Source organism: Amycolatopsis jejuensis, assembly GCF_000717335.1.
Taxonomy (GTDB): domain Bacteria; phylum Actinomycetota; class Actinomycetes; order Mycobacteriales; family Pseudonocardiaceae; genus Amycolatopsis; species Amycolatopsis jejuensis.
On sequence record NZ_JNYZ01000003.1, the window covers coordinates 114,251 to 228,473 of the forward strand.

Sequence of the window (114,223 nt, forward strand, 5' to 3'; positions counted from 1 at the left end):
GACCAGCGCCTCGAGGTCACCGACGAAATCGTCATTCACGACGACGACGGCATTTTCGGGCTGGACGGCGCGTACCCGAGCTCGGTCACCATCGGACACGCGCTCGCGATGCTGCTGACCGTGTCCGACAACACCTCGGTGCGCCTGTGCGGCCTCGTCTGCCCGTCCGCCGAGATCAACGAAATCCTTGCCGCGAAAGGCTTTCCGAAGACCCAGGTGAAGCCGGTGGCCAACCCGAACCGGTTCTACCTCGGCAAGACCACCCCGCGCGAAATGCACGACCTGCTCAAGGCACTCGTGGGCGGAACCCTGCTTTCCGCAGCATCCACCGCATACCTGCTGAAGATTCTGCGTTCGCCGGTCGCTTTCACTGACGGAATCCGGCGCACGATGTCGTCAGCCGAGCGCGCCCGCGTGGCCACGAAAGCAGGCTGGTTCGCCGACGGACGCAACGAAGCCGGGATCATGTTCGACGCCGCGGGCAAGCCGGTGCTGATCTACTCGATCTTCGCGCACGGCCAGGCCGACGCCGACAACTTCGGCGCCACCCATCCCGCCCTCGAAGCCCGCGCGGTGATGGGCCGCGCGTTCTTCGACGCGGTGCAGCGGCTGAGCCCACCGAGCACCGCGCGGGCCTTCACCACTCCGGAATACCGCCCCTCCAACGGCGGGTGATCACACCGCCGCCGGGGTTTTGGTGAGCTGCGTGAGCAGTTTCGTGCACCAGTCGAGCAGCTCCTGATCCCGCAGCACCGGTGCACCCATCCGGCCGCCCGCCGGGCCTTCGGTGGGCTTCGGCACCGACACCGTGTTGGTGACCGCCTTGTACATCGCCTTGGGGTACAAGCGTTTCAGCCGCACCATCTGCGAATCCGCCAGCGGCAGCGGAGCAAAGCGAATGGTGTTGCCCTGCACCGCGACCTCGGTGACCCCGGCCGCCCGGCAGGCGTGCCGGAAGGTCGCGACCGAAAGCAGCCGCGTGACCGGCGCCGGCGGCTGGCCGTAGCGGTCGACGAGCTCCTCGCGGACCGCGTCGAGCGACTCGGTGTCCGGCGCCGACGCGATCTTGCGGTACGCCTCCAGGCGCAGCCGCTCGCCGGGTACGTAGTCGTGCGGGATGTGCGCGTCGACCGGCAGGTCGACGCGGACCTCGGCCAGCTCTTCCTCCTCCGCCGGACCCGCTCCCGCATGCCGCCGGAACGCCTCGACCGCTTCGCCGACCAGCCGCACGTACAGGTCGAACCCGACGCCTGCGATGTGCCCGGACTGTTCCGCGCCGAGGATGTTGCCCGCCCCGCGGATTTCCAGGTCCTTCATCGCAACCGCCATCCCCGCGCCCAGTTCGGTGTTCTGCGCGATGGTGGCCAGCCGGTCGTGTGCCGTCTCGGTGAGCGGCGCTTCCGGCGGGTACAGGAAATACGCGTACCCACGTTCGCGACCCCGCCCGACGCGCCCGCGCAACTGGTGCAACTGAGCGAGGCCGAGCATGTCGCCGCGTTCGACGATCAGCGTGTTGGCGTTGGAAATGTCCAGCCCGGTTTCGACGATCGTGGTGCACACCAGTACGTCGTACTCGTTCTCCCAGAAGCCCTGGATGATCTTCTCGAGCTTGTCCTCGTTCATCTGCCCGTGCGCGGTGACGACGCGCGCCTCCGGCACCAGCTCACGGATCCGCCGCGCTGCCTTCTCGATCGACGACACGCGGTTGTGCACGTAGAACACCTGGCCGTCACGCAGCAGTTCGCGGCGGACCGCAGCGCCGACCTGCTTGTCGTCATACCCGCCGACGTAGGTGAGGATCGGATGCCGGTCTTCCGGCGGCGTCAGGATGGTGGACATCTCGCGGATACCGGCCAGCGACATCTCGAGCGTTCGCGGGATCGGCGTTGCCGACATCGTGAGCACGTCGACGTGCGTGCGCAACGCTTTGATGTGTTCCTTGTGCTCCACGCCGAACCGCTGTTCCTCGTCGACGATCACAAGGCCGAGGTCTTTGTACCGGATCCCGGTCTGCAGCAGCCGATGCGTGCCGATGACGATGTCGACCTCGCCCTCGGCCAGCTGTTCCATGGTCCGGTCGGCCTCGGCCTTGTGCGTGAACCGCGACAACCCCTTGATGGTGACCGGAAACGACCGCATCCGCTCGGTGAAGGTGTTGATGTGCTGTTGCGCGAGCAGCGTGGTGGGCACGAGCACGGCCACCTGCTTGCCGTCCTGCACCGCCTTGAACGCCGCGCGCACGGCGATTTCGGTTTTGCCGTACCCGACGTCGCCGCAGATCACCCGGTCCATCGGCACGCCGCGTTCCATGTCGGCCTTGACCTCGTCGATGGCCGCCAGCTGGTCGTTGGTCTCGACGAACGGGAACGCGTCCTCCAGCTCGGACTGCCACGGGGTGTCCGCGCCGAACGCGTGCCCTGGCGCGGCCTGCCGGGCGGCGTAGAGCTGCACCAGCTCGGCGGCGATCTCCTTGACCGCCTTTTTCGCGCGGGCCTTGGTGTTCTTCCAGTCCGACCCACCGAGCTTGTTGAGCGTGGGCAGCTCACCGCCGACGTAGCGGGACACCTCGTCGAGCTGGTCGGTGGGCACGAACAGCCGGTCTCCGGGATGGCCGCGTTTGGACGACGCGTACTCCAGCAGCAGGTACTCCCGCGTGGCACCGGCGACCGTGCGCTGCACCATCTCCACGAACCGGCCGATGCCGTGCTGGTCGTGCACCACGTAGTCGCCTGCCTTGAGCGCCAGCGGATCGACCGCGCCCCGGCGGCGCGACGGCATCTTGGTGTTGAGGTCCTTTGTGGACGTTCCGGCCGTCGCCCCGCGGCCGGTGAGATCGGCCTCCGACAACACGACCAGCGCGCGTTCCGGCGACACGAAGCCGTCCGAGAGACCGCCGCAGGTGACCGTGACGACCCCGGAAGGCGGCGCTTCGGGGAGTGAATCCGCCTGCTTCGCCGGGACTTCCGCGGCCAGCAGCTGCTCCACCGCACGGCTCGCGGTGCCCTGCCCGGCGACGACGAGCACGCCGGTGCCGCCCGCGGCAAGGTGCGCGCGCAGGTCGGTCATCGCCCGCTCCAGCTCGCCCCGATACGCCGGGGCGGGCTCGATGCCGACCTGGTAGACATCCGGGTCTTCGCTGGTCAGCTGTGTGAGGGTCCACCACGGACGCTTCGTGTCCTGCGCGTGCGCGGCGATCCCGGCCAGGTCTCGATACGCCGACGCGCCGAGGTCGATCGGCGCCTGCCCGCCTGCCGCGGCGGTGGTCCAGGACGCTTCGAGGAACTCCTGCCCGGTACGCACGAGATCGGCCGCCCGGGCGCGGATTTTCTCCGGATCCGCCAGCAGGACATGGCTACCCACCGGCATCGCGTCGGTGAGCAGTTCCAGGTCGCCCTCGCACAGCACCGGGATGAGGGCTTCCATGCCTTCCACCGGAATGCCGCCGGACAGCTTGGTGAGCATTTCGGCCAGGTGCGCGTCGGCCTCGTACGTGGTGGCCAGGTCGGCCGCACGCGCCTTCACGTCGGGCGTGAGCAGCAGTTCCCGGCACGGCGGCGCGGTGACCCGCTGGATCTCGCCCGGCAGCGACCGCTGGTCCGACACCGCGAACGCGCGGATCTCGCTGACCTCGTCGCCCCAGAACTCGACCCGGACCGGATGCTGTGCCGTCGGCCCGAACAGATCGAGAATCCCGCCGCGGACCGCGAACTCGCCGCGTTTCTCGACCATGTCCACGCGCGTGTACGCGAGTTCGACGAGCCGCTCGAGCAACCCGTCGAAGCTCTGCTCCTCACCCACCACGAGGTCGATCGGCGCGAGCGAACCCAGCCCGGGCGCCATGGGCTGGATCAAGCTGCGCACCGTGGCGACGACCACACGCAGCTCGTCGTCGCCGGTGTGCAGCCGGCGCAGCACCTCCAGCCGCCGCCCGACCGTGTCCGCCCGTGGTGAAAGGCGCTCGTGCGGCAGCGTCTCCCAGGACGGGAAGTCGGCGACCCGGTGGCTGCCGAGCAGCGCGGCGAGGGAAGCGGTGAGCTCGTCGGCTTCGCGCCCGGTGGCGGTGACGGCCAGCACAGAACGGCCCGCGCCGCCGCGCTCGGGGTCTTCGGCCAGCGCGGCGGCGACGAGCTGGCGCACGGTGACGGCGCCCTGCAGTTCGAGCAGCGGGGCGCCGGCGCGTTCGACTACCCCGCGCAGGGCCGGGTCGGGAAGGGTGGCTTGGAGGAGTCCGGACAGTACAGCGTCGGTCACCGTCCCAGCCTACGTCCCGGCACCGACAGTCTTGGCGATCACCTCGGCCAGCAGCGGCAACTGCCGCTCGACGGCGCCGGGTTCGATCGAGCCGACGCGCGGCAGCACGTGCTCGGCACCGGCGTACCGGCGGATTGCTTCGGCGACCTCGTCGACCGAGCCGGTCGCCGTCGCCTGGATGGTGCTGATCACCGACAGCGGACGCCGGTAGGTCGCCTTTGCGTAGGTCTCCAGGACCTGACGTCCGCGCCGCACATCGGGATCGACGTACCCGGTGAAGAACAGCGACGGCGTAATCGCGCGGTCGGTGGCAGCGCGGATGGTCGCGAGGCCGGACGCGTAGTCCGCTGGATCCGGCGGGTACGGGAGCCATCCGTCGTAGTGCGCGGCCGTGCGCCGGAGCGCGGCCGGGGTGGCGCCGCCCAGCCAGATCGGCGGGCCGCCGGGACGCGCGGGCCGGACCGCCGGGGGCAGCCAGTCGTAGTGCAGCACCTTGCCGCGGAACGAACGCGGCTCGCCGGTCCACAGCTCCCGCCAGAGCGCGACCACGTCGTCCAGATGCGAGAACCGGGTCCGGAATTCGACCCCGGCCAGGTCGAACTCCGGTTCGCTGAACCCCGGGAACCCCGCCCCGACGCCGACCACCAGCCGCCCTTCGGACATCAGGTCGAGCGACGCGAGCGTCATCGCCACCTGCACCGGGTTGCGGTTCGCGGGGAGCAGCACGGCGGTCCCCACCGTGACGCGTTCGGTGGCCTGCGCGACCGCGGTGAGCAGCGTGAGCGGTTCGATCCGCGGCCGCGAAAGCGAGTCACCCGCCCAGATCGACGCGAATCCGAGCCGTTCGGCTTCGCGGGCCAAGGCGACGAGCGCACGCGGGGTGCCGCCAGCTTCCAGCTGTGCCTGTCCAGCGGGAAGAAGAAGTCCGAATTCCATGCTCCCGACGATCCAGGGTGCCCCGGCGTCCCGGCAATTCCCCTGGAGGGAATGGCCGACGCACTCAGGCACCGGCGAGAATCACGTGACTGTCCACCCCGAGGGATGGTGGTGCGCGTGGCGGAAGCGCTCGGGCTGCCGCTGCGCGAGCGCAACGCGTTGCTGCTGACCGCCGGATACGCGCCGGTCTACCCCGAAACCCTGCCCTCACGCCGGTGCTGGACTCGCTGCGTGCCCTGCTCGACGGGCATCGGCCATACCTGGCACTGGTCGTCGATCGGTACGGCGACCTGGTCGCGGTGAACGACGCGTTTGGGCTGCTCACCGAGGGTGTTGCGGCGGAGTTGCTGGAACCGGCGGTCAATGTGCTCGGGATGGCGTCGCGGATCGGCAACTTCGCGGACTGGGCGCAGCACGTCCTCGAACGTCCTCGCCGGGCGCTGGCCGCATGGGCCTGACCTCCTCACGGCGCGACCCACCCCGTGACCTGGCCGATCGTCAGCTCCACCCCGGCCCACAGCACCGCCGCGCACAGGCTCCCGGTAAGGAAGCGGCGGTACGACAGCCCCGCCGAGCCCGCCACGCGCGGCACGAGAGTGCGTACACCGGCAAGGCAGCGGCCGAGAACCACAGCAGGCACGCCGTACCGCGCGACGGCGGCTTCGGCCTTGTCCCACCGCTGTGCGCCGATCCGCCGCCCGACGCGGGAACGGCGTAACCGTGGTCCCAGCACCCGTCCTTCCCAGTACGCGAGCTGGTCGCCAGCCACTGCGGCCACGACGCACACCGCGAGCGTCGGCCACAGCTGTAACGTCCCGCGCTGCACGAGGAAACCCATGAGCAGCAAGGTGGACAGCGTCGGCAGCACGATGCCGGGTAACAGCGCCGTCTCCGCCATGATCACCAGTGCGCAGATGCAGTAGACAAGCGGCGCGGGAGCGTCAAGAAGCGGCTGAAGCAGGCTGTCCATACCGGTCCAGTCCCGAGCGCACGGGCAACGCTGCGCGGTACACGTACGCGGGCGGCAGGTTCTGCCACACCACACTCGTGCGCGTAACGACTGCGAAGCGGCTTCGCAGCAGCTGTGCGAAGCGGCGTGCTGGCGGTGTCCATGCGGTGTGCGCGTACGCGAAGGTCGCGAAGCGGCCTTGGGGCGAAAGCACACCACAGGCAGCGTCCAGTACCGCGGCTTGCCGTGCGGCAGGCATGGCTGTCCACGGCAGACCCGAGACAACCACGTCGACCGGCATGGTCACGTACGCAGCGACGTGCTCCGCGGACCCCTCGGCGACGTGCAGCCTCGGGAAGCGGTCACGTAGCTCCTGTACAAGGTGGCGGTTGATCTCGACCGCGGTGAAGTGCGCGTCGCGCCGAAGCAGGCGAAGCACTGCTTCGGTGAAGACGCCCGTACCTGGACCCAGCTCCACGACGCTGTGTGCGCTCTCGACGCCCAACCCGGCGGTCATCATGCCGGCGAGTTGCGCGGAGCTGGCCGCGATCGCGCCGGTGCGCATCGGGTGGCGGAAGAACTCCCTGGTGATCGACATGTTCTCGACGGTATGGAGCACTTCGATCATCGCGGATCGGCTCGATCGGCCGGAAATGTCGTCCGCTCGGAGGACGGCTGCCATCCTCCGGTACGACGCGCGCGACGACGTACACGGGTTAGGTTCACTTCGTGCGTCGACTGGTCACATGGGCACGCGGGCGGCCCTGGGTGCTGGACCTGCCGCTGTACGCCGTCTTCGTGCTCCTCGGGCCCAACATCATGACGAACCGGCCCTGGATCGAGCAGATGGTCCCGATGCTGTTCCTGCTCCCGCTGTTGCTGCGTCGCCGCTACCCGCGCATAGCTGCGGTGTGGATCCTCCTCGGCGTGGCAGCCGTCTACACGAACGGACTGTGGGCGTACGACCGCGGCCGTAGCGAACTCGCGATGGCAGTGGTCCTGTACACGCTCGTCAAGGCGGGCGACCGGTGGTTCATCCCCGTCATGGCCGCCATCATCGGGCTCGACATGCTGTGGGGCTTCACTTGGGGCACGCAAAGCCCCACGCTCACCGTCGTCGGCGCGCTGCCCCTGCACATCGCAGCTTGGGCGCTCGGCGCCTTCTTCCGCACGAAGGTGAAACTCGCCGCAGAAGAACAGCTACGCGACGAGCTGACAGTGTCCGAAGAACAGGCCCGCAGTCGCGCTGCGATCGCCGAAGAACGGACGCGCATCGCGCGCGAGCTTCACGACGTACTCGCACACAGCATGAGCGTGATCGTGCTCAACGCCGAAGGCGCGAAGCTCGCACGCCACCGTGATCCGGAAGCTGTCGACCGTACGCTCGACACCATCGGCGCTACCGGACGCGCCGCGCTCGCAGAGCTGCGCCGGCTGTTGGAGGTGATGCACGCAGGAGAACCCGCGCGTGCTCCCCAGCCGACGCTCGACCAGTTGCGCACGCTCGTCACCCAGTCCGGCCGCGACGTCACGCTCGAGGTGGACGGCGACATCGCCGACCTGCCCGCCGGCGTCGCCCTGCAGGCGTACCGCATTGTCCAGGAGGCGCTGACCAACATGCTCAAACACGCTCCGGCCGACGCGACCGGAACGGTCCGGGTCACCTTCGCCGGTCCGGAAGTCCACGTGGAAGTGACCAATTCCGGTGGCGGGCAACCGGTTGCGGCGGGCTTGCCGGGGTCCGGCCGCGGGCTGACCGGCATGGCCCAGCGCGTCGAGCTGTACCACGGCAAGCTCGAAACCGGCGCGCTCCCCGGCGGCGGGTACCGCGTGTCGGCGACGCTGCGGACGGACGCCGCATGACGTCGGTGCTGATCTGCGACGACCAGGAGCTGGTGCGCGTCGGGCTGCGGATGATCGTGGACAGCCAGCCGGACCTGCAGGTGGTCGCCGAGGCCGGGGACGGTGCGCAGGCCGTCGAGCTCGCCCGGCAGCAGCGGCCGGACCTGGTGCTGATGGACGTGCGGATGCCGGTGCTCGACGGCGTCGCGGCGACCGCGCAGATCTGCGCCGAGCTGCCGGACACGTCGGTGCTGGTCATCACCACGTTCGACCTCGACGAGTACGCGTACTCCGCGCTCCGCGCCGGCGCGAGCGGATTCCTGGTGAAGGACGCGCCGTCGGACGAGATGCTGGTGGCGATCCGCGGCGTGCTGCGCGGCGACTCGATGGTGTCGCCGTCGGTCACGAAACGCCTGCTCGACCGCTACCTCAGCGCCGACCGGACCCCGCTCGACGAGCAGAAGCTGGAGACCCTCACCGAACGCGAGAAGGACGTGCTCGGCCTGATCGCGCGCGGACTGTCGAACACCGAGATCGCGCAGACGCTGTTCATCGGCGAAACCACGGTGAAAACGCACGTCGGACGGCTGCTGGGCAAGCTCGGCCTGCGCGACCGGGTGCACGCGGTGGTGTTCGCGTACGAGTCCGGATTGGTTCGTCCCGGCGGCTGAATCAGGCATGCTGGACGTATGCGCCACGTCGCTCTGCTCGCGTCGGTCCTCGCCCTGGCTGTGAGTGCCTGCTCCACCCCGGCCCCGGCCGCACCGTCGCCACACCGGTTCGTCGTGCAGGAGGTCGCGCACGGCCTCGAACACGGCTGGGATGTCGGCTTCCTGCCCGATGGTTCCCTGCTCGTACCGCAGCGCCCCGGCAAGCTCGCGCTGGTCCACAACGGCCGGGTCACCGACGTCCGCGCCGATTTCTCCGACGTGCTCGTGCAGGGCGAAGGCGGTCTGATGGGCATGGTCCTGGCCGCGGACTTCGCGTCGTCGCGCGAGTTCACCACCTGCCAGACGCATCAGGAGAACCGCCAGGCGGTGGACGTCCGGCTGGTCACCTGGCGGCTCGCGGACGACGGGGCCGCCGCGACCAAGGTCCGTGACCTGCTCACCGGCCTTCCGGTGAACCCGAGCGGACGGCATTCCGGCTGCCGTCCGACGCTGGCTCCGGACGGCGCGCTGCTGGTCGGCACCGGCGACACCGCGCGGGCGTCGGTGGCGCAGGACCGGCACAGCCTTGGCGGCAAGGTGCTGCGGATCAACGCGAAAACCGGGGAACCGTTGCCCGGCAACCCCTTCCTCGCGTCCGCGGACCCGAACGAGCGGCGGATTTACACCTACGGGCACCGGAATGTGCAGGGCGTCGCGATCCGGCCGGGTACCGGTCAGGTGGTCACGTCCGAGCACGGGCCGACGTTCGACGACGAGGTGAACCTGCTGCAGGCAGGCGGAAACTACGGCTGGGACCCGTCGAAGGGCGGCACCGGCACCAGCTACGACGAGAGCGTGCCGATGACCGACACGAAACGGTTCCCGGACGCGGTGAGTCCACTGTGGACTTCCGGCTCGATCACCGAGGCGACCAGCGGTGACGCATTCCTCACCGGGAAGCAGTGGGGTCCGAACGAGGGCGCGCTGGCCGTGGTGGCGTTGAAGGGGCAGAAGCTCCTGCTGCTGCACCTCGACGCCAATGCGAAGGTCACGAATGTCACGCTGCCGACGGAATTCGACGACAAGTTCGGCCGGTTACGCGCAGTCCGAAGTGCCCCGGACGGTTCGCTGTACGTGACGACTTCCAATGGCAGCAATGACAAGCTGCTGCGCGTCACCCCCGGCTGACATACGCACCACCGTTCACGTGGAGCACCTGACCGGTGACGTGCCCGGCCTCCGGAGACGCCAGGAACCGCACCACCTCGGCAATGTCTTCCGGACGGCCGGCGCGTTTCGTCATCGTGTTCCCGATCAACGTTTCCTGCCGTTCCGCGGTGAGCTTTCCGTGGAAGAATTCGGTGTCCACGACCAGCCCGGGCGCGACGATGTTCGCGGTGATCCCGCGCGGTCCGAATTCACGGGCTACCTCGGCATTCCACAGTTCCAGCGCGGCCTTGGACCAGCCGTACGAACCCGCGCCGGTGCGCGCCGCAATCGACCCGATCGTGACGACCCGGCCCTGGTCAGCCAGCCGATCCCGAAGCCCGGCAGTGACCAGCGCGGCGGTGAACAAATTGGCCCGCAGGTTGGCCAGCCAAGCAGTTTCCAGCGCCTTCAGATCCGCGCCGTCTTCCCGCTCGAAATCGGTGTTCCCACCAGCATTGTTGACCAGCACGTCGACTCGATCCGGCAACTGCGCGCAAGCCGCCTCGACCGCCTCGGGATCTCCCGCGTCGAAACTCACGGCCCGCGCGCCAAGCAACGCCGCCGCTTCGGTGAGCACGCTTTCCCGGCGCCCGGTGACGGTGACCCGATCCCCCTCGCGGACAAACGCCGCCGCAATCGCGTACCCGATTCCGGCACTACCCCCGGTCACCACGATTTCCCGGTTCATCACCACATCCTTTACTGCTAAAGTATCCCCGTGGACGACGTTACCGGCGCCGGGGAAAACCCGTCAAGCGACGAGGTCGACGAAATCCAGCGGGCGTGGCAGCGGGAACGGCCGGGCACGCCGGTGTCGTCGATCGGCGTGATCACGCGGATCTGGCACATCGCGAAGCTGCTGGAAGACGACCGGCGCGCGACCATGCTGGCGCTGGGCATGGACGCGTCAACCCGCACGTTGCTGAGCACCCTGCGCCGCGCCGGGCCGCCGTACCGGCTCACCGCGGGCGAGCTCGCGAAGCGCTGCCGGGTCAGCCCCGGCGCGATTTCCCAGCAGACCGCCCGCGCCGAGCGTGACGGTCATGTGCGACGGTCGAAGTCCACTTCGGACCGTCGCACGGTGTACGTGGAGCTCACCGCCGCGGGGCACGCCTTGATCGAGCGAACCGTCGGGGATCTGCTGGAGCACGAGGAAACCCTCGTCTCCGCGCTGACGCCGGACGAGCGGGAACAACTGGCCGGGCTGTTGCGCGTGCTGCTCGCGGACCTGGACCGGCGGGCGCGGCGGTAGGGTGGCGGACGTGATCGACAAAGTCGCCTGGCTGCACGTCGTCGACGGGCGGCTCCTCGCCGCGCGCTCGGCGGGCAAGGACACGTGGTACCTGCCCGGCGGGAAGCGCGAGGAAGGCGAGACGGACGTCGATACGCTGGTCCGCGAGATCGGCGAGGAGCTGAGCGTACGGCTGGATCCGGAAACCGCGCGACCGGCGGGGGTATGGGAGGCGCAGGCGCACGGCCGCGCGGACGGTGTCGTGGTGCGGATGACGTGCTACACCGCCGATTATGCAGGCGAACTGGCACCGAGCAGCGAAATCGCGGCGATCAGCTGGCTCACGCACGCCGACCGGGATCGAGTGTCGGCCACCGTCCGGCTGATCCTCGACGACCTGCACACCCGGGGAGACCTGACCTGATGCTGCGACTCGGATACCCGGTCGTCGGAGTCACGGACGTCGAGCGGGCAGTGCGGTTCTGGACCGAAGCGCTCGGGCTCGTCGAATCAGCGGAATGGGCGGGCGCCGAGTGGCGCACGCTCGAGTATCCCGGTGGCGGGCGCGCGCTGTGCCTGATGCCGAGCGAGTCACCCGCCGAACCACACCCGCGGCTGCAGCTTGACCTGGTGGTGGACACCGCGGACGAGCAGCGGATCGAGGCAGAGCGGCTCGTCCGGCTGGGCGCGAAGCGGGTCGAGTGGGAGCTGTACCCGCCGGACCCGGACTTCGTGGTCCTCGCCGACCCGGACGGCAACCTGTTCTGCATCGTGGATCTGAGCCACGGTTGAGGTTCAGCCGAGCAACCGGGGCTTGTTCTCCAAGTGGGACAAGCCATTCCAGGCAAGATTCACCAGATGCGCGGCCACCTCGTCCCGCTTCGGCTTACGCGCGTCCAGCCACCACTGCCCCGTGAGCGCGACCATCCCGACCAGCGCCTGCGCGTAAAGCGCCGACAGCTTCTCCTCATACCCCCGGGCAGCAAACTGCTGCGCGAGAATGTGCTCGACCTGGCTGGCAATGTCATTCAGCACCGTCGAAAACGTGCCCGTGGAACTGGCCACTGGCGAATCGCGAACCAGAATGCGGAACCCGTCGTGCGAATCCTCGACGTAACTGAGCAACGCGACCGCCGCCTGCTCCAGCATCACTCGCGGGTGCCCGCCGTGCAGAGTCGACACCATTCGGTCGAGCAGGAGCTGGGTCTCGCGGTCCACGACGACGGCGTAAATGCCTTCCTTGCCCCCGAAATGCTCGTAGACCACCGGTTTGGACACGTTCGCCCGCGCCGCGATCTCCTCGACCGACGTGCCGTCGAACCCCTTCTCGGCGAACAGCGCCCGCGCCACGTTCAACAGCTGCTGCCTGCGCTCGCTGCCGGTCATCCGCACTCGGGCGACCGCCGTCGCCGGACGCGTTCCGGCGACCGCTGCCTCTCGCTTGGCCCGTCGTCTCCCCGCCATTGGCAGGAGCGTAGTCGTGGTGGGTGCTTACTCGCCGTCCGCCGCGATGCGGGCCAGCCGCTGCGGGGTCGGCCAGCGCACGTCGTGCACCCAGCCGAACTTCTCGAAGATCCAGATCAGCCGCGCCGACATGTCGATCTGGCCGCGTTTCACGCCGTGCCGGGCCGAGGTCGGGTCGGCGTGGTGGAGGTTGTGCCACGACTCCCCGAAGGAGAAGATCGCCAGTGGCCAGAAGTTCGCCGAGCGGTCGCGGGCGGCGAACGGGCGCTCGCCGATCATGTGGCAGATCGAGTTCACCGACCAGGTCACGTGGTGCAGCACGCAGACCCGCACGAGCCCGGCCCAGAAGAACGCCGTCACCGCGCCCCACACCGACCACGAGATCAAGCCGCCCAGCAGCGCCGGCAGGAACAGGCTCACCAGGGACCAGAGCCAGAACAGGTCGTCGACCTTGCGGATGGCCGGGTCCTTCACCAGGTCCGGGGCGAACCGCCCCTGGTTGCTCTTGTCGCGCTCGAACAGCCAGCCCATGTGCGCATGCCAGAAGCCCTTCGCGATGGCCAGCGGCGACGTGCCGTACGCCCACGGCGAATGCGGGTCGCCGTCGCGGTCGGAGAATGCGTGGTGCCGCCGGTGGTCGGCCACCCAGGTGATCACCGGGCCCTGCAACGCGACGCTGCCGGCGATCGCCATCACGACCCGCAGCCACGGCTTGGCCTTGAACGAACCGTGCGTGAAGTACCGGTGGTACGCGACCGTGATGCCGAGCCCGCTGATGCCGTAGAACACGACGAACAGCACGACGTCCAGCCAGGTCAGCCCCCACCCCCAGGCGAACGGCACGGCGACCAGCAGCGCGACGATCGGCAGCAGCACGCCGAAGTACACCGACAGCTGGACCCCGACCGAACGCTGTCCTTCGATGATCGGCTTGGGACCCTTCGGCGGGTCGCCTGCTGACTGGGAACGGTCGAGGGTGGCCGTCATGCGCTCACTTCTTTCCTCTCACAACCCCTGACAAAGGGTGCCCTTACCTACGGAGTCGTAAGTTACGGTACAGCAGGTTCCGGGCCCTGTGGAGGCCCGAAAAGTCCGATTCCCAGGTACCCGCGGCGGCGCTGTGGCGCACGCCTCCCCCTCCTGCGACCCGTGCCCACGATCATCGCTATCCTGACCAGGTCCGATCCGCCGTAGTGTAATCGGCAGCACTTCAGATTTTGGTTCTGACAGTTCAGGTTCGAATCCTGGCGGCGGAGCTGCACATCCGGTGAGGCGATGGGAGTGGGGGCGGCTGAGCGAGGAAGCGAGTGACCCCGCGGGTGCCCGTCGCCCGACCCTTGTCGAGATGTCCGACGCGTGGCTGGTCGGTCGCGCGCGGGAACTCATCGCGGCCGTCCAGCGCCAGAACCACGAAAGCCAGCTCGAGATCGTCGCGATCATGGACGAGCTGCTCGAGGAAACGCTGCGCCGCGGGGAACCCACGCTCGTCGCCCAGCTGCTGCGCGCGTCCGCGTTCTCCCGGCTGGTCACCCGCGGGCTGGCCGCCGAGGCCGAACCGCGGCTCGACGAGATGCTCGCGCACACCCGCCGGCACGGCCTTTCGCTGCTGCGCGCCGACGCGCACGCGCTGCGCGGCCGCCGTCTCGTGCTCGCCGCGCAGGAGGACGCCGCGCTCACCGAGATCGCCCGCGCGCTCGCGATCCTCGACGACTCCACGATCCCGGACCGCCAGGTCGGCATACGCAACTGGAACCGGATGCAGTCGATGGCGCTCATCGACTGCTGGATCGTGCTCAACCAGCTCGGCGTCTACGAGGCCGCCGAGGAGGTGATCGGCCGCGCGCACCAGGCGATCCGGGAAAGCGCGAGCCCGCACGAGATCACCCTGCAGCTGATAAACCGGGTCAAGATGCTGCTCGGCTGGGGGCTGCGGCTCGAGCGTATCGAGCAGTACGACGAGTCGGCCGAGAAGTTCCGCACCGCCGCGTCGATGGCGGTGGCCGCCGAGGGACCGTTCGCCGAATCGCTGTTCCCGCGCCGGACCGGCGTCTCCGCGGTCGACCAGGTCGGCGTGCTCGCCGCCGCGCTCGCGCTGCACAACCCGGCCGCCGAACACGTCGAACGCTTGCAGAGCATGCACCTCGGCCACCACTTCCCGCACGAGCAGGAGCTGGTCGCCATTGCCCTGGCCCGCTGCCTCGACCAGGCAGGCCGCCGCGACGAGGCACTGCAGGTGCTGGCGGACACCCGCGACATGCTGGCCGCGGACGTCTCGCAGCCGTCGATGCGGCTCACCGTCGCCCGCGAGCTGGCGCGGCTCGATCCGGAAGCCGCGAGCCCGTCGCTGATCGACTACGCCACGGCGCTGGAAACGGAAATGTGGACGCTGCGCGAATCGCAGATCGCCACGCTGAACGCGCGTCGCGAGCATGAACGGCTGTCGGCCGAGCACGGCGCGATGACCCAGCAGGCGTTGCAGGATCCGCTCACCGGTCTCCCGAACCGCCGCGCGCTCGACGAACGGCTGCGCTCGCTGGCGTCGTCGGCGGATGCGCAACCGCTTGCGGTCGCGCTGGTCGACCTCGACGGCTTCAAGGGCGTCAACGACAAGCAGTCGCATGCCGAGGGCGACAACGTGTTGCGTGTCGTCGCGAGCACGCTGCGCGACGCATTGCGCGGCGACGACGTGGTGGCGCGCTACGGCGGTGACGAGTTCATCGTGCTGCTGCCCGGCGCGCCCGCTTCCGCGGCGAAGATGGCGCTCGGCCGCGCGGCCAAGTCCGTCGCGTCGCTGCCGCATCACCTTTCGCACGGCGTCACGCTGTCCATCGGGCTGGTTTCGCTGCGTCCGCAGGAGCGGGCCGAACAGGTGCTCGCCCGCGCAGATGCGGCGATGTACCAGGCGAAACGCGACGGCGGCAACCAGGTCGCATCGGCCAACTCGATGGCCGGTGACGGGGCGGGCGGCTGGCCCGGTGAACCCGCCCCGACCGACCCCGCGTGGAGCTCCGAGGACCCCACGTAGGATCGTTGCCTGACGTCGACCGCATCGGTGAATCGTTGGGAGTCTCGTGAGCGGCCCGCTGAGCACGCTGATCCTCGCCGCGGGTGAGGGCACCCGCATGCGTTCCTCCACACCGAAAGTGCTGCACCCGATTGCCGGAAGGCCGCTGGTGGAACACGCCGTGCGCGCGGCCGCCGGGCTTTCGCCGCAGCACCTGGTAGTCGTGATCGGGCACGGCCGCGACGCCGTGCGCACCGAGCTCGACCGGGTCGCCGGTGTGCTCGGCCGCGAGGTCACCACTGCGGTGCAGGAGGAGCAGAAGGGCACCGGGCACGCCGTGTCGTGCGCGCTGCACGAACTGCCCGAAGGACTCACCGGCACCGTGGTCGTCACGTATGGCGACGTGCCGCTGCTGGACACCGAGACCATGGCCGCTTTGCTTGCCGAACACGGCAAAGCGGGCAATGCAGTCACCGTGCTCACTGCCCAGGTCGCCGACCCGGCGGGCTACGGCCGCATCGTCCGCGACGCCGACGGCTCGGTCGCCGCGATCGTCGAGCACAAGGACGCCACCCCCGAGCAGCTGGCGATCACCGAGATCAACTCGGGCGTGTACGCGTTCGACGCGGCGGTGCTCACCGACGGCCTGTCCCGGCTGTCCACGAACAACGCGCAGGGTGAGCTTTACCTCACCGACGTCCTCGGCATCGCCCGCGAGGACGGCAAGGGCGTCGGCGCGCTGGTGGTCGACGACCCGTGGGTCACCGAGGGCGTGAACGATCGCGTGCAGCTTTCCGTGCTCGGCGCGGAGTACAACCGCCGCATCGTGCGCCGCTGGCAGCGCGAAGGCGTCACGGTCACCGATCCGAACACCACGTGGATCGAGGCGGACGTCACCCTCGCCCCCGACGTTCTGATCGAGCCGAACACCCAGCTCAAGGGCCACACCTCGGTCGGCGAAGGCGCCGTGGTCGGCCCCGACACCACGCTCACCGACGTCCGCATCGGCGCTGGAGCTTCGGTGGTCCGCGTGCACGCTTCGGATTCAGAGCTGGGCGACGGCGTGAACGTCGGCCCGTACACGTACCTTCGCCCGGGCACCAAGCTCGGCGCCAAGGGCAAGCTGGGTGCGTTCGTGGAGACGAAGAATGCGGACATCGGCGTCGGCACCAAGGTGCCGCATCTGACCTACGTCGGCGACGCAACTGTCGGCGATCACAGCAACATCGGCTGCTCCAGCGTGTTCGTGAACTACGACGGGGTGCGCAAGCACCACACGTACGTCGGGTCGCACGTACGCCTCGGCGCGGACAACACGCTGGTCGCGCCGGTGCGGATCGGGGACGGCGCTTACAGTGGAGCCGGTGCGGTGATCCGCGACGACGTCCCGCCGGGCGGACTGGCGCTGTCGGCCGGCCCCCAGCGCACCATCGAAGGCTGGGCGGTCCGGCGCAGGCCGGGAACGCCCGCGGCGGAGGCGGCGGAAGCTGCCCTTGCCGCCCAGCAGCAGGACACCGTTGTGTCCGAGTCAGCAGCAGGAACCGACGGGGAGTCGCCAGCATGAGTCCGAAGCAAGGTACGCCGAAGAAGAACCTGATGCTCTTCTCCGGACGTGCGCACCACGAGCTCGCGGAAGAGGTCGCCAAGCACCTCAACGTGACGATCACCCCGCAGACCGCGCACACCTTCGCGAACGGCGAGCTGTTCGTGCGGTTCGAGGAGTCGGTGCGCGGTACCGACGCGTTCGTGATCCAGGCACACACCACGCCCATCAACGAGTACGTGATGGAGCAGCTGATCATGGTGGACGCGCTCAAGCGCGCGAGCGCCAAGCGGATCACCGTGGTCATGCCGTTCTATCCGTACGCGCGCCAGGACAAGAAGCACAAGGGCCGCGAGCCGATCTCGGCACGGCTCATCGCGGACCTGTTCAAGACCGCGGGCGCCGACCGGATCATGACTGTCGACCTGCACACCGCGCAGATCCAGGGCTTCTTCGACGGCCCGGTGGACCACCTGATGGCGCAGTCGGTGCTCGCCGACCACATCAAGGCCACCTACGGCAACGCCGACATCACGGTGGTCTCCCCCGACTCGGGCCGCGTGCGGCTGGCCGAGAAGTGGGCGCAGCAGCTCGGCGACCGCCCGATCGCGTTCATCCACAAGACGCGTGACCCGGACAAGCCGAACCAGGCCGTGGCCAACCGCGTGGTCGGCAAGGTCGAAGGCAAGCTGTGCGTACTGATCGACGACATGATCGACACCGGCGGCACCATCGTGAAGGCCACCGAAGCCCTGCTCGAGGAGGGCGCCGCCGACGTGGTGATCGCCACCACGCACGGCATCCTCTCCGACCCGGCCACCGAGCGGCTCTCGCAGTGCAAGGCCCGCGAAGTGATCGTAACGAACTCCCTCCCAATCCCGGACGAGAAACGCTTCCCCGGCCTCACGGTGCTGTCCATCGCACCGATGCTCGCGGAAGCAATCCAGCAGGTCTTCGAGGACGGTTCGGTCACCTCCCTTTTCGACGGCGCCGCCTGAAGCTGACTCGTGGGTGTTTATGCCGGTTCCAGCCGGGATAAACACCCACGAGTCACACGGATCCCATATCGGCGGACAACCACCTCTCCGGCCGCAGGTGGATCGCGATCTGCTCCCCGATCTGTGTGCGCTCGTACTCGACGTAACCCGCGACCTTGTCGGCAGGCAGGTACCGCGCCGCCATTTCCCACGACAGCTCGTGGCTGCCCGGCCGCGTGCGGATCACCGGGCCCTCCACCGACACGTACCGCACCGTGGGCGAGACCCGTTGCACCATCAGGCTGAACCGCCCGGCCGCCTCGATCGCCTTAGCTTTGCGCGACCCCGGCTGCGTGAGCACCCACAGCTCACCGCCCGGCGCGTACTGGTACCACATGGGCACTGTGAGCGGCGCCCGGTCGGGCCGCTCGGCCACGGACAGCGCACCGATGTGCGGCTCGGCGAGAAACTGTTCCCGTTCTTCGATCGACAACACCATGCCTGCGACGGTAACGACGGGGTACGACAAAACCGGTACACCACGACCCCAATGCCACATTGGGTGCGTCAGATGCACCCAACGCCACATTCGCTGCACCCTACGCACCCAATGTGGCATTCGGTGCGTCGCATGCACCCAACGCCATATTCGGGTGTCCGCCGGTGGCGAAAGGAGATGCGCCACCCGTTCGTGTCTCGCTAGCGTCACGGCATGGGGAAATTCGAGTTCGGCGTCAGCCTGTGGCATCCGACCAGCGGCACTGACTGGACCGCGAAGTGCCGCCGCGCCGAAGAACTGGGGTACGAGCACCTCACCGTGCCCGACCACCTCGGACCTGGGCGACCGGCGCCGTTTCCCGCGCTCGCCGCTGCGGCCGCGGTGACCGAGCAGGTGAAGGTCGGCACCCTGGTGTCCAACGTTCCCTTTTACAACCTCGCGCTCTTCGCCCGTGACGTCGCCACCACCAACAAACTCACCGACGGCCGGTTCGAACTCGGCCTCGGCGCCGGCCACATGAAGCACGAGTTCGACGACGCCGGTCTGCCGTGGCGCAACGCCGCCGACCGGATCGCTTATCTCACCGAGGGTTTGGCCGAGTTGCGCACCCGCGTCGCCGACGAGGGCGGGATGCCGCGGTTGCTGATCGCGGGGAACAGCGACGGCGTGCTGCGGCTTGCCGCGGAACAGGCGGACATCGTCGGTTTCGCCGGGCTGCGCCAGGAGCGCGGCCGCCCGCCGGGCACGTTCGTGCTGGACAACGCCGAGGCGCTGGACGAGCGGGTCGCGTATTTCCGTACGCTGGCCGGTGCTCGCGAGGTGAACTACAACATGCTGATCCAGCGCGTGGTCGTCACCGATGACCGACGCGAGGCCGCCACCCAATGGCATGCCGAGACCGAGGAACGTACCGCAGCAAGCATCGCCGAAGTGCTTGAAGCGCCGCAGCTTCTCTTCGGCACCGTGGACGAAATGGTGGCACAGCTGGTAAATCGACGGGAGCGGTACGGGTTCTCCTACTTCACCGTCTTCGAACCGATGATGGAGACGTTTGCTCCGGTGGTGGCTGAGCTGCGAGGCCGCTGACCTTCGCGACCGCGTCCCCGGCGATCAACGTGAGCACGCGCGCCAGCAGACCGTCCGGCACCGATTCGTCGTCGATGTCGGCCTCCACGGCCAACCCGTTGCTGAGCGCGAGCAAAACCACGGCGAATTCCTGAGCAGGCAACGGAAGTTCGAGGTCCAGCCCCTCGGCGAGCCGATCGAGTGCCCGCGCAATCGTGTCCCGGACCTCCCGGCGGCGTCGGCGCAACGCGTCCCGCCGCCGGTCGTCGTGGTGCGCCATCGCGAAGAACTCGGCCAGCAGCCGGTGCCACACCGCGTCCGTGCGCATTTCGTGCATCAGCACGGCGGCGACGTTCGCCAGGCCCGCACCACCGTCGTCCGCTTCGGCGAACCCGGCGAGACTCGCCTCCAGCCGATGCGCGGCGTGCTCCTCCATCAACGCGAGCACCAGCTCGTCCTTCGACGCGAAACTGGAGTAGACCGCACCCTTCGTGAGCCCGGCCGCGGCCGCCACCTCGGTCAGCTTCGTGGCGGCAATGCCCTGGTCCCCGAACACCGTGAAGGCAGCGTCGAGAATGCGCCGCCGGGTCTCCGCCCGCGTCGGCCGCGTCCGGCCGTTCATCGACTTCTCCCTCATCCGGGGCTTGACACCGCCCGAGCCAACTCAATACCTTCAGGTATCCAATACCCGCGGGTATCCAGTGTCAAGGAGATCTCCGATGAGGCTGCGTATCGCACTGGCCGCCGCGGCACTGCTGACTGCCGCGTTCGCCACTCCTGCCCAGGCCGCGAGCGGCGGGGTCAACGATCCGTCCTGCCGCCCGAGCGCTGCCCATCCACGGCCGGTGGTCTTCCTGCACGGACTCGGCGCAACGTCCGATGAGGACTTGAACTTCCTGCAGGAACACGTTGCCGCGCAAGGGTATTGCACGTTCAGCCGCACCTACGGCGCGTACCCGCAGTTCCCCGTGGTCGGCGGGCTGCGCCCGATTGCCGACTCGGCCAGGGAAATCAAGCAGTTCACGAGTGAAGTGCTCGCGCAAACCGGGGCGCGGCAAGTGGATCTGGTCGGCCACTCCGAGGGCGGATTCCAGTCCCTGTACGTCACGAAAACCCAGGGCATCGCAGACCGGATCGGCTCCGTGGTGGCCATCGCACCGCCAACGCACGGCACCACTTTCGCCGGTCTGACCAAGCTGGCGTACCTGCTGGGCCAAGCCGAACGCGACGCAGTCGGCCAAGCCCTCCGCACGCTCGGCTGCCCGGCCTGCGACGACCTGATCACCGGCGGCAGCGCCGTGCAGACGCTCACGAACGGCCCCATCGCACAGCCCGGCGTGCGCTACACCGTGATCACTTCCCGCTTCGACGAACTCGTCACGCCCACCGAAACGTCCTTCGTGCGTGAGCCGGGCGTCACGAACGAATACGTCCAGGACACCTGTCCGTTCGATCCCGTCGGACACGTCGGCGAGGCCTACGACCTCAACGTGTGGCACCTGGTCACCAACGCGCTCGACCCGGCCCACGCCACGAAGTTCTTCTGCACCGCCGGTTCGCCCGGCTGAATCCTCAGTACGCCACGGTGAACCGGGCGCGCGAGTGCTTCGGCGTCTCGATCTCGTCGACGAACGCAATGGCGAGGTCAGCACCGCTGATGTGCGAACGGCCGTCGGCGTCGCTGACGAGCACGTCACTGCCCAGCCGGAATTCGCCCCTGCGCTCGCCCGGGATCCAGGCACCGAACTCGGCCGCCGGGCTCACGTAGAACCAGTCGATGTCCGAAGGAAGCTCACGCATCGCCTCCAGGACGAGGACGTGGCTGCCCGCCTCCTCCTTGTACTCCTCCGGGAATTCCGGAGTGTCGATCAGCCGCGGCCCGTCGTCGCTCACGCGCAGTGAACCCGCGCCGCCCACGATCGCCAGCCGCGCATCGGCCGCACGGGCCGCGTCGACCAGCGTAGGCAGCGCGTCCACCAGGCGGCGCCCTTCGTCGTCCGCCCGGCCCGGCGTCGCCACCACGATCACGTCCGCGCCCTTGGTCGCCTCGTCGACGAACGCGGTGTCGTGCATCGACCCCGCCCGCGCCTCGACGTCGTCCGGCAGCCCGTCGGCCTTGCGCGCGACGCCGGTCACGGAATGCCCGCGCCGCACCGCCTCATCGGTGATCCGGCTACCCGCGAACCCAGTCGCGCCGAATACCACCAGCTTGCTCATTTTCCGCTCCTCGAAGGAAGATCCGTCCGGTCGGCGCCGATGGTAGAGACGGATCTTCAGCTACTTCAACGAAAGCAACGCACCTCGAGGTGAGCGTGCAGGTCAGCCGCCCAGCGCGGCGAATGCCTTGGCCAGCTTGGCTTTCACGGCGTTCGCGTCGACCGGCGACCGCACCTCGCCGACCGCGGTCGGCTTCGCCAGCACCTGGTAGCTCGCGGTGCGGTTGGGCAGGCTGAACTTGACCGCGCAGGACATGGTGATCGTCGCGTCGGCGGCCGCGTCGCCTTCGGTCGTGCAGGTCTGCGCGCCGAGCGTGTCGGCGCTGACCTCGACGGTGAGCTTGATGTGCACCGTCGGCTTGGTACCCGGCTGGCTGCCGACGACGCTGTTCGAAACGTCCACAGTGGTCGTGCAGGAGCCGACGAAGTCCTGGCAGTTGAGCTTGTTGTTGCGCACCGTGACGCTGGCTTGGGCGAGCCCGTCGAACGGCTGGCCGACCGCGTCGACCGCGGCGTCGAACTCGGTGTGGAACGTCTTGACCTCCGGCCCGGTCAGCGGCCGGACACGGAAGCTCGCGCCGAGCTTCGGCCCGCCGAGCGGGTCGAGCAGCGCGGGGGCGAACCCGGCGACGCGATGCGGGGTGGCGGTGGTCACCTGCAGTGCCCCGCCCAGCTGGTACACCTCGGTGCCGTCCGGCAGCTTCTGCGTCTGCGGTTCCCCGGTGCCGAGCCCGGCGAGCGCCTTTCGCAGCCCGGCGGCGAGCTTCGACGGGGCGAGCTTGGCGGCCGGGTCGACCGGCAGTTCGGTGCCGACGGTACGCACCCAGCCGGTGCCGTACTGGGTGCTGTTCTCCTCCAGCCCGTGCGACTTCCAGTAGTCCGCGTCGGCCGCGAGGTACACCTGCCCGCCGGGTTCGGTGATCCGGACCTGACGGCCTTCCATCGGCAGCGTGCCGAAGCCGTCGCCGTCGCGCGTGACGCGGAACGTGAGCGTCTGCGGGTTGCCTGCGCCGTCCTTGACCGTGGCGTCGTACTGCAGCGCCGGCGCCGTTTCCAGAGCCTGGAGCGCCGCGTCCACGGCCGCCTGCTGTTGCGCGCGGCGGTCGGCCACCTGCTGGTCGGCAGCAGAAAGCCCCGCGGTGCCGGTCACCGCGACCTGGCAGCCCGCGAGAAGCCCGCCCAAGAGCACCAGTGCCGCCGCAGTCCATCGAGCTCGCATGTCGCCCCTCTTTCCGCGGGAATCATGCCATCCCGGCAAGGGGGACGGCGGCATGGGAATTGTGTCGTGACCCACCTGTGTGCAGAGACCCGGTGCAAGACCGTCCGGACCGGCTGGTTTACACTTGCGGGGTTGTCTCGGCGAGGCGGGTGCACGCACGCGTGCCCGGCGTGATCGACGCGGCGGCTCGAGAAGCCCCGTGGCCCGGCACGCCCGGAACCTCGCCGCCGTGCACAACCGCCCCCGGGCAGACGACGATCCCCGCCGCCCCTGCCGCACGTCGTGTGATTGAAGGAGTGCTACACCGTGTCCGAGGTACGTCTTTCCGTCGAACCGCGCACCGAGTTCGGCAAGGGTGCCGCCCGCCGCACCCGTCGCGCCGGCAAAATCCCCGCGGTGCTCTACGGGCACGGCTCGGACCCGCGGCACTTCGCGCTGCCGGCCATCGAGTTCGCCCGCGTCGTGCGCGAGAACGGCACCAACGCCGTCATCACGCTCGACCTCGAGGGTTCCAGCGAGCTGGCGCTCACCAAGACCATCGTGGTGCACCCGCTGAAGAACTACATCGAGCACGTCGACCTGCTGGTCGTCAAGCGCGGTGAGAAGGTCACCGTGGACGTGCCGGTCGCCGTCACCGGCACCGCCGCCCCGGGCACCCTGGTCGCCCAGGACCTCGACACGATCCAGGTCGAGGTCGAGGCGCTGCACATCCCGGACCAGTTCGAGGTGTCCGTCGAGGGCATCGAGGCAGGCACCCAGATCACCGCGGGCCAGGTCACCCTGCCGGCGGGCGCGGAGCTGGTCACCGACCCCGAGGCGCTCGTGGTGGCCGTCAACGAAATGCCGCGCGGCGACGCTGCGGACGAGGCTGGCGCCGAGACCGCCGAGGAAGCCCCGGCCGAAGCGGCCGAATAAGCTTTACCGCGTGACTGAAGACCTGCCCGGGGCCGGCGAGCTGATCCTGCTCGCCGGCCTCGGCAATCCCGGGCCTGCGTACGCGGGCAACCGGCACAACGTCGGGTTCATGGTGCTGGACGAACTGGCCACCCGCATCGGCGGCAAGTTCAAGGCCCACCGCAGCGGCGCCGAGGTACTCGAGGGCAGGCTGTCCGGCAGCCGCGTGGTGCTGGTGAAGCCGAGGTCGTTCATGAACCTGTCGGGCGGCCCGGTGGTCGGCGCGGCCAGGTTCTTCAAGGTCCCGCCGTCCGGGGTCGTGGTGGTGCACGACGAGCTGGACGTCCCGTTCGGAGCGCTGAAGCTGAAACTCGGCGGCGGGGACAACGGGCACAATGGGCTGCGGTCGATCACGAAGTCACTGGGTACGCGTGAGTACTACCGCGTGCGCTTCGGCATCGGACGGCCACCGGGTCGGCAGGATCCGGCGGATTTCGTGCTGAAGGACTTCTCGACGGTGGAACGCAAGGAACTCCCGTTCGAGGTGGACCGCTGCGCGGATGCCACGGAGGCCCTGGTGGCGCGGGGGTTGGCGGCGGCACAGAACGAGTTCCACGCGGCCTGAGGTTTCGCTTCCCGGCTTGCGTGATCATCCGGCGGCTGCGTTTCGTGGTTTGGTGATTGTCTGGTGGGTTCGTTTCGCGGGCCGGTGATTGTCTTGTGGGTTCGTTTCGCCGTCTGGCGACCATCTGGTGGATTCGTTTCGCCGTCTGGTGATTATCTGGTGGGTTCGTTTCGCGGCCGGTGACCATTGACGTTGCGGTCCTGGCTTGGGTCGGCGCATTTCGGGCTTCTCGGCTACCTTCGCCGCTCGTCACCGCCCCCTCGCCACTCCGCCCACCACCGTCGCCACCCTGCACGGCCACCTTCTTGACTCCGCCCGACCCGGTCGCCACCCTCGCACGCAGCCACCTTCTCCGTCCCGTTTGACCCGTCGCCATCCCGCGAGCAAGTACCTGACCAGGCGTTGCTCTCTGTGGGTGAGCAACCGTGGCGCTCCGTAGTTTTCTCTCACTCGATGGGCGGCTTCTGCCTCCCTGATCGAGTCGTCCGGACGGCTGTGCCCTTCCCGACTTCCCCGTGACCGGTTAGGACGGGAATCAGGAGTTCGCACCCCCCGACCCTGAATCGGAGAATGATCCATGTCGTTCACCGCCGAGGACCTCACCGAGGTCACCTTCGGTAACGCCCCGATCGGCCGCCGCGGTTACGCCAAACACGAGGTAGACGACTTCGTGGGCCGCATCGCGAAGACGATCGCCGACGAGGACGACCTCACCGCCGCGGAGGTCCACCACGTGCTGTTCTCCAAGCCGCTGATCGGCAAGCGCGGCTACGACGAACGCGAGGTAGACGAATTCCTCGACGAAGTGGAAGCCCAGCTGGCCGACCGCTCAGGCCGCCGAGCCCCGACGGTCCCCGGAGCCCGCGACCAAAGCGAGGCGACCACGGAACGCGCCTTCCACACCGCGCCGAGGGAACCAGCCGCGGAGCACTTGCCAGGCCGCTGACACCTAACGCGCGCAAGGTCCCCTCGCACTCCCCGCACGAGTGGCCCTTTCGCACACGGTTCCGCTGCGCGAGAGGCTCTTTCGCGCCGCGGCCTCCGCACGAGGTAACCCATTGCGCCGCCAATCGGGGCGGGTGGTCCCTCGCACTGGTCAATCCGTATGAAAGGTCCGTTCGCATCAATTGAGCGAGCACTCATTTGATTACGTACTTGTGATCCAGGGCAGGCGCCTGCCAGAACCGGTCCGTATGGGACCAGAACCTCTGGGACCCGTCCCATGGTCGAGACACGTCACGGAGGGACGCTACCTGGGGGAACGTCAGTTCCCCCAGGTACGACGGGTTGCTCTGCAGCCCGTCCCCACCTGACAGACGGCCGTTGTGCGTCACCGAAGTCGAGATGGGGAGCCGCCTGCTGCCACGGGTTGTCCTCCTGGGCCAGTATTCATTCCACCTTGTAGGGGACAGCGGGTGCCACAGTCGGCTCGATGTTGGTCTGGGCAGGGAAGCCAGTACCCGAGTTCACGCCAATGACGGCTACCCAATGTGGCCCAGGTATTCGACGATGGCGATCATGGGTGGGAGTCTTGCCACGAAGGACGTTGCGACCTTGGACGAGAACCGGGCGAAATCTCGGTTCGGTGTCGCGTACGTTCGGGCAGTATGCAGTCAGGCCGGTGTCGGTTTCGGGGAAACAAGCCCGGACGAGGACGTACTCGCCGTCGACGGCCAGGTCGAGTTCGCGGTCGCTCCGGCCAAGGTGCAGGTCAAGTGCACCGGCCGGTTCCGAATCAGTGGCGGCGCAACAGCGACGTGGCCGATTGACGATTCCTGGCACCGGAACTGGAAGCGCAGCGGCCTGCCTGTCTATTTTGTCCTCGTGATCGTCGACCCGGACAAGCGGGTGTCCTGGCTGCATCATCACGACGCGGCGACTCTGCATCATGCAGCTGCATTCTGGGTACGGGTCGACACCTTGGCAACCGGCGAGAACATCGTCGTCCCGAAGACACAGCGGTTGACGGCCGACACACTCCGGTTGTGGGCCGAGGAGGTCGAAGCTAGCTTCACCAGCGGGAGAGGGGGCGGTCCGGTTGTCTGATGTCGTCGTACTGCCGCCGGTCGCCGACGTCGTGACTTACCTCCGCATACACGGATGGTTGTCGAGCCCGCCCGGGCCCGGCGGCACTTTGTGGGTCAAAGGCGAGGCCCGGATCGAAGTGCCGGATGAACCAGACGACGCGCTGCTGGAATCGGTCTTACGGCGACTCGCCAACGTTGAGGACCGCAACATCAAGACGACGGCCGAGGCGGTGCGGTACGTCCGATTCGACGTCACACATATGCGCGCGGTGAACGATTACCGCATCATCGACAAGATCCCTCTCGAAGCAGCGACGAAGCTGATCGGTTCGGCGCGGAAAATGCTTCGGGCCACCGCAACGACAGCACGCTGGGAGCGCGCCCAGATTGGCAGCAGCTATTCACGGATCGGCGACGAGGTAGTCCGCGAAGCCTTCATGGGACACACAGAGCGCGGGTCATTCGTCATCCCGGTACTGGTGCCGATTCGCGAACCGGAGCCGCCGGACCCCGCTCGGCCAACCTTGTTCGACAGCCACGACGAACCTGTGGTGTACGACGCAGCGGCGGAGCCATTCGAGCGCCGGGTTGTCCGGACGTTCGCCCAGTCGATGCAGGCGGTGCACGACCTCGTCGTGGATCCCGACCGAACCCCGACGACCGACCACATCCACGAACTTGTGTACCGGGGCGTCAGCCGGGAGTTCTGCGCTGGCCTGGCCAATGTGCTGGAGGCAAGCGCGATCGGCGAATTTGAGACCCGCGTGGAATGGGCTCCTGTGGTGCCCGCTCCGGACACCATGCCGCGGCGGGTTTCGATCAGTGCGGAATCGGCTGACCTGGTTCGGCTCGTCGCCGAGCGATTGCGCCAGCAGCTTCCGCCGTCCCTGCAAGTGTTCTCCGGCACCATTGTGTCGTTCCGTCACGAGAATCCCGAAGATCCGTTCGGCGAAATAGGAGTGTCCACCATCAGGCGTGGCCGGGCGTCGGAGATCAAGGTGCGGCTACCCCTGGCGACCTACCGCGAGGCCTGGGAGTGGCACAACGCCGGCCGTGCTGTTCTTGTCGAGGGCGTGATCCGTCGCTTGCCGGGCAAGCCCAGCATTGTGGACGCACCGGCGCGGGTGCACCCCGTCGACGACCTGGTCATTCCTACTTCTTTCCCCGGGCCTGGCGCGACCAGCTGAGGCGGATGGATCTTGGCGCGCTAGGGAAGGGCCGCCGCTGCGACGTCGCATGAACACCGTGGCCCATCCGAGCTAGTCGGCCGAGATCCGCACGCGGGGTTCGGGCAGCTTCCGAACCGAAACCGTTGGACACCGTCGTGTGGGCGGCAGTCGGCTGGCACGATTGTGCACTTGACCTAGCCGTCGTAAGTCATCCGTTTGGTCGGCATCTGCAAGCCCGCGTTAGAGGTCCCGTCGCACCAGGCAGCCCGGGCGACAGGTCCGTTCGCGCATGCAGTCCTGCGCAAACGGCCGTGTCGTCACTAAGGTGGCACGAAAGGCCCCCCAACACCCACCAACCTCAAGACTCAGCCGACCGAGCAATCCTCTCCGCATATTGCACCGCAGTAGCCGCCCGTTTGACCTTCCCCGACGGTGTCTTCGGCAAGCTCCCCGCCGGGAGGACCACCACTGCGAACGGCCGCATGTCCACCGCGTCCCGGACCCGGGCCGCGATGGCCTTCGACAGCCGGGTCTCTTCATCCCCCGAACCGGCCAGCTTCGACTCCACCACCACCGCAAACCGCTCCCGGCGGCTGCCCGCATCCAGCCGGACTGCGACCGCGTTACCCGCTCGTACCCCGTCCACCGAGCCCGCCGCCCGTTCGATGTCCGTCGGGTACAGGTTGCGGCCGCCCATGATGATCACGTCCTTGCGGCGGCCGCAGATCACGATCTGGCCGTCCACGAGATACCCGAGGTCGCCGGTCTTCATCCAGCCGTCCGCGTCCTGCGTGGACAGCGGGCCGTCCACCGTCAGGTACCCCGGCGTCACTGCCTCGCCGCGCAGCCGGATTTCGCCGACCTCCCGGTTGCCCAAGCGGCGGCCCGCGTCGTCGACGATGTCTGCCTCCAGGCCGTCCAGTGGGCGGCCCAGCAGCGCAAACGCGCGCACCGCATCGGTTCCCCGGCGCGGATCGGCCGCGGGTACCGGCACTGCGCGGTTGTCCGCCTCCAGCGCGTCCGCCTCGACGACGTCCAAGGTCAGCCCCGTGAACAGCGGCGCGAACGACACCGCCAGCGTCGCCTCTGCCATGCCGTACGCGGGAAACACGCACTCCGGCGGCATCTTGAACCGCTTACCCGCGTCGACGAACGTCTGCACCGCCGTCTCGTCGATCGGCTCCGCGCCGTTGAGGGCGATCCGCAGCGTCGACAGGTCGTAGGCGTCGTCGTCCTCGACGCGCGCCATTCGCTTGCCGACGATGGCGTACGCGAAGTTCGGCGCTGCCGTCGTCGTCCCGCCGTACTTGCTGATCAGCTCCGGCCAGATCAGCGGTCCGGTGAGGAACTCGACCGGCGTGATCTTCACCAGCTCGACACCGAACGTCATCGGCACCGTCAGAAACCCGACCATGCCCATGTCGTGGAACGTCGGCAGCCAGGACACCATCACGTCGCGCTCGAAGTCGAACTCCGCGCGGTCCACCATCGCCTTGACGTTCGTGTACAGGTTCCCGTACGTGATCCGCACGGCCTTAGGCTCCGCGGTGGACCCGCTGGTGAGCTGCAGCAACGCGGTGTCGCCCTCGGCGGTCGGCACGATCTCGGCGAGCGGCGACGCGGCGGCCAGCTCGGTGATCACCGAGTACTGGATGCCCTTCTCCGCCAGCACTGGCGCGAGCTGGTCGAACGGCTCGCCCAGCAGGACGAGTTCGGCGCCGATCATGCGCAGCACCTTCACCGTGTCCTCAGCCCATTCGGCGAGGTCGGTGCGCGCGGTCGGCTGGTGCAGCATCGTGACGCTGCCGCCGGTGAGCCACACCGCCTGCACGGTCGGCGCGATGAGCACCGGCGCCGCGGCCAGCACCGCCACCGCGCTCCCCGGCGCCAGCCCGCCGGAAACCAGCCCACCTGCGATCGCGCGCGCCTGCTCGTGCACCTCGGCCCAGGTCCGGCGTACCGGCTCGCGTGGTTCCCCAGTGACCATGCCGCGCTGCTGACCGCGCCCCGCCGCCGTACTGACGAGCGTGTCCACAAAACGACTCATGGCCGCAACATTACTGTCTGGTTGTCAACGCCCGCCTGCTGTGGCGTGAACAGTGCTCATTCCAGCGCTTCGGACGTCTCCAGCCAGCGCGCCTCGACGTCGTCCTTCTCCGCGTGTACGGCCTTCAGCTCGGCACCCAGATCGATCAGCTTCTCCGGATCCGTGGCCGCCTCGGCAAGTGCCGCATGCAGCTTCTCCTCGCGCTTGGCGAGCTGGTCGAGCTTACGCTCCAACCGGCCCAATTCCTTCTGCGCCGCACGGATTTCCGCCGCGCTGCGCTTGGCCTCGGTCTTCTCCGGTGCGGGCGTTTCGCGACGCGGCACAGCATCTTTCATGCTCGCGCGCCGCTGCAGGTACTCCTCGATCCCGCCCGGCAGATGCGTGACCCGGCCGTCGCCGAACAGCGCGTACGTGGCGTCGCAGACCCGCTCGACCAGGTACCGGTCGTGCGAGACCACGACCATCGTGCCCGGCCAGCCGTCGAGCAGGTCCTCGAGCTGCTGGAGGGTGTCGATGTCCAGGTCGTTCGTGGGCTCGTCGAGCAGCAGCACGTTCGGTTCGGCCATCAGCAACCGGCACAGCTGCAACCGGCGCCGCTCGCCGCCGGACAGGTCACCGACCGGCGTCCACTGCCGCGCCGCCGGGAAGCCCAGCTTCTCGCCCAGCTGCGACGCCGACATCTCCTGCTTGCCGAAGACAACGCGACCCGCGACCTGCTCGATCGCCTGCAGCACCCGCAGATCGGCGGGCAGGTCGTCGAGTTCCTGCCGCAGATGCGCGAGCGCGACCGTCTTGCCCTGTACGCGCCGCCCGGTCTCCGTCCCGACGTCGCCGCCCAGCAGCTTGAGCAGCGTCGTCTTCCCGGACCCGTTCACGCCGACCAGCCCGATCCGGTCGCCCGGCCCGATCCGCCAGGTCACGTGGTCGACCAGGGTCCGGTCGCCGACCGTGAGCGAGACGTCTTCCAGCTCCAGCACCGTTTTGCCGAGCCGCCGCTTCGCGAACGCCATCAGCTCGACGGAATCGCGCGGCGGCGGAACGTCGGAGATCAGCGCCTCGGCCGCCTCGACGCGGTAGCGCGGCTTCGACGAACGGGCCTGCGGACCGCGGCGCAGCCACGCGAGTTCCTTGCGCGCCAGGTTCTGCCGCTTCTCCTCCGCCGACGCGGCGAGCCGGGCCCGTTCGGCCCGCGCGAAGATCCAGTCGGCGTAACCGCCTTCGTACTGCTCGACCCGGCCGTTCGCGACCTCCCAGGTGAGCCCCGCGACAGTATCGAGGAACCACCGGTCGTGCGTCACCACCACGACCGCGATCCGCCTGGCCAGCAGGTGATCGGCGAGCCAGCGGACGCCCTCGATGTCGAGATGGTTGGTGGGCTCGTCGAGCACCACCAGGTCCAGCTCCCCGGTGAGCGCGGCGGCGAGCGCGACGCGACGGCGTTCGCCGCCGGACAGGTTCGCGGTTGGCGTCTCGAGCCCGATCGCGGTGATGCCCAGACCGTCCACAATGGAGCGGACCCGCGCGTCGGCGGCCCATTCGTGCTCGGCGCCGTACCGCTGCAGCACCACATCCGCCACGGTACTGCCCGAAGGCAGTTCGGTGCGCTGGGTGACGACGGCCATCCGCAGGTCGCGCATGTGGCTCACCCGGCCGGAATCCGGCTCGCTGAGTCCGGAAAGGACTTCGAGCAGGGTCGTCTTCCCGCCGCCGTTGAGCCCGACCACGCCGATCCGCTGCCCCTCCGAAATGCCGAGGGAGACGTTGTCCAGCAACGGTTTCACACCGTAGGCCTTGCTCACCGACTCCAGGTTGACCAGGTTGGCCATCCGGATCCTTTCCACAATGGAGGTGTTGGTTCAGGCGTGCACGCGCGGGGGCACGTTGCGCGGGGCGTCGTCGCCGCCGACCACGCGAGCGCCGGGTACCGGGCCGTGCGCGACCCGCACCGTGCGGCACACCCCCGCGCCGGACAGCTCGGCAGCGACCTCGACCGCGGAATCCGCGTCGGCGCACAGGAATGCGCACGTCGGCCCCGAGCCGGACACGCATCCGGCGAGCGCACCCGCGTTCACCCCGGCCCGCAGCGTGCGCCGCAAACCAGGGCGGAGGGACACCGCTGCCGCTTGAAGATCGTTGCCGAGCAACAGGGCGAGCTGCCGTGGGTCACCCGACGCGAGCGCCTCCACCACCGGCGTATGCGACCCGATCCGCGGCGGCTTGCCTTCCTCCCGCAACCGGTCGAGCTCCCCGAAGACTTTGGGGGTGGACAGGCCTTTCTCATCGAAGGCCAGCACCCAGTGGAACGTGTGCCGCGCGAGGACCGGCACGAGCTGCTCGCCGCGTCCGGTGCCGAGCGCGGTGCCGCCGTAGAGCGCGAAGGGCACGTCGCTGCCGAGCCGCCCGGCGATGCCGGCGAGCTCGTCGCGGGTGACGTCGAGCTTCCAGAGCGTGGAGAGCCCGACGAGCGTCGCCGCGGCGTCCGCGCTCCCGCCTGCCATGCCGCCGGCGACCGGAATGCCCTTGCGCAGCACGATCCGCACCTTGGGTTCGCCGGAGTCCGGCCGCCCGGCGTAGGTGGCGAGCTCGCAGGCCGCACGCCAGGCGAGGTTGGTGCCGTCGGTGGGCACCGTGCGCTCCCCCTCGCCGAACACCTCGACCCCGGGCTCGTCCGTCGCCGCGACGGTGACCTCGTCGGTGAGCGAAAGCGCCTGGAAGACGGTGACCAGCTCGTGGAACCCGTCCGCCCGCAGGTCGCCGACGGCCAGGTGCAGATTGACCTTGGCCGGGACCCGGACGGTGACTGGTGGTGGTACGACGGCGAGCACGAGTCCAGCCTACGTGCCTGCTTCCCGCCGGTCCCCACCAGGAGAAAACGGCGCAGCGAAAGTCTTCCGGAGCCGGTACCGCGCTGGACGGGAGAGTAGTTTGGAAGTAATTTGGAAGTATGGCCGGGCTGGACGTCAACATCTCCGAGCTGTCCCTGCACCCACGCCGGGTGGTGGAGCAGCTCGAACGTTCCCCGAGCCGTTCCGTGCGCATTCGCCGTCGCGAGAAGGACCAGCAGGACCTGGTGCTGGTCACCGCAGAGCGCGCCGAGCAGGTGGTCGCCGCCGCCTCGGCCACCACCAAGATCTTCGTGGAGCTGATGCGCCGCAGCGATCTTGCGGTCACGCTCGCCACGGAGGTGCTGCCCGCCGCGTTCCCGTGGGTCCGGTACCTCCCGAAGGAAGACGTGCAGAGGTTTGTCGCCGAACTGGTCGAGACCCTGGAACGCGCGGACTCTCTCGGCAATCCGGCACCGGTCGCCACCCTCGTGGCCGCGTGGAAGCAGACCGCCGAAGTCCACGCGGATCCGGAACTTGCGGCGATCCTGGGCCAGGAAGGCAGTGCCTTCGGAGGAACACGGCCACCCGGGAAGCCGTCGCTACGCGAGTCTCGCCCGTCCAAAGTGGACGGAACAACCGGGCCAGGACGCGTGTCCTGAAGCTTTGGACAACGGGTCCACAGAACCGGGTACCCCGTCCGGAAACAGCGAGGGCCGCCCCCGGCAACGGGAGCGGCCCTCGAAAGAACTGGCTCAGGCGGCGACGACGCTCTGCGGTCCCCGGGCCGGTTGGGCCGCGGCCACGTGGGCTCCCCGGTCCGAGATCCACGACAGGGCGGCCTCGGCGCGCTCGCCGCGGACTCCCAGGCGGAAGCGGGCGATCGGGGTGTCGCCGATGCGGGTCAGGCCGCCGCCGATGGTTGCCAGTTCCACGTCGAAGCGGGCGGCCGCTTCGGGGAGCAGGGCGCCCACCGAGGCGAAACCGATCAGGACCACGTCCACCGCACGGTCGTACTTCGCCGACGTCGCGCGCGAAGTCTCGATCGACGGCAGCACCGCCTGCGCCGTCCAGCTGTCCGGCGTGGAGATCAGGTCCAGCACCGTGCCGCGCTCCACGACTGCGCCGTTGTCCAGCACGGCGACGTCGTCGCACACGCGGCGGACCACGTCGGCGTCCGGCGTGGTCACCACCACCGTGACGCCCAGCTCGGCACGCGCCCGGTCCAGCACCGCGAGCACCGCGCCCGCGTCCTCGGGCGAAACTCCGGCGGTCGGGTCGTCGGCCAGCAGCACGGCCGGTCCGGCGGCCAGCGCCCTGGCGACCGCGACCCGGCGGAGCTGACCCTCGGTGAGCTCGTCCGGCTTCTGCGTGGCACGGGCGGTGAGGCCGGCCAGGTCGAGCAGCGAACCGACCCGGCTGCGCCGCTGCGGACCGTCGACGCCCAGTTGCTCGAGCGGGCTCGCGATGTTTCCGGCGACGGTGCGCTCGGCGACCAGCTCCGGCTTGGTCCCGACCACGCCGAGCTGACGGCGGATCTCCCGCAGCCGCTTGCCGTCGAGGGTCGCGGTGTTGAGGCCGTCGAGCCGCACGACCCCGCGGTCGGGGCGCTCCTGCAGGGCAATGCAACGGGCGAGCGTGGACTTGCCGGAACCGGCCGGGCCCACGACGCCGAACAGCGAACCGGCCTGCACCTCGACACTCACGTCACGCAGGGCGGCGACTCGGTTTCCATGGAAGGGAAAGGACTTGGACACGTTTTCGACAGTGATCACGAAAGAGCTCCAGGCAAGCGGGCGCAGCACCGGTTACGGGCGCGCCGGGCGTCATCGAATTACCGTCCATTTCGGACGGCGCAAGAAACTGCGGAAAAGACGATCAGGCGATGACCATGGAGCGTTGACACGCACATACCGTGCGGCGACCTTCGTCGACGACACGCCGGCGGGTCAGCAGGAGCGGGCGGGTGACCCTCTTCATCGGAAACAGCCTCCATCGGTCCTGGCGGTAGCACCTGCCCTGCGGAGGGTGGTTGCTGCGACTTCGGCGAGCCAGGTCTCTCAGTCGCTCGGGATGGACGTACTGAGTAAAGCCGATCCCACTGGCTGAACGCAAGCGCGTTGGTGCAGATCACACGTCTGGTGGTGCCCGGATACCGGAACACCCCGTCCTGGATCGCGGGACCCGAAAGCTCGGCCACCGAAGCGTGCTTCGACCGGCGGATTCCCCGGCGCGACCCGGTCACGGCCGCCCGGTTCCACTGTGGACGATCAAGGTCGCCTCATGGACAGCACTTTCCGGGGCAGCTTGTCAAGCGGGAGCTGGTTCGGCCGACCTCGGGGTGGACGGTCGAGATAGTTCGTAAGGCAAGTCACTTTGGGTGGGACCGCCGAAGTGGACACGCACGGCCCGTCACCGGGAGAACACGGATGCCGCAGCGAGCGGGCCCCGGTCGGCCGCACCCCCCGATCACGCCGGAGCACTGCCGGGCATGAGTGTGGCACAGGCCACAGGAACAGCGTTCCAAGAATGCGAAGGACGTCTCACGTAATGCCCAGCGATACCGGGAACAGTGCCCATTACTCGCCTTTGCAGATCCGAAATCCGCACTACCTTGGACTTATCGCCTGCAAAAGCACGAAAGGATCGGACGTGAATCTGAAACGCAAGATCGGCGGCGCCGCAACTGCGGCCGCACTTGCCTGCACCGGGCTTTTCCTGAGCCCTGGCGTCGGCGAGGCGGCGACCGTGTACAAGTTCCGTCTCTCGCAGTTCGCTTTCGTAGTGGCCAATGTCTGCGTCCGGACCGATGTGGAGCAGGTGTGCTCGGGCTTCTGGGGCAAAGGCAAGTCCGAGGTATTCGACGTCAAAGCGAACCGCACGTCCGGCTGGCGATGCGATGCCGACGTCAAGGCCGCCGTCGACGCCTCCAAGGGCCCATTCGACCGCAATGAATTCAAAGAATGCGCTCTCCACGGAGACCCGTTCGGAACCAGTTTCGAATTGAAGCGCCCGTGAGCTGACGCGTTCACCGCGAGGCAGCGGCGATCCGCGCGAAAGCCTGCACGTCGAGCTGTTCGCCGCGAGTGCGCGGGTCGACCCCGGCTGCGGCGAGCAGTTCGCCGGCCCGGTCGGCTGACCCGGCCCAGCTCGCCAGCGCCGCGCGCAAAGTCTTGCGCCGCTGAGAAAACGCGGCATCCACGACGGCGAACAGCCGTTCCCGATCGACGCCGGACACCGGGTCGGTGCGGGTGAAGGACACCAGCGCGGAGTCGACGTTCGGCACTGGCCAGAACACCGCGCGCGGCACGGCGGCGACCTTGCGGGCCGAGCCGTACCACGCCAGTTTCACGCTCGGGATGCCGTACGTCCGGCTGCCCGGACCGGCCGCCATCCGGTCGGCGACCTCGGTCTGCACCATCACGAGCCCGCTCCGCAGGGACGGCAGCTCGGCCAGCAGGTGCAGCACCACCGGCACCGCGACGTTGTACGGCAGATTCGCCACCAGCGACACCGGCTCGGCAGGCAGGTCGGCCGCCGTCACCCGCAGCGCGTCGGCACCGACCACCGACAGCCGCCCGGCAGCTTCCGGCGCACGTTCGGCCGCGGTCTGCGGCAGCCGCGCCGCCAGGACCGGGTCGATCTCCACCGCGACGACCTGTGCGCCGGTGTCCAGCAGACCAAGGGTCAGCGAGCCGAGGCCCGGCCCGACCTCCAGCACCACGTCATCCGGCCCGACGCCGCCGAGCTCGACGATGCGGCGGACAGTGTTGGGGTCGTGCACGAAGTTCTGCCCGAGCTTCTTCGTGGGCCGCACGTCGAGCTCGTCGGCCAGCCCGCGGATTTCGGCAGGCCCCAGCAGTTCCACCACCGGACGAGCCTACCCAGCGCCACCGGCAGCAACGAAAACGGCCGTGAGCACGAAGCTCACGGCCGTTGCCGGGGAAGAACGCTCAGGCTTTCTTGCCGCACACCGGCCAGGCGCCGTAGCCACCACGGGCGTCGCGGACCTTCTCGGCCACCGCGATCTGCTGCTCCCGCGAGGCCTGGTGCGGGTACGCCGCGTACTGGTCGCCGCCGTAGGCGTCCCAGGTGCTCTTGTTGAACTGCAGGCCGCCGTAGTAGCCGTTGCCGGTGTTGATGGACCAGTTGCCGCCCGCCTCGCACTGCGCGATGCGGTCCCACGCGGACCCGTCCCCGATCGCCGGCTGCGGCGGGGCCTTGGTGCCGACCTTGATGATCTTCGGCTTGGCCTGGACCAGGATCTTCTCCGAGATCTGCTCGCGGCCGACCTCTTCGCCGTTCTTCTTGGTGACCTTGTAGGTGACGAGCTTCTTGCCCGCCGTGCCCTCGTCCTGGACGCTGGTCTGGCCCTTGAGCTGCGTGGGGTCGTCGACCTTCTGCACCTCGGGGTCGATGGTCTCCTCCTGGTTGACCATCGACACGCCCATGCGGCTGACGTGCACCTCGGCGCCGTCCTTCAGGCTGACGTCCAGACCACCGTCGACGGCGTCGTCCGGGCCGAGGTTCAGCTTGAGGTCGGTGACGAAGTCCTTCGTGGTGACGGCGTTGGTGGTCACCTGGCGCGGGGCGTTGGTGCCGTCGAAGAGCGTGATGTGCTTGAGGGTCTTGACCTGCACGGTGGAGCCCTCGAGCGGCAGGTCGCCGCTGGACGGCATCGACGTCCAGGCGCCCTGGGACAGCACGCTGCCCATGCCGAGCTGGTTCATTGCTTCGCCGAGCGTGGTCGCGCGTACCCACGAAGGCCGCGACACACCGTCGACGATCAGGTTGAGCTGACGGCCGCGCTCGAGCTTGATGACGCCACCGTCGCCGACCGCAGCCTGCGGGGAGGGCGACAGCGAGTCGTGCGCGCCGACGGACAGGCCCGCGTCCTCGAGCACCTCGCCGACGGTGTCGCCGTAGCTGTGGATGGTGCGCTGCTGGCCGTCGACGTCGACGGTGATGCTCTTGTTCATCGCCAGCGCCGCGGCACCGCCGCCGCCGACGGTGATCATGACCGCGAGCACGGCGCCCTTGAGGAACCGGCGCTTCCAGGTGCGGGTGGCCTCGATCAGGCCGTCCTCGACCGCGACCTTCTTCGTCTGCGGCGCCGCGGTGCGGTCCTGCTCGACCTCGTCCGGCAGCACCAGCGGAGGGAGCATCGTGGTCTCGGCGTTGATCAGCCGGATCAGCTCGTCGACGTCGACGTCGATCTCCGCCATCAGCATGTCGGCGTCGGGGCCGAGCGCGGCGAGCACGTCCTGCTGAGTCACGTAGAGCTCGTCGGAGAAGTCCAGCTGGCCGTACGCGGTGTCTTCGAGCTCGCGGTCGAGCACGCCGACCGAACCAGCGGAGGAGGTGAAGTACGCGGTATCCGCGCCAAGGCGCGAATCATCCTGCCGACTACCAGTCACCGGGTCGTTCCCTTTCCCAAGACATCGTGCGTCACCGCACGGCGTCCTTCGTTCGCGACGCACCCGCAGGCGCGCCTCTCAAGTCCGACACCCCCAGCCAGCGCCATCGTCACGGTCCCGAGTCGTACCAACCCCGGTTCCGCTTCCCCGACGTGCACTGACGTGACTGGTGGGCGTATCAGCCGGTATCCGCTGCGCGGTACCGACCGGCACGATCACGGGACAGTAACGGAGGTCGCGAGGTTGCGCAAACACCCCCCGGAGTGTCGTGACTTGTGTCACTCCTTCAGGTGGACGAACGGGCAACCCCGAACGTCGCAATGTGTTCAACCCGTTGTGACACTGCGAAATCACGCGCCTGGCAACCGGTAGACCCGTTCGGCCGTCGTCCGGACTGCATCGGCCACCTCGTGCACAGCTTCGCCCCTGAGCGCGGCGAGGTGCCGGACGGTGTACGCGGTGCAATACGGCTCGTTCGCCCGCCCACGGAACGGATGAGGGGTCAGGAACGGCGCGTCGGTCTCGGCGAGGAACTGTCCGCGGGGCGCGATCCGAGCCGCCTCGTGGAGGCCGCGCGCGTTCTTGAAGGTGACCGTGCCGGCGAAGGACAGTACGTACCCCTTGTCAAGACAGCGGCGCGCGATGTGCTCGTCGCCGGAGAAGCAGTGGAAGACGACCGTGTCGGGTGCGCCTTCCTCGTCGAGAATGCGAAGGACGTCTTCGTGCGCGTCGCGGTCGTGGATCATCAGTGTCTTGCGAAGCCGCTTCGCGAGGTCGATGTGCCACCGGAACGCGGTCTGCTGGGCGTCGTGCGGCGAGTAGTCCCAGTAGTAGTCGAGGCCCGTCTCGCCGACCGCCACCACCCGCTCGCCGCGCGCCAGACGCTCCACTTCGGACTGTTCGGCAGCGCCGAATTCCTTGGTACGCGTGGGATGTATGGCGACGGCGGCGAAGACGCGAGGGTCCCAGGTGGACGCTTCGACGGCCCAGCGCGCCGCGGCAAGATCATCGGCGACCGTGACGACGCGGGTCACCCCGGCCATTGCGGCGCGATCGAGCATGGCGGTGACATCGGCGGCGGTCTGCGCCCCGCACGCGTCGAGGTGGGTGTGCGCGTCGACCACCGTCACCGGCAGGCGGTCGGGGATCGGGGGAAGGTCGCGCTTTTCGTCACTCACGCTGTCGAACCTACTGTGCCCGCTCCGAGCGGTCCGTGAAGGGAACCATCACGGAATTAGATTCCCTGATGGTTCCCTTCACGGACTTGGGTCAGTCGGTGACGATCGGCGCCCACTCCGGGCCGGTCTCGCCGAGCTTCGGGTCCAGCTTCGTGAAGAGCGGAGTCGGCTTGGCGAGCGGACGGCCGGCCTCGATCGGCGTCGACTCCCACTTCGCCTGCTCGCTCGCGTAGTCGCCGGTGAGGATCGGGTTGACGCGGTCGGGCAGGTCCAGGTCCTCGACCTCCTTCAGCTCCGGCTGCGCAGCCCACACCCCGCTGCCGCCGAGCGCCTCGTGCACCTTCTGCGCCGAATGCGGCAGGAACGGCGTCAACAGCGTGTTCGCGTCGCTGACCACCTGCAACGCCGTGTGCAGCACCGCGTCCCGCCGGTCCGGGTCGTCCTTCAGCTTCCACGGCTCCTGGTCCGACAGGTACCGGTTGGCCGCGGTGACCACGCGCATCGCCTCGGCGGCGGCCAGCTTGAACCGCGACCGCGCGAGGTGCCCGCCCGCGGTGTCGAACGCCTGCCGCGACAGGGCCTTCAGCTCCTCGTCCGCGGGAGCGGGCGCGGTCGGGGCCGGGATCGCGCCGTTGTTCTTGTGCGCCATGGAAATCGAGCGGTTGACGAGGTTGCCCCACTCGTTGGCGAGCTCGAAGTTGGTGCGGCGGACGAACTCGTCCCACGTGAAGTCGGTGTCCTGGGTTTCCGGACCGGCCACGCTGATGAAGTACCGCAGCGCGTCCGGACCGAACTCCCGCAGGAAATCGTGGACGTAGATGACCGTGCCACGCGAAGTCGAGAACTTCGACCCGCTCATGGTGAGGAATTCGCTGGACACGATCTCGTCCGGCAGGTGCAGCTTGCCGTACTTGCCCGGCTCGCCACCGTGGTCGCCGTCGCCGTTCTGGCCCAGCAGCAACGCGGGCCAGATCTGGGCGTGGAAGGTGATGTTGTCCTTGCCCATGAAGTAGTACGCCCGCGCATCGGCGTTGCTCCACCACTCCTGCCACGCGTCCGGCGTTCCGTTGCGCCGCGCCCATTCGACGCTGGCGGAGAAGTAGCCGATGACCGCGTCGAACCACACGTAGAACCGCTTGAGCGGCTGGTCGTGCCAGCCGTCGAGCGGGATCTTCACGCCCCAGTCGAGGTCACGCGTGATCGGCCGCGGCCGCATGTCGTCGATGAGGTTGCGGGTGAAGTTGAGGACGTTCGGCCGCCAGTCGGTCTTCGTGCCGAGCCAGTCGCCGAGGGTCTTGGTGAACGCGGGCAGGTCGAGGAAGTAGTGCTCGGTCTCGACGAACTTCGGCGTCTCGCCGTTGATCCGCGACTTCGGGTTGATCAGCTCCGCGGCGTCGAGCTGGTTGCCGCAGTTGTCGCACTGGTCGCCGCGCGCGCCGTCGTACCCGCAGATCGGGCAGGTGCCCTCGATGTAACGGTCGGGCAGCGTGCGCCCGGTGGACGGGCTGATCGCGCCGCGCGTGGTCTTCGGGACGACGTACCCGTTGCGGTTCAGCGCGAGGAAGATCTCCTGCGTGACCTGCGCGTGGTTGCCGGTGGTGGTGCGCGTGAAGAGGTCGTAGGACAGGCCGAGGCCGCGCAGGTCCTCGTCGATCTGGCGGGTGTACTTGTCCGCGGTCTGCTGCGGCGTGAGGCCTTCCTTGTCCGCCTGGACGGTGATCGGCGTGCCGTGTTCGTCGGTCCCGGACACCATGAGGACCCGGTTGCCGGCCATTCGCTGGTAGCGGGAGAAGACGTCGGACGGGACGCCGAATCCGGACACGTGGCCGATGTGGCGGGGGCCGTTGGCGTAGGGCCAGGCCACCGCGGTCAACACAGGGGTGCTCATACCTGTTTAGCCTACGGATGCGATCCACGGCGTTTCGTGGCGGTCGGCGAAGGGAGAACGGCTTGTCGGCGACGCGTCTGCTGGTGCTCGGGGTCGTGCGGATGTCCGGCCGCGCGCACGGCTACCAGGTGCGCCGCGAGCTGCTGTCGTGGTCGGCGGACAAATGGGCGAACGTCCAGCCGGGGTCGATCTACCACGCGCTGAAGAAGATGACCGCCGAGGACCTGCTGGAACGCGTCGACGTCGAACCGGGCGACTCCGGTCCGGACCGGGTCGCGTACCGGCTGACCCCCGAGGGCGAGCAGGAGTTCCAGATCCTGCTGGCGAAGGGGCTGTCCGATCCGAACGCCGGGAACCCCGAGCTGTGCGCGGCGGTCAGCCTGATGCCCGCGCTCCCCCGCAAGTACGCGATCGGCCTGCTCCGCCAGCAGCTGATCCACTTCGAGGCGGAGGAACGCCGGTCGCAGCTGAGTCTCGAGGAGACCGACGACTGGGGCAAGCCGCCGCACGTTTCCGAGCTGTTCCGGCTGTGGGGCGGGATCGCCAGCGCGAGCCGGGAGTGGCTCACCGGGCTGATCGGCAGGCTGGAGGCGGGCGAGTACGTGATGGCCGACGACCCGCCCGGTAATCAAGTTTGACCACGTTGCTCCGAGTGGGGCAGAGTGTGCCGATCAACTAGTCAACCTTGACTAGTTGATCTCTGGGAGGAGAGGGGTTTCTTCATGATCACGGCACGCGGACTCGAGCGGCGGTTCCGCCGCAAGGGCCGGGGCGGTGGCGAGGTACATGCGGTGAAGGGGGTCGACCTCGATGTCGAGGCCGGCGAGCTGGTCGGGTTCCTCGGGCCGAACGGCGCGGGCAAGACCACCACGTTGCGCATGCTCACCACGCTGCTGAGACCGACCGCGGGCACGGCGACGATCGGCGGGCACGACCTGCTCACCGATCCGCTCGGCGTCCGCCGCAACATCGGGTACGTCGCGCAGGGCGGCGGTACCGCACCCGAAGCCCGGGTCGGCGAAGAGCTCGAGATGCAGGGCAGGCTGTACCGGATGAGCCGGGCCGACGCGATCGCGCGCGGCCGGGTACTCGCCGAGCAGCTCGACCTGACCGGGCTCGACAAGCGACCGACGAAAACGTTGTCCGGCGGCCAGCGGCGCCGCCTCGACATCGCCATGGGGCTCATCCATTCGCCGTCGCTGGTGTTCCTCGACGAGCCGTCCACCGGGCTCGACCCGCAGAGCCGGGCGAACCTGTGGGACCACATCCGGCGGCTGAGGTCCGAGCAGGGCGTCACGATCTTCCTGACGACGCATTACCTCGACGAGGCGGACGCGCTGGCCGACCGGCTGATCGTGATCGACGACGGCCGGATCGTCGCCGAGGGCACGCCGGATTCGCTGAAGGCGCGGGTGTCCGGCGACGGCGTGGTGATCGGGGTGCCCGCGGAGTCCACGGAAACCGCGGCGGACCTGGCCCGGCAGCTCACCGGGTCGCACGATTTCGACGTCTCCCCGGGTTCGGTGCGATTCCGCGTCCCGCGCGGCGATGCGGCGATGCCGGAGCTACTGCGGGCGCTCGACGCGAAGGACATCACGATGACGTCCATGCAGGTCACGCGTCCGACGCTGGACGACGTGTTTCTCACTCTCACCGGCCGGACGCTGCGCGATGCCGAGGAACCGGTGGTGGCCGATGTTGCATGACACGTGGCTGATCTTCCGCCGGGACATGGTCGCGGCACTGCGGAACCCGGCGTGGCTGCTGATCGGCATCATGCAGCCGCTGCTGTACCTGTTCTTCTTCGGGCCGCTGCTGGTGAAGGCGCTGAGCGCGCAGGGCCTGTCCGAGGTGGACGGCTGGATGGTGCTCACGCCGCGCTGATCGCGCAGCTGGCGTTGTTCGGCAGTTCGTTCGTGGGTTTCGGGCTGCTGGCCGACTACCGCTCCGGCGTGGTCGAGCGGATGCGCGTGACCCCGGCCAGCCGGACGGCGCTGCTGCTCGGGAAGGTGCTGGCGTGCGCGCTGCAGGCGGTGGTGCAGTCGGTGCTGATCATCGTGCTCGCGTACCTGGTGTTCGACCTGAACGCCCCGATCGGCGGGGTGCTGCTGAGCCTGCTGATCGTGTTCCTGCTCGCGCTGACGCTGGCGTCGTGCTCCTACGCGCTGGCGCTCACGCTCAAGAGCGAGGAGTCGTTCCCGGCGCTGCTCAACGCGGTGCTGATGCCACTGCTTCTGCTGTCCGGGATCCTCATCCCGATCACAGCCGGGCTCGCGCCGAAGTGGCTGTACACGATTTCGCAGATCAACCCGTTCCGGCACGTGGTCGACGTGGAACGCAACAGTTTCCGCGGCGATTTCACGATGGACGCGCTGTTTACCGGCAGCGTGGTCGTGCTGGTGATGGCGGTACTCGCGATCTGGTGGGGAACGCGCACGTTCCAGCGGGAAAACGCCTGATCACCGACACGCCGTGAAGGGTCACCCCGCGTCCCCGGCAGGGACGTAGGGTGGCCTTTCACCCGTCGTGGGGCTTGTCAGGGGTGCTAGGTGACCGAAACGGACAGCGGGCGCGGGCTCACGCTCACGCATCGTGAGCAGGTGCACGACTGGGCAGCGGTACGAGGCTCCGACGTCCGGTTCGCATCGGTCACCATCAGCGAAAACGTGAACTGGAGCGACCCGGGCGCCGAGCGGATGCTGTCCGCGGCACAACATGCGGGTATCCACACCGGCGCCCGGCATTACGCCCGCCCCGGCGCGGTACACGACCAGGCTGATCATTTCGTCCGCACGGCAAGCCGCCTCGGTGCGTTCGCGCCGGGCTCGCTGGCGCCCGCGCTGGAGGTGGACGCACAGAGCGTGGACGACCGGTTCGTGAAGGCGTGGATCAAGCACGTCCGGAATGCCGCGCGCATCCGCCGGGTCCTGGTGTACGCGGGGCATGACTGCTGGGCACACCGCCTGCACCCGGATCGATGGGCGGATTCGGAGGTGGTGCTGTGGCTGGTCCGGCACAACGGCATCCCGGGCCGCCCGGGGTGGTTCCATTCCCGGCTGGGGTTGCATCAGCATGCGTTTGCGCCCGGGGTACCGGGGGTGGACGGGGCGGTGGCGCAGGATGCGGTGGTGTATCCGTTCACGCTGTCGGATGTGCTTCTTTGAGGGTTGTTTTTGGTGCGCCTTTGCCGGGGCGCGCCGGTTGGACGGTGGTCGCCGGGCTGTTGGCGCCGCTTTGACGGTGGTTGCGACGCATTGGCCGCGGTTTCGGGAACTGCGTACTGCGCCGGTCGCCGTTTTCGGGTGCTTGCTTGACCGTGTTGTCCGAACTTGCCGCAATGCGCCGCTTCGACGGCGCTTTTCAGGATGCCAGGGGATCTCGGGGGCGCGGTGTGCTGCTCGGATGGTGTTTCTCGGGCTGCGGCCTGCCCGACCTGAGGATGCACCATGGTGCCGTCACCGCGGCTGCAGCCGTTCCTGCGGATTCGGCATGCCCGACCTGACAGGGGCATTCCGATGCCATCACCGCGATTCCAACCGCCCCTCCAGACACGACCTGCCCAACCTGACGACGCACCCCGATGCCATCACCGCGATTCCGACCGCCCCTCCAGACACGACCTGCCCAACCTGACGACGCACCCCGATGCCATCACCGCGATTCCGACCGTGTTTCTCCGGATGCGGCGACGTCCCGCTCGGGCGGGATTCCCGGGCCGCTGCGGTGATCGTTTCCCCGTCGTGCTGCCCTGATCACCTTTTCCGCTGGTCATCGCCGGTTTCCGGCACAATGGCGCGATGCGTTTCCAGCGGCTTCGGACCGAGCTGTCGCCCGCCCGGGCGGTCGTGCTGCTGTCTGCGTATGCGCGGGTGCACGGGCTGCCCGAACCGGCTGCCGTGTGCGGGAACTGGTTCGGGTCGCGGGCCGTGGTGGCTCCGTTTCTGACGGTGACTCCGCGGCCGTTCCCCGAGCTTCCCGCTGGCTCGGGGCCTTCGGAGCAGGTCGGGGGTGGGTGGTTCGGGTTTCTGTCTTATGACCTGACTGATCCGTCCGGCCGTTCCGCCGGGGTGCCCACGTCGGCGTGGGGATGGGCGGATCACGTGTTGCGCTGGGATGCCGCGGGAGTGTGCTGGTTCGAGTCGATCGAGGGGGACGCGGACGCGCAACTGTCCACTGTGGAGCGTGCGCTGGCGGGGTCCGCGAGGTTGTCGTGGTCGGCGAGTGTGCTGGACCGGCCGTGCGGGCACGCGCTGGCGGTGAAGGCGTGCGTGCACGAGATCGAGGCGGGCGAGCTGTTCCAGGCGAACATCTGCTCGCGGTTCACCGGGCAGTTCGACGGTTCCCCGGCGGCGCTGTTCGCCGAGGGAGTGCATCGCCTGGCCCCGCAGCGAGCGGCGTACGTCGCGGGTGAGTGGGGCTCGGTGGTTTCGCTGTCGCCGGAACTGTTCCTCGAACGGCACGGCCGACGGGTCCGGTCGTCGCCGATCAAGGGCACACTGCCGCGGCGCGACCCGTCGCATGACGGGAACGCCGTGCGGTTGCGGCAGTCGGTGAAGGACGTCGCGGAGAATGTGATGATCACCGACCTGGTGCGCAACGACCTTGGCCGCGTGTGCGAGGTGGGCAGCGTGGTGGTGCCGGACCTGCTCGCGGTGCATCCGGCCCCGGGGGTGTGGCATCTGGCGTCCACGGTGGAGGGGATGCTGGCGGCCGGTGTCGACGATGCCGCTCTGCTGGACGCGACGTTCCCCCCGGGCTCGGTGACGGGCGCCCCGAAGATCCGCGCGCTGGACCTGATCGCCGAACTGGAACCGGCGGCCCGCGGGGTGTACACGGGCGCGGTCGGGCTGGTGTCGCCGCTCGCGGGGCTGGAACTGAACGTGGCGATCCGGACGTTCGAGATCACCGGAAGCCACATCGCACTGGGCGTCGGCGGCGGAATCACGGCAGACTCGGACAGCGCCGCGGAATGGCAGGAGTGCCTCGACAAGGCGGCCCCGTTGGAAGAGCTGCTGTCCAGCCCGCCGGATTGACCTGGTGACGCAGCGGTTTGGGTGCAACGTCGCGGTAACAGCGGGCGCGGAGAACGTCGTCGACCTGCAGGCCAAGGTCCGCGAAGGTCGGTGCCGACGCGGGGCTGGCCTTCGACGGTGACGCTGACCGCTGCTCCGTGGTCAACGAGCAGGGCGAACCCGGCGTCGCTGAGCGGGGCGAACCGGTCTCGCTGAGCGGGGCGAACCGGTGTCACCGAGCGCGATCACCGCGCCGGTCGCCGAGCGCGAGCTGGCCAAGGAGCCGGGTGGGATCCGGCTCATCGGGCACTGCGACCTGCCAGCCCGCTTCATGGGAGGACCTGCCGTCGCACACTGGAAGTCGCTCGGGGGTGGTTTCTCGGATTGACCGCCTTTCTGTTGTCACCTCGGGACGAGGGGGTCTGTTGTCACCTCGGGACGACGGGGTTGCCGCCGTGGGTGAGACCGCCGCCCGCGGGCCGCCGCGAAAGCTGGGCTACTGCCGTGGGTTCAGTAGTAGTTTCCCCGTCGTGCCGCGGGAGCGGAGGGCCTCGTGGGCGGCTCGGGCTTCTTCCAGTGCGTACTCGCCTCCTGCGACGGCTCGGAGGGTGCCTGCTTGCACCATCGCGAACAGGTCATTCAACGCAGCGCCGAAAACGTTGCCCGGCAAGGTGAACGCGTGTGGCAGCCACATTCCGGCCACCGTGGTGCTGTGGCCCAGCAGGTTGCCCAGCTCGATCGGTTTCGGTTTGCGGCGGCCTGCCATGCCGTAGAACACCAGGCGGCCGAACGGCGCCAGCGCGGCGATGCTCTGGTCGGTGGTTGGGCCGCCGACCATGTCCAGCACGATGTCGACTCGCCTGCCGTCGTTGGCTTCCCGGAGGACGTCGGTCATGTTGTCCGCGCGGGAGTCGACTGCGACGTCTGCGCCCAGCTCCACGGCCAGCGCACGTTTTTCCTCACTGCTTGCCGTCGCGATGACCCGGCCGGCGCCCCACGCTTTGGCCAGCTGCACCGCAATCGACCCGACTCCGCCTGCCGCCGCGTGCACGACCACTGTCTCGCCGGATTCCAGGTGCGCGTTCTTGCGCAGCATGACCCACGCCGTCGCGCCCTGGACGAGCATGGACAGCGCGTTCAGGTCGTCGACGCCGTCGGGGACCGGGAAGGTCATTGCCTCCTCGGCCGCGACGCGTTCGGCGTAGCCGCCGTCCGTGACCAGCGCCACCACGCGCTTGCCTTCGGCCGTTCGGCCTACCACCTCGGCGCCCGGCACCAGCGGCAGCGCGCTCGGCGCGAGGTAGGAATTCTCTGCCTGATGAGTGTCGGCATAGTTCAGCCCGGCCCGGTCCACCTCGATCAGCACCTGACCCGGCCCGGCCACCGGATCCGGCAGCTCGACCACCTTGAGTACTTCCGGACCACCGAACTCGGTCACCTGTACAGCCCGCATCTCCGCGGCCCCCTCTCGTCATGAGACATTCTGCCACATGTCTCACTCATGCGGCAAGTGTGGTAATGTCTCAGGCATCGAAACTCCATTCGCCGACCGCACCCCGCGACCCGATGCCGTCGCGGCCTTCCGGCTCGCCCGCGACTGGTTCCTGGCCGGGGAACGAGTCGACATGGGAGAGCTGGCGGCCGAGCTCGGCGTCAGCCGAGCCACGCTGCACCGCTGGGTCGGCAGCCGCGACCACCTGCTCAGCGAGATCCTGTGGGCGGAAACGGCTGCCGTACTCGACAACGTCACGTACGCGGGCCGCGGCGGCGACGGTATCGCGGACGCGATCGGGGCGTTCGTGCGCACCGTCAACGAGTCCGCGCCGTTCCGGGCGTTCCTGCGCCGCGAACCCGAACGCGCGCTACGGCTGTTGACCACCAAGGCGAGCATCGTGCAGTCGCGCACCATCGAGAAGCTGTGCATTCTGCTTGCCGAGGAAGCCGAAGCCGGGCGGCTGCATTCGCCCCTGCCGGAGGTGGACCTGGCGTACCTGCTGGTGCGCGTCGGCGAATCGTTCATCTACACGGACGCGATCACCGGGGAAGAACCGGATGCCGAAAAGGCCCATGTGGCCGCGAAAATGCTGCTGCAGAGCGGAAGTGGCGGCTAAGGTCCCCGCGTGACTATTGTCCAGACCACTTCCCGGATCCCCGCCGCACCGTTCGGACGGCTGGTGTGCCATCCGACCCTTCCGCTCGCGGCCGCCGTCGAGCGTGACCGGCCTGCGGTGCACCTTTACGACACTGCACAGAATCTGCGAAGAACCGCAGTGCTCGGTGCAGATTCCGCAGAATACGGCGACATCCACCACTGGGAGCGAAAGGAACCTGTCCTCGCCTGGCATCCGGAACGGCCGGAGCTCATCGCGGCCGTCGACGGCAAAACGGTCCGCTGGACCCCGGAAAACGCGGCCGAACTGAACCTCCCCGCGTACCGCAACCTGGCCTTCAGCGCGGACGGCCGGTCCTTGCTGGCGTCGCCGTCGCCATCCTCGACCGAGGTCGACGTCGTCTCGGACGTCATCGACCTCGCCACCGCAACCGTCCAAACCGGACCGTACTGGGACACCGGCATCGTCACCCATCCGGCCGGTGGGCTGGTCGCCGCTCTGCGGAGCGAGCAGGGCGGGACCATGGTGCTCTTCTCCCGCAACGATTCCCCGCGCCGGTTCCTCAAGCACGCGCTGGTTCTGGACGCCGACGGCTACCGCCTGCCCGTTTTCCGCGGCGACGGGCGCTACCTCGCGGTTCGCGGCAACGCCTACGAGCACATGGTCGCGGTGTTCGAGTTCCCGTCGCTCCGCCGGGTCCTGAATACCTCGCTTGACCTTCCTGGCAAAGACGAGGAACGCCGCGCCTGGGCCAAGCACAACTTCGCGTTCGCCGGTGACCTGCTGTGGATCGGGACGCCGTCCGGGTCGCTGGTGGAACTCGACGTCGAGCGCGCGCAAGCCACCGAGCACGAGCTGTTCGGCTCGGCGATCACGGCGCTGGCCACCACCTCGGCCGGTGCCCTCATCGTGGCCTCCGGCAGCGAACTCGCCCTGATCCCGATGGCCGCAACCGCTCCCGATCCGGCCACCGTCGCCGATTTCCTTGCCAGGACAACAGAAGTCCCCGACGAGACCCACCTCGTGCTGACCGACGGCGTCCGCACCTGGGACCCGGACGATCTGGCCGCAACCACCGAAGCAAGCCCGCACGACCCGACCTGGCTGCAGCTACAGGCCGCGATCAACGCCCGGCAAGGCTGACGCAACCACCCGGCGGCGGCCACCAAACCGCCGCCGGGTCACTCCCGAGCTGCACGCACAGCCGCGAGCACAGCCGCATCACTTCCGAGCCGCCCGCACAACCGCGCCGCTTCCGGTCCGGAAGCCGCGGACGGTGCGCCCGCCACCGCGCCGATCGGCGCAGACAGGGGTTGGTCGGCTGCACAACCGCCGGGTCATTTCCAAGCCAAACCGCCAGAGCATTTCCGGTCCGGAAGCACAAACCGCGGGGCCACTCCCGAGCCGCACGCACAGCCGCCAGGTCACCTCTGAGCCGCGAGCACAGCCGCAGCACCTCCGAGGTGCGAGCACAGCCGCATCACTCCCGAGCCGCACGCACAACCTCATCACTTCCGGGCCGCGAGTACCGCCGCATAAAGCTCCTTTGTAGACACTCCCGTCGCGCCCGCGACCTCGGCCGCTACCGTCTTCAGCCGTTCCCCCGAAGCGACTCGCTCGGCGACCTCCGGGACCAGATCCGCCACCGACGCCTGCCGTGCGGGAGCGCCTTCCAGCACCACCGTGATCTCCCCGCGCACACCGTCCGCAGCCCAAGAAGCCAGGTCCGCCAAGGTGCCCCGTTTGACCTCTTCGTACGTCTTGGTCAGCTCCCGGCACACCGCCGCCCGGCGAGTCGCGCCCAGTACCGACACCGCGTCCGACAGCAGCGATGCCACCCGATGCGGCGATTCGAAGAACACGACTGTCCGACGCTCGCCGACCAGTTCCCTCAGCCATTTCGCCCGTTCCCCCGGCTTGCGGGGCGCGAAACCCTCGAAGCAGAACCGGTCGCACGGCAAACCGGACAAGGCGAGCGCCGTCGTCACGGCCGATGGGCCTGGCAGGCAGGTGACCGGCAAATCCTCCGCAACGCATGCGGCAACCAGCCGGAAACCGGGGTCCGAGACGCTCGGCATCCCGGCGTCGGTGACCACCAGGACCGTCTCGCCGCCGCGCAGGGCTTCCAGCAGCTTCGGGAGCCGCGCGGTTTCGACGTCCTCGTAGAAGCTCACCACCCGTCCCGACGGCGACACGCCGAGCGCGGACGTCAAGGTGCGCAGGCGGCGGGTGTCCTCGGCGGCGATGACGTCCGCCGAGCCCAGCGCGTCGATCAGGCGGGCGGAGGCGTCGCCGGGATCGCCCAGCGGGGTGGCGGCGAGCACGAGCCGTCCGGGCGAAGCAGTCATGGCACCCAGCGTAACCAGGCCGCCTGTCCACGCCCGACCCGCTCAGGGTCGTAGTATCGGGCCCCGTGACCGCGCTGCTGACCCGTGCCGACGACGAGAGCGTGCGGCCGGACCCGGTCGGCGCGCGCCGTCCCCCGACCGACCGCGAGGCGACCCTGCTCGGCCGCGGCATGCCCGCCGACCGGCTGCGCGGCTGGGTCGTGACGATCGTGCTGACCCTGATCGGCGCTGTCGTCCGCATCCAGAACCTCGGCCATCCGACCGACCACGCCAGCCCCGTCTTCGACGAAAAGCACTACGTTCCGCAGGCCGCGCAGATGCTGCGCAACGGCGGGTACGAGGACAACGCCGGGTACGAGCTCGTCGTGCACCCGCCGCTGGCCAAGGACTTCATCGCGGTCGGCGAATGGCTGTTCGGCTACAACGGCTGGGGCTGGCGGATCATGCCGGCGCTGGCGGGCACGCTGCTGATCCTGCTCACCATCCGCATCGCGCGCCGGCTCACCCGTTCGACGCTGCTCGGCGGCATCGCGGGCGTGCTGGTGATCTGCGACGGCGTACTGCACCTGCAGTCGCGCATGGGGATGCTCGACATCTTCATCGCCACCTTCGTGCTCGCCGCGTTCGCGTGCGTGCTCTGCGACCGCGACCAGGTGCGGCAACGGCTGGCCGTGGCGGTCCGCGAGGGCTGGGTCAACGAATCGCCGTGGGGTCCGAAGCTCGGCTTCCGCTGGTGGCGGTTCGGGGCCGGGCTGATGATCGGCCTGACCTTCGGCGTGAAGTGGTCGGCGCTCTACTACATCGCGGCATTCGGCCTGCTCACGGTGTTCTTCGACGTCGCAGCCCGGCGCGCGGCAGGCGTCCAGCGGCCCTGGGTCGGCACCATCCGGCGGGACGTCGCACCGGCGCTGTGGGCGATCGTGGCGGTGCCGGTGCTGATGTACTTCGCGTCGTACTGGGCGTGGTTCGCCAGCGAAACCGCCACCGACCGGCACTACACCGAGGCCAAGAACGTCGACCCCGGCCTGCTCGGCTGGATCCCGCCCGCGCTGCGCTCGCTCGGCAACTACACGGCGAACGTGCTGCATTTCCACGAAACCCTGCTGACGCCCAAGAACAATCCGCATCCGTGGGAGTCGAAGCCGTGGACGTGGCCGATGGGCCTGCGGCCGATGCTCTACTACTACGACGGCGACGTCACCGGCTGCGGCGAATCGCGCTGCCTCGGCGCGACGATGCTGATCGGCACGCCCGCGATGTGGTGGCTCGCCGCGCCGATGCTGGGCTGGGGCCTGTGGCGCTGGTTCTTCCGCGCGGACTGGCGCTACGCGGCCGTGCTCACCGGGTACTTCGCCGGTTACCTGCCCTGGTTCACCAACATCGACCGGCAGATGTACTTCTTCTACGCCACGCCGATGGCCCCGTTCCTGATCCTCGGGCTCGTGCTGGCGCTGGGTCAGATCCTCGGCAGCGCCAAACGCGGGTTCGAACGCCGGGGTACCGGTCTGCTCGTCGTGGCGTTGTACACCGGGCTCGTGGTCGCGAATTTCGCTTGGCTGTGGCCGATTCTCAACGGAATCCCGATCACGAACGGGCATTGGCAGGCCGAGATGTGGCTGCCGTCGTGGCGCTGAAGTTCGTGGCGCTGAAGTAGGCCCCCGGCGGCACCCCGACCGCGCGGCGGAAGGCGGCGACGAACGCGCTGGCCGTCGTGTACCCGACCCGGCGTGCCACGGTCGTCATCGGCAATCCTTGAGCGAGCAGGGGAAGTGCCGCGCGGAGGCGGACCTGGGTGCGCCAGGTACCGAACGTCATGCGGCAGTCACGGGTGAATGCGCGGGCCAGCGTCCGCTCGCTCGCGCCGACGACGCGGCCCAGTTCGGCGAGGCCGCGCGGATCGGCCGGGTCGGCGAGCACTGCGTCCGCGACGTCCTTCGCCCGCGGGTCGGCCGGAACGGGCACCACGATGGGTACGACGTCCAGCGGTTCGAGCAGGTCGAACGCGACGGCCTCGGCGCGGCGGCGGGCTTCGTGGCCGGGGCCATCTGCCGCCAGGTACTCCAGCAATTCCCGCAGCAGCGGCCGGACCACCACGATCTGCGGCCGCGGCCAGTGCACCGGGCATTGGCCGGGGTCGGCGTAGATCCCGCGCAGCTCGACGTGGCCGACCGCGCCGGTGCGGTGCCGGATTCCGGCGGGAAGCCACAGCGCCCGTGTGGACGGGAGGACCCATTGCGCGTCGCCGACCATCACCGCGGCGACCCCGCGCGCGGCCCAGACGAGCTGGTGCGCGGGATGGTCGTGCCACGGGAACCAGGCCCCGGCGGGGAGCGGCAGGTCACCGAGAAACATCGCGCCGGATTGACCGTATTGCGACATGGGGTGACAGTCTATCGTCTTTCGGTCAGTGCGCCGCGGCCTTAGCGTCGAAGGCATGCCGATGAACCTGATGCACCGCAAGCTCTGCAGCTCGGCGAAGTGGGCCGCGTCGGTGGCCGAGGTGCTGCCGGGGTGGCTCGCCCGGTTCGACCTCGGCGACGACGTCCTCGAGATCGGCCCCGGTTTCGGCGCCACGACGCGGGTGCTGCTGGACGTCGTCCCGCGGCTGACCGCGCTCGAGATCGACCCGGCGTCGACGCGGCTGCTGCAGGAGAAGTACGGCGACCGCGCGGACATCGTCGAGGGCAGCGGCGCGGACATGCCGTTCGATTCGGGGCGGTTTTCCGCGGTCGTGTGCTTCACGATGCTGCACCACGTGCCAACCGTCGCCCTGCAGGACCGGATCTTCGCGGAGGCAGCGCGGGTGCTGCGGCCGGGCGGGATTTACTGCGGGGTGGACAGCCAGCTCAGCTTCCGGTTCCGGCTGCTGCATCTGGGCGACACGATGAACGTCCTGGACGCGGTGACGCTGCCGGGGAGGCTGAGCGCCGCCGGGTTCGAGAAGGTGCAGGTGCAGCATCAGCCCAAGGAGCGGGTGGAGTTCTCCGGCGTGAAAGCGGTCAGCGAGGCTGCCGACTTCTGAAGCGAGAAGTCCGTGAAGGGAACCTTCAGGCCAGCAGATTCCCTGATGGTTCCCTTCACGGACTTCCCGACCGGTCAGCGGGGTTGACTGCGGGGGACAATCTGGGTAACCGGGCCGTCCAGGGACTTTCCGGACCGGCTCAACCAACCATCCACCTCGCGGCGCACCGAATTCAGCGTCGGACGACGGCGGGGTTCGGGGTCCAGTGAAGCCGCCAAGATCCGGGCATGCGCCGACCGCCGGGGCAAATGCGTGACCGGTTCCGCGCGCGCCGCGGCCATCAGCGCGGCCATCGGTGTCTCGCGGGTGCCGCGCGGGGGCTGTCCGGACAGCGCATAACTCACCGTCGCGGCCAGTTGCCACGCGTCCGATGCCGGGCTCGCCGGAGCGCCCATTGCCTGTTCCGGGGCGACGAAATCGGGGGTGCCGATCATCATTCCGGTCGCCGTCATCTTGGCGTCGCCCTGGCTGCGGGCGATGCCGAAGTCGATCAAGTGCGCGAGACCGGCCGGGTCGAGGATCACGTTCGACGGTTTCACGTCGCGGTGCAGCACGCCCTTTTCGTGGGCCGCGACCAGCGCGCCTGCCATCGTGGACCACAGCCGGCCGGCGGCGACGTCGTCGATCGGGCCCTGGCCGTCGACGACCTCGGCGAGCGGGCGGCCCTGCAGGTACTCCATCACGAGCGCGAGCCCGTCCGGCTCCTCGGCCAGGTCGTACACGCGCACGCAGTTGGGATGGTTGACCGCGGCCAGCGCCCGGGCCTCGCGTTGCATGCGCTCTTCGGTGTCGCGGTCGGGGGCGTGCGCGATCTTCAGCGCGACGGTGCGGTTGAGCTGCGTGTCGACCGCTTCCCAGACCGTGCCGAACCCGCCATGGCCGAGCTGGCGTACGCGCCGGTACCGGCTTCCGCCTGCCCCGCGCGACCCCGGAGGCGGCGGGATCATGCCGGGCGCGGCGGCCAGCAACCCGGCGGCCGGGGGTTCCGGCGCCAGCGCCGTGGCCGGGTACGGCTTGTTCACCGGAGCGGGCGGGGGCGGCTCCCGGCGCGGCGGAGGCTGAGCGGGTGGCTCGTCGCGGCGCGGTTCCGGCCGGTTGATCACCGACCACGGCGGCGGTCCGACCAGGGCGACCGGGATCAGCCCCAGGATGCTGAACGGCAGGAACCCGAGCCAGAAGTGCACGGCGGTGTTGGCTGACATACCCGCCGTCGCCAGCGCCATCACCACGAACGGGATCCAGAAGAACCGCGACGGCCACTTCGGCCCGCGGCGGAAGGCGGTGCGCGCCTGCAGCATCACGAACAGCAGCGAACCGGCCGGGAGCACGGTGAACGCGAGCACGTACAGGGCGTACGAGAGCTTGATGCCACGCGGGTAGAAGAGCGTCTCGAAGACGTTGGACCCGCCGCCGAGGTACGCCTTCTGCACGCCGACGAACGAGCAGTAGTTGGTGCTGAGCGTGGCCGCTTCGGAGGCCGACAGCCCGCTGGCGACGCCCGAGTTGACGGCGCGGAACGTCCCCGAGATGCCGGTGGCCATGAGCCACGGCAGCACCAGCACGCTGACCACGCCGATCAGGCCGAACACGGTGAGCGTGGTGGCGTCGTACCGGTTGCCGGTCCCCTTCCGGACCAGCGCCACGACCAGGGCACCGGCCGCGGGGAAGAGCGCTACGAGCGCACCCGCTGTGGTCGTCGCCCACACCCAGTCACCCGGGCAGAAGCCGGGTCCGAACAAGGTGTGTGCGAGCGAAAGCAGCGCGCTCGCGAGTCCGCTCACCGCCTGGTTCCCCTCACTGTCGGTGCCTGTGTCGTGCCGCTGCGCGGCCGACCCCCACGGTCCAGCTTAGGACGCGCGCCCGTTCCCCGGGGTTGCCGGGTCGGGCCGGACCGAGACCTGCATGACACCGCCTGCCGGGCCATCATGAGGAAAGATCCGGCCGCCGCCGTCGTGAGGAGACATCGTGGGCGCATACGACGAGACCTACCGGCGCAGCCTGGCCGACCCCGAGGGCTTCTGGCTCGAAGCCGCCCGCGCGATCGACTGGACGAAACCACCCACGCGCGCGCTCGACTCGTCCCGCGAGCCGTTCTACCGCTGGTACCCCGACGGCGAGCTCAACACCGCGTACAACGCGCTCGACCGGCACGCCGACGGCGGCCGCGGCGGGCAGGACGCGCTGATCTGGGACTCGCCGGTCACCGGGCGCAAGCGCCGCTACACCTACGCCGAGCTGCGCGACGAGGTCGCGACGTTCGCCGGTGCGCTCGTCTCACTCGGCGTGACCCGCGGCGACCGCGTGATCCTGTACCTGCCGATGATCCCCGAGGCCGTGATCGCGATGCTCGCCTGCGCGCGGATCGGTGCGGTGCATTCGGTGGTGTTCGGCGGGTTCGCGCCCAAGGAACTGGCGGCGCGGATCGAGGACGCGAAGCCGAAGCTGATCCTCGCCGCGTCGTGCGGGATCGAGCCGACCCGGATCGTCGAGTACAAGCCGATCATCGACGCCGCCCTCGCGACTACCGCGCACCAGCCCTCGCACGTGGTGGTGTTCCAGCGCGAGCAGGCGCGCGCGGAGCTGTCGGGCACGGACCTCGACTGGGCTGAGCTGGACGCCGACCCGGTCGAGCCGGTGCCGGTGAAGGCGACCGATCCGCTGTACATCCTCTACACCTCGGGTACCACCGGGCGGCCGAAGGGCGTGGTCCGCGACGCGGGCGGGCACGCGGTCGCGCTGGCGTGGTCGATGGGCGCGCTGTACGACATCCACGCGGGCGACGTGTGGTGGACGGCCTCTGACGTCGGGTGGGTCGTCGGGCACTCGTACATCGTGTACGCGCCGCTGCTGGTCGGAGCCACGACGGTGCTCTACGAGGGGAAGCCGGTTGGAACCCCTGATGCGGGCGCGTTCTGGCGGGTCATTGCCGAACATGGCGTACAGGCGCTTTTCACGGCGCCGACGGCGTTGCGCGCGGTGAAGAAGGTCGATCCCAACGCGGGCGAGCTGAGGAAGTACGACTTGGCGAAGTTCCGCACGCTCTTCCTCGCGGGCGAGCGGCTCGACCCGGAGACCTACCACTGGGCACACGACCTCCTGGGCACGCCAGTGGTCGACCATTGGTGGCAGACCGAAACCGGCTGGCCGATTGCCGCGAACCCGCGCGGTCTCGAGCCGATGCCGGTGAAACCCGGGTCGGCGACGAAACCGGTACCCGGATGGGACGTCCGCATTCTCGACCAGGCGGGCGACCAGCTGCCGGCCGGGCGCGAGGGCGCGATTGCCCTGAAACTGCCGCTGCCGCCGGGTTCGCTGCCGACGCTCTGGGGCGACGACGAGCGCTACCGTTCGGCGTACCTCGCGCGCTATCCCGGGTACTACCTCACCGGCGACTCGGGCTACCTCGACGAGGACGGGTATCTGTTCGTGATGGGCCGCACCGACGACGTGATCAACGTGGCCGGGCACCGGCTGTCGACCGGCTCGATGGAGGCGGTGCTGGCCTCGCATCCGGCAGTCGCGGAGTGTGCGGTGATCGGCGTGGCCGACCAGCTGAAGGGACAGGTGCCGCGGGGGTTCGTAGTGCTGAAGGCGGGGGTCGAAATGCCGGAGGAGGAGTTGCGGGCCGAGCTGGTGGCGCTGGTCCGCCGCGACATCGGGCCGGTGGCGGCGTTCCGTGACGTGTCGGTGGTCGCGGCGCTGCCGAAGACCCGCTCGGGCAAGATCCTGCGCAAGACCATGCGCGGTATCGCGGACGGGCGCGACGAACCGGTGCCGTCGACCATCGAGGACCCCGGGGTACTTGATGCGTTGCGGACCATCTTGCGGCCCTGACTTCCCGCCCCCACGCAACCCCAATGTGGCATTGGGTGCATCTGACGCACCCAATGTGGCATTCGGTGCGTCAGATGCAACCAATGTGGCATTGGGGTGCTGTTCGGCGAGACCCGGTGAGCGGGACACGGCAGGCGCGGCCAGCCGTTCGGGCGTTGTCCAGCCACGAGAGGTGGTCTATACCTCTAAGGGTCCGCCTGCTCCCCGACCGGAGGTGTGCCGTGAGGAAGACCCTGTCCAGGGCCGTGCTGGGCGCGACTGTGCTCGGGCTTGCCGCGATGGCAGCGCCCGGGTCGGCTGCGGCCGGGCCGGCGCCGAGCGAACGGCAGGTCACCGACCTCGTACCGGCGCCCGTGCAGGCGATCGCCGACCCTGCCGCCAGTTTCCGGCTGACCCCGTTCACCGTGATCCATGCCGGGCGCGGGGCGGGGGACGTCGCCACCTACCTGCGGGGGCTGTTGCGGCCCGCCACCGGGTATCCGCTGCCGGTGGTCCCGGTGAACCCGGGGCGGTCGACGATCTCACTCGATCTCGGGCACGCTGACCCGCGCGTGGGCAGCGAGGGGTACCAGCTGGACGTGACGAAGTCCGGCGTTCGCTTGCGCGCCAACACTTCCGCGGGACTGTTCGAGGGCGTGCAGTCGCTGCGGCAGCTGCTGCCGTCGGCCATCGACGCGAAAACCGTGCAGCACCGGACGTGGACGATCGCCGGTGGCTCGGTGCTCGACTACCCGCGTTTCGGCCACCGTGGCGCGATGCTGGACGTGGCACGGCATTTCTTCACGCCGGCGCAAGTGAAGACGTACATCGATCAAATAGTGCAGTACAAGATCAACACCCTACACCTGCACCTGAGCGATGACCAGGGCTGGCGCATCGAGATCAAGAGCTGGCCGCGGCTGGCGACCGAGGGCGGCAAAACCGCGGCGTACGGCGACCCGGGCGGCTACTACACCCAGGCCGAGTACCAGGAAATCGTTGCGTACGCGGCAAGCCGGCACATCACGGTCGTCCCGGAGATCGACATGCCCGGGCACACGAACGCCGCGCAGGCGACGTACGCGGAACTCAACTGTGACGGCGTCGCGGTCCCGCCGCGCACGGACATCGAGGTCGGCTACAGCTCGCTCTGCATTGGTTCGCCCATCACGTACCGGTTCGTGGAGGACGTGATCCGCGAGCTCGCCGCGATCACGCCGGGCAAGTACATCGGCATCGGCGGGGACGAAGCGCATTCGACTTCCGCCGAGGATTACCGTGCCTTCTACGAAAAAGTGAGTCCGCTGGTCGCCAAGTACGGAAAGCTGATCACCGGCTGGCACGAGATCGCGAAGACGCCGTTGCCCACCTCGGCGGTGCCGCAGTACTGGGACCAGGGCGGCCCGAACGCGGACGTGGCTGCCGCGGCCGCGCGCGGGAACAAGTTCATCATGTCCCCGGCGAACCGCGCGTACCTCGACATGAAGTACACCGCCGAAACCCCGCTCGGACAGTCCTGGGCCGGCCTGGTCGAGGTCCGTGACGCATACGACTGGGATCCGGCGACCTTCGTACCCGGAGTCGGCGAACAGTCCGTCGCCGGGGTCGAAGCTCCACTGTGGACGGAGACGATCCGGACCAACGACAATATCGAGTACATGGCCTTCCCGCGGCTGCCGGGAATCGCGGAAATCGGCTGGTCCCCACAAGAAGCGCGCAACTGGGACGGGTACCGGGAACGGCTGGCCAAGCAGGCACCGCGCTGGGTGGTGCAGGGAATCGACTTCTACCGGTCGCCACAGGTGGACTGGCGGGGTTAGCCGGCGCGGCGCGTCCGCCAACGGTCCACAGTGGACCGGATGCCCGACCGGTAATCCGCGGACAGCGCAGGCGTTTCCAGGATCCAGGTCGCGAGTTCAAGGGTACTCTCGACCCGGTCCGCGGGCAGCCGCGCGTAGTTCACATAGGACATCAGGAACGTTTTGGTGACCGTCGGCCCGGTCGCGCGCTCCACGATCTCGAGCGGCGCGCGCGTCGGGACCGTCGCAGGGCGCAGCACCCGCAGGTACCAGCCACAGCGGCCACTGTCGATCATCGCGGGCACGATGTCCTTGCGTTCGGTCCGCATCGCCAGCTTGTAACACGGGTTGCGCGGCTGTGAGACCTGCACCAGCGCGTCCCCCCACGACCACACGTCACCGATGCGCACGTCGTCCTCAGTGATGCCCGTCACCGACAGGTTCTCCCCGACACCGCCTGGCGCCACGGCAAAACCGTCCGCCACCCACGCCCGGTAATGCTCGGCCGGATACGCATAGACCGCTTTGTCGACCCCGCCGTGCACGGTCAGGTCCGCCTGCCGGTCACCCGCCAGGTTCAGCTCGGACAACGCCAGCTCAGGCACCTCGACCCGCGCCTTCCGGATCCCGCTCAGCACCGGCTCGTCGCGCCGGTAGCCCAGCACGTCCGGCTCCCCCACGTACACGTCGTTCAGTGACAGCATGAAGCCGAAACTAGCACTGTTCCCGGGTGCCCCGCGGAGTCCGCGGGGCACCCGGTTCACCCGTTGAGCGCAGCCGACTCCTCGTCGCTGAACAGCCGGGAACGGACGAGGAACCGCACCCCTTCCGGGGCTTCCAGCGAGAACCCGCTGCCCCGGCCGGGTACCACGTCGATGGTGAGGTGCGTGTGCTTCCAGTACTCGAACTGCGGCCCGGACATCCACACCGGCACCGGGTCGATCCCGTCCACCGCCAGGTTACCCAGGTGCACGTCGTGCTCGCCGACGCGGAATTCGCCTGCCGGGTAACACATCGGGGCACTGCCGTCACAGCATCCGCCGGACTGGTGGAACATCACCGGACCGTGGGCAGGCACCAGCCGCCGCAGCAGATCCGCGGCGGCCGGCGTCAGGTCGACCCGCTCGCCCATCAGAAGAAGCCCAGCGCCTGGTCGGAGTAGGAGACCAGGAGGTTCTTCGTCTGCTGGTAGTGGTCCAGCATCATCTTGTGGTTCTCGCGCCCGATGCCGGACGCCTTGTAGCCGCCGAAGGCCGCGTGCGCCGGGTAGGCGTGGTAGTTGTTCACCCACACGCGGCCGGCCTGGATGTCGCGGCCCGCGCGGTAGGCGGTGTTGCCGTCGCGCGACCAGACACCGGCGCCGAGGCCGTACAGCGTGTCGTTGGCGATCTTGAGCGCGTCGGCGTAGTCGTCGAACTTCGCCACGGACACCACCGGGCCGAAGATCTCCTCCTGGAAGATGCGCATCTTGTTGTCGCCCTCGAACACCGTCGGCTGCACGTAGTAGCCGCCGGACAGGTCGCCGCCGAGGTCGGCCTGCGCGCCGCCGGTGAGCACCTTGGCGCCTTCCTGCTTGCCGATGTCGATGTAGGACAGGATTTTCTCGAGCTGGTCGTTCGAGGCCTGCGCGCCGATCATCGTGTCGGTGTCGAGCGGGTTGCCCTGCTTGATCTTCTTGACGCGCTCGACCGCGTCGCCGAGGAACCGGTCGTAGATGCCGGACTGGATCAGCGCGCGCGACGGGCACGTGCAGACCTCGCCCTGGTTCAGCGCGAAGAGGGCAAAGCCTTCCTGCGCCTTGTCGTAGAACGCGTCGTTGGCCGCGGCGACGTCGTCGAAGAAGATGTTCGGGCTCTTGCCGCCCAGCTCGACGGTGACCGGGATGATGTTCTCGCTGGCGTACTGCAGGATCAGCCGTCCGGTGGTGGTCTCGCCGGTGAAGGCGACCTTGCGCACGCGGTTGCTCGACGCGAGCGGTTTGCCCGCCTCCACGCCGAACCCGTTGACGACGTTGAGCACGCCCGGCGGGATGAGGTCACCGATGATCGACAGCAGCAGGTGGATCGACGCCGGGGTCTGCTCGGCGGGCTTGAGCACGATCGCGTTGCCCGCGGCCAGCGCCGGGGCGAGCTTCCACACCGCCATCAGCAGCGGGAAGTTCCACGGGATGATCTGCCCGACGACGCCGAGCGGCTCGTGGAAGTGGTACGCGATGGTGTTCTCGTCGATCTGCGAGATCCCGCCCTCCTGGGCGCGCAGGGCACCGGCGAAGTAGCGGAAGTGGTCGATCGCGAGCGGGATGTCGGCGGCGAGGGTCTCACGGACCGGCTTGCCGTTCTCCCAGGCCTCGGCGACCGCGATCTTCTCGAGGTTCTGCTCCATCCGGTCCGCGATCCGGAGCAGGATGTTCGCGCGTTCCTCGATCGAGGTGCGGCCCCACGCCGGCGCGGCTCCCTCGGCCGCGTCGAGCGCCTTCTCGACGTCGGCCGCCGTGCCGCGGGCGATCTCGGTGAAGGTCTTGCCGGTCACCGGCGTCGGGTTTTCGAAGTACTGCCCGCCCGCCGGCGCGACGTACTCACCGCCGATGTAGTGGTCGTAGCGGGTCGCGTAGTCGACGACTGCGCCGTCGGTGTTCGGTGCGGCGTAAACGGCCATCTTGCCCTGCCTCGTTGCTGGTCCGGTGACGGTCGGCAGCGACCGTAAGGCGGGCAACGTTGCACGGACGTTGCAGGCACGTGACCTGGGTCTCTACTCTGATCCACGTGGCAGAGCTGCCCGAACCCGATTTGCTGCGCGATCCGGAGTCGTACGCGCGGCTGCTCCGGCACGTCCGCGAGGCGGTGCTGTCCGGGGTTCCGGCGCCGCGTTCGCCGCGTTCGGTGGTGTCCGCATCGTGGGAACGGTCGCTGGCCGCGCAAGTGGATCCCGACGCCGGGGAGGCGCCGCTGATCTTCGAACCGGACGAGCTCACCGCGCTGCGCCTGGAACATCCGCTGGCGCCGGTGTTGCCGGTGCTGCGCGAGATGCTGGTGAGCATTGCCGACGACGCCGAGCACATGATGATCGTGACCGACGCGGACGGGCTGATCCTGTGGCGCGAGGGCGCCACTGACGTGCTGCTGCGCGCGGACCGCGTCGCGCTCACCGAGGGCACCCGGTGGAGTGAGGAAACGATCGGGACGAACGCCATGGGCACGACGCTCGCCACCGGGAAGCCGGTGCAGATCTACTCCGCCGAGCACCTCGTCCGCCGCTACCACACGTGGACGTGCGCAGCGGCGCCCGTGCGCGATCCGGACACCGGCGCGCTACTCGGGTCGATCGACGTCAGCGGTCCACTTCGGACAGTGCATCCGGCAATGTTGTCGCTGGTCACGGCCACGGCGCAGCTCGCGGAAGGTCGGTTACGCGCGCAGCTGGCGGTCCGCGACGAGAAGATGCGGCGGGCGAACATGCCGCATCTGGCGTCGTTGCGCGGCCGTCCCGGCGCGCTGCTTTCGGCGGGTGGCCGGGTGCTGGCCGCGGAGGCGTGCACCCTTCCGTCCACTGTGGAGGTACGGCGGGGCGGTGGCACGGTCACCCTGCCGGACGGCCGGGTCGCGACCGTCGACCCGCTCGACGAGGGCTACCTGCTGCGGCTCGCGACGTCCGGCTCTGCGCCGCGCCGGAAGCTGTCGCTCGAGTACCTCACCGACGGTCCCGGGTCGACCATTGTGGACGGTCGAGACGTCCCGTTCACCTTGCGGCACGCGGAGTTGTTGACCCTGCTGGCGTTGCAGCCGCGGGGTCTGTCGGCGGAGAAGCTGGCGTTGCAGCTGTATGGCGAGAGCGGCAACCCGGTCACCGTACGTGCGGAAATCCACCGGTTGCGCACGCAGCTGCGTACCGGCGTGTTGCAGACGCGCCCGTACCGGCTCGCGGCCACTGTGGACGCAGACTTCCTGCGCGCGAAAGACGCTCTGCGCGTTGGTGATGCGGCTGCGGCTGTTCGTTCGTTCCGTGGTCCGCTGCTTGCGGAGTCGGAAGCTCCGGCAATTCTCGACGAACGCGAGTCGATCAGCGCGCAAGTCCGCCAGCTCGCACTGAACAGCGGTGACCCGGACACGCTGTGGTCGTTCTGGGAAACCTCTTGCGGCGCCGACGATCTGGCGATCCTGGACGCGTTGTGCGCCGCGCTTTCCCCGACCGACCCGCGACTGGCCGCGGTACGGACTCATCGCGCGCGGCTGGGTTAGCTTCCCGTCGTTTCCCGGATTGCTTTGTCGAGCGGAGCCGGATTCATCGGATCCACGTACAGCTCTCGCAGTAACAGGTCGTCGAGGTGTTGCACGGTCAGGCCGGGCTGTTTTCCGGTGATCCCGTTGAGAAATCCGCCGATCTTGAACGCCGCACGGACCGGACCGGCGGGGATGGCTCGGATCGGACGCGAGTGTCCGGCCGCTGTTGCCATTCGCGCGAGCAGGTCGTGCCACGACAGGTTTTCCTCGGCTACCGGCAGGTCCGCACCCGATGCTTGCTCCAGCGCGTCTACGGTCGCGACGCCGACGCCGTGGGCACTCGTCGCCGCAGTGCCGCCGACAGGCGCGAAGAGCGGCGCGGCGGAGCGCACCCACTTCACGATCGGCACCGACCACTGCGGTACCCGGCCATCCGCGACACCGAAGACGAACGGTACCTCGATCACGGCCACCGGCAGGCCCATCTCGCGCGCGACGCGTGCTTGCTCGTGACGGCTACGCACGTACGGATGCTTCGCAGCCAACCCCCACTCAGGGTGTACGCGATCGAAGTGCGTGTAGTACGACCCGAGCACCGCGGCGCGCGTACAGCCTGCTTCGCGCGCCGCGCGCAACAACGCGGCGACAGGCGCGACGTTGCCCGCGTACAGCCGAGGCTCGACAGGTCCACGTCCTACCGCACGGTCGTCCATCCCGCCCGCGAAGACGACGCCGTCGTGCCCTTCGAGCACTGTATGGAGGCTTGATGCCGTCGATACGTCGAGAGCTCTGTCGACTCCCTCACGTGCCGTACGCGCGACTGTGGTCGCTTCGTGCCCGCGTTTCCGCAGCTCATCCCGTACGTGCTGACCCAGCAGGCCACTGCCGCCCACCACCAAGATCTTCATGCCCGTGATCCTCCCAGGTAGACAGCGTCTACCTGACTTTGATAGACAGTGTCTACAAGATGAACCAGGGGTTACGGAGAGCGGAATGGGTTTCCACACGTTCGTCGCCGTCGGCGACAGCTGCGCCGAGGGGCTGGACGATCCGTACCCCGACCACAGCCGGTACCGCGGCTGGGCGGACTACGTCGCCGGGCGGCTCGCGCGTGACGAGCCTGGGTTCCGGTACGCCAACCTCGCCGTTCGCGGGCGGCGGCTGGACCAGATCACCGCGGAGCAGCTACCTGCGGCAACGCGGCACGAACCCGACCTGATCGCGCTGTTCGGCGGTGGCAACGACGTGATGAGCCGCGGCTGGGACGCTCGCACGGTGGCGCGTCGGGTGGACGCCGCGATCAAGCAGTGCACCCAGATCGCGCCGGCCGTCGTCACGTTCACCTTGAGCGACATCGCACACCGCATGCCGCTCGGCGGACGCATGCGGCCGCGGATCACGGCGCTCAACGACGCGATCCGTGAGGCCTCGGTCAGCTATGGCGCGAAGCTCGTGGACCTGTGGCCGGACCACGCCGCACACGATTCGCGGTACTTCGGGCCGGATCGGCTGCACCTGTCACAGGCCGGACATCTGCGCGTGGCCGGACATCTGCTGGACAGGCTGGGCGTCGCGCACGACGGCAGCTGGCTGCAGCCGCTGCCCGGCAGCCCCGCGCGCCCCGGGCCGATGGCCGACCTGCGCTGGCTGTGGCAGGAGGTGCTGCCGGTCGGGATCACGCGGGTGCGCAACCGGCTCATCGGCCGCTCGCCGGGCGACGGCTTCCTGCCGAAGCGCCCCGAACTGCTGCCCGTGGCCTTCTCCGAAGCTCAGGCATGAGCGCGCGCCAACGGTTGATCAGTACGGCCGCGGACCTGCTCACCGGGTCCGGCGTAGAAGCCGTGACGCTGCGCGGGATCGCGAAGGCGGCTGGGGTGTCGCACGGTGCTCCGCTACGGCACTTCTCGGGTCGCGCGGAGCTACTGTCTGCCGTCGCCACTCTCGGCTTCACACAGCTGCTTGAGCGCGGTGCACAGTTACCTGACGGCACGCCGCGCGAGCGCGTAACGGCCGCCTGTCACGCGTACGTCGACTTCGCGATGAAGAACCCGGCGATGTTCGAGCTGATGTTCCGTCGCGACCTGATCGACCCTGACGAACCAGGGCTTGTCGCCGCCAGCAGTGCAGTTTTCGACACCTTCGCGGAGCTCGTGCGGCTAGACCGGGCTAATGATCGACTGCGACCGGGTACAGACCCTCGGCTCGTTGCGGCGTCGCTGTGGGCCGCACTGCATGGCCTCGCGCAACTGTGGCTGTGGGGCGGGCTGGCTGGCGCGAGCTTCGCGCCTTCGCCGGAATCGGCGCTCGCGGTGACCCTGGACGCGTATCTGGGCTGAAGTGCGTGCCCGGCGGGGAGCCGGGATCCTCCCCGGCCCGAAACTCCCCACCGAACAGCAGGAATGGGTGACCATTCGCGGGTGACGCTAACGGTTCGATCCCCCGGATGGATCCACCTTCGGCCGCATCCGGGGGTAAACCCTGGCGGTAGACGACCTGCCGCAGCCGCGGTAGGTCGTTGGGAAACCGCCGGTCAGGGAGGTAGCTTCAGGCGGTGATGCGGATCTTGCGGGCGCGGCCGCTCCTGGTGGATTCGCTGCTGGCCCTCGCCGTCGCGACCTTCCTGTTCGCCGGTGCGGCCGTCCACCACGGCGATCTCGGCGACCGGCCGGGGATTTCCGGCCTGCTGCTCGCGGTCGCCGGTGCGGTCCCGCTGGTCGTCCGCCGCCGGTACCCGATCATCGTGCTGGTGGTGGTGACGGTGCTGGTCGGCGCGTTCGCGCTGGCCGGATTCCGCGCCACGCTCGGGCGGCCGGACGTGCTGATCGCCGCGTACACCGTGTGGGCGCATTATCCGGTGCGCCACGCGTGGCCGCCGTCGCTGTTCGGGCTGGCCGTTTTCGAGGTGACCCTGCTCGTCGGCGACGCCGCGAATCCCGTGGGAGACACGGTCATCGCGGTGATCCAGGGGTCCGCGACCATCCTGATCGGACATTCGGTGTACCTGCGCGGGCTCGCCCTGAACGCGACCGCGGAGCGGGCCGACCGCGCGGAGCTGGCGGTGGTCGAGGAGCGGCTGCAGATCGCTCGGGAGCTGCACGATGTGGTGTCGCACCACCTTTCGGTGATTTCGGTGCAGGCGAACCTGGCGAGGTACGTCTTCGAATCCGCGCCGGACACCGCCCGCGGCGCGCTCGACACGATCACCGGCACCACCACCGAGGCACTCGACGAACTCCGCCGCCTGCTCAGCGTGCTGCGGCCGCCGAACCAGGAGCCGTACCGTCCGCAACCCGGGTTGGCCGATCTTCCCGCGCTGGTCAGCCGTGTAGCCGAAGCCGGCCTTTCGGTGCAGCTGCGCGTTACGGGAACGCCGCGCACGCTTCCGCCTGGGCCGCAGCTGTGCGCGTACCGGGTGGCGCAGGAAGCGCTTACGAACGTTCTGAAGCACGCGCCGGACTCTGTGGCCGAGCTGGAAGTCGAGTACCTTCTCGAGGCGTTGCGGCTGCGAGTGTCGGACTCCGGCGGCTCTGCTGCCGAGGACAACCCCGCTGGACACGGCCTCGTCGGCATGCGCGAGCGAGCACGAATGTACGGTGGCGAAATCGAAATCGGCCCACGCGATCCTGCGGGGTTCGAGGTCGTGCTGACGCTCCCGTACCCGGGCCGGACCGCCGGAGAACCGAAGTGACCACTGTGCTCGTGGTGGACGACCAGGACCTCGTCCGCGCCGGTCTCGTCGCGCTGCTCGAAGCCGCGCCGGGCATCGAGGTCGTCGGAGAGGCACGGGACGGCCTGGAAGCCGTCCGCTTGGCAGCGCAGCTGTCGCCCGAAGTGATCCTGATGGACATCCGCCTGCCCGGCCTCGACGGCGTTTCGGCCACCACGCGTATCCTCACCGGCCCGGACAGCCCGCGCGTCCTGATCCTGACCGTGTTCGACCTGGACGAGTACGTGTACCGCGCGCTGCAAGCAGGTGCGGCCGGATTCCTGCTCAAGGACAGCCCACCGGAAACCCTGATCGCCGGCATCAAAGCAGTAGCCCGCGGCGACCTGCTCTTCGGCCCGACGATCACCCGCCGCCTGGTCGAGGCGTACACGAGCACCCCGCAGTCCGGCCCCGCGCCACCGCTGACCACCCTGACCGAACGCGAACGCGAGGTACTGCGCTTGGTGGGAACCGGTATGCCGAACGGCGAAATCGCGGCGCAGCTGCACGTCAGCGAGGCGACGGTGAAGACCCATTTGAACCGCCTGATGCCGAAACTGGGCATCTCCAGCCGCGCGCAAGCCGTTGTGGTCGCGTATGAAACCGGCCTGGTCCGCCCGACCCCTCGCCCTTGATCGCCCCTTCGCGCCGCTACCGTTCCGTGAAGGCCACCTTCACGGAATCTGATTCCGTGAAGGTTCCCTTCACAGCCTTCACCACCCACCCGGCCGCAGCCCCAACGTCGTCACAATCGGGCCTCGGGGTGCCCACCCAAGCCGAACTCGCACCGCAACACGACCTCGGCAGCGTGTACCCCACCCATCCCATGCACCCCCGGCCCAGGCGGCGTAGCAGCCGAGCACAGATACACCCCCGGCAACGGCGTCCGATACGGCTCCCACCGAAGCACCGGCCGCCCCACCACCTGCCGCAACGTCATGGCACCCGCCGCAATATCCCCACCCACATAATTGGCGTTGTAAGCCTCGAACCCCACCCCGGAAACCGCCCGAGACGCCAATACCGTGTCACGAAACCCCGGCGCAAATCGCTCGATCCGACGGCAGATCACCTCAGTGACATCACCCGAATCCCCCTGCGGCACATGCGCATAAGCCCAAACCGGCTGCTTCCCGGTAACCCCACGAGAAGGATCAGCCACCATCGGCTGAGCAACGAGCACCACCGGCTCGTCCCCTATTTCCCCGGCCACCACTGCATTCTCCGCAGCGAAGACCTGGTCCCGAGTCCCGCCGAGATGGACAGTCCCAGCCCGCCCCAATTCCTTGTCCCGCCAAGGAATCCCCTCAGAAACCAGAAAATCCACCTTCGCCGCCGCAGGTCCATAACGAACCCTCTCCAACGCCTTCCGATACCGACCCGGCAAAACCGGCCCGGCAATCTCGAGCACCCCTTTCGGCGCTAAATCCAGCAACACCGTCCGCGCATGCGCGACCTGACGAATGTCCGTGACCCGAGCACCGGTATGCACCCGACCGCCATGTGCTTCCAACTCGGCGACCAGGGTGTCAATGATCCGCTGCGAACCACCCCGCGGAACCGGCCACCCATTGACATGCGCCAGATGCCCAAGCAACACCGCCACCCCACCCCCGACCAGCGACGGCAGCCGCCCAACCGCATGCGCCGCAACCCCCGCGAGAAGCGCCGACGCCTCCACCCCAGCGAACGGATTCCCTCGCGCTGCAAGAGCCCGTGTCGCAATGAGCGCCGCCGTACGCGGCCGCGGTAAGTGGCGAAAATCCCCGAGTAGGACTTCCGTGACTTCATCGGTGCGCTCAATCAACGGAGCCATGAAGCGCCGCCAACGAGCACCGTCGACGCCCAGTCGCGCACAGGTGCGCTCGAGGTCGACGTACGCGATCGCCGTGGTGTTCTCGTCGACAGGATGCGCGTACGCGATGTCTGTGCGGCAGAAGTCGAGGTCAAATTGCCTCAAGAACGGCGAAGCAGCCGCCATCGGATGGACGGCCGAGCAGATGTCGTGAATGACGTCAGAGTCGAACAACCGCGCCGATCGCGCCCCGCCGCCCGGCTCGTCCGCCGCCTCGTACACCTCGACCGACAGCCCCGCCCGTGCGAGCCGCACCGCCGCAGCCAGGCCGTTCGGCCCCGAACCGACGACCGCGACGTCCAGCGTGACAGGCGTGGGCACGACCGCGATCGTACGACCGTGACCTGCCGCGACGCGCCGGGTACCCGGTGTCACTCCCGAACACCTGATCGAATATTGTCGTACCCCACGCCTACCGTGCACCCCATGCCGGTCCGCCCGGGGCCGGTGCCGCAGGAGAGGGGGGTTCATGCCCGACCACGACACGCTGCTGGAGCGCGTACGGAAGCTGCTGGCCAAGGCCGAGGACCCAGCGGTCACGGCGGCCGAAGCCGAGCTGTACAACACGAAAGCCGCCGAACTGGTCGCGCGGCACGGGATCGACAACGCAATGCTGGCCGCGTCCGGACAGCGCGGCGACGACATCACCGTGCTGAAGCTGCCGGTCGCCAACCCGTACAGCCGCGACAAAGCCAGCCTGCTCACCAGCATTGCGTACCCGCTGCGCTGCCGGACCCTGCTGCACCGCGTGGGCCAGGGCGTCGAGGCGGTCACCGTGTTCGGCTATCGGTCAGACCTCGCGCGGGTCGAATTGCTGTTCACCAGCTTGCTGCTACAGGCGAGCACGCAGCTCACCCGGGTACGCCCGGAGGAACGGGTATTCCGGGAGTCGCTGGCGGCGTACCGGCGCACGTGGCTGCACGGCTTTGCCCGAGCGGTCCACGAACGGTTGACGCACGCGGAAACGAACGCGGCGCGCAGTTACCGGGCAGAATCGGGTGGGCAGACGGCAGAACTGGTGGTCCGCGACCGGACGGCGTTGGTACAGCAAGCCTTCGACCGCGAGTACGGCGACCTACGGTCTGCGGCGCCGCGCCGATTGTCGGGGTCGGGGTACCGGGAGGGCCATCGAGCGGGAACGCGAGCAAACCTGGACCCGGCTGCGCTGGGGCGGCAGCGAGCGGCGTTGCCGGTTCGGTGAGGGGTGATGCGGTGCTTGGGCCCGGGAGGTGCGGTAACGGGCGGTGCAGTGCCTTGGCCCGGGCGGTTCGGCGGCGGCCGGTGCGGTGCCTGGGCCCGGGAGGTTCGGTGGCGGCCGGTTCGGTGCCTGGGCCCGGGCGGCGCGGTGACGGGCGGTGCAATGCCTAGGCCCGGGAGGTGCGGTAACGGGCGGTGCAGTGCCTTGGCCTGGCCGGTTCGGTGACGGGCGGTGCAGTGCCTGGGCCCGGGAGGTGCGGTGACGGGCGGTGCAATGCCTAGGCCCGGGAGGTGCGGTGGCCGCCGGTGCGGTGCCTGGGCCCGGGAGGTGCGGTGACGGCCGGTGCGGTGCTTGGGCCTGGGCGGTTCGGTGACGGGCCGGTTCGGTGCAAGAAGCGGGCTCGATGCGGGATGTCGGTGACCGGAGTTCGCTGAGCCGGGGGCGAAGCGGCCGACGCGTCGGCGAAGCTGGCCGCTCGGCGAAGCTGGCCGCTCGGCGGAGCACTCTTCATGCTGATCGATGACCCATGTGGTACCACCCGCCGCCCGGAGCTAACGGGCAACGAGATCCTGTATCTGGCCGTAGCCCAGGTGCTGCTGGGCTACCACGGCGAACGCCGCCGGATCCGGCAGGTTCACGGCGATCCGCAGCGGCGAGCCATGCTTCCTTACTTGCCGAAACAATCCGGCTATCACCAGCGGCTGAAGAACCGTTGCTACGCAGGGCAATCCTGACCCTGGCGAGGCGCTGCCCGTCCTGGTTCGACGGTTTGTGGATGACCGCGACCCCTCTTCCCGGTGGCATGTCCCGGGAAACGGTGAAACGCTCGACACTCTCGGGTCGCTCAGCCGACACCTGCGGTCAGGGTTCGAACGAGCGCAGCATCAGCGTGAGGAAACGACGTGAGGCGGCGGCCGCGTTCGGGCCGGCGGCTGTGACGACGCCTCGGTGCGCGATGAGCATCAGCCGAAAGTCGTCGACGCTGAGGTCGGCGCGGAAAGTGCCGTCTGCCTGGGCTTTCTCCAGCAGCACGGAGATCACGCGTTCTGCCTGCCGCCACTCATGGGTGAGCCCATCGTCGGTGGCCGCCGCGTCGGCGAACACCTGGGTGAATCCCCTGTCCCTCAGCTCGTACGCGCAGTAGGTACGAACCAGATCACGCAACGCTCGTGCCGGATCCGGGTCGTGCATGGCTCGGTCCTGGATGGCCACGCAGTCGTCCCACTGGTCGGCGAATGCTGCGGCGACCAGTTGTTCCCGGGTGGGAAAGCGCCGGTACACGGTCGCGAGGGACACCCCGGCGCGGTGGGCGATGCGCGTCATCGTCACGTCCTGGCCTCCCTCGGCGAACACCCGCCGTGCCGCTCCCAGGATCCGATCCCGCTTCTCCACCGCGTCCTGACGCATTGCTCCCGCCTTGTACCGGCTTGCGCTCATCGTGCAAGCACTTGCGACAACTTCCCGTCCCCATGTCGCAGTTCGTTGCGCTTCCGCCGATGACCGAATGACCATGGTGTCGTGGGAACACTTGACGGTACAACCAGCCTCGTCACAGGCGCCAGCCGTGGCCTGGGACGCGCCATCGCCCGAAGGCTCGAAGCCGACGGGTCGCTGGTGGCGGTGCATTACGGCACGAACGAGTCAGCCGCGAACGACACGGTCGCGCAGATCATCGAGGCGGGTGGCGCGGCGTTCGCCGTCGGCGTTCCGCTGGGCGTGGCCGGGAGCGCCGAGCGGCTGTGGCAGGCCGTGGACACCGCGCTGAGCGAGCGCGGCGCGGCGCCGGGCGTGGACGTGCTGGTCAACAACGCGGGAATCGGCGGGGCCAACCCCTCCCTGACCACTGCCCGGCCGGAAGACTTCGACGAACTGTTCGCGATCAATGTCAAAGCGCCGTTCTTCGTGGTGCAGCGCGGTCTCGACCGGCTCCGCGACGGTGGCCGGATCATCAACATCTCGTCCCTGTCCAGCCGGCTCGCGACACCCGAGGTCCTGACCTACGCCATGACCAAGGGCGCGCTCAACACCTTCAGCGTCACGCTGGCATACGAACTGGGTGCCCGGGGCATCACCGTCAACGCGGTGCTTCCCGGGGTGACCGCCACGGAGGCCAACGCCGCCTGGTTCGAATCCCAGCCCGCGGTCCGCGAAGCGATCACCGGTATGTCGGCCCTGCACCGCATCGGGGAGCCCGACGACGTCGCTGACGTAGTCGCCTTCCTGGCCTCTCCAGCCGCGCGCTGGGTGACCGGGCAGGTAGTCGATGCCACCGGCGGCGCGTTCCTCGGGTTCCGCGTGGGCGGAGCTCCGCCCGTCGACGAGCACAGCAGGTCCGTTGCCGCGGAGCCGTCCAGAGGCTGAGCAAGACGGTCGAGACCTGCCGCCGACCGTCCGCCGGCACCGTCAACGCCCCTGGTCAGGGCGGACCAAACCGGCAAGGTCGACCGGGCTGTCAGGTGGCCGGAATCGACCACACTCGCCCGCACCGGGATCGGCGGTTTCCATCGGGCGGGCAAGGCTCACCGAGTCGACGGAGGCATCCCCTGACCCCGGTCCCAAGACGGTAGCCAGACTCCCTCCGCCGGGGGGTGGTTCGTCACCAGGTGGTCCCGCAGCTCCGCGACCGCCGGGTGGGCATGGTCGTGGCGCCAGAGCAGGGAATGCGGGTACACCGGAGTCGGGTCGACCACCGGGATTCGGCGGAGGTCGTAGGCGGCCGGCCAGAAGTAGCGGGAGCCCGTGCCCACGAAGGTGGACACGTCGCGTGACCCGGCCAGTTCGTCCAGCATCACCTCGTTGCCGAAGACCGGACCGGACACGTCGATGGTCAGGTCGAACAAACCGGCCAGTTCCGCGTAGTACGTGCCCCATTCGGTGGTCGGCGACAGGCCCGGCATCCAGATCCGGTGACCCGCCAGCTGGGCCATCGACACCGACGCATGGTCGGCGAACGGATGCCGCGGGCCGACCAACAGCTGGTGGGCGTCGTAGTACACGCGGCCGCTCGTCACGCCGGGCGGCAGGGCTCGCTGTGGTACCCCGCGGAACGCCGCGTCCACCGTGCCCGCGGCGACGGCGGCTGCAGCCCCGGCGAAGTCCAGTTCCGCGCCCGAGGTGACCACGTCCAGCTCCACCTCCGGGTACGCCCGATGGAACTTCTGCAGCAGGTGCGCGGGCGCGGTCCGCCGGTTCAGCACGTCGACCCGCAGTGGCCGCCGCTCCGGGCGGACCGCGGCCAGTGCTTGCTTTTCGGCGGACAGCAACGTGCGCGCGTGGGGCAGGAAGGACTCACCGTCGCTGCTCAGCCGGGCCCCGCGTGCGGTGCGCGTGAACAGCCGCACCCCCAGTTCCCGCTCCAGCGCCCCGACCCGCTTCGACACCGCCTGCTGCGTGATTCCCAGTTCCGCGGCCGCCTCTTGGAACTGCCCTCCGTCGACCACGGCGACGAACGTCCGCACGAATTCCAGCTCCACGAGTCGATCCTAAGCACTCTCGCGGGGCTCGTGAGCGGTCCGGGCGGGAGACCTGGTGAGCGTTCGGTTGACGAGCGCGTCGGTGCACCGGTCAATGCCCGGCGGCGCAGGGCCGGGTCGCGGACAGTGGTGAGCAAAGCCGCGGTGAAACGCTCGGCGTGCAGCACCCGGTAGGAACGAGCGGGTGCGGACATCGACCAGTTCGGCGAGCCCGGTCTCGTTGTGCCGGACGGCGATCGCTTCGTACGCGGTGGCCAGGTGGTGCTCACGATCGTGCCAGTCGGTCACCGCCACGGCGGAGGTGAGGATCGGGGCCGTTTTGCGCGCGGCAAACGGGCGAACGCGCTGCCGAGCCACTTGCTGTACGGCGGATAGACCGGCGCCGGATCGGATGCTGCCGGACCAGGTCGTCGTGGAAGACCTTCCCCGCGGTGAGTTCGGCCAGTGCCGGTGCCGGGGATGAACGCTGGAGGTACGCGGACCAGAGTGCCCGACGAAGTCGGTTTCCCGACAGGCAGCTGTCACGCCCTTGAGTGACGTATTGCAGAATGCTGTCACCTGCGGAGGAAGCGAGCGCACCCATGACGTCCAGTTGGCCGATCTGGGTGCTTGCCGCCCTGGTCCTGGTCGCCGCGGGGGTTGCCGCGGTTGCGATCCCCCGATGGCGGGATCGCCAGCTGCAGGTCCGGACGGCTTGGTCGGCCGCGCGGGCGGCAGTCGAAAGCGCGACGGTGAGCCGTGATGCCGCAGCTGCACGGCAGCCGGAAGCCGAGCAGCTGCTGGCTCGGGCAGAGACGCTTGTCGCGTCGCACGGCGGAACCCGGGCGGCGAAGGCGGCGTTGGCGCAGGCGCAGCAGGCGGACGAACTCTGGCGAGCCGCTCGTGGCTGAACGTTCCCGCCGCGCGTGGCCCGAACTGCTGCGCTGGACCCTGCTCGCGGCAGCCGTCGCCGTGCTCGTCGTGTTCCTGCTTGCGCAGCATCAGCAGACCGCGAACATCAGCTACGGCCAGTCCCCCGCGCAGCGCGACGCAATCCCGAGCGAGCCGAGCGGGCCGATCGTCCCGTCCGTCGAGGAAATGACCGCGATGGTGAAGGCGAACCGGGTCGTGCGGCTGCCCGGCTCGATCGCCACCTGGGACGACAAGCAGGTGCAGGCCGCCATCGGCACGTCCGACGTGCGGATCCTCGTCGCGCCGCCGGGCCTCGACAAGGAAGGCCGCAAGCGGGTCAACGCCGTCGATGTCGCGAACGTGCAGGTGATCGGGACCGAGGTGAGCGGCGGAATCCTGCAGGCCTCGACCGATCGCGCGACGGAATGGATCCGCCAGTTCGGCACCGGGGACGTCACCCGGCAACTGCTCGCGATCCTGGCCCCCAAGACCGACCAGCCCGAGCTGCCTGCCCTCCCGCGCCGGGACCCGGCCCCCGCCGAGCTGGCCACCGCGCTCACCAGCCTGCACGCCGACGGCCGCTACGTCGCCCCGGGTGCAACGCTCACCGATCCACCCGCGACCACGCCCGCGTTCCCGGGCAAGCCGCTCTACGTCGCGCTGCCGCGGCAACCCGCCGACCAGCCGCTCGTCGACTACGGTCCAGCGCTCACCAAGGAATTCCCCGACCGGCCGATCGTGCTGCTGTACGGCTCGTGGATCGAGTACGCCGGCCCGTCCGCAGCCGAGTTCAGCGACATCGCCACCGCCCGGCTCTATGGGCAATTCGGTGACCGGATGAGCAAATCCACCTACCCACAGGGCGTCGTGCTCAGGGCGTATCTCTCCGGCGTCACCGACATCCGCTACGCAGGCCTGTTCGACCGTCCCCTGCCGTACGTCCCCTTCGACCCGGTACGCGTCACCCTGCCTGCGTTGCCCTGGATCTTCGCGGCGTGCGCGGTCGGTTTCCTCGTCTTGTCGGTCCGTCCGGCGCTTCACCGCAAGCCACGCGCCATCACCGGCACTCCGGCGCGGCTCGCGGGTCTGACCGCCCTCGCCGTCGAAATCTCCGGCCTCACCCACGACGCGTCCCTCACCCGTGGCATCGGACGGCTCACTGCCGCGCAGGAAGCATTGGACCAGAAGCTGCCCGACCAGCACGTCCGCGAACTCCTCGACGCTGCCGAAACCGAGCTGGACACCGCCGCCGGGCAGCTCGGCCGCGACGACTACCGCCCGGCCACCTACCTGCGCGAGAGGCTGGCATGAGCAGCGTGCGCCGGTTCTTCGGATCGATGTTCGGACTCGCCGTGGTCGGCTGTCTCGGCCTGGCCGCCTGGGCAGCGTGGTCCGCCGGAGCCTTCGACGGCCCGGTCGGGTCGCAGCTGCGGACGTCGTCGGTGTACGTCGCTCCGGGAATGCAGATCGACGAAGCCGCCGCCGAACGCATCATCGGCAACCGGCGGCTCACCGTCGCGTTCCTGGCGAAGGACGCCGACTTCAGCGACACCTGCGACAGCATTTCCGGCGGCGCCGCCGGAACGCTCGCCCTCCTGCTCCGCCCGGACAACGACGAGTTCGACAAGTACGGCTGCTCGCGGCTTCCCGGCGCCGCTGACGTGCACCTCGGAAAGGCCGCGGTCGCCGAAACGCGGATCGGCAACGGAGTCGACGGCTTCGTCCACCGGCCGCTCGACGCGCTCAAGGTCGCCGTGGTCAACTACGACCAGCTGGTCAGCACGCACACAGTCCCGGACGGCGCCCGCACGATGACCCCGTCGCTGCCCCGCTACCTGATTGCCGCGTCGGCCGTCGCAGTCGTGATTCTCGGCGCCACTGCGCTCTACGTGGGCAGCCGTCGCGCGGCAGCAAAAGCCGAGGCAAACCGCGTCCGCCGCACCGCAGCCTCCGACGCGCATGCCGAACTCAGCGCGGCCGCAGCAGTACTGGCCCAGGAGATCATCGACCTGGATACCCGGTACGCCCGCCAGCGTCCGGACGACTCCGAGCACGGCTTCGCTCCCGCGTACCGCCGCCTGGTCACCGATTACGCGAAGCTGCTGCCGTCGCTCACCCAACCCGACACCGACGTACGCGAGCTGAAAGCAAGAGTGGAGAAAATGCTTACCCGGTCCCGGAAACTGACCGGACGAAGCTAGACCCGTTTGCGTGGTGCAGCCGACCGAGGCGGTTGCGCGCGCATGTGATCCCGTACCCGGGTCATCATCTTGCCAAGCGCCGCAACGTCCTTTTCGGACAGTTGCGAGAACAGCATCCGGCGCGCGACCTCCACGTGACCCGGCATCACCTTGCCGACCACAGCACGTCCGGCGTCGGTGATAGTGACCAGGGTGGCCCGCTGGTCGTCCGGGCAGGGCCCGCGGGTGACCAGGCCCGCCTTCTCGAGCAGACCGGCCTGGTGGGTGAGGCCGCTGCGGCTGTACACGACGCCGTCGGCGAGGTCGGTCATCGTGAGTTCGCCGGTGGAGTGCGCGAGGCGGGCCAGCAGCTGGAACTGGACGTAGCTGATCCCGCCGTCGGCCTGCAGCTGCTGTTCGACCGAATGGTGCAGCAGGTTCACCGACTCCATGAGCGCGAAGTACGCGCCCAGCTGCTCCGGTTTCAGTGCGTCGGCCATACCCCATGATAGATGCTTCGAGATCGAAGCAATGTGACGACCCTCACCGCGTGACGGGATTACTTCGACTTCGCAGCACGTTAGGGTCGGTATCTACTTCGAGTTCGAAACATCTGAACAAGGAGAACCGCCATGAAGGCAGTGCGCTACCAGCAGTACGGCGACAGCGACGTGCTCGCTTACGTCGACACCCCGCGTCCGGTGCCGGGACCCGGCCAGGTGCTGGTGCAGGTGGCCGGGACGTCGTTCAACCCGGTCGACGCGACCATCCGCTCGGGGGTGCTGGAGCAGGTGTTCCCGGTGACGTTGCCGCACGTGCCAGGCGTCGACGTCGCGGGGACGGTCGCCGAGCTCGGCGACGGCGTCGAGGGCTGGCAGGCCGGTGACGAGGTCGTCGCGTTCCTGCCGATGACCGCCGACGGTGCCGCCGCGGAGTACGTCGTGGCCCCGGCCGGGGTGCTCGCCGCCGCACCGTCCACAGTGGATCTTGTCGACGCCGCTGCACTGCCCGCGGTCGCGCTGACCGCGTGGCAGGCACTGCACACCAACGCTCAGCTGAAGTCCGGGCAGACCGTGCTGGTCAACGGCGCCGGTGGCGCGGTCGGCGGGTACGCGGTGCAGTTCGCCAAGGAAGCCGGCGCGACGGTCACCGCGACCGCGAGCGACCGCAGCGCCGAGCGGGTCCGCGGCTACGGCGCTGACCGGATCGTCGACTACCGCACCGCGCCGGTCACCGAGATCGGCGAGCAGTTCGACGTCGTGCTCAACCTCGTCCCCACCGACCCGGAGACGACCGCGGCGCTCGTCCAGCTCGTCGCCGACGGTGGCGTGTTCGTGTCCACCACCACGCCCGGACCGGAGAACCCCGGCCGCGGCGTCCGCACCAGCAGCGTGTTCGTCCAGTCCGACGCCACCCAGCTGGCCGACCTCGTCGCCCGCCTGGACGCCGGAAAGCTGCAGCTCAACGTGGCCGGCCGCCGTCGGCTCGCCGACCTTCCCCTCGTCCACGCCGAAGCCGACGGCGGGCACCTCGCCGGCAAGACCGTCCTGCACCCCTGAAGGGAAAACCCTCGATGACCACCGCATTCGACCCGATCGCCCTGGGCAGCACGAAGCTCCCCAACCGCATCGCGATGGCTCCGATGACGCGGAGCCGCGCGTACGGGCCGGGCGCCACGGTGACCGACCTGACCGCGACCTACTACGCCCAGCGGGCGAGCGCCGGACTGATCATCACCGAGGGCACGCAGCCGTCGGTGCTCGGCCAGGGCTACCCGAACACGCCCGGCTTGCACACGGATGACCAGGTCGCCGCGTGGCGCAAGGTCACCGACGCGGTGCATGCCGAAGGCGGCACGATTTTCGCGCAGCTCATGCACACCGGCCGGATCAGCCACCCGAGCCTGCTGCCCGGCGACCTGCACCCGGTCGCGCCGTCCGCGATCCTGCCGCAGGGCAAGGTCTTCACCAACGACGGCCTGCAGGACCTGGTGACGCCGAAGGAACTGACCGGCGACGAGATCACCCGGACGATCGCGGACTTCGCGGCTGCCGCCCGCAATGCGATCGACGCGGGCTTCGACGGCGTCGAGATCCACGGCGCGAACGGGTACCTGATCCACCAGTTCCTCGCGCCCAACGCCAACCTGCGCACCGACCGCTGGGGCGGTTCGGTGGAGAACCGGATCCGGCTCGGGGTGGCGGTGGCGAAGGCCGTCACGGACGAGATCGGCGCCGACCGCACCGGATTCCGCATTTCGCCGGGTAACCCGTTCAACGACATCACCGAAACCGACGCGGCCGACGTCGACGAGACCTACACCGCGCTCCTCACCGAGCTGGCGTCGCTGAATGTCGCGTACGTGCACCTGATCGAGGGCGCCGACCGCGAGCTCACGCTCCGGCTGCGCAAGACGTGGCCAGGTGTGTTCGTGCTGAACCCGTTCACCCGCCCCGATCCGACCGGTCCGGAGACCCTGGGCCTCGTCGAGGACGGGACGGCGGACGTCATCTCCTTCGGCGCGCTGTTCCTGGCCAACCCGGACCTGCCGCGCCGCCTCGCCGAAGGCGGTCCGTTCACCACCCCCGACCGGACCACCTTCTACGGCGGCGACCACCGCGGGTACACCGACTACCCGAAGCTGTCCGACTGAAACCGAAAGAGTGAGAACCATGGTCGACCGCGCCGCATTCAACCAGCGCACCATTGCGGAATTCCGCCAGAACGACGGCAAGGTGGGCGGTCCGTTCGAGGGCGCGCCGCTGCTCCTGCTGCACACCGTCGGCGCCCGTAGCGGGCAGCCGCGGGTCAACCCGATGATGTACCTGCCCGACGGCGAGCGGTACCTCGTCTTCGCGTCGAAGGCCGGTTCCGACCGCAACCCGGACTGGTACTGGAACCTGCGCGCCACCCCGGACGCCCGCATCGAGGTCGGCGACCGGACGCTGGACGTACGCGCGGTCGAGCTGGAAGGCCCGGAGCGCGACGAGGTGTTCCGCGTCCAGGCCTCGCGGTACCCCGGTTTCGGCAGGTACCAGCAGATGACCGACCGGATCATCCCGGTCGTGGCGCTCGTGCCGGTCGAGGGCTGAACGGCGGTTTCCGGCTGTCCGGCGGCGGATTCCGGCTGTACAGGAGCGGGCCCGCCGACATACCGTGACGTCGGCTGTGCAAGTACCCACAAGGTGGTGCGGTACCAGAACAGAGGTGAACCGATGGCGCCGACGTCACACCCGGCCGGAACCAGTCCGTGGAACGTCGCGGACGCGATCGGCAAACCGGCCGGGCAGCTGCTGCACACCACCGATCTCGACCAGGCGTCCGCGGTGATCGCGGAGAACTACCAGCCGGGGCGGCTGCACATCGCCGCCCCGCGCCGTCCGCTGGACATGGTGATGTGGACCAACACGCTGCCCGGCCTGCGCCTCAACTACCTGTCGTACGGCACCGACGTCGTGGTCACCGCCCCGCCCGCGGAACGTTACGTGCTGTGCCTGCCCATCACCGGCAGTGTGCGGATCGGGTCCGCGCGCACACAGATCGAGGCGTCGGCGAACCGGCTCGGCGCCGCGATCAGCCCGGACGCCTCGGCGTTCTTCGAGAACTGGAGCGACGACTGCCGGGTGGTCACCGCGCGGTTCGCGCCCGCTCAGCTGGAAGACCTGCTGGCGACCATGCTGGACCGGCCGCTGTCCGGGTCGATCCAGTTCGACCTCGGGGTCGACCTGGAGGAGCCGAGCGTCCGGGCCGTGCTGCGCACGCTCACGCTCGTGCGCAACGAGCTCGACCGGCCGGACGGGATCACGTCCGATCCGACGATGGGTACCGGGCTCGCGCGGCTCGTGATGACCGGCCTGCTGCTCGCGCAACCGCACAACTACAGCGAGCTGCTGCACCAGCCCGCGAAAACCGTGGCGCCCCGGCGGATCCGCGGGGCGATCGAGTACATGGAATCGCATCCGACGGAGATCGTCGGCGTCGCGGACCTGGCTCGGGTGGCGAAGCTGAGCGTGCGGGCGCTGGAGGCCGGGTTCCGCAAGCACGTCGGGGTACCGCCGATGGCGTACCTCCGCAAAATCCGGATGTCCGGGGCACATTCGGAACTGCGCACTGCCGACGCGGGTGCGGACACTGCCGCGGCAATTGCCCGGCGTTGGGGATTTCACCATTATGGCCGATTCGCGACCGCGTACCGTGATCGTTACGGCGAAGCACCTTCGGAAACGCTGCGGCAAACTGCGACCGGGCCTGCGTAATCCGGCTGACGCGCAGCGGAAAAAGGCTGCAGTGACGAAAACTGGCGTACCTACGCTGACTCCACCACTTGTCACGTGGCGAGCGGGAGAGCGCAAAGGAGCGTCGCCTTGTATACGGATCTCGAAGGCAAAGTCGTCATCGTCACCGGGGCCGGCGGCGGGATCGGCCGGGAAACCGTGAAACGGTTCGCCGACAACGGTTCGCTGGTGATCGCCACCGACGTCAACGAGGAAACCGGACACGAAACGGTCGAGTACGCGGGCAAGGAACTCGTCACGTTCGTCGCTGCTGACGTGAGCAATGCGGATTCCATGGGACGGCTCGTCGAGCGGACCCTGGAACTGCACGGACGGCTCGACATCGCCCACAACAACGCCGGGGTCGAGCTCAACGGCCCGCATCTCGCCGATGTCACTCCCGAACAGTTCGACCGGATCATGGCAGTGAACCTGTCCGGGGTGTTCCTTTCCATGCGCGCGGAAATTCCGGCGATGCTGAACGGGTCCGGCGGATCGATCATCAACACGTCGTCCGGGCTGGGGGTAAAGGGGTTCGCCGGGCAATCCTCTTACGTGGCTTCGAAACACGGCGTGCTCGGACTGACCAAGACGGCCGCGCTCGAATACGCCGCGCAGGACGTACGGGTGAACGCTGTGATGCCCGGGGTGGTGCGGACGCCGATGGTGGAAGCCATCGAAGCGGAAGTGCCCGGGTTCATCGACATGGTGACGGCAAAACATCCCATGGGACGTCTTGCCACTCCCGGGGACATCGCGAATGCCGTGCTGTGGCTGGCTTCCGAACAATCGGCGTTCGTGTCCGGGGCGGCCATTGCCGTGGACGGCGCGCTGCTCGCCGGGTGACGCGAAAACAGGCACCTGCTCGGCGGTAATCGGCGGGTTCGCGTTCCGGTGCCGTTCCTATGCTCGGCACATGGTCAAATCATGGTTGTTCGACATCTTCAACTATCCGCACGATCCGCGGCCCGAAGGCTTCGATCCCGAGCTGGCACAAGAAGAATTCGACTGGCACCTGGAAACCTGGACCGGCGCGGAAGAACTCGGCTACGACGGGATCTTCTTCTCCGAACACCATTTCACCGCCTACAACATGAGCCCGTCGCCGAATCTTCTCGTTTCGGCGGTGGCCCAGCGGACGAACACGATGCACCTCGGCGTGATGTGCAATGTCACGGCATTCCACCATCCCCGGCGGCTGGCCGAGGAAACGGCCATGCTCGACTACCTGACCCACGGCCGCCTCGAAGTCGGGCTCGGCCGGGGCGCCGACGATCTCGAATTCAAGAAGGAGGGTTTCCCGCTCGAGGACACGCGGGCGTGGTTCGAGGAGTCCCTCGAACTCATGCACCAGGCGTGGGAAAAGCCGCGTTTCACCCACCACGGCCGGTTTTTCGACTACCAGGACACCGCACTCTACCCACGGCCGCTGCACCAGCCCCGGGTCTGGATCACCGCGCTGAGCCCGTCCACGGTGAGCTGGGCAGCGGCCAAGGGGTACCGGATGGCCATCTCGTTCCTGCCCGCGTCCGGGCTCGCGGACATGCGCAAGGCGTACGACGAGGCCGCGCGAGCCGCCGGACGCACGCCCACCGCGGACGACGTCGCGATGCTGCGCAACGTCTTCGTGGCCGACACCGACGAGCAAGCGCGCGAAATCGCGGAACCGGCGCTGGACCACGTTTTCCGGCTGTACAAGGAAGCCGCGGTACCCGAGGACGTCGAGCACATGGCGAAAGGGTACGAGGCGTACTCGTCGTTCTTCCGCCCGTTCGTTTCCGGCGGCGGGGTGACGTTCGAAGACCTGCAGGCGGCCGGAATCGTGATCGTCGGGTCCCCGGAATCGGTGCGGGACCAGCTGGTCGCGCAGACCTCCGAGGTCGGCTGCGGGCACCTGCTCAACTGGTTCTCCTTCGGCGCGCTGACCAAGGAGCAGACCCAGCGCTCGGTCGAGCTGTTCGCGAAGGAAGTCGCCCCCGCCCTGCGCGCGGTCTGACCCGAGAAAGCAGACGAGGCAATGAAGTTCTCCTTTCTGTGCTCCCAAATCTATGGCGACACCGAGCACTACCGGACCCAGAAGAGCTGGCCGGTGCCGCCCGCCCGCTACCGCCCGGCGATCGGTGAGCGGTCCACCGATTTCGCGCTCGACCAGGCTGCGCTGGCCGAGGAGCTGGGTTTCGACATGGTGAGCGTGTCCGAACACCACTACTGGCCGTCGCTGCCGAGCCCCAATCCCGCGGTGCTCGCCGCGGCGCTCACCCAGCGTACGAGCCGGGTGCGGATCGGGTGGATGGGTCCGCTGGTCTCGATCGCCAATCCCGTCCGGATCGCCGAGGAAGCGGCCATGCTCGACCAGCTCAGCCACGGCCGGCTCGAGTTGCTGCTGCTGCGGGGAACGCCCAACGAATTCGTTTCCTACAACGTGAATCCGGCCGAGACCCGCGGCCGGACGCAAGAGGCGACCGAGCTGATCGTGAAGGCCCTCACCGAACCGCAGCCGTTCGGCTGGCAGGGCCGGTATTACCAATACCCCACGATTTCGTTGTGGCCCGGTGTTTCGCAGCAGCCGCGGCCGCCGATTTACGGGTCGGGGAACAGTCCCGAGTCCGTGCGTTACGCCGCTGCGCGTGGGTACAAGATCGGTATTTCGTTCTATCCTGCGCAGTTGACCGCGAAGCTCGTTCAGTCCTATCAGGACGCTTGTGCGGAAGCCGGACGTACGACGACTGCTGCCGATGTGCTTTACCGCGCGCATGTCACAGTTGCCGAAATCGAACGTGACGCCAAAGCGTTGGCGTCACGGTATTACGGCGAAGGTGGTCTCGGTCAGGCAGCGGCGCTCATGGGGCGCGGTGCGACTGTCGCATCCGAACTCCGGCCGCCGACGGAATTGGGGACCGACGCGGACGGGAAGAAAGCCGGTGCGGCGGGATTCGCGCTCGGCAAGCTCGATTTCGCCGGTACTCCGGAAAGTGTGGTGGAGCAGTTGACCGAATTCGCCTCGATATCGGGCGTCGGGTTGCTGGATCTCGGCTTCTCCGGCGGCGGGCTCACCGAGGCCGAACGGGACCGTAGCCTCCGGCTGTTCGGCGAGGAAGTGCTGCCGAAACTGCGACACCTCGGTGCCCCGGACGAGGAGTACGCCGATGCTCACTGAAGCCAGCGTGCACGTCGACGGTTTCGACATCCGTTACCGCACCGCCGGAACCGGCGACCCATTGGTGTTCCTGCACGGTGCGGGTGGACCGGCACCGGCGCGGACGCACGAGATCCTTGCACAGGACTTCCGCGTGATCCTCTTCGAGATGCCCGGCTTCGGCGGTTCCCCGGCCAACTCGCGGCACACGCACGCAGCACAGCTCGCCGACACAATGCATGAAGCGGCGAAGCAGGTCGCAGGCGGGCGTTACACCTTGATCGGGACTTCGTTCGGCAGCCGGATCGCGTCGTGGCTGGCAGTGCGGCACGCCACCGAAATCGATGCGCTCGTGCTCCTCGCACCCACCGGAATCCTGCCGGACGGGTTCCGCCCGCCGACCGTCGAAACGATGCTCGGCAGCCGCGCCGGGCTGTACGCGCATCCCGAGCAGATCGAGATGCGGCCGCAGCTCAGCCGGGAAACCGCGGTGCGGCAGGCCGAGGTCGTCGGACGCCTGCTGACTCCCCGTGACGAGGAACTCGAGGACGCCTACCGCACCCTTTCGGTGCCCACCCTGTTGCTGTTCGGCACCGAGGATCGGCGCATTCCGCCGGATCTTGCTCGCCGTTACCTCGAATTGAACCCGGAGTTCGCCATGCTGTTCGTTTACGACGCGGCCCATGTCCTGGAAGAAGAACGACCCGAGGCCACCGCGGATGCGATCGGCGCATTTGCCCGGCACCGGCTGGGATTCGTGGTCAACCACTCGGACAACCGGGTGTTCCCGTGACCGGGCGGCTCGCGGGCAAGACCGCGCTCGTCACCGGAGCGGCCAGCGGAATCGGCGCCGCCGTCGCCGAACTGTTCGCCGCCGAGGGGGCGAAAGTGATCGCCACCGATGTCCGGCCCCAGCCGGGCATTGTCGAGCTGGACGTATCGTCCGAAGAGGACTGGCGGGCCGTACTGTCCGGAGTGGACAGCCTCGACATCCTCGTGAACAACGCGGGAATCGGGGAAGGGCAAGGAATTGCCGACACCGACCTGTCGACCTACCACCGGGTCATCTCGATCACGCAGACCGGCGTGCTGCTCGGAATGCGCGAGGCAATTCCGCGGATGCCGTCAGGTGGCTCGATCGTCAACATCTGCTCGATCTGGGGCGTCGCAGCGGTTCCCGGGCTGGCGGCGTATCACGCGGCCAAGGGCGCGGTGCGGATGCTCACCAAGAATGCCGCGGTCACCTACGCACCGGACGGCATCCGGGTCAACGCGGTCTACCCTGGCTTCGTCGACACTCCGCTGACGCAGGGCAACGACCCGGCCGCGAACGCCGCGATCATCGGCGTCACGCCCCTCGGTCGCGCCGCGCAGCCGGTCGAAATTGCCTACGGCTGCCTGTTTCTCGCGTCCGATGAGGCCAGTTTCGTGACCGGTGCCGACCTCGCCATCGACGGCGGGTACCTCGCCCGCTGAAAGGAAATCCGCAATGGACTTCGTCCGCAGGTTCGAGCCCGACCGGCTCGCGCGGGACCGGTTCGACCATCAGCCGCTTGCCGACCTGGAGAGCTGCCTGATCGAAGGCGTCCGCATGCCAGGCGGCTCCACGGGGTACGCGCGGCATCGGCACGAGGCCGCCGACCAGCTGTACTACGTGCTCGAAGGCCGGATGTCGCTGGACCTCAACGGGACGCCGTACGACGTCGAGGCCGGTTCCGTCGTCTTCATCCCCGCCGGGACACCGCACCACAACGAGAATCCGCACTCCGCCACGGAACTGCACATCGACGTGATGCTCCCACCTCCGCCGCGCGGCGTCCCGCTCGCCACCCCCGCCGGACCGGACGAACGGGGCGGCCCCGGCACCGGGTACGTCCGCGCTGTCGCCGACCTGCCGAGCCGCGAGGCATTGCCCGGTTTCCACATGCACATTCTGGCCGACCGGCAGACCGAAAGCGGGCGGGCGTCGTTCCGGCTGGCGAACGTCGAGGCGGGCTCTCCCGGAACTCCGTGGCACATCCACGATTTCGACCAGATCTACTTCATCCTCGAAGGCGCGCTGGACATCGACATCGCCGACCGGCATTACCGTGCCACGCAAAACGACCTCGTCGTACTGCCTGCCGGGGTCCCGCACCGCAACCACAACGCCGGACCGGGTCAGGAAAGCCACCTCGTGCTGCTGGTACCCGAACCGGAACCCGGCACCGAGCTCGACCGGGAAGTCGAGTTCGCCGCGACCGGCCGCAGTTTCGGCTGACACAGAAGGGAACCGCCGCCATGGCATTGATCACTGTGGACGGTGCCGTCCGTCTGAACTACCGGATCGCCGGTACCGGACCGGTGCTGGTGTTCCACCCCGGCTTCGGCAACAACCTCGACATGTGGAACTGGCTCGTCCGCGAGCTGGCGCCGCACCGCACGTGCGTGACCTTCGACCCGCGCGGCCACGGACTGTCGGACAAACCCGACTCCGAATACACCCTTGACGAACTCGCCGCCGACACGAATGCGTTGATCGAAGGTCTCGGCCTCACCGACGTCACCTTGGTCGGCCATTCTCTCGGCGGCGCCGTCGCCTTCCAGACCGCATTGAAACACAATGGCGGCAACCGGATTACCCGGCTCGCATTGCTCGCGCCCGCACTCCCCACCTTCGTGGCCTTCGACGACATCGGTGTCCCCCGCGAAGCGTTTGCCGGAATGCAGCAGGGACTTTCCGACGGAATCGTACCCATGGCCCTTGGCATGACCGGCGTGTTCTTCCACCAGACCGACGAAACGACGGCGCACTGGTTACTGCAGAAGTGTCTCGAAATGCCGATCCACCTTGCCGAACGGTACTTCGCCCAGCTCGGCACCATCGACTTCCGTCCGGTGCTGGCCGAGCTCGGCCTTCCGGTGCTGGCCGCATGGGGCGACCACGACCAGATGGCCGACCTGCGGTGGGTGCCCTGGCTGCGCGAGGCGAACCTGCCCGGCTGGTCGGTGGAAACGCTGCCGGACAGCGGCCACGGAATGATGGTGGACGAACCCGCGCGCCTGGCGCAGCTCCTGCGAGACTTCAGCGGGAGCAAGCCATGACCGACGCTTTTCTTGACGTGATGGCCGCAGTACCGACGCCGGTTTCCGTCGTGACCGCAATGGACGGCACGCGCCCGCACGGCACGACGGTCAGCGCATTCGCCTCCCTTTCCCTCGACCCGCCAATGGTTCTCGTCGCCCTGGACCGCGGTTCCGACCTGCTGAAGATAGTTCGCGAACAGCGCAGGTGCGGCTTGAACGTACTCGCTTGCGCACAATCCGATCTCGCTAAAGTCTTCGCCCGCAAAGGCGCCGCGAAATTCACCGGTGTGCGATGGTACAGCGAAGACGGACTACCACGACTCGACGGCGTTTGCGGCTGGCTTTCCTGCAACGTGGCCGATCTCGTCGACGGCGGTGATCACGTCGTGGCACTGGGTACAGTCATCTCGGCGCAGGTCGGGAATCCGGCGCCACTGACATATCACGCGCGGGAGTTCGGCACCCACATCGCACTGGACAGAGCGGTCCGGTGACCGTACGAAAAGCTGTCGAAACCCTCGCCGCAGCCGGAATGGTCGTGGTGATCGACGACGCCGACCGCGAGAACGAAGGCGACCTCATTGCGGCGGCGGAATCCGTGACCGAGGAGCACCTGGCGTTCCTGGTTCAGCACACCACCGGAATCATTTGCGTGCCGATGCCGCCGGAACGGTGTACTGTCCTCGACCTCCCGCAAATGGTGGCTGACAACACCGACCCGCACAGCACCGCATTCACGATCAGCGTCGACCACGTCAGCACCGGAACCGGAGTGTCCGCTGCCGATCGGGCAACGACTGTGCGTGCCCTCGCCGATCCACTCACCAACCCGGCCCAGCTACGTCGTCCTGGGCACGTTTTCCCGTTGAAGGCAAGGGAAGGCGGAGTCCTCACGCGGCCCGGGCACACCGAGGCAGCCGTCGACCTGACGCGACTCGCGGGGATGAGCGGGGTCGCCGTGATCGGAGAACTTGTGGCTCCCGGCGGCAGAATGCTACGCGGCCAAGCGCTGACGGATTTCGCCGCCGAGCACAGTCTTCCGGTGCTCACCGTCGCCGACCTCATCCGGTACCGGCGGTCCGTCGAGCAGGCGCCGGAGGCGGAGAACGTGCGATATCTGTCCACCAAACCAGAACGGCTCGGGCGCCTGCTGAACCTGCGGAGGAGCAGTTGATGAGCAATTTCGACCACCGCCATTTCCACGGGTTCGGCCCGCGCCCGGACGGCCGTTATTCCCTGCACCACGCCCGGATGACCCCGGGCAGCCTGCCGGAAGCCATTCTCCCGCTGGTCCCGGACGTCGTCGGAAATGCCGAAGAACCGTTCCTCGGCATCACCACCGACGGCGTACCGGTTCCCGATCTCTTCGCACTGCAAGACGAAGGTTTCGACCCACGTCCAGCCGCCCGGGCAGCAGCGCAATTCCTGGCCGGGCTCAGTCCAGAACAACAATCCACCGTACAGTACGACATCGACGCCAAACACTGGCGCAGGTGGACGAACGCCTACCCGAGCTGGGAACCCCACGGCGTCCTACTCGACGACCTCACCGCAAAACAGCGCGAAGCGATCTTCGCGGTAATGGAAACCAGCCTGTCGGCCAAGGGTTTCGCCGACGCCCGTACCGCCATGAAATTGAACGCCGCGCTGGGCGAGCTGATCCGCCAATACCCGGACACCCTCACCGAATTCGCGTATTTCTTCGCCGTTTTCGGCACTCCCTCACCGGCCACGCCGTGGGGCTGGCAGCTGTGGGGCCACCACCTCGTACTCACCTGTTTCGTACTGGGCCACCAAATCGTGCTGACCCCGGCGTTCATCGGTGCCGAACCGATCGTCGCCGAACAAGGTACCCATGAGGGTCTCCGGCTCTTCGACGCCGAACGGTCCGCCGGGCTCGCATTGCGCACCAGCTTCACCGCCAAGCAGACCGGACGCGCCGTGCTGCACCGGTCGCTGCTCTCCACGGAACTGCCCGCTGACCTGGTGAACTTCGTCGACGGGCGACACAAGGCAGGCGCCGGGCGGGACAACCGGATCCTGCCGCACGAGGGCATTTCCGCGGACCAGCTGTCCACCGGCCAGCAAGACCTGCTCCTCGACCTGGTCCGGACGTACGTCGACCGCGCTCCGGCAGGTCCGGCGGCGGCGCTGATGGCGCGCGTCCGAGCTCACCTGGACGAGACGTACGTCGCCTGGATCGGCGGCGACACCAGCTCGGAAGCCTTCTACTACAAGGTGCACAGCCCGGTCCTGCTCATCGAATACGACTGCCACCAGGGCGTCTTCCTGGACAACGACGAACCCGAGCCATTCCACGTGCACACCATCGTCCGTACCCCGAACGGCGGTGACTACGGCCAGGACCTCCTTCGACAGCACTACGCGCGCCATCACCCAAACGTTCGTTAGAATGGCGGGGACCGGCAGTCCGAGGAGGGTTCGTGGCACGCACGCGGGGCGCATCGCGGGGACGGCGCGCGGAAGCGCTCGAAGCGGCGGCCCAGGTGTTCTACGAGAAGGGCTACGAGGCAGCCAGCATCCAGGACATCGCCGACCGGCTCGGGCTGCTCAAGGGCAGCGTGTACTACTACATCTCGTCCAAAGAGGACGTGCTGTACGAGCTGGTCAAGAGCTACCACGACGAAACCCGGGCGTACTTCGACGACATCGCCGAGTCGGCCGGCCCGGTGGTCGAGAAGCTCCGCCGCTTCGTGGCCACCGAAACGGCGCACACCGCGCGGCACGTGATCAAATCGAGCCTCTTCTTCAGCGAATGGCGGGCGCTCAGCGCCGAACGGCAAGCCGAGATCGTCGCGGAACGCGACCGGCACGACACCTTCGTCCAGGACTGCATCCGCGCTGGTCAGCAGGAAGGTCTCTTCCGCAAGGAGATCGACCCGCGGCTCACGGCGTTCGGCATTCTCGGCATGATGACCTCGGTGTACCGCTGGTACCAGCCGGGCGGACCGGCGTCGGCGGACGACATCGGCCGGGAGTTCGCCGACTTCACGATCAACGGGCTGATGGCCTGACCGCGAAGCGCGGCTTGCGTTTTTCCCGGAAGGCAGCCAATCCCTCGGCGTAGTCCGGCGAATGCGTGTGCAGTGCCGCCATCGTCTGTTCCCCGGCCAACGCCGTCGGCAGTGGCTGGTCGACGCCGTCGTCGATCAGCCGCTTCAGCCGGGTCAGCCCGTCACGGCTGCGCGAAACGAGATCGGCGACTACTTCCTCGGCAACGACGCCAAGCTTGCCGTCCGGAGCGACGAGCGACACCAGACCCCAGCCGGCCATCGTCACCGCGTCCACGCGCCGTCCGGTCAGCATCAGGTATTTGGCCCGGTTCACGCCGATCTTGCGCGGCAGCCGCACCGACCCGCCGCCGCCCGGAAGCAGGCCGTACCCGGCGTGCCCGTCGCCGAACGAAGCCGATTCCGCCGCGACCACGATGTCGCACGCCGCCGCGATCTCGAGCCCACCGGCGACGGCAATGCCCTGCACCACGCAGACAACCGGCACCGGCGCCAGTTCCAGCCGCCGCAGCACCGCGGAGATCGAGGCGTGGAACGCGCCGATCGCCGCCGGATCGGGCGCTCCGGCCAGCCCGGCGACCGCGTCGAGGTCGCCACCAGCGGAGAACGCCCGCCCGCGCGCCGCGAGCACCACGCACCGGTCCGCCTGAGTCAGGCCGTCCAGCGCCCGGTCGAGCGCGTCGACGACGTCCGGGTTGATGCTGTTCAGCTTCTCCGGCCGGTTCAGCGTGAGCCACACGGCCTCGGCGCGGCGCTCGACCAGCAGGACGTCCTCAGGCTCCGGAGACACGGGTATCGCGGTCCTTCCAGTAGGGCTCCCGCAGTGCGCGCCGCAGGACCTTGCCCACGACGGATTTGGGGAGCGGATCGCTGGTGAACTCGACCCGCGACGGCTTCAGGTACGAGCCCATCCGCTCGGCCACCAGCGCGATGATGTCCTCGGGCCGGACGTCGGCCCCCTCGTCGACCCGGCACACGGCCATCGGCGTCTCGCCCCACTTCTCGTGCGGGATGCCGAACACCGCGACCTCGCGGACCTGCGGATGGTCGGCAATCACCGTCTCTAGCTCGGACGGCCAGATGTTGAGCCCGCCGGACACGATCATGTCGTCGACCCGGTCGAGGACATACAGGTAACCGTTGCGGTCCAGCCTGCCGATGTCGCCGGTGCGGACCCAGCCGTCGCTCAGCCGCGCCACGGACAGCTCCGGATTACCCCAATAGCCGGACATCTGCCCCTCGATCCGGGCGCGGATCTCGCCGGTTTCGCCCAGCGGCAGCTCGTCGCCGGCGTCGTCGAAAATCGCCAGCTGCGCGTACGGCAGCACCTTGCCCGCCGAACGCAGCGGCGTGGAACCGGGTACGTCGGCAAACCACTCCTGCGGCGTCATCATGGTGAGCGGTGTCGCCTCGGTCTGGCCGAAAACCTGGTGCAGTACGTCGCCGAAGGTCGTCCGGGACGCGGCGATGGTGGCGTCGGTGATCGGCGACCCACCGGTGACGATGCATTCCAGCGCCGACCAATCCCGTCCGGCCGCTCCGGGCCGGGCGCAGAGCGCAGCCACCATCGACGGCGCCAGAAAAGTGTGGGTTACCCGGTGGCGTTCGGACATCTCCAGCACCGCGTCCGGTTCGAAGGCGCCGTACAGCAAATTGGTGCCGCCTTCCAGCCACACCGGGATGAACAGGTAGCCGGAGGCGTGTGAAATCGGGGCCGCGTGGCCGAACACGCTGTCCGCGGTGAGGCGCGGCAGGCGCACGAACCAGTTGCGGCAGTTGGCAATCCAGTCGTGCTGACGGTAACCGACGCCCTTGGGATTCCCACTCGTACCGGACGAATGGCGGATGAGATACCAGTCGTCCGGGCCGACCGGGATGAGTGGATCGGTCTCCCGTTGCCCGGCGAGCCAGCTCTCGTACGTGTCGTCGCGTATGAGAACCTGTTGCAGCGAAGGAACTTCCTCGACCAGACCGTGCACGCTGCCGGCATACGCCGGATCGGCGAACAGCAGCACGGATTCCGTGGACGCGAGCATCGCGCGATGTGCGGCACGGGAATTTCGTGCGTACAGCGGTACCCGCACGGCTCCGGCGATGGCGGCGCCGAGGAGGAGATCCACCGCGGGCAGGGAATTGTCCTCGACCATCGCGACGCGGTCGCCCGGCCGGACGCCGAGATCGATCATCGCGTTGGCCAGCCGGACGCCGCGTTGCCATGCCTCGCCGTAGGTCAGGGTCTGCCCGGGGGTGACGATCGCGGTCCGCTTCTCGTTGAACCGGGCCGCTTGCCGCAGGAGTGCGGGCACTTCCATCGGAATCACCTCGTTCACTTGCCGCCGAGAATGGTCACACACGTCGATGCGTCTTCGATGCCGAGAAAACCGCCGCCGCCCTGGCTGATCCCCCAGCGAGCGCCCGGCACCTGCCGCGCACCTGCCTCGCCGCGCAGCTGGGTGACGAGTTCGAACGTCTTGGCCAGTCCGGTCGCCGCGATCGGATGCCCTTTCGACACGAGCCCGCCCGACACGTTGATCGGCATCCGGCCGCCGAGCGTGGTTTCGCCCGCCTCGGCCGCCGCCCCGCCGTCCCCGGGCGGGACCAGGCCGAGGCTTTCGGACTGCAGGATCTCACCGAAGCTCGTCGCGTCGTGGATCTCGGCGAGATCGACGTCGTCCGGGCCGATCCCGGCGCGTTCGTAGGCCCGGGCGGCGGTGCGCCGCGAAAGGTGGTTGCCGAGGTCGGCCGGAGCCCGGTCGGATCCGCTGCCGAGCTCGGCTGCCGCGATGGGTACCGCTCGCCGCCGGTCCACCCTGGACAGGAATTCGTCGCTGCACACCACGACTGCCGCGGCCCCGTCGGTGATCGGCGCGCACATGGGCAGCGTGATCGGCCACGAAATCACCGGCGCAGCCAGGATTTCCGCGGTGGTGAACGGTTTCCGGTACTGCGCCAGCGGGTTGAGCACGCTGTGCGTGTGATCCTTCGCCGCGACGCTCGCGAGCTGCCGGTCGGTGAGCCCGTACTGCTTGAAGTGGAACTTGGCCAACGCCGCGTACACGTCCATGAACAGGCTCTTGCGCTCGGCCGGTGGTTCCTCGACGCCGGGCGGAGTCTCGACGCCGTCGCCGAGCGCGAGCAGGCCCGCGACCGTCCGGTCCGCCTCGTGCACGTCCCAGGCGCCGGTGAACCACTCGAACGCGCATGCCTTGTCGAACGTCATGCGCTCGACGCCGACCACCAGCACGACGTCGGCGAGCCCCGCGCGGACGTGCGCGTCGGCCAGGTACAACGCGGTATCCCCACTGGCGCAAGCGTTTTCGACGTTCACCACCGGCCAGGTACCCAGTCCCATCGCCCGGAGCGCAATCTGCCCGGCGACGGCGTGCTGTCCCTCCAGCGCCCCCTGCAACGCGCACGCGAAGAACGACGCGCGAACGTCCGTGAGCGCGATCCCGGCGTCTTCGATCGCCGCCGAGACGGCTTCCGCCACCAGCTGCTTGACCGGAACCTCCGGCCGCCGCCCGAACGCGGTCATCGCCACCCCGATGACGTGGCTCGCCATGCCGCCTCCTCTTTCTACCAACCGGCCGTTTGAATTTACTGTGACACCTCCGGCGGACCGGGTCAAGCCTTCGTCTCCAGCGCACGTGAAATCCGGACGAGACGGAACCGCCCGGCGTCGGTAACGTCGAAACCGTGCTTGCCCCGCGACCGGTCACCGCGCCGTCGGACCGTGAACTGGTGCGTGCCGCGCAACGAGGAGACACCGGCAGCCTCGGCCTGGTACTGGCCCGGCACGAGGCGAGCATGCGCGCGGTCGCGCTGGCGATGCTCGGCCACCACCCGGACTCCGAGGACGTCGTGCAAGAGGCGACGCTCATCGCGTTGAGCCGGATCGGCGACGTCCGCGATCCGGACGCCGTCGGGGCGTGGCTGCGGATGATCGTGCGCAATGCGTGCCGGGCGCAGCTGCGCCGGACGTCGCCGGTGCCGATGGCCGAACCGCCGGACCCGCCGGGTGCCGGCCCCGATCCCGCGGACATCCTCGAACGGCACGCACTGGGGGACTGGATCTGGACCGCGCTCGACCGCCTCTCGCCCAAGCTCCGGCTGGTCACGATGCTGCGCTACTTCACCGACGTGACGTCGTACGCGGAGATCGCGGCGGTGTGCGAAGCGCCCGTCGGAACAGTGCGGAGCAGGCTCAGCGAGGCGCGGGCGAAGCTGTCGAACGCACTCCTGACCACTGCCGACACCGCGCACGACGACGCGACCGCGCGCAACGCTGTGCACCGCCGGTTCGGCGAGGAGACGTTCAAGGCTGTCGAGCGCGGCTCCGTCACGAAGGCGCTGGGCGATCGATGGTCGCCGCAGCTCACCGTGACGTGGCCCCGCGGGAGCCACACCGATCTCGACTACCTCCGTGCCGCGTGGAGCCGGGATCTGGAGGACGGCGTACGGCATCGGCTGCGCAACGTCGTGGCCGGGCGCGACGTCGTGATCTGGGAAGACGAGCTGAACAGCCCGCCGGACGACCCGTCCCACTGCCCGCCGTCGGTGGTGTGGGTACTGCAGCTCGACGGCAGCCGGATCAGCCGGATCCGGCTTTTCCACCCGAAGTGAATCGAACTTTTCGCCCACCCGCTGCATCCAGCAGGTGATCCCGACCGATGAGGAGAACCATGCTGACCCCCGGCGCCGCCGAACAGGCCGAAATCGATGCGTACCTGACCTTCGCGACCGCGGCCCCGCCCGCCGTGCGCGAGACTCTCGGCGTCGGCTCGCTGCGGTTCGGACCGGTGCGGGCGCTGGCGATCCGCGAGGACCCGAGCGGGTTCTTCAACCGGGCCGGCGGGTTCGACGCCAGCGAGCCCATCACCGTCGACCTCGTCGGCAGGCTGTGCCGGTTCTTCGCCGAGCAGTACGTACCGGCGGGCGCGATCATGATCGCGCCCGCCCTGCTGCCGCCGGACTGGGACTCCATCGCGGCGAAGCTCGGCCTCACCACGGGCGCCAGGTACGTCAAGCTCGCCCGCGACCTCCGCGCCCCGATCGCCGACCCCGTCCTCGATTCCGGCCTGCGCGTCGGCAGGCTCGATCCGGCGGAGTCCCGCGAATGGGCGACGGTGATGATGGAAACGTTCGGCCTGGCCACCCCGCGCGAGATGATCGACCTCACCGAAGGCTTCGTCGGCGCGCCCGGCTGGCAGCAGTACGCGGTGTGGGACGGCGACCACATCGTCGCAACCGGCAGCCTCCACCTGGACGGCGAATGCGCCGACGTATTCGGCGGAGCAACCCTGCCGGAGGCGCGCGGCCGTGGCGCCCAGTCGGCGTTGCTCGCAGTCCGGCTCCAGGCGGCGCGCGACGCCGGGTGCCGCTGGGCCGTCGCCGAAACGGGCACGGAATCACCAGGTGAACGCAATCCTTCGCTGCACAATATGCTGCGCTTCGATTTCACGCGGCAATATGAGCGGACAAGCTGGGTGTGGAATTCCTTGACCTCTAGTTAAGTCGAAGTCCTACCGTCGGTGTCGTGACCGAAACGACCGTTGCCGCCGTACGGCCTCCTACCTCACTACTGCTCACCTTGCTCGGCGCCAGCACGATGACGATCATGGCCAGCGCCACGATCACGCCGTCCCTTCCGGGAATGGAACAGCATTTCGCCGCGGAGCCCTCCGCCCAGCTGCTGGTCCGGCTGGTCCTGACCCTGCCGGGGCTGGCGATCATGCTGGCCGCGCCGCTGCTGGCCAAGCTCAGCGGACGCACCGGCCGCGTGCCGGTGCTGGTCGGCTGCCTGGTGCTGTACGTGCTCGGCGGCGGATCCGGGCTGCTCCTGGACTCCCTCCCCGCACTGCTGGCCGGACGGGCCCTGCTGGGCGTCGGCATCGCCGGGATCATGACCACGTCGACGGCCCTGCTCGCCGACCACCACGCCCCGAGCGAGCACGGGCGGGTGCTCGGATTGCAAGGCGCCGCAATGGGTTTCGGCGGTGTCATCGCGCTTCTGCTCGGCGGATTACTGGCCGCAGTGGACTGGCGGGGCCCGTTCGCCGTGTACCTGCTGGCACTCCCGTTGGTGGTCCTGGTACTGCGCTACGTGCCGGAAGCCCCGGTGCCACCGTCCGACGACAGTGCCCCGGTGGCCTCGTCGCCATGGCGGCCCCGGTTGCTGGGCATGTACGCACTGATTTTCGTCGGTGTCGTCGTGTTCTACACGGTGCCGACGCAAGCCCCGTTCTGGCTGGCCGAGGTCGGCGGCGCGGGACCGGCCGTCATCGGTGTCCTGATGGCCGTCCTCAACCTGGCGACCACCTTGGTCGGCCTGGGCTTTCGCCGCCTGCGCGCCCGCTGGACCTTCCCGGCACTCGCTGCCGCGACCTTCGTGGCCTACGCCGCCGGGCTGGTCGTACTCGGCACCGCCAGTACATTGTGGACAGCCGCGCTCGGCATGGTGGTGATCGGCATCGGAATCGGCCTGCAGAACCCGACGATCAACGGCTGGGTGGTCGCGTCCACCGCACCGGGGACCCGCACCCGGGCACTGGGCCTGCTGACGTCGGCGCTGTTCCTCGGTCAGTTCTCGTCCCCGCTGATCGCACAGCCGGTGATCGACGGGGCGGGCATGGGTATGACGTTCATTCTCGCCGGAGCACTGGCCGTGCTGATCGCGGTGCTCGTCACGCTGCCGCGACTGGGTGGCCGACGCAGCTGACAAACTTACCGGGTTTCACCCGTTACGCGGAAAATGTGGTGACCGCTTCCACACCGTAGTTCTTCGCGTACCCGTTCTCCACCCCGGCCAGCACGTCTACGATCTCGAAATACCGGTCCCAGAACGGGGTTTCGCGCAACGCCTCGATCACGAGCTGGTACGCCTGGTGATCGCGCGCCTCCCACATCCACACGTCGGTGACGCGGGCGGAGTAGAACTCGGTGTCGAAGAACGTCGACCGGACATCCTTTGCCTTGTCCTTCAGTACCGGCAGGATTTCGGTCTCGAAGGCGCTGATCCGCTGTTCGACGCTCATCGCCAGCCACTCGGTCGTGGTCTTGATCAGCAGGAACGCGGTAACGCCCGCCTCGAACGGCTCTTTTGCCATGATTTTCTCCCGTCGGTGCAGAATGCCTGCCATCGACAGTAGGAACATCCGCACTGAACGCGCCACGCAACTTTGTCAACCAAGATTTGCGTACACTGCAACCATGCCCGACCAGATCGACCTCAACCTCCTGCGAGTCTTCGACGCGCTGTTGCAGACCGGCAGCGTCACGGGCGCGGCCGAGCAGCTGACCCTGTCGATCCCGGCAACCAGCAGGGCACTCGGCCGATTGCGCCGAGCGATGAAGGACCCGGTCCTGGTACGAGCCGGCCGCGGCATGGCGCCGACCCCCTTCGCACTCCGCACCGCACCGCGCGTGCGGTCGCTGCTCGAGGAAGCGTCGGCGTTGATCAATGCCGACCGCGAGGTACGGATCGCAGAGCTGGAACGCACCTTCACGATCCGAATCAACGACGGCGTCGCCACGACTCTGGCAGCCACCGCAGTCGAGGCCACGGCCGCCATCGCGCCGGGCGTGGTGCTGCGGTTCGTCGAGGAAGGCAGCGAAAGCGCCGAAGCCCTCCGCGACGGTTCGGTGGACCTGGACATCGGCGCCGGCGACCCGTCCGCCCCCGACCTCCGCAGCGCGTTGCTCTACCGAGAACGACTGGTCGGCATCGTCCGCGCCGACAGCAAACTGAGCCGCACCCCGACGCTCGCGCAACTCTGCCGGCACCCCCACGTGTCAGCCTCCCGCCGCGGCCGCACCCACGGCCCCCTCGACGAAGCCCTCGAAGCCGCCGGCCTGCGCCGCCAGGTAGCCGCCGTCGTGCCGACGCCCGCCGTCGCCGCGCTGCTCGTCTCGTCGAGCCACTATGTGGGAATGGTCCCGCAGCGCCTGGCCGAGCAGTACGGCAAACCGCTAGGCCTCCGCTGGTTCCCCCTCCCGGCCACCCTGCCGGACGTGGAAATCCGCCTGGTATGGCACGCCCGCCTCGACGCCGACCCCGCACAACACTGGCTCCGCACTACCCTCCGCGACGCTTTGTCTTCGTGAACGTTTGTCGCTCATGAGACCGAGGTTGCCTCCCACACGAAATTTGGGCGCAAGCCGTTCCGACACCACTGCCCCGGACAGCAAGGAAACCAGCAGTTCCAGCCCACGTACCTTCATGCATCGGCGAACGGACACCCGGTCGCATGCCCCCTGCCGCGCCCAGAATGCCGACCGAGGCAAGTCGTTCACCGCAAACAGCGCCGTCGGGCGAGATTGGCGCGGTAGCAGGGTTCCTCTCAGCCCGGCGCTCTCCCACAGTGTCGAACGGCGAGTGCAGGAAGCGGCCCGCGATGAGCCAGCCACCACTCCCTGCGACATTCCGCGCGCCACAACCCATACGTCACTGCGTTTTGCCGCCGCCGACACAAGCACGAGACACCAGATCGAGGCCGGAACTCCTCAATCAGGGTGCGCTGTCGGGAAAGTCCGCGATAAAAATCGGATCCAGCAAAGCAACCGAATGAATGAGCGTGGCAAGAACCGCGAGCAATATTTCCGGCCCTTCGTCCGCCCGCTCACGACGAGTGCGCCGGGATCTCTTTCTCCGCCACGAGGACCGTCGCGCCCGCAGAACCGGCCCGACCTCCCGTCCCGCGGCCGCACGCGCCTTCCCGCGTTCAGATGAACCTCCCACTGGCGATCATCAAGCGACTACCGGCACCCGGTCCGCGTACCCGCCGGAAACCGACCGCATATTGCACGCTCGAGCACGACACTCATCGCCCGCCTCCTAGCCTGTTCGAGCCGACCGCCCAGCCCACGCCGGCGGGGCCCGTCCGGAGGGAATTCGCCAGGTCAATCGCCCCGTGATAGTGTCGCTGTCACCAGGCGTACGACCTTGGTTCCGGCCATTTCGGCCACCTTCCGGCATCTTCGCCGCTTCGCTCCCTGTCCGAAGAACGGAGTACCCCTATGAGCACGCCCAGGATCACGGATGGCAACGAACGATCGCTCCTCGAGAACCTGCTGGACCGCAACCGTGAAGCCCTGATCGAAACCGCCCGCGGCCTCTCGGAAACCGCCGCCCGCAAACGTCTCGTCCCATCCCTGACCACGCCGATCTCCCTGATCAAGCACGCTGCAGCCGCCGAGCGGATCTGGTTCCAGCGCTTCTGGGCCGATCGGGACGCCACAGAATGTGACGGATACTCCAACCGAGACGAAGGCACTTTTGTGGTGGCTGATGGCGAGCCGCTGGCTGCCGTAATCGCCGAATTCGAACGCGCAAGCCGTCAATCCCGCCAGATCGCCGCCCGTTTCAACCTGGACGATGTCAAGGAAAACCCGCGCGAAGGCACCGTGAGCATGCGCTGGACCCTGCTGGCGATGATCGAGGAATTCGCCAGGCATGCCGGCCATGGAGACATCCTTCGCGAGCAGATCGATCAGCAGTGAGCCACCGACGACTCGGCAGAAGCATCGAGGGACGACCGGAAGGAGGTTCAACCAGCTCGCCGGAAACTGCTCGTACCAGCGTTTGCGGGCCAGCCTGAATGCCAGCACCGGACGGCCTCAGCAATGGCCGACCGTCAAGGCAACATCGCCTACGATGACGATCTCCGTCATAGTCAAGGTCGGCAGCCGAGATCAGGAGCCAAGCAACGAAGTGACTGTTGCAATGAGATCCGACCGAGATCGTCCCGCATGGTCGGCAATCCTTCGGATCATCGAAGCCGAACTGTTTTCGATGACGTGTACCAGTTCTTCCACCTTCGCATGACCGTTTTCCAATGGGTCATCCACAGCCGACAAATAGAGGTCGGTCGCATCGTAGGATGCGTAGAACACATGCTTCTTGAAGTCGTTCAAGGACGGGATTTCACTGTGTGAAGGCTGTGGTGCTCCGATACAGATCGCGGGGGTTCCGCTGCGCCACGCATTGATCGCGAGATGATAAGTATCCGTGATGATCAACCGGTACCTCGGCAGAGCGGCCAGTAGGTCGCCGAAGGTCGGGGTACCTGGACGCAGCCCGATGCCGTCCATCTCGGGCGGCGCCATTTCCGTCCAGGGCAACCACTCACATCCGGCGTCGAAGTGCTTGGCCAAGACGTCGACGAACGACCCCAGCCACGGTGGAGCCGTGGTCCGCTGTCCGACGAATACCCCGATGACCTCGTTTTCGTCGATTTCACCGGCCCAGCCGGTCAACGGCAATCGATCGATCTCGGGTTCCTCGAGCAGCAACGCGGCATCCGCGCCGAATTTCGCAGCGATTCCGGCATGCCGGAGGTGACCAATTTTAGCCACGGAAATCGGCTCGCGCATCCACACCGCGTGCGAGTCGCGTGCTATCCGGGCAAGCGCGCGATGATACGTCTCGTCCTCGTAGTCTCGCTGAGTATTGTATAAAATCGTTCCGCCGTACAGTATCGATCGACCGACAACCTCATCCGGCGCGTCACGCAGGAACAACGACCGGTAGAGCGCATCTCGTGCGGCACCCGGTCCCATTGCGGATTCACCGGAGGTCAGCCTGACAACGGCATCCTGTTCAAGATCATGCCTGCTGTGCAGAAAATCTCCCCAGTACAGCACGACGTCGCAATCGTCCAATTCCTTTGCGCTTTTCACGAGCGACTTGAAGTGAAAAGGCAAGTCGGATTCCCGCACATACGGGCGAAGCTCTTCGGAGGTCGGCGGCATCACCGTGTACCAGTCCGCGGCGACACCAGATCCGAGGACCCGCCGAATCCCCTCACAGGCGAGGTCCACCGTCACCATTCCGGCGTTACGGTAGCCGGGATTGCTCGCGGTCACTATTGCCATCTTCGCTACCGGTGTCGACGTCAACACATCTCCTTGCCTCAGCCGCTTTGAGAGCAGTACCTCCCTTGTATACGGCGCGTGAGTGACGCTCGGCGATCCCTCACGCGACCGCCTCTATCCGGTAGATGAGTCCAGTTGCCCGACGTCGCACTCTCCGCAAGAGGCCCGTCACCTCCGCAAGACCGTCTACAGACAGTAGTCACCCGCGTCCCCGCCATTCACCCCCGCCAACGTCCAGCCTCAAAGGTCGACCGGTTGAACTTTGATCCCGGTCAGGGTACGTTGTCGGCAGCGCGGCCAAATCGTGGGCTGGCAAGCGATTGTTCGGAGTGCGCGGCAATGCCTTTCGAAAAGACCAGATCCAGACCGGCGAGATGTGGTGGACGCGCGTGATCGATTTCAGATGTACGCCGGAGCTGCTTCTTCCAGGTGAAAACCTGACGCTCCAGGTACGGTCACCGACAGTTGATACCGGACGCTTGACCATCAGTCCGGAATGGCTCCGCCCGCAGGGTCCCATTCATTCTGCAACGGTGGATTTGGACCGAACTGCCGACCCCGAGCCCGGCTGGACAGCCAGTCACGCCATGAGCATTCCACCGGAGTGGCAGCCTGGCGCATACACAGTGAGCTTCGCGGCCGATAACGGCTCGACGGCCTCGGCAGTGTTCGGCGTCGCGGGAGTGATCGACGGCTATTGCTCAGCAGAGTCCGTCTACCCTGGCGAAGAGATCAGTTTCCATCTGAGCGCACGCGGTGGAGCTTTGGTGGATCTTGCAGTGACTCGGTTACGCGCGGACGAACCGGCATTCACGACATCGGTGGAGGTGGCCGATTACCCGAGGCCGGTCGACGCACAAGCCTGCAGATGGCCGGCAGCACACAAACTTCTGGTTCCGGAGGACTGGAATCCCGGCGTCTACCGGGTCACCGCTACCACGGGGAAATCGATCTGCAGGGAGCTCCTCTTTGTCGTCAAGGCACCCCGTCCGACCTCGTCAATCCTGCTGTCCTTGACGACTGCAACGAATGCGGCCTACAACCCGTGGCCAGAAGAATGCTGGCCAGGGAAAAGCTTGTACTCGGCGACATCTCCGACGCGTAGCCGGAAGGTCAGCCTCGATCGGCCGGGCGGGTGGGCGCTTTTCAACATCTGGGAGGAACCGTTCGTCCGCTGGGCGGAAAGCGAAGGAATCGGCTTCGACGTCTGTACGAGTCTTGACCTGCACCGTGACCCGGAGCTGCTGTCCAGGTACCAGCTTCTGCTCAGTGTCGGGCATGACGAATACTGGTCGAAGGAGATGCGCGACAACGTCGAGGCGTTCATCGGCGGCGGTGGAAATGCGGTTTTTTTGAGTGGCAATACGTGCTGCTCGCAGATTCGATACGAGGACGAGGACCGAACTGTCGTCTGCTATCGCGACCCGGCTGAAGATCCACTCACCGGAGTGGACAACGAGCGGGTGACAACGTTTTGGGATTCTGCTCCGGTCGAGCGCTCATCAACGACCCTGATCGGCGTGGGGGTGAAAGGGACAGCCTTCTACACCCCTGCAGCGGGGTGTGAGTCGAGACGGGAAGATGCTGCTTACGAGGTGCGCTTCCCCGAGCATTGGGTGTTCGACGACGCACCGTTGGCGGTGGATGGCACGTTCGGCCGGGGCGAGAACATCATCGGCTACGAAACCGATGCAGCGGAATACGTGGAGGCGGATGGGACAGCGCGAGCTACCCTCCGCGACGGCGCTCCGGCGAATCTCGTGATTCTCGCCACCGCTGACCTCACTTCATGGCGCGGTTGTGGCCATGGCGGCCATGCCACGATGGTCATTTTTCGCCGGAACGGGACGGTTTTCACGGCATCAACGACCGACTGGTCACACGGGTTGTCGAAGCCGGGAAGTGCGGTTCCGCAGATCACGAGAAATGTCATCTCGCGCCTCAGCACGCGGCGTTCTGCGTACGAATGGGAGCTCATCGGAACAGCGCCGTCGATTGTATCGCTGACGACGTTCGAATCTCGCCTGTACGGTATCTGCGCGGATGGACGATTGTGGCGACGGGAGGCGACACCGCAGAATGTCGATTGGACGGAAATCGGTCCCGCGACGGCGATGTACGCGCTCTGCTCAACGGAGTGGTCGAGTGGCCGGCTGGTGGCAGCGGGCAAGAACGGCTTGTCGTGGCGGCACGTAGCAGATGAACGACGAGAGTGGCATCCCATGGGTGACGCTCCTTCGGGTCTTCACGATCTCGCCGGCAGTGCGCAGACGATCTACGGGATTGCCGACGAGGCGCTCCACCACCGGGGAACAGCATTGCGGCAGGAACCCTGGGCCTCGGATGACACTGTCGAAAAGGACATCGTGGCAGTCGATGTCGCCATGCCTACCTCCGTTCTCGTCGGGGCAACCCGGTCAGGAGAACTCGTGAAGCGCCAACAAAACCATCGGGAGTGGCAAGTTGTCGGCGATCTTCCGGGTGAGGTCACGGGAATCGCCGCGCTGCCGTTTCACGGGCGCGTAGTCGCCACAACCACGGACAAACGTGTTTGGTGGCGCCCACTCTGGTGACGCTCGCGCGCGGCACACTCAAACATCTCGCGCATCCCAACCGGTCGATGACTCACTACCAGGAAGTGGCCTACGGTGACGACACCAAGCCAGCGCACCCACCGGCTTGAGGTGCACGATGCCGACGAGGTGGACGCTCCCACCAGGCAGCAGATCCAAGCGTACGCGGCCAAATGCGGAATGCAGCTGGCCACGGAAGACATAGACGAGATCGGCGCACAGGTAACCGAATTTCTCGGGTTCATGAGCTTCGAAGAACTGGGCAAATTGGCGGCTCCGCCCACACCGGCGGACACCTCGAATCGAGATCCCGGCCGCCGACCGAGTGCCGAAGACGACCCGAACAACTCGATCATCAGATTCTGTCATGTTCCCGCCACCGGCACCGGGCTGCTCGATGGCGTACTCATCGGCGTAAAGGACAGCCTGGCCGTAGCGGGAGTACCGCTGACCGGCGGCCACAAAGCCCAGGATACTGTGCCGACCGAAGACGCCACCGTCGTCGAACGCATACTCGCGGCCGGTGCGACGATCGTCGCCAAAACAAATCTGAATATGGCCAGCAGTGAATTCGGAAGTACGAAGAATCCGCTGGATCCACGATTCTCGGCCGGAGCTTCGTCAGGTGGATCGGCCGCAGCAGTCGCGGCTGGACTCGTGGACATGGCGCTAGGCAGTGATTCCGGCGGCAGCATTCGGGACCCGGCGGCGCGGTGCGGAATCGTGGGCTTGAAGCCGACGCACGGCCTGGTTCCCGGCTACGGGAGCACGTACACCTCGGACCCGAGCATGGGCTGCATCGGCCCGATGACCAAGACAATGGCGGACAACGCACGGCTGCTCCAGGTGCTGGCCGGGCCTGAGTTGCGCGAAAGGCACGGTGCACATGGCGAACCGTCCGAGGTAGGTCTCCTCAGCGCAGCTGACCAAGGCATCGACGGCCTCCGGATCGGCGTGATCACCGAGTCCGTCGAACCGGCCGGCTGCACACCCGCCGCTCTGAAAGCGTTCGACCAGGCCCATCAGACACTGACCAGCCTCGGAGCGGTCGTGGAGCAGGTGTCAGTGCCGCTCTGGTGCGAATCAGCCCGCATCTGGAGCACCTGCTACATCGCCAGTATCGCGACGATGGCCAGCTCGTTCGGCCAGGGCTACCACGCGCCCGGCCTGGTCAATATCGAATCATTGTCCGCTGCAGCGCACACGTACTTCCGCGGCTCCCTGCAGTATTCTTTCTTAGGATTGGCGCTGCCGTTCGTGTACGAGCACCTGCGGGAAACCCGGCTCGGTATACCGTTCGGGCACGCACAGAACCTGCGGCTGGAATTGTGCCACCAGGTCGACGACGCGTTGCGGGAAACAGATCTGCTCATCAGCCCCACCCTGCCCACCGATCCGACGGAACTGCCGTCACCGACACCCGGAATGGAAAGCCGGAAGCGCTGGTGGCCAACGTCAGCGATCAATCACGGTCACGAGATGATCAACACAACGCCGGCCAACCTGACCGGACATCCCGCGTTGACCATGCCCTCGTTCCCCGGCTCCCGCGATCTCCCCACCGGCCTGCATATCATCGGCCGGAAGTTCGACGAGTACTCCATCTATCGACTCGGCTTCGCCTATGAGCATGCGATCGCCGCGAAAGCGATCACCTGACGTCCACCAGATGAATCAAGGATGGGGCCACAGGTCCCCGTGCCCGGCGCTGTCGTCGACCGGCAAAGTCGTAGAGTCGAGCTATGGCGGCGAGTGACGAATTCGGTGCGAATCCCTCCTCCGAGTCCCGCAGGAGCGAAGAACCGGACAGTGTGATTCTCCCGCCTCGACCCGATCCGGAGACTGGTCAGCCGTTCCCACCCCATGCTCCGGCCTACTCGCGCGCAGACAGGGGTATCCCGGAGAACGACAAGGATCGGGAAGCGAGCCCGGGTGGCAAACACCGTCCGCCGCCCGGACAAGGACCTACCTTGGTGTCGTATCGAGCCAGTAGACGCAAGGCTGTCCTGGCTGTCGCATGGGTCTACGTTCTGGCGATGATCGGCATATTCATCGAGCATGGTTTCACAACCGGATGGTTTCGTCTTTGGTGGCTCAGGCTCGCCGCTGCAGCTTTTTCGCTGCTTGCCTACCCAATTGTCAAAGAAGAAGGCGCCGCAGCAGGCGCAGAGTGGGTGATGTTCAACAGGGCATGGGTACGTCTCTACGAACTGACGTCGGTCAGGGCCTACTCCTATGGCAATACGCTGAACATTCACCTGGTTGACCACGATGGACGCAAGCTGCAAACCAGCATCGACCGTTTACAGGACGACCGGCGGATCTGGGACCTTACTTACAACGGGATCTTGCACTCAATAGTCAAGAACGGTGCCGATTCCAACCAGCTTGCCCGCGGCACACTCAACCTTCCGGCGACGAGTTAGCCCGCACCACACCCGGTACCGGCTCTCTCGTTCATCGGTACGGCCCACGAGACCACAAATAGATATCAACCGCACGGCGGTGTAGGCCCATCGCGGCACACAGACCACGGTCCGACACGGGCGTGAGTCCCTTACCTGCGCATACTCGGCTCAGATTGGCCAGGTTGGGGCGCTAGTCCGGGTGGCATGCGTGCCGCGTCAAGTCCACGACGAATCCTCACGCAGGTGCAACCCTGGCTTGTGGCGTGCCGTGCACGGCACTCCGGCACCGCCACCCCGGCATGGCAGCCGCGTGGACGTCGGCTGGCCACAGATGACGTGCCAACCGCTGGTGTATTCGTTGCGGGCAAGGAACACGCGTTCCCCGCTGCCCGCGGTGGCCTGGACGGTCCGATTAGCGTAGGTCCATTCGACGGTGTACCGGTCGGCGTCATCGGACGCCTCAGTAAGCATCCAGCGCTTGACCTCCAGCACCGCGCCGCGAATCGGCGGCGTGGCCATCTCGCGCTGCCACCGTTCAGCAGCCTCCGCTTCCTCGCGCGCTTTCCGTACCGCCGCATCAGCCTGCTCGATCTCCCATCGCGAGCGCCCCTGAGACCGCTTGCTGTGCGTTCCGCACGGCTGCTTCTTCTTGCTCATGCACTGCTCGCCTGGCGCAGCCTGGCAGACCGGGCACTCGTGGTTGTCCCGGGCAGGGTCGCGCACGACAACAACGGTGTCGTCGTACAGACCCGTGCCTCGCGGGTCCACGAACCGAGAGACGAATTTGGTCGCACCGTACGTGACGGACTCAAAGCCGCGATTGCGGCCAACCACCAGCTCAGTGATGGGACCATACTTACGAAACGCCTCAGCCGCGGACAACCGGTCGGTCACCGCCACCCAGCCATGTTCTGTCCATTCTCGCCCGATGACGGGATCACCGAGCCGGGCCCACGCAATCGGCTCGCCGCACCAGCCGTCATACAGAACCTCACCGCCCATGCGCCTATCCTGCCCTGGCTACCTCGGCAGGGCACCGCACGAGCGGACCGTGACAGATGCATCACCGATCAAGCTTGGCCACCTACTGGTCCTTACGGCTCAGGAATGCCGTGCAGCATCCGGCGCCCCTCTGGTGCATACAGCGCGAGGCGACGACCGGAGAGTTGCGCGGGCGGTAAGCGAGTGCAGACATGGACGTGGGCCGTCGAATCGTGTCCGGTAACCCAAAAGCCCAGTGTATGAGCCTTACGGGTGATTACTCGAACGAGGTGACCCAACGCGAGCCCCCAGAGAACACGCGGCACAGAAAGGGCCCGCACTCTCCGCGAGCACGAGCCTGCCACCTGTGGAGCTGAGGGGAATCGAACCCCTGACCTTCTCGATGCGAACGAGACGCGCTACCAACTGCGCTACAGCCCCTAGGAGCGTGAGCCCCTGTCATTCAGTGCTCGTAAAGCCTATCAGCCCCCTCGAGCACCGGACGGCGGGGGTCACTCTCCGACTGCCCGGCGGTACGGGCCGACGGTCGGCTCGTCGAGTTCCTCGAATGCGGGGTCCTCGTCGTCCAGGTCGACTACCACTGCCTGGCGCCGGATGCGGGACATCGGGGACGGTTTGCGTTCCACGATCTCACGCGGGACCTCGGGGGCCACGACCTCGACGTCATCATCTTCAGCGGAAGCGGAAGCGGAAGCGGACGACGAACCCGCGGACTCGACCGGCTCCGAACGCCGCGTCGTCGAGTAGCGGGCCATCCGTCGTTGCCGGATGTCGTTCTCGATGCGGACCTGGCGGCGCAGGTAGAAGAGGTAGCCGATGAGGGCGAGGTCGATCGCGGCGTGTGCCCACCAAACGAGCGTGAACAGGAATCCGGCGACCGCGGCCGTCACCACGGCGGCGATCAGCAGGATCACCACCACTCGCTGACGGAATGCGTACTTCGCGCGGGCGGCGATCTCGGCCGCTTCCGGGTCGAAGCCGCCTCGGCCGGGGCGGTAGCTGCGGTGTTCGCGCGCCGGTTCGCCGCGTTCCGCGCGGGCCGGCTGCGGGAGCGGTTCCGGCTCGGGTTCGGGTTCCTCGTCGAGGTCGGCGTCGAGTTCTGCCTCGAGTTCGGCGAGGTCGTCCTCCACCGTAGGCTTCGCATTTTCGGGCACGGCGCGTTCCTCCTGTCCCTCGTTGCGAGCACTGCCCCTGCGCACCACCCGGGCGGCGAGCGCGGAGGTGGGCGTCCGCGCGACCTGCTGGCGTTTGCGCGCCACCATGGGCACGAGAACGACGAGCCATGCCGCTGCGAGCGCGACGATGATCACCGAGCTGGGCATCTCCCGTCACCTCCCCCGATCCTCTGCTGTAGTCACGCTAGCCACAACAGTCACACAGGAGGCGCAGACTCGCCGGGTTCGATCACGGAAATGCATCACCGCATTAGGTGAATCTCACAAGATGTGGTAACGCGTGATCGGACCCGGACGCGTAGTCACGATCAGGCCAGGCCGGCGCGTCCCGAGCCCACCAAGCGGGACACGAGACCGTCGCCGGTTTCCTCTTTTGTCACGGCGAAGCACAGGTGGTCGCGCCAGGCGCCGGCCACGTCCAGGTACCGCTCGAACAAACCTTCCTGCCGGAAGCCTGCCTTGGTGAGCACGCGGATGCTTGCGTTGTTCTCCGGCCGTACGGTCGCCTCGATCCGGTGCAAACCGGCGACGGTGAAGGCGTGATCCGTCACGAGCGCGACAGCCGCGGTCGCGACCCCTCCCCGCACGATCTCCGACGACACCCAGTACCCCACCCAGGCCGACCGCAGTGCGGCCCGGATCACATTACCCACCGTAATCTGACCGGCGAACTTTCCGTCCACCGTGATCGTGAACGGCAGGCACTGTCCCCGCCGCGCCAGCCCACGCAGCGCCGCCCACTGCGACGGCCACGACCAGAACGCGTTGCGGTCCGCCCACGGCCCGATGCCGGTCGGCTCCCACTCCTCCAGGTGTTCCCGGTCGCGCAGCCGGACGCGGCTCCACTCACCCGCGTCACGCAGCCGCACCGGGCGCACGACGACGACCCCGGCCGGGACTCGCAGCGGCCCGAGCGTCGCAGGCCAGCCGGGATGCCGGTGCTCGACAGGGTCGGCGAGTGCGGCCACGGATCAGGCGCGCTGGGCGAGGAACGTGACCTTGACCTGGTCGCCCGCGGCCACCTCGGTGAGGTCCTCGTCCACGATGATGAGGCAGTTCGCCTCGGCGAGCGAGGCGAGCAGGTGCGCGCCCGACGTGCCGAGCGGCTGCACCAGGTACTCACCGTTCGCCTCGTCGCGCAGGAGCTGGCCACGCAGGTAACCGCGACGGCCCTTGGTCGACGTGATCGGCGACAACAGCCGCGCCCCGACCACCCGTCGGTGCGGGTTGCGGGTGCCGCGCGCGGTGCGGATCAGCGGTCGCACCAGCACTTCGAACACCACGAGCGCGCTCATCGGGTTGCCGGGGATCAGGAACGTCGGCACCGAGTCCGGGCCGAGCCTGCCGAAGCCCTGCACCGACCCGGGGTGCATGGCCACGCGGGTCAGGTCGATGTGCCCGAGGTCGGACAGCGCGGCGTGCACCTCGGCGCCGGACGTGCCGCCTGCGCCCCCGGCAACGACCACGATCTCCGACATCAGCAGGCGGCCCTCGACGACCTCACGCAGCCGCTTCGGGTCGCCCGGCACGATGCCGACGCGGCTCACCTCGGCGCCGGCGTCGCGCGCGGCTGCGGCCAGTGCGTAGGAGTTGACGTCGTAGACCTGGCCGACCGACGGCGTCCGGTCGATGTCCACCAACTCGTCGCCGACCGACACGATCGACACTCGCGGCCGCGGGTAGACCAGCACTTTCGCGCGTCCGACCGCGGCCAGCAGGCCGACCTGCGCGGACCCGATCGTGTCACCTTTGCGTACTGCGACGTCGCCGATCTGCACGTCCTCGCCGGCGCGGCGCACGTAGCCGGCCGACGGCACGGAACGGTGCACGGTCACCTTGGCCTGGTGACCGTCGGTGTACGCAGTGGGGACGACGGCGTCGGCAAGCGTCGGCAGCGGCGCACCGGTGTCGACGCGGACTGCCTGGCCCGGCTGCAACCGCCGCGGCTGCCGCGAACCGGCCGGGATTTCGCCGACCACCGGCAGCTGCACCGGCTCCTCCCCGGCGGAGCGCACGTCGACGCTCCGGACGGCATACCCGTCCACCGCGGCCTGGTCGAACCCGGGCAGCGCGTGCTCCGCGACCACCTCCTCCGCGCACAGCAGGCCCTGCGCCTCGGAGATCGCGACGCGGACCGGACGCGGTCGCACGGCGGCGTCGAGGGTGAGCGCGATCTGCTCGTCGACAGAGCGGAAGTCCGCGGCCGGCTCAGCAGCTTCTTCGGCCGGGGTGGCGTCGAGGGAGTCCGTCATGGGCGATCGTTCCCGATCCGTTCGGTCAGCCAGGTGCGTAGCGAGGGCCCGTAATCGGGGTCCTCGAGCGCGAAGTCGACGGCAGCCCGCAGGAAGCCGCCGGGATTGCCGAGGTCGTGCCGCCCGCCGCGGTGGACCACGATGTGCACCGGATGTCCCTCGCGGATCAGCAGCGCGACGGCGTCGGTGAGCTGCAGCTCACCGCCCGCCCCCGGCTCGATCCGGCGTAACGCGTCGAAGATCGCCCGATCGAGCAGGTACCGCCCGGCCGCGGCGTAGGTGGACGGCGCGTCCTCCGGCTTTGGCTTCTCGACCATGCCGTGGACCTGCTTGACGTCCGGGTCGCCGGTGTCGGTGACGTCGAAGACCCCGTACGGCGAGATCTCCGCCTTCGGGATGTCGAAGGCGCAGAGGACACTCCCGCCGTATTGGGCCCGTACGGCCGACATCCGGTCGAGGACCCCGGCGGGCAGCACCAGGTCGTCGGGCAGCAGGACGGCGACGGCGGCGTCCTCGTCGGTGAGGTTGGGCTCAGCCTGGGCGACGGCGTGTCCCAGCCCGAGCGCCTGCTCCTGGATCGCGACCTCGACGTCCAGCAGCCCCGGCCCGCGGCGCACCTTCTCCAGCAGGTCGGTCTTGCCCTTGGCCTCGAGCGTCTTCTCCAGGTCCGGCTGCGCCTCGAAGTACCGGGCCACGGCCTCCTTGCCGGGCGAGGTCACGATCACCAGCCGCTTCGCGCCCGCGTTCGCCGCCTCGGTGGCGACGATCTCGATCCCCGGCGTGTCGACCACCGGAAGCAGCTCTTTCGGCACTGCTTTCGTGGTCGGCAGGAATCGCGTACCGAGGCCTGCGGCAGGCACGATGGCGGTTCTGAAGGTCTGGGTGGTTGAGGCGCCCGTCATGGGCGCAAAGCCTAACCTGGTCTCATGCACGTGCCGGGCAATGAGACCCCGAGCAAGGCGGAGTGGCGGACCCGAATCCTTCGCGCCCGCGCCGACCTGCCACCCGAAGACCACGCCCGCGAGGCCGCCGCGCTGGCCGCCGCCGCAGCCGCGTTGCCCGCGGAAACGGTGTGCGCGTACCTCCCGTTCGGCACCGAACCCGGCCGGATCTCCCTGGTGGACGCCCTGGCCGCCACGGGTGCCCGCGTCCTGCTCCCGGTGATCCCGGACACCCCGGGTCCGCTCGACTGGGCCGAGTACACCGGCCCGGACACCCTGACCCCCGGCCGCCTCCGCGGCGTCCTGGAACCGTCCGGCCCCCGCCTGGGCCCGGCCACGGTCGCCAGCGCGCAGGTCCTCCTGATCCCGGCACTGGCCGTCGACCGTGAAGGCAACCGCTTGGGCCGGGGAGCCGGGTACTACGACCGAACCCTGACCGCAGCCGCCGACGTCGCCCGGGTGGCTGTGGTACGCGCCACGGAGGTGGTCGACCGCCTGCCTGCTGAGCCGCACGATGTGGCCATGACTGCTGCCTTGACGCCGCTGGGGTTGGTTCAGCTGCCTGCTGCCGCGGTGGCTTGGTGAGCCGGTGGGCACTGCGCGGGGCCTGGGTGTCCGGCTGGCGGGTTGGCCCGCGGCGGCTCGGCTCAGGTTCACGTGAGCCCGACCCAACCCAGTCCAGCTTGGTCCGGTCCAGCTCTGCACAACCCAGGCTCGCGTCAGCCCAACTCAGCCCTGTCCGGCCCCTGCCCAGGCCGCTTCAGCCCGGTCCGACTCAGCCCGGTCCGACTCAGCCCGGCACGGCTCGCTTCAGCCCGGCCCGCTTCAGCCCGGCCCGACTCAACCCGGCCCGACTCAACCCGGCCCGACTCAACCCGGCCCGGCCCGACTCAACCCGGCCCGACTCGCGTCGGCCTGGCCCGTGCTTGAGCCAGTCCAACTCAGACCGGCCCAGCGCAGTCCAGACTGGCCCCCCTGGGCAGCCCGGCCCAGGCTCGCGTCAGCAAGACTCAACCCCGTCCAGCTCGGCCAGGCTCGCCTTGACCGGCCTCGCCTCAGCCCAGCCCAGACCGGCCCAGCACGCCTTGACCCGGCTCGCCTCAAGCCACCTCAGCCCGTCACCCGAGCCCGCCAAGAGCCCTACCGGCTCCGCGCCAGCTACGTCACCGGCCACCTCAGCCCCACCACACCCGACCTGACCAGCACCAACCCGTTCCCCTCCCGTCCACCCGCCGATGTGAGCAAGGGGGAATTGCGCCGGAGGAATGCCGTCCAGCACAATTGGGCTAGCACTCTTGTAGGTCGAGTGCCAGTGCATGAAGGAGCTTCAGTGCCCACGTACCAGTACGCCTGCAAGGAATGCGACCACCGCTTCGAGGCGGTGCAGTCCTTCTCCGACCCGAGCCTCACCGTGTGCCCGCAGTGCTCCGGTCCACTGCGCAAGGTGTTCAGCTCGGTCGGGGTGGTCTTCAAGGGCAGCGGCTTCTACCGCACGGATTCGCGTGATTCGGGCAAGTCGAGCACCACCACGGCTCCGGCCAAGGCCGAGAGCGGCAAGTCCGACTCGTCGTCCACCACCTCCACTTCGTCGTCGTCTTCGTCCTCGGATACATCCTCCACCACGAGTACGACGAAAACGGCTTCCACGTCCTCCTGACCCCCGAGTTGTCCACAAGGGGGCGGTTATCCACAGGTCCGCGATGAGGCCCTTCCGGCCGGGCCGCGAGGTCCTTAACGTCGATTTCGTGCGGCATCCCGCCGCACGGGAACCGACGATGGGACGACCGTGAACACCTTGCTCAGCCGCCTTCCCGCGCTGCCTGATCCACGCTTGCTGCGCGGACGGCGAGCCCGGCTGGTCCGCCGGTGCCTCGCAGCGGCGCTGTTGCTGGCCGGTCTGCTGGCCCTGCTCCTTCCGCCATCCGCACGGGGCGCACCGGCCACCGCCACTGTGGTCTCCGCCCGTGATCTGCCTGCGGGGTCGGTACTGCGCGCCGCAGACGTCCGGATCGTCGCGCTACCCGATGACGTCCGCCCGTCCGGTGCGCTCTCGTCGCCGGAAGCCGCGGTCGGCCGCCTGCTGTCCGGGGCGGCACGGTCGGGTGAACCCATCACCGACGTCCGCTTGCTGGGGCACCACCTCCCCGCGACGGGTGAACCCGGCGCCGTCACGGTCGCGGTCCGGCTCGCCGACGCGGCGGTCGCGGAATTGCTGCAGCCGGGCCAGCAGGTCGACGTGGTGGCGGCCGGAGATGCCCCAAATTCCGCGTCTGTGCTGGCCAGAGGGGCCTCAGTGGTCACGGTGCGGCGAGCCGACGACACCGGGAAGGGCGGCCGCAGAAGGGTCCGCTCGTGCTGCTGGCACTGCCGATGCCGGTTGCCACGCAAGTCGCCGCATCCTCGCTGGAACGGCCGGTTACGGTTACTCTCCGCTAACCCGACCCCGTTCCGACGGGCGACGGCTGTCTCACGACGGCCCGGTGCCTGTCCCGAATTTCCTGGGAGTAGAAGTGCTGAAAGGTTTCAAGGACTTCCTGATGCGCGGCAACGTCGTCGACCTCGCGGTCGCGGTCGTGATCGGCGCCGCGTTCACCACGATCGTCACGGCGTTCACCAGCGGTCTGATCAAGCCGTTGATCAGTGCCATCGGCGGTTCGGACGCGGCGCAGGGCCTCGGCTTCCGGATCTTGAGCGAAAACGGCGCGACCTTCATGGACTTCGGCGGGGTGATCAACGCGGCGATCA

The 114,223-nt window shown here is 68.3% G+C and carries 106 protein-coding genes, 2 tRNA genes, 5 pseudogenes and 1 riboswitch (2 of these 114 cut by a window edge); of the genes and pseudogenes, 71 read left to right on the top strand and 42 right to left on the bottom strand.

The genetic code is table 11. The features are described 5' to 3' along the window. Window positions 1-675, top strand: partial view of a serine hydrolase gene (locus OO71_RS03520; RefSeq protein ID WP_156096147.1) — the 3' portion only. The gene continues 297 nt to the left of window position 1, outside the view; only the last 675 of its 972 coding nucleotides appear in the window; the start codon falls outside the window, past its left edge; its stop codon occupies window positions 673-675. Here OO71_RS03520 and mfd read toward each other — a convergent pair whose 3' ends face one another. Together mfd and OO71_RS03530 are read right to left on the bottom strand one after the other, a co-directional pair. Then, the gene (mfd, locus tag OO71_RS03525; protein ID WP_033288351.1) at window positions 676-4,236 is read right to left on the bottom strand and encodes a transcription-repair coupling factor; all 3,561 of its coding nucleotides are present in this window, start codon (window positions 4,234-4,236) and stop codon (window positions 676-678) included. 24 nt (window positions 4,237-4,260) lie between these two features. Beyond that, window positions 4,261-5,187 (bottom strand): LLM class flavin-dependent oxidoreductase, encoded by a 927-nt coding sequence (locus OO71_RS03530; protein ID WP_033288142.1) that lies wholly within the window; start codon window positions 5,185-5,187, stop codon window positions 4,261-4,263. Between the two features lie 84 nt (window positions 5,188-5,271). Between OO71_RS03530 and OO71_RS46115 the strand changes: the two are divergent. Beyond that, window positions 5,272-5,633 (top strand): annotated as a pseudogene (locus tag OO71_RS46115) (MmyB family transcriptional regulator); the annotation flags it as partial. 17 nt (window positions 5,634-5,650) lie between these two features. Here OO71_RS46115 and OO71_RS03540 read toward each other — a convergent pair. Then, entirely contained in the window at window positions 5,651-6,157 is a 507-nt protein-coding gene (locus OO71_RS03540) for a DedA family protein (RefSeq protein ID WP_033288143.1), read from the bottom strand. Beyond that, a complete protein-coding gene (locus tag OO71_RS03545; RefSeq protein ID WP_033288352.1) occupies window positions 6,129-6,734 on the bottom strand; it encodes a class I SAM-dependent methyltransferase in 606 nt (201 codons plus the stop codon). Before OO71_RS03545 ends, OO71_RS03540 begins: the two co-directional genes overlap by 29 nt. 131 nt (window positions 6,735-6,865) lie before the next feature. Here OO71_RS03545 and OO71_RS03550 point away from each other — a divergent pair, with 131 nt between their 5' ends. From OO71_RS03550 to OO71_RS03560, 3 genes are read left to right on the top strand one after another with little or no spacing between them, the layout of a single operon-like run. Further along, the gene (locus tag OO71_RS03550; protein WP_051790970.1) at window positions 6,866-7,999 is read left to right on the top strand and encodes a sensor histidine kinase; all 1,134 of its coding nucleotides are present in this window, start codon (window positions 6,866-6,868) and stop codon (window positions 7,997-7,999) included. Next, entirely contained in the window at window positions 7,996-8,649 is a 654-nt protein-coding gene (locus OO71_RS03555) for a response regulator (protein WP_033288144.1), read from the top strand. The genes OO71_RS03550 and OO71_RS03555 overlap by 4 nt, the downstream gene beginning before the upstream one ends. A gap of 18 nt (window positions 8,650-8,667) precedes the next feature. Next, window positions 8,668-9,816, top strand: coding sequence for a PQQ-dependent sugar dehydrogenase (locus OO71_RS03560; protein WP_033288145.1), 1,149 nt, complete (start codon window positions 8,668-8,670; stop codon window positions 9,814-9,816). Here the strand turns inward: OO71_RS03560 and OO71_RS03565 are convergent. Beyond that, complete coding sequence (locus OO71_RS03565) at window positions 9,803-10,525, bottom strand: SDR family NAD(P)-dependent oxidoreductase (RefSeq protein ID WP_033288146.1); 723 nt, start codon at window positions 10,523-10,525, stop codon at window positions 9,803-9,805. The genes OO71_RS03560 and OO71_RS03565 overlap by 14 nt on opposite strands. A 30-nt stretch (window positions 10,526-10,555) precedes the next feature. Here OO71_RS03565 and OO71_RS03570 point away from each other — a divergent pair, with 30 nt between their 5' ends. Genes OO71_RS03570 through OO71_RS03580 form a run of 3 tightly spaced genes read left to right on the top strand, consistent with a single transcriptional unit; the run spans window position 10,556 to window position 11,860 of the window. Then, complete coding sequence (locus OO71_RS03570; RefSeq protein ID WP_033288147.1) at window positions 10,556-11,089, top strand: MarR family winged helix-turn-helix transcriptional regulator; 534 nt, start codon at window positions 10,556-10,558, stop codon at window positions 11,087-11,089. A 10-nt stretch (window positions 11,090-11,099) separates the two neighbouring features. Further along, entirely contained in the window at window positions 11,100-11,492 is a 393-nt protein-coding gene (locus OO71_RS03575; protein WP_211260433.1) for an NUDIX hydrolase, read from the top strand. Then, a complete protein-coding gene (locus OO71_RS03580; protein ID WP_033288149.1) occupies window positions 11,492-11,860 on the top strand; it encodes a VOC family protein in 369 nt (122 codons plus the stop codon). Before OO71_RS03575 ends, OO71_RS03580 begins: the two co-directional genes overlap by 1 nt. A 3-nt stretch (window positions 11,861-11,863) precedes the next feature. Here the strand turns inward: OO71_RS03580 and OO71_RS03585 are convergent, their stop codons facing one another. Together OO71_RS03585 and OO71_RS03590 are read right to left on the bottom strand one after the other, a co-directional pair. Further along, window positions 11,864-12,454 carry a TetR/AcrR family transcriptional regulator gene (locus OO71_RS03585; protein WP_033288150.1) on the bottom strand — a complete coding sequence of 197 codons (591 nt, stop codon included), beginning with the start codon at window positions 12,452-12,454 and terminating at the stop codon, window positions 11,864-11,866. A 105-nt stretch (window positions 12,455-12,559) separates the two neighbouring features. Continuing rightward, window positions 12,560-13,519 carry an acyl-CoA desaturase gene (locus tag OO71_RS03590; protein WP_033288151.1) on the bottom strand — a complete coding sequence of 320 codons (960 nt, stop codon included), beginning with the start codon at window positions 13,517-13,519 and terminating at the stop codon, window positions 12,560-12,562. A gap of 197 nt (window positions 13,520-13,716) precedes the next feature. On the opposite strand from OO71_RS03590, the gene OO71_RS03595 reads away from it, so the two are divergent. From OO71_RS03595 to OO71_RS03610, 4 genes are all read left to right on the top strand, one after another. Further along, a tRNA-Gln gene (locus OO71_RS03595) sits at window positions 13,717-13,788 on the top strand. 89 nt (window positions 13,789-13,877) lie between these two features. After that, window positions 13,878-15,557, top strand: coding sequence for a GGDEF domain-containing protein (locus tag OO71_RS03600; protein ID WP_051790971.1), 1,680 nt, complete (start codon window positions 13,878-13,880; stop codon window positions 15,555-15,557). Between the two features lie 46 nt (window positions 15,558-15,603). Beyond that, window positions 15,604-17,100 carry a bifunctional UDP-N-acetylglucosamine diphosphorylase/glucosamine-1-phosphate N-acetyltransferase GlmU gene (glmU, locus tag OO71_RS03605; protein ID WP_033288152.1) on the top strand — a complete coding sequence of 499 codons (1,497 nt, stop codon included), beginning with the start codon at window positions 15,604-15,606 and terminating at the stop codon, window positions 17,098-17,100. After that, complete coding sequence (locus OO71_RS03610) at window positions 17,097-18,077, top strand: ribose-phosphate diphosphokinase (protein WP_033288153.1); 981 nt, start codon at window positions 17,097-17,099, stop codon at window positions 18,075-18,077. The genes glmU and OO71_RS03610 overlap by 4 nt, the downstream gene beginning before the upstream one ends. Before the next feature lie 52 nt (window positions 18,078-18,129). On the opposite strand, the gene OO71_RS03615 is transcribed toward OO71_RS03610, so the two are convergent. Then, window positions 18,130-18,555, bottom strand: coding sequence for a pyridoxamine 5'-phosphate oxidase family protein (locus OO71_RS03615; protein WP_033288154.1), 426 nt, complete (start codon window positions 18,553-18,555; stop codon window positions 18,130-18,132). A 213-nt stretch (window positions 18,556-18,768) separates the two neighbouring features. Between OO71_RS03615 and OO71_RS03620 the strand changes: the two genes are divergently transcribed. Beyond that, the gene (locus OO71_RS03620) at window positions 18,769-19,641 is read left to right on the top strand and encodes a TIGR03621 family F420-dependent LLM class oxidoreductase (RefSeq protein WP_033288155.1); all 873 of its coding nucleotides are present in this window, start codon (window positions 18,769-18,771) and stop codon (window positions 19,639-19,641) included. On the opposite strand, the gene OO71_RS03625 is transcribed toward OO71_RS03620, so the two are convergent. Continuing rightward, the gene (locus OO71_RS03625; RefSeq protein ID WP_033288156.1) at window positions 19,577-20,242 is read right to left on the bottom strand and encodes a TetR/AcrR family transcriptional regulator; all 666 of its coding nucleotides are present in this window, start codon (window positions 20,240-20,242) and stop codon (window positions 19,577-19,579) included. The two genes, OO71_RS03620 and OO71_RS03625, sit on opposite strands and share 65 nt — an antisense overlap. Window positions 20,243-20,339: 97 nt before the next feature. Between OO71_RS03625 and OO71_RS03630 the strand changes: the two genes are divergently transcribed. Beyond that, window positions 20,340-21,188, top strand: coding sequence for an esterase/lipase family protein (locus OO71_RS03630; protein WP_051790972.1), 849 nt, complete (start codon window positions 20,340-20,342; stop codon window positions 21,186-21,188). 4 nt (window positions 21,189-21,192) lie between these two features. Here the strand turns inward: OO71_RS03630 and OO71_RS03635 are convergent, their stop codons facing one another. Beyond that, window positions 21,193-21,837: an NAD(P)-dependent oxidoreductase gene (locus OO71_RS03635; RefSeq protein ID WP_033288158.1), complete on the bottom strand. Its 645-nt coding sequence runs from the start codon at window positions 21,835-21,837 to the stop codon at window positions 21,193-21,195. Between the two features lie 102 nt (window positions 21,838-21,939). Next, window positions 21,940-23,055: a hypothetical protein gene (locus OO71_RS03640; RefSeq protein ID WP_033288159.1), complete on the bottom strand. Its 1,116-nt coding sequence runs from the start codon at window positions 23,053-23,055 to the stop codon at window positions 21,940-21,942. Between the two features lie 306 nt (window positions 23,056-23,361). On the opposite strand from OO71_RS03640, the gene OO71_RS03645 reads away from it, so the two are divergent. The 5 genes from OO71_RS03645 to OO71_RS03665 all read left to right on the top strand — a co-directional run bounded on the left by OO71_RS03645 (window position 23,362) and on the right by OO71_RS03665 (window position 27,788). Continuing rightward, the gene (locus OO71_RS03645) at window positions 23,362-23,970 is read left to right on the top strand and encodes a 50S ribosomal protein L25/general stress protein Ctc (RefSeq protein ID WP_033288160.1); all 609 of its coding nucleotides are present in this window, start codon (window positions 23,362-23,364) and stop codon (window positions 23,968-23,970) included. A 10-nt stretch (window positions 23,971-23,980) separates the two neighbouring features. Then, the gene (gene pth, locus OO71_RS03650; RefSeq protein ID WP_033288161.1) at window positions 23,981-24,574 is read left to right on the top strand and encodes an aminoacyl-tRNA hydrolase; all 594 of its coding nucleotides are present in this window, start codon (window positions 23,981-23,983) and stop codon (window positions 24,572-24,574) included. Between the two features lie 577 nt (window positions 24,575-25,151). Further along, window positions 25,152-25,520, top strand: a complete 369-nt coding sequence (locus OO71_RS03655; protein WP_051790973.1) for a DivIVA domain-containing protein — start codon at window positions 25,152-25,154, stop codon at window positions 25,518-25,520. A gap of 563 nt (window positions 25,521-26,083) precedes the next feature. Then, entirely contained in the window at window positions 26,084-26,620 is a 537-nt protein-coding gene (locus OO71_RS03660; RefSeq protein WP_033288162.1) for a DUF4365 domain-containing protein, read from the top strand. Continuing rightward, window positions 26,613-27,788 (top strand): hypothetical protein, encoded by a 1,176-nt coding sequence (locus OO71_RS03665; RefSeq protein WP_084144680.1) that lies wholly within the window; start codon window positions 26,613-26,615, stop codon window positions 27,786-27,788. The genes OO71_RS03660 and OO71_RS03665 overlap by 8 nt, the downstream gene beginning before the upstream one ends. A gap of 340 nt (window positions 27,789-28,128) precedes the next feature. Here the strand turns inward: OO71_RS03665 and OO71_RS03670 are convergent, their stop codons facing one another. The 3 genes from OO71_RS03670 to OO71_RS03680 are packed head-to-tail and all read right to left on the bottom strand — an operon-like array spanning window position 28,129 to window position 32,642. Then, window positions 28,129-29,817: a fatty acyl-AMP ligase gene (locus OO71_RS03670; RefSeq protein WP_033288164.1), complete on the bottom strand. Its 1,689-nt coding sequence runs from the start codon at window positions 29,815-29,817 to the stop codon at window positions 28,129-28,131. A 56-nt stretch (window positions 29,818-29,873) separates the two neighbouring features. Beyond that, on the bottom strand, window positions 29,874-31,643 hold the full coding sequence (locus OO71_RS03675) for an ABC-F family ATP-binding cassette domain-containing protein (protein ID WP_033288165.1): 1,770 nt from the start codon (window positions 31,641-31,643) through the stop codon (window positions 29,874-29,876). Window positions 31,644-31,673: 30 nt separating this feature from the next. Further along, entirely contained in the window at window positions 31,674-32,642 is a 969-nt protein-coding gene (locus tag OO71_RS03680) for a 4-(cytidine 5'-diphospho)-2-C-methyl-D-erythritol kinase (protein ID WP_033288166.1), read from the bottom strand. Between the two features lie 119 nt (window positions 32,643-32,761). Between OO71_RS03680 and OO71_RS03685 the strand changes: the two genes are divergently transcribed. Beyond that, entirely contained in the window at window positions 32,762-33,301 is a 540-nt protein-coding gene (locus tag OO71_RS03685; RefSeq protein ID WP_063739996.1) for a hypothetical protein, read from the top strand. Window positions 33,302-33,394: 93 nt separating this feature from the next. Here OO71_RS03685 and OO71_RS03690 read toward each other — a convergent pair whose 3' ends face one another. Further along, on the bottom strand, window positions 33,395-34,414 hold the full coding sequence (locus OO71_RS03690; RefSeq protein ID WP_033288167.1) for a methionine ABC transporter ATP-binding protein: 1,020 nt from the start codon (window positions 34,412-34,414) through the stop codon (window positions 33,395-33,397). A 214-nt stretch (window positions 34,415-34,628) separates the two neighbouring features. After that, window positions 34,629-34,719, bottom strand: a riboswitch (SAM riboswitch). Window positions 34,720-35,291: 572 nt separating this feature from the next. Here OO71_RS03690 and OO71_RS03695 point away from each other — a divergent pair. Continuing rightward, window positions 35,292-35,657: a hypothetical protein gene (locus tag OO71_RS03695; protein ID WP_033288168.1), complete on the top strand. Its 366-nt coding sequence runs from the start codon at window positions 35,292-35,294 to the stop codon at window positions 35,655-35,657. Between the two features lie 10 nt (window positions 35,658-35,667). On the opposite strand, the gene rsmA is transcribed toward OO71_RS03695, so the two are convergent. The 4 genes from rsmA to metG form a co-directional block, all read right to left on the bottom strand. Then, window positions 35,668-36,510, bottom strand: coding sequence for a 16S rRNA (adenine(1518)-N(6)/adenine(1519)-N(6))-dimethyltransferase RsmA (gene rsmA / locus OO71_RS03700; protein WP_033288169.1), 843 nt, complete (start codon window positions 36,508-36,510; stop codon window positions 35,668-35,670). A gap of 82 nt (window positions 36,511-36,592) precedes the next feature. Then, window positions 36,593-38,056 (bottom strand): resuscitation-promoting factor, encoded by a 1,464-nt coding sequence (locus tag OO71_RS03705; RefSeq protein ID WP_425388646.1) that lies wholly within the window; start codon window positions 38,054-38,056, stop codon window positions 36,593-36,595. Window positions 38,057-38,406: 350 nt separating this feature from the next. Continuing rightward, entirely contained in the window at window positions 38,407-39,234 is an 828-nt protein-coding gene (locus OO71_RS03710; protein WP_033288170.1) for a TatD family hydrolase, read from the bottom strand. A 91-nt stretch (window positions 39,235-39,325) separates the two neighbouring features. Continuing rightward, a complete protein-coding gene (metG, locus tag OO71_RS03715) occupies window positions 39,326-41,122 on the bottom strand; it encodes a methionine--tRNA ligase (RefSeq protein ID WP_033288171.1) in 1,797 nt (598 codons plus the stop codon). A gap of 62 nt (window positions 41,123-41,184) precedes the next feature. Between metG and OO71_RS03720 the strand changes: the two genes are divergently transcribed. From OO71_RS03720 to OO71_RS51925, 6 genes and pseudogenes are all read left to right on the top strand, one after another. Next, entirely contained in the window at window positions 41,185-41,760 is a 576-nt protein-coding gene (locus OO71_RS03720; protein WP_033288172.1) for a PadR family transcriptional regulator, read from the top strand. Window positions 41,761-41,844: 84 nt separating this feature from the next. Beyond that, window positions 41,845-42,828, top strand: coding sequence for an ATP-binding cassette domain-containing protein (locus tag OO71_RS03725; protein ID WP_033288173.1), 984 nt, complete (start codon window positions 41,845-41,847; stop codon window positions 42,826-42,828). Next, a pseudogene (locus OO71_RS46120) lies at window positions 42,818-43,581 on the top strand (ABC transporter permease). Before OO71_RS03725 ends, OO71_RS46120 begins: the two are co-directional and overlap by 11 nt. A gap of 90 nt (window positions 43,582-43,671) precedes the next feature. Further along, the gene (locus OO71_RS03735) at window positions 43,672-44,286 is read left to right on the top strand and encodes a glycoside hydrolase family 25 protein (protein ID WP_033288174.1); all 615 of its coding nucleotides are present in this window, start codon (window positions 43,672-43,674) and stop codon (window positions 44,284-44,286) included. A gap of 633 nt (window positions 44,287-44,919) precedes the next feature. After that, window positions 44,920-46,155: an aminodeoxychorismate synthase component I gene (locus tag OO71_RS03740; RefSeq protein ID WP_033288175.1), complete on the top strand. Its 1,236-nt coding sequence runs from the start codon at window positions 44,920-44,922 to the stop codon at window positions 46,153-46,155. 49 nt (window positions 46,156-46,204) lie between these two features. Then, window positions 46,205-46,426 (top strand): annotated as a pseudogene (locus tag OO71_RS51925) (hypothetical protein); the annotation flags it as partial. Window positions 46,427-46,630: 204 nt separating this feature from the next. Here OO71_RS51925 and OO71_RS03745 read toward each other — a convergent pair. Next, window positions 46,631-47,587, bottom strand: coding sequence for a quinone oxidoreductase family protein (locus tag OO71_RS03745; RefSeq protein WP_033288176.1), 957 nt, complete (start codon window positions 47,585-47,587; stop codon window positions 46,631-46,633). A gap of 37 nt (window positions 47,588-47,624) precedes the next feature. Between OO71_RS03745 and OO71_RS03750 the strand changes: the two genes are divergently transcribed. After that, window positions 47,625-48,245, top strand: coding sequence for a QsdR family transcriptional regulator (locus OO71_RS03750; RefSeq protein ID WP_162186023.1), 621 nt, complete (start codon window positions 47,625-47,627; stop codon window positions 48,243-48,245). A gap of 9 nt (window positions 48,246-48,254) precedes the next feature. After that, window positions 48,255-49,388 carry a hypothetical protein gene (locus OO71_RS03755; RefSeq protein WP_051790974.1) on the top strand — a complete coding sequence of 378 codons (1,134 nt, stop codon included), beginning with the start codon at window positions 48,255-48,257 and terminating at the stop codon, window positions 49,386-49,388. 365 nt (window positions 49,389-49,753) lie between these two features. Here OO71_RS03755 and rsmI read toward each other — a convergent pair whose 3' ends face one another. Beyond that, entirely contained in the window at window positions 49,754-50,593 is an 840-nt protein-coding gene (rsmI, locus tag OO71_RS03760) for a 16S rRNA (cytidine(1402)-2'-O)-methyltransferase (protein ID WP_033288177.1), read from the bottom strand. Window positions 50,594-50,658: 65 nt separating this feature from the next. Between rsmI and OO71_RS03765 the strand changes: the two genes are divergently transcribed. Then, entirely contained in the window at window positions 50,659-52,227 is a 1,569-nt protein-coding gene (locus OO71_RS03765) for a dolichyl-phosphate-mannose--protein mannosyltransferase (protein ID WP_033288178.1), read from the top strand. Here the strand turns inward: OO71_RS03765 and OO71_RS03770 are convergent. Next, window positions 52,178-52,972, bottom strand: a complete 795-nt coding sequence (locus OO71_RS03770; protein WP_425388647.1) for an AraC family transcriptional regulator — start codon at window positions 52,970-52,972, stop codon at window positions 52,178-52,180. The two genes, OO71_RS03765 and OO71_RS03770, sit on opposite strands and share 50 nt — an antisense overlap. Window positions 52,973-53,027: 55 nt before the next feature. Between OO71_RS03770 and OO71_RS03775 the strand changes: the two genes are divergently transcribed. Further along, a complete protein-coding gene (locus OO71_RS03775; protein WP_033288179.1) occupies window positions 53,028-53,615 on the top strand; it encodes a class I SAM-dependent methyltransferase in 588 nt (195 codons plus the stop codon). 74 nt (window positions 53,616-53,689) lie between these two features. On the opposite strand, the gene OO71_RS03780 is transcribed toward OO71_RS03775, so the two are convergent. Further along, entirely contained in the window at window positions 53,690-55,396 is a 1,707-nt protein-coding gene (locus tag OO71_RS03780) for a serine/threonine-protein kinase (protein WP_033288180.1), read from the bottom strand. Window positions 55,397-55,580: 184 nt separating this feature from the next. Between OO71_RS03780 and OO71_RS03785 the strand changes: the two genes are divergently transcribed. After that, the gene (locus tag OO71_RS03785; RefSeq protein ID WP_033288181.1) at window positions 55,581-57,449 is read left to right on the top strand and encodes a propionyl-CoA synthetase; all 1,869 of its coding nucleotides are present in this window, start codon (window positions 55,581-55,583) and stop codon (window positions 57,447-57,449) included. A gap of 221 nt (window positions 57,450-57,670) precedes the next feature. Continuing rightward, window positions 57,671-59,248, top strand: a complete 1,578-nt coding sequence (locus tag OO71_RS03790; RefSeq protein ID WP_033288182.1) for a beta-N-acetylhexosaminidase — start codon at window positions 57,671-57,673, stop codon at window positions 59,246-59,248. Here OO71_RS03790 and OO71_RS03795 read toward each other — a convergent pair. Genes OO71_RS03795 through adh form a run of 3 tightly spaced genes read right to left on the bottom strand, consistent with a single transcriptional unit; the run spans window position 59,245 to window position 61,882 of the window. Beyond that, the gene (locus OO71_RS03795; RefSeq protein WP_425388648.1) at window positions 59,245-59,931 is read right to left on the bottom strand and encodes an MOSC domain-containing protein; all 687 of its coding nucleotides are present in this window, start codon (window positions 59,929-59,931) and stop codon (window positions 59,245-59,247) included. The genes OO71_RS03790 and OO71_RS03795 overlap by 4 nt on opposite strands. A 56-nt stretch (window positions 59,932-59,987) precedes the next feature. Then, window positions 59,988-60,359, bottom strand: coding sequence for a DUF779 domain-containing protein (locus tag OO71_RS03800; protein WP_033288183.1), 372 nt, complete (start codon window positions 60,357-60,359; stop codon window positions 59,988-59,990). Further along, window positions 60,359-61,882 (bottom strand): aldehyde dehydrogenase, encoded by a 1,524-nt coding sequence (gene adh / locus OO71_RS03805; protein WP_033288184.1) that lies wholly within the window; start codon window positions 61,880-61,882, stop codon window positions 60,359-60,361. Before adh ends, OO71_RS03800 begins: the two co-directional genes overlap by 1 nt. A gap of 107 nt (window positions 61,883-61,989) precedes the next feature. Between adh and OO71_RS03810 the strand changes: the two genes are divergently transcribed. Further along, window positions 61,990-63,462 (top strand): helix-turn-helix domain-containing protein, encoded by a 1,473-nt coding sequence (locus OO71_RS03810; protein ID WP_033288362.1) that lies wholly within the window; start codon window positions 61,990-61,992, stop codon window positions 63,460-63,462. Here OO71_RS03810 and OO71_RS03815 read toward each other — a convergent pair. Then, window positions 63,459-64,352: an NAD(P)H-binding protein gene (locus OO71_RS03815; RefSeq protein WP_033288185.1), complete on the bottom strand. Its 894-nt coding sequence runs from the start codon at window positions 64,350-64,352 to the stop codon at window positions 63,459-63,461. The two genes, OO71_RS03810 and OO71_RS03815, sit on opposite strands and share 4 nt — an antisense overlap. 85 nt (window positions 64,353-64,437) lie before the next feature. Between OO71_RS03815 and OO71_RS03820 the strand changes: the two genes are divergently transcribed. The 4 genes from OO71_RS03820 (at window position 64,438) to OO71_RS03835 (ending at window position 67,785) form a co-directional block, all read left to right on the top strand. Next, window positions 64,438-65,223 (top strand): SGNH/GDSL hydrolase family protein, encoded by a 786-nt coding sequence (locus tag OO71_RS03820; protein ID WP_033288186.1) that lies wholly within the window; start codon window positions 64,438-64,440, stop codon window positions 65,221-65,223. Continuing rightward, window positions 65,220-65,780, top strand: coding sequence for a TetR/AcrR family transcriptional regulator (locus OO71_RS03825; RefSeq protein ID WP_033288187.1), 561 nt, complete (start codon window positions 65,220-65,222; stop codon window positions 65,778-65,780). The genes OO71_RS03820 and OO71_RS03825 overlap by 4 nt, the downstream gene beginning before the upstream one ends. 218 nt (window positions 65,781-65,998) lie before the next feature. Next, on the top strand, window positions 65,999-67,132 hold the full coding sequence (locus OO71_RS03830; RefSeq protein WP_051790975.1) for a sensor histidine kinase: 1,134 nt from the start codon (window positions 65,999-66,001) through the stop codon (window positions 67,130-67,132). After that, the gene (locus tag OO71_RS03835; RefSeq protein ID WP_033288188.1) at window positions 67,129-67,785 is read left to right on the top strand and encodes a response regulator; all 657 of its coding nucleotides are present in this window, start codon (window positions 67,129-67,131) and stop codon (window positions 67,783-67,785) included. Before OO71_RS03830 ends, OO71_RS03835 begins: the two co-directional genes overlap by 4 nt. A 110-nt stretch (window positions 67,786-67,895) precedes the next feature. Here OO71_RS03835 and OO71_RS03840 read toward each other — a convergent pair whose 3' ends face one another. Next, a complete protein-coding gene (locus OO71_RS03840; protein WP_033288189.1) occupies window positions 67,896-69,326 on the bottom strand; it encodes a phytoene desaturase family protein in 1,431 nt (476 codons plus the stop codon). A 148-nt stretch (window positions 69,327-69,474) separates the two neighbouring features. On the opposite strand from OO71_RS03840, the gene OO71_RS03845 reads away from it, so the two are divergent. Then, entirely contained in the window at window positions 69,475-70,206 is a 732-nt protein-coding gene (locus OO71_RS03845; protein WP_033288190.1) for a DUF2786 domain-containing protein, read from the top strand. Between the two features lie 506 nt (window positions 70,207-70,712). Next, window positions 70,713-71,050 (top strand): annotated as a pseudogene (locus tag OO71_RS46975) (IS982 family transposase); the annotation flags it as partial. 14 nt (window positions 71,051-71,064) lie between these two features. Here the strand turns inward: OO71_RS46975 and OO71_RS03855 are convergent. Further along, the gene (locus tag OO71_RS03855) at window positions 71,065-71,610 is read right to left on the bottom strand and encodes a TetR/AcrR family transcriptional regulator (RefSeq protein WP_051790977.1); all 546 of its coding nucleotides are present in this window, start codon (window positions 71,608-71,610) and stop codon (window positions 71,065-71,067) included. 111 nt (window positions 71,611-71,721) lie between these two features. Between OO71_RS03855 and OO71_RS03860 the strand changes: the two genes are divergently transcribed. Further along, window positions 71,722-72,564 (top strand): SDR family oxidoreductase, encoded by an 843-nt coding sequence (locus OO71_RS03860; RefSeq protein ID WP_084144682.1) that lies wholly within the window; start codon window positions 71,722-71,724, stop codon window positions 72,562-72,564. Between the two features lie 158 nt (window positions 72,565-72,722). Here OO71_RS03860 and OO71_RS03865 read toward each other — a convergent pair whose 3' ends face one another. Beyond that, the gene (locus OO71_RS03865) at window positions 72,723-73,676 is read right to left on the bottom strand and encodes a LysR family transcriptional regulator (RefSeq protein WP_033288191.1); all 954 of its coding nucleotides are present in this window, start codon (window positions 73,674-73,676) and stop codon (window positions 72,723-72,725) included. Between the two features lie 581 nt (window positions 73,677-74,257). Between OO71_RS03865 and OO71_RS03870 the strand changes: the two genes are divergently transcribed. The 3 genes from OO71_RS03870 to OO71_RS03880 are packed head-to-tail and all read left to right on the top strand — an operon-like array spanning window position 74,258 to window position 76,768. Further along, the gene (locus OO71_RS03870) at window positions 74,258-74,566 is read left to right on the top strand and encodes a DUF6403 family protein (protein WP_033288192.1); all 309 of its coding nucleotides are present in this window, start codon (window positions 74,258-74,260) and stop codon (window positions 74,564-74,566) included. Next, the gene (locus OO71_RS03875; RefSeq protein WP_033288193.1) at window positions 74,559-75,878 is read left to right on the top strand and encodes a hypothetical protein; all 1,320 of its coding nucleotides are present in this window, start codon (window positions 74,559-74,561) and stop codon (window positions 75,876-75,878) included. The genes OO71_RS03870 and OO71_RS03875 overlap by 8 nt, the downstream gene beginning before the upstream one ends. Next, window positions 75,875-76,768 (top strand): hypothetical protein, encoded by an 894-nt coding sequence (locus tag OO71_RS03880; RefSeq protein ID WP_051790978.1) that lies wholly within the window; start codon window positions 75,875-75,877, stop codon window positions 76,766-76,768. Before OO71_RS03875 ends, OO71_RS03880 begins: the two co-directional genes overlap by 4 nt. Here OO71_RS03880 and OO71_RS03885 read toward each other — a convergent pair. Further along, on the bottom strand, window positions 76,765-77,247 hold the full coding sequence (locus tag OO71_RS03885) for a MarR family winged helix-turn-helix transcriptional regulator (protein WP_033288194.1): 483 nt from the start codon (window positions 77,245-77,247) through the stop codon (window positions 76,765-76,767). The genes OO71_RS03880 and OO71_RS03885 overlap by 4 nt on opposite strands. A gap of 132 nt (window positions 77,248-77,379) precedes the next feature. Between OO71_RS03885 and OO71_RS03890 the strand changes: the two genes are divergently transcribed. The 15 genes from OO71_RS03890 (at window position 77,380) to OO71_RS03960 (ending at window position 90,258) form a co-directional block, all read left to right on the top strand. After that, window positions 77,380-78,306: an NADP-dependent oxidoreductase gene (locus OO71_RS03890; RefSeq protein WP_033288195.1), complete on the top strand. Its 927-nt coding sequence runs from the start codon at window positions 77,380-77,382 to the stop codon at window positions 78,304-78,306. 14 nt (window positions 78,307-78,320) lie between these two features. Further along, entirely contained in the window at window positions 78,321-79,400 is a 1,080-nt protein-coding gene (locus OO71_RS03895) for an alkene reductase (RefSeq protein ID WP_033288196.1), read from the top strand. Window positions 79,401-79,419: 19 nt separating this feature from the next. After that, entirely contained in the window at window positions 79,420-79,839 is a 420-nt protein-coding gene (locus OO71_RS03900) for a nitroreductase family deazaflavin-dependent oxidoreductase (protein ID WP_033288197.1), read from the top strand. A gap of 123 nt (window positions 79,840-79,962) precedes the next feature. Then, window positions 79,963-81,003, top strand: a complete 1,041-nt coding sequence (locus OO71_RS03905) for an AraC family transcriptional regulator (protein ID WP_051790979.1) — start codon at window positions 79,963-79,965, stop codon at window positions 81,001-81,003. A gap of 108 nt (window positions 81,004-81,111) precedes the next feature. After that, window positions 81,112-81,867 (top strand): SDR family NAD(P)-dependent oxidoreductase, encoded by a 756-nt coding sequence (locus OO71_RS03910; protein WP_033288198.1) that lies wholly within the window; start codon window positions 81,112-81,114, stop codon window positions 81,865-81,867. 70 nt (window positions 81,868-81,937) lie between these two features. Then, entirely contained in the window at window positions 81,938-83,017 is a 1,080-nt protein-coding gene (locus OO71_RS03915; protein WP_033288199.1) for an LLM class flavin-dependent oxidoreductase, read from the top strand. A 21-nt stretch (window positions 83,018-83,038) separates the two neighbouring features. Further along, window positions 83,039-84,178, top strand: coding sequence for an LLM class flavin-dependent oxidoreductase (locus tag OO71_RS03920; RefSeq protein ID WP_033288200.1), 1,140 nt, complete (start codon window positions 83,039-83,041; stop codon window positions 84,176-84,178). After that, window positions 84,168-84,950, top strand: a complete 783-nt coding sequence (locus OO71_RS03925; protein ID WP_033288201.1) for an alpha/beta fold hydrolase — start codon at window positions 84,168-84,170, stop codon at window positions 84,948-84,950. The genes OO71_RS03920 and OO71_RS03925 overlap by 11 nt, the downstream gene beginning before the upstream one ends. After that, window positions 84,947-85,633: an SDR family NAD(P)-dependent oxidoreductase gene (locus tag OO71_RS03930; protein ID WP_033288202.1), complete on the top strand. Its 687-nt coding sequence runs from the start codon at window positions 84,947-84,949 to the stop codon at window positions 85,631-85,633. The genes OO71_RS03925 and OO71_RS03930 overlap by 4 nt, the downstream gene beginning before the upstream one ends. A gap of 13 nt (window positions 85,634-85,646) precedes the next feature. Next, on the top strand, window positions 85,647-86,417 hold the full coding sequence (locus tag OO71_RS46980; RefSeq protein WP_051790980.1) for a cupin domain-containing protein: 771 nt from the start codon (window positions 85,647-85,649) through the stop codon (window positions 86,415-86,417). A gap of 20 nt (window positions 86,418-86,437) precedes the next feature. Further along, the gene (locus tag OO71_RS03940; RefSeq protein WP_033288203.1) at window positions 86,438-87,241 is read left to right on the top strand and encodes an alpha/beta fold hydrolase; all 804 of its coding nucleotides are present in this window, start codon (window positions 86,438-86,440) and stop codon (window positions 87,239-87,241) included. Further along, window positions 87,238-87,717 carry a flavin reductase family protein gene (locus OO71_RS03945; RefSeq protein WP_033288204.1) on the top strand — a complete coding sequence of 160 codons (480 nt, stop codon included), beginning with the start codon at window positions 87,238-87,240 and terminating at the stop codon, window positions 87,715-87,717. Before OO71_RS03940 ends, OO71_RS03945 begins: the two co-directional genes overlap by 4 nt. Further along, a complete protein-coding gene (ribB, locus tag OO71_RS03950) occupies window positions 87,714-88,397 on the top strand; it encodes a 3,4-dihydroxy-2-butanone-4-phosphate synthase (RefSeq protein WP_051790981.1) in 684 nt (227 codons plus the stop codon). The genes OO71_RS03945 and ribB overlap by 4 nt, the downstream gene beginning before the upstream one ends. Next, window positions 88,397-89,635 carry a DUF3500 domain-containing protein gene (locus OO71_RS03955; RefSeq protein ID WP_051790982.1) on the top strand — a complete coding sequence of 413 codons (1,239 nt, stop codon included), beginning with the start codon at window positions 88,397-88,399 and terminating at the stop codon, window positions 89,633-89,635. The genes ribB and OO71_RS03955 overlap by 1 nt, the downstream gene beginning before the upstream one ends. A 32-nt stretch (window positions 89,636-89,667) precedes the next feature. Next, entirely contained in the window at window positions 89,668-90,258 is a 591-nt protein-coding gene (locus OO71_RS03960; RefSeq protein WP_033288205.1) for a TetR/AcrR family transcriptional regulator, read from the top strand. On the opposite strand, the gene OO71_RS03965 is transcribed toward OO71_RS03960, so the two are convergent. The 3 genes from OO71_RS03965 to OO71_RS03975 are packed head-to-tail and all read right to left on the bottom strand — an operon-like array spanning window position 90,239 to window position 93,817. Continuing rightward, complete coding sequence (locus tag OO71_RS03965; RefSeq protein WP_033288206.1) at window positions 90,239-91,045, bottom strand: enoyl-CoA hydratase/isomerase family protein; 807 nt, start codon at window positions 91,043-91,045, stop codon at window positions 90,239-90,241. The genes OO71_RS03960 and OO71_RS03965 overlap by 20 nt on opposite strands. Next, window positions 91,029-92,567 (bottom strand): class I adenylate-forming enzyme family protein, encoded by a 1,539-nt coding sequence (locus tag OO71_RS03970; RefSeq protein WP_033288371.1) that lies wholly within the window; start codon window positions 92,565-92,567, stop codon window positions 91,029-91,031. Before OO71_RS03970 ends, OO71_RS03965 begins: the two co-directional genes overlap by 17 nt. A 14-nt stretch (window positions 92,568-92,581) precedes the next feature. Continuing rightward, window positions 92,582-93,817 carry a thiolase family protein gene (locus OO71_RS03975; RefSeq protein WP_033288207.1) on the bottom strand — a complete coding sequence of 412 codons (1,236 nt, stop codon included), beginning with the start codon at window positions 93,815-93,817 and terminating at the stop codon, window positions 92,582-92,584. Between the two features lie 134 nt (window positions 93,818-93,951). Between OO71_RS03975 and OO71_RS03980 the strand changes: the two genes are divergently transcribed. Genes OO71_RS03980 through OO71_RS03990 form a run of 3 tightly spaced genes read left to right on the top strand, consistent with a single transcriptional unit; the run spans window position 93,952 to window position 96,973 of the window. Continuing rightward, on the top strand, window positions 93,952-94,878 hold the full coding sequence (locus OO71_RS03980; RefSeq protein ID WP_033288208.1) for an RNA polymerase sigma factor: 927 nt from the start codon (window positions 93,952-93,954) through the stop codon (window positions 94,876-94,878). 59 nt (window positions 94,879-94,937) lie between these two features. Continuing rightward, window positions 94,938-95,768, top strand: a complete 831-nt coding sequence (locus OO71_RS03985) for a GNAT family N-acetyltransferase (protein WP_156096150.1) — start codon at window positions 94,938-94,940, stop codon at window positions 95,766-95,768. Between the two features lie 23 nt (window positions 95,769-95,791). After that, a complete protein-coding gene (locus OO71_RS03990; protein WP_051790983.1) occupies window positions 95,792-96,973 on the top strand; it encodes an MFS transporter in 1,182 nt (393 codons plus the stop codon). Between the two features lie 22 nt (window positions 96,974-96,995). Here the strand turns inward: OO71_RS03990 and OO71_RS03995 are convergent, their stop codons facing one another. Continuing rightward, window positions 96,996-97,361: a darcynin family protein gene (locus OO71_RS03995; protein ID WP_033288373.1), complete on the bottom strand. Its 366-nt coding sequence runs from the start codon at window positions 97,359-97,361 to the stop codon at window positions 96,996-96,998. A 103-nt stretch (window positions 97,362-97,464) separates the two neighbouring features. Here OO71_RS03995 and OO71_RS04000 point away from each other — a divergent pair, with 103 nt between their 5' ends. After that, on the top strand, window positions 97,465-98,358 hold the full coding sequence (locus OO71_RS04000) for a LysR family transcriptional regulator (protein ID WP_033288210.1): 894 nt from the start codon (window positions 97,465-97,467) through the stop codon (window positions 98,356-98,358). Between the two features lie 912 nt (window positions 98,359-99,270). Further along, window positions 99,271-99,753: a DinB family protein gene (locus tag OO71_RS04005; protein WP_033288211.1), complete on the top strand. Its 483-nt coding sequence runs from the start codon at window positions 99,271-99,273 to the stop codon at window positions 99,751-99,753. A gap of 192 nt (window positions 99,754-99,945) precedes the next feature. On the opposite strand, the gene OO71_RS04010 is transcribed toward OO71_RS04005, so the two are convergent. After that, complete coding sequence (locus OO71_RS04010; RefSeq protein WP_156096151.1) at window positions 99,946-101,151, bottom strand: polysaccharide pyruvyl transferase family protein; 1,206 nt, start codon at window positions 101,149-101,151, stop codon at window positions 99,946-99,948. Window positions 101,152-101,456: 305 nt separating this feature from the next. On the opposite strand from OO71_RS04010, the gene OO71_RS04015 reads away from it, so the two are divergent. The 3 genes from OO71_RS04015 to OO71_RS49860 all read left to right on the top strand — a co-directional run bounded on the left by OO71_RS04015 (window position 101,457) and on the right by OO71_RS49860 (window position 106,126). Continuing rightward, window positions 101,457-103,700 (top strand): N,N-dimethylformamidase beta subunit family domain-containing protein, encoded by a 2,244-nt coding sequence (locus tag OO71_RS04015; RefSeq protein ID WP_156096152.1) that lies wholly within the window; start codon window positions 101,457-101,459, stop codon window positions 103,698-103,700. 75 nt (window positions 103,701-103,775) lie between these two features. Beyond that, on the top strand, window positions 103,776-105,359 hold the full coding sequence (locus OO71_RS04020) for an amidase family protein (protein WP_156096153.1): 1,584 nt from the start codon (window positions 103,776-103,778) through the stop codon (window positions 105,357-105,359). A 377-nt stretch (window positions 105,360-105,736) separates the two neighbouring features. Beyond that, window positions 105,737-106,126 carry a hypothetical protein gene (locus tag OO71_RS49860; RefSeq protein ID WP_156096154.1) on the top strand — a complete coding sequence of 130 codons (390 nt, stop codon included), beginning with the start codon at window positions 105,737-105,739 and terminating at the stop codon, window positions 106,124-106,126. Window positions 106,127-106,324: 198 nt separating this feature from the next. Here the strand turns inward: OO71_RS49860 and OO71_RS04030 are convergent, their stop codons facing one another. The 6 genes from OO71_RS04030 to OO71_RS04055 all read right to left on the bottom strand — a co-directional run bounded on the left by OO71_RS04030 (window position 106,325) and on the right by OO71_RS04055 (window position 111,439). After that, window positions 106,325-107,110, bottom strand: coding sequence for an RNA-binding protein (locus OO71_RS04030; RefSeq protein ID WP_033288214.1), 786 nt, complete (start codon window positions 107,108-107,110; stop codon window positions 106,325-106,327). 347 nt (window positions 107,111-107,457) lie between these two features. After that, window positions 107,458-107,530: transfer RNA gene (locus OO71_RS04035), tRNA-Ala, on the bottom strand. 71 nt (window positions 107,531-107,601) lie between these two features. Further along, window positions 107,602-108,432 (bottom strand): divisome protein SepX/GlpR, encoded by an 831-nt coding sequence (sepX, locus tag OO71_RS04040; RefSeq protein ID WP_033288215.1) that lies wholly within the window; start codon window positions 108,430-108,432, stop codon window positions 107,602-107,604. 161 nt (window positions 108,433-108,593) lie between these two features. After that, window positions 108,594-109,253, bottom strand: coding sequence for a GNAT family N-acetyltransferase (locus OO71_RS04045; protein WP_033288216.1), 660 nt, complete (start codon window positions 109,251-109,253; stop codon window positions 108,594-108,596). Between the two features lie 3 nt (window positions 109,254-109,256). Beyond that, complete coding sequence (gene glp / locus OO71_RS04050; RefSeq protein ID WP_033288217.1) at window positions 109,257-110,537, bottom strand: molybdotransferase-like divisome protein Glp; 1,281 nt, start codon at window positions 110,535-110,537, stop codon at window positions 109,257-109,259. Next, on the bottom strand, window positions 110,534-111,439 hold the full coding sequence (locus OO71_RS04055) for a UTP--glucose-1-phosphate uridylyltransferase (protein WP_033288218.1): 906 nt from the start codon (window positions 111,437-111,439) through the stop codon (window positions 110,534-110,536). Before OO71_RS04055 ends, glp begins: the two co-directional genes overlap by 4 nt. A 24-nt stretch (window positions 111,440-111,463) precedes the next feature. On the opposite strand from OO71_RS04055, the gene OO71_RS04060 reads away from it, so the two are divergent. The 4 genes and pseudogenes from OO71_RS04060 to mscL all read left to right on the top strand — a co-directional run. After that, a complete protein-coding gene (locus OO71_RS04060; protein WP_033288219.1) occupies window positions 111,464-112,063 on the top strand; it encodes a 5-formyltetrahydrofolate cyclo-ligase in 600 nt (199 codons plus the stop codon). A gap of 745 nt (window positions 112,064-112,808) precedes the next feature. Next, complete coding sequence (locus OO71_RS48430) at window positions 112,809-113,135, top strand: FmdB family zinc ribbon protein (protein WP_084144684.1); 327 nt, start codon at window positions 112,809-112,811, stop codon at window positions 113,133-113,135. A 294-nt stretch (window positions 113,136-113,429) separates the two neighbouring features. Continuing rightward, window positions 113,430-113,540 (top strand): annotated as a pseudogene (locus OO71_RS53070) (SAF domain-containing protein); the annotation flags it as partial. 448 nt (window positions 113,541-113,988) lie between these two features. Then, a protein-coding gene (gene mscL, locus OO71_RS04065) for a large-conductance mechanosensitive channel protein MscL (protein ID WP_033288220.1) crosses the window boundary here: on the top strand, window positions 113,989-114,223 show its 5' portion. The gene runs 185 nt beyond the window's last position; the window shows 235 of its 420 coding nt (coding positions 1-235); the start codon lies at window positions 113,989-113,991; its stop codon lies off the right edge, out of view.

Excerpts from the sequence above, each read along its gene's own strand:
- OO71_RS03530 (WP_033288142.1), bottom strand. The coding sequence starts at position 5,187 with ATGGAATTCGGACTTCTTCTTCCCGCTGGACAGGCACAGCTGGAAGCT.
- OO71_RS03540 (WP_033288143.1), bottom strand. The coding sequence starts at position 6,157 with ATGGACAGCCTGCTTCAGCCGCTTCTTGACGCTCCCGCGCCGCTTGTC.
- OO71_RS03545 (WP_033288352.1), bottom strand. The coding sequence starts at position 6,734 with ATGTCGATCACCAGGGAGTTCTTCCGCCACCCGATGCGCACCGGCGCG.
- OO71_RS03555 (WP_033288144.1), top strand. The coding sequence starts at position 7,996 with ATGACGTCGGTGCTGATCTGCGACGACCAGGAGCTGGTGCGCGTCGGG.
- OO71_RS03560 (WP_033288145.1), top strand. The coding sequence starts at position 8,668 with ATGCGCCACGTCGCTCTGCTCGCGTCGGTCCTCGCCCTGGCTGTGAGT.
- OO71_RS03565 (WP_033288146.1), bottom strand. The coding sequence starts at position 10,525 with ATGAACCGGGAAATCGTGGTGACCGGGGGTAGTGCCGGAATCGGGTAC.
- OO71_RS03580 (WP_033288149.1), top strand. The coding sequence starts at position 11,492 with ATGCTGCGACTCGGATACCCGGTCGTCGGAGTCACGGACGTCGAGCGG.
- OO71_RS03585 (WP_033288150.1), bottom strand. The coding sequence starts at position 12,454 with ATGACCGGCAGCGAGCGCAGGCAGCAGCTGTTGAACGTGGCGCGGGCG.
- OO71_RS03590 (WP_033288151.1), bottom strand. The coding sequence starts at position 13,519 with ATGACGGCCACCCTCGACCGTTCCCAGTCAGCAGGCGACCCGCCGAAG.
- OO71_RS03600 (WP_051790971.1), top strand. The coding sequence starts at position 13,878 with ATGTCCGACGCGTGGCTGGTCGGTCGCGCGCGGGAACTCATCGCGGCC.
- OO71_RS03610 (WP_033288153.1), top strand. The coding sequence starts at position 17,097 with ATGAGTCCGAAGCAAGGTACGCCGAAGAAGAACCTGATGCTCTTCTCC.
- OO71_RS03615 (WP_033288154.1), bottom strand. The coding sequence starts at position 18,555 with ATGGTGTTGTCGATCGAAGAACGGGAACAGTTTCTCGCCGAGCCGCAC.
- OO71_RS03620 (WP_033288155.1), top strand. The coding sequence starts at position 18,769 with ATGGGGAAATTCGAGTTCGGCGTCAGCCTGTGGCATCCGACCAGCGGC.
- OO71_RS03625 (WP_033288156.1), bottom strand. The coding sequence starts at position 20,242 with ATGAACGGCCGGACGCGGCCGACGCGGGCGGAGACCCGGCGGCGCATT.
- OO71_RS03630 (WP_051790972.1), top strand. The coding sequence starts at position 20,340 with ATGAGGCTGCGTATCGCACTGGCCGCCGCGGCACTGCTGACTGCCGCG.
- OO71_RS03635 (WP_033288158.1), bottom strand. The coding sequence starts at position 21,837 with ATGAGCAAGCTGGTGGTATTCGGCGCGACTGGGTTCGCGGGTAGCCGG.
- OO71_RS03640 (WP_033288159.1), bottom strand. The coding sequence starts at position 23,055 with ATGCGAGCTCGATGGACTGCGGCGGCACTGGTGCTCTTGGGCGGGCTT.
- OO71_RS03655 (WP_051790973.1), top strand. The coding sequence starts at position 25,152 with ATGTCGTTCACCGCCGAGGACCTCACCGAGGTCACCTTCGGTAACGCC.
- OO71_RS03660 (WP_033288162.1), top strand. The coding sequence starts at position 26,084 with ATGGCGATCATGGGTGGGAGTCTTGCCACGAAGGACGTTGCGACCTTG.
- OO71_RS03670 (WP_033288164.1), bottom strand. The coding sequence starts at position 29,817 with ATGAGTCGTTTTGTGGACACGCTCGTCAGTACGGCGGCGGGGCGCGGT.
- OO71_RS03675 (WP_033288165.1), bottom strand. The coding sequence starts at position 31,643 with ATGGCCAACCTGGTCAACCTGGAGTCGGTGAGCAAGGCCTACGGTGTG.
- OO71_RS03685 (WP_063739996.1), top strand. The coding sequence starts at position 32,762 with ATGGCCGGGCTGGACGTCAACATCTCCGAGCTGTCCCTGCACCCACGC.
- metG (WP_033288171.1), bottom strand. The coding sequence starts at position 41,122 with ATGAGCACCCCTGTGTTGACCGCGGTGGCCTGGCCCTACGCCAACGGC.
- OO71_RS03725 (WP_033288173.1), top strand. The coding sequence starts at position 41,845 with ATGATCACGGCACGCGGACTCGAGCGGCGGTTCCGCCGCAAGGGCCGG.
- OO71_RS03740 (WP_033288175.1), top strand. The coding sequence starts at position 44,920 with ATGCGTTTCCAGCGGCTTCGGACCGAGCTGTCGCCCGCCCGGGCGGTC.
- OO71_RS03745 (WP_033288176.1), bottom strand. The coding sequence starts at position 47,587 with ATGCGGGCTGTACAGGTGACCGAGTTCGGTGGTCCGGAAGTACTCAAG.
- OO71_RS03750 (WP_162186023.1), top strand. The coding sequence starts at position 47,625 with ATGTCTCACTCATGCGGCAAGTGTGGTAATGTCTCAGGCATCGAAACT.
- rsmI (WP_033288177.1), bottom strand. The coding sequence starts at position 50,593 with ATGACTGCTTCGCCCGGACGGCTCGTGCTCGCCGCCACCCCGCTGGGC.
- OO71_RS03770 (WP_425388647.1), bottom strand. The coding sequence starts at position 52,972 with ATGTCGCAATACGGTCAATCCGGCGCGATGTTTCTCGGTGACCTGCCG.
- OO71_RS03775 (WP_033288179.1), top strand. The coding sequence starts at position 53,028 with ATGCCGATGAACCTGATGCACCGCAAGCTCTGCAGCTCGGCGAAGTGG.
- OO71_RS03795 (WP_425388648.1), bottom strand. The coding sequence starts at position 59,931 with ATGCTGTCACTGAACGACGTGTACGTGGGGGAGCCGGACGTGCTGGGC.
- OO71_RS03800 (WP_033288183.1), bottom strand. The coding sequence starts at position 60,359 with ATGGGCGAGCGGGTCGACCTGACGCCGGCCGCCGCGGATCTGCTGCGG.
- adh (WP_033288184.1), bottom strand. The coding sequence starts at position 61,882 with ATGGCCGTTTACGCCGCACCGAACACCGACGGCGCAGTCGTCGACTAC.
- OO71_RS03815 (WP_033288185.1), bottom strand. The coding sequence starts at position 64,352 with ATGAAGATCTTGGTGGTGGGCGGCAGTGGCCTGCTGGGTCAGCACGTA.
- OO71_RS03820 (WP_033288186.1), top strand. The coding sequence starts at position 64,438 with ATGGGTTTCCACACGTTCGTCGCCGTCGGCGACAGCTGCGCCGAGGGG.
- OO71_RS03825 (WP_033288187.1), top strand. The coding sequence starts at position 65,220 with ATGAGCGCGCGCCAACGGTTGATCAGTACGGCCGCGGACCTGCTCACC.
- OO71_RS03830 (WP_051790975.1), top strand. The coding sequence starts at position 65,999 with ATGCGGATCTTGCGGGCGCGGCCGCTCCTGGTGGATTCGCTGCTGGCC.
- OO71_RS03845 (WP_033288190.1), top strand. The coding sequence starts at position 69,475 with ATGCCCGACCACGACACGCTGCTGGAGCGCGTACGGAAGCTGCTGGCC.
- OO71_RS03855 (WP_051790977.1), bottom strand. The coding sequence starts at position 71,610 with ATGCGTCAGGACGCGGTGGAGAAGCGGGATCGGATCCTGGGAGCGGCA.
- OO71_RS03870 (WP_033288192.1), top strand. The coding sequence starts at position 74,258 with ATGACGTCCAGTTGGCCGATCTGGGTGCTTGCCGCCCTGGTCCTGGTC.
- OO71_RS03880 (WP_051790978.1), top strand. The coding sequence starts at position 75,875 with ATGAGCAGCGTGCGCCGGTTCTTCGGATCGATGTTCGGACTCGCCGTG.
- OO71_RS03885 (WP_033288194.1), bottom strand. The coding sequence starts at position 77,247 with ATGGCCGACGCACTGAAACCGGAGCAGCTGGGCGCGTACTTCGCGCTC.
- OO71_RS03890 (WP_033288195.1), top strand. The coding sequence starts at position 77,380 with ATGAAGGCAGTGCGCTACCAGCAGTACGGCGACAGCGACGTGCTCGCT.
- OO71_RS03895 (WP_033288196.1), top strand. The coding sequence starts at position 78,321 with ATGACCACCGCATTCGACCCGATCGCCCTGGGCAGCACGAAGCTCCCC.
- OO71_RS03900 (WP_033288197.1), top strand. The coding sequence starts at position 79,420 with ATGGTCGACCGCGCCGCATTCAACCAGCGCACCATTGCGGAATTCCGC.
- OO71_RS03905 (WP_051790979.1), top strand. The coding sequence starts at position 79,963 with ATGGCGCCGACGTCACACCCGGCCGGAACCAGTCCGTGGAACGTCGCG.
- OO71_RS03915 (WP_033288199.1), top strand. The coding sequence starts at position 81,938 with ATGGTCAAATCATGGTTGTTCGACATCTTCAACTATCCGCACGATCCG.
- OO71_RS03920 (WP_033288200.1), top strand. The coding sequence starts at position 83,039 with ATGAAGTTCTCCTTTCTGTGCTCCCAAATCTATGGCGACACCGAGCAC.
- OO71_RS03925 (WP_033288201.1), top strand. The coding sequence starts at position 84,168 with ATGCTCACTGAAGCCAGCGTGCACGTCGACGGTTTCGACATCCGTTAC.
- OO71_RS46980 (WP_051790980.1), top strand. The coding sequence starts at position 85,647 with ATGGACTTCGTCCGCAGGTTCGAGCCCGACCGGCTCGCGCGGGACCGG.
- OO71_RS03940 (WP_033288203.1), top strand. The coding sequence starts at position 86,438 with ATGGCATTGATCACTGTGGACGGTGCCGTCCGTCTGAACTACCGGATC.
- OO71_RS03945 (WP_033288204.1), top strand. The coding sequence starts at position 87,238 with ATGACCGACGCTTTTCTTGACGTGATGGCCGCAGTACCGACGCCGGTT.
- OO71_RS03955 (WP_051790982.1), top strand. The coding sequence starts at position 88,397 with ATGAGCAATTTCGACCACCGCCATTTCCACGGGTTCGGCCCGCGCCCG.
- OO71_RS03970 (WP_033288371.1), bottom strand. The coding sequence starts at position 92,567 with ATGGAAGTGCCCGCACTCCTGCGGCAAGCGGCCCGGTTCAACGAGAAG.
- OO71_RS03975 (WP_033288207.1), bottom strand. The coding sequence starts at position 93,817 with ATGGCGAGCCACGTCATCGGGGTGGCGATGACCGCGTTCGGGCGGCGG.
- OO71_RS03985 (WP_156096150.1), top strand. The coding sequence starts at position 94,938 with ATGCTGACCCCCGGCGCCGCCGAACAGGCCGAAATCGATGCGTACCTG.
- OO71_RS03995 (WP_033288373.1), bottom strand. The coding sequence starts at position 97,361 with ATGGCAAAAGAGCCGTTCGAGGCGGGCGTTACCGCGTTCCTGCTGATC.
- OO71_RS04000 (WP_033288210.1), top strand. The coding sequence starts at position 97,465 with ATGCCCGACCAGATCGACCTCAACCTCCTGCGAGTCTTCGACGCGCTG.
- OO71_RS04005 (WP_033288211.1), top strand. The coding sequence starts at position 99,271 with ATGAGCACGCCCAGGATCACGGATGGCAACGAACGATCGCTCCTCGAG.
- OO71_RS49860 (WP_156096154.1), top strand. The coding sequence starts at position 105,737 with ATGATCGGCATATTCATCGAGCATGGTTTCACAACCGGATGGTTTCGT.
- OO71_RS04030 (WP_033288214.1), bottom strand. The coding sequence starts at position 107,110 with ATGGGCGGTGAGGTTCTGTATGACGGCTGGTGCGGCGAGCCGATTGCG.
- sepX (WP_033288215.1), bottom strand. The coding sequence starts at position 108,432 with ATGCCCAGCTCGGTGATCATCGTCGCGCTCGCAGCGGCATGGCTCGTC.
- glp (WP_033288217.1), bottom strand. The coding sequence starts at position 110,537 with ATGACGGACTCCCTCGACGCCACCCCGGCCGAAGAAGCTGCTGAGCCG.
- OO71_RS04055 (WP_033288218.1), bottom strand. The coding sequence starts at position 111,439 with ATGACGGGCGCCTCAACCACCCAGACCTTCAGAACCGCCATCGTGCCT.
- OO71_RS04060 (WP_033288219.1), top strand. The coding sequence starts at position 111,464 with ATGCACGTGCCGGGCAATGAGACCCCGAGCAAGGCGGAGTGGCGGACC.